Annotated in this window: 103 protein-coding genes and 13 pseudogenes (1 of these 116 cut by a window edge); 61 read left to right on the top strand and 55 right to left on the bottom strand. The window is 68.6% G+C overall.

Going from position 1 to position 112,720, the window contains the following annotated elements; translation table 11 throughout:
• Positions 1–233, bottom strand: the 5' end (the start) of a protein-coding gene (locus NRF20_RS45730) for an IS110 family transposase (protein ID WP_413754458.1). 982 nt of this gene lie to the left of the window's left edge; the window shows 233 of its 1,215 coding nt (coding positions 1–233); its start codon is at positions 231–233; its stop codon lies beyond the left edge, outside the window.
• Positions 234–541: 308 nt separating this feature from the next.
• Entirely contained in the window at positions 542–724 is a 183-nt protein-coding gene (locus tag NRF20_RS45725; RefSeq protein ID WP_398634463.1) for a DUF6480 family protein, read from the bottom strand.
• 463 nt (positions 725–1,187) lie between these two features.
• Here NRF20_RS45725 and NRF20_RS45720 point away from each other — a divergent pair, with 463 nt between their 5' ends.
• From NRF20_RS45720 to NRF20_RS45710, 3 genes are all read left to right on the top strand, one after another.
• Positions 1,188–1,667 (top strand): hypothetical protein, encoded by a 480-nt coding sequence (locus NRF20_RS45720; RefSeq protein WP_413751749.1) that lies wholly within the window; start codon positions 1,188–1,190, stop codon positions 1,665–1,667.
• 78 nt (positions 1,668–1,745) lie between these two features.
• Positions 1,746–2,576: a transposase family protein gene (locus tag NRF20_RS45715; protein ID WP_413751748.1), complete on the top strand. Its 831-nt coding sequence runs from the start codon at positions 1,746–1,748 to the stop codon at positions 2,574–2,576.
• A 70-nt stretch (positions 2,577–2,646) separates the two neighbouring features.
• On the top strand, positions 2,647–3,267 hold the full coding sequence (locus NRF20_RS45710) for a maleylpyruvate isomerase N-terminal domain-containing protein (RefSeq protein WP_413754457.1): 621 nt from the start codon (positions 2,647–2,649) through the stop codon (positions 3,265–3,267).
• An 818-nt stretch (positions 3,268–4,085) separates the two neighbouring features.
• On the opposite strand, the gene NRF20_RS45705 is transcribed toward NRF20_RS45710, so the two are convergent.
• The 6 genes and pseudogenes from NRF20_RS45705 to NRF20_RS45680 form a co-directional block, all read right to left on the bottom strand.
• On the bottom strand, positions 4,086–4,610 hold the full coding sequence (locus tag NRF20_RS45705) for a hypothetical protein (RefSeq protein WP_398634465.1): 525 nt from the start codon (positions 4,608–4,610) through the stop codon (positions 4,086–4,088).
• Between the two features lie 45 nt (positions 4,611–4,655).
• Positions 4,656–4,874, bottom strand: a complete 219-nt coding sequence (locus NRF20_RS45700; RefSeq protein ID WP_398634466.1) for a hypothetical protein — start codon at positions 4,872–4,874, stop codon at positions 4,656–4,658.
• Entirely contained in the window at positions 4,841–5,467 is a 627-nt protein-coding gene (locus NRF20_RS45695; protein WP_398634467.1) for a glyoxalase, read from the bottom strand. The genes NRF20_RS45700 and NRF20_RS45695 overlap by 34 nt, the downstream gene beginning before the upstream one ends.
• A 5-nt stretch (positions 5,468–5,472) precedes the next feature.
• Positions 5,473–5,937, bottom strand: coding sequence for a helix-turn-helix transcriptional regulator (locus NRF20_RS45690; protein ID WP_398634468.1), 465 nt, complete (start codon positions 5,935–5,937; stop codon positions 5,473–5,475).
• A gap of 53 nt (positions 5,938–5,990) precedes the next feature.
• Positions 5,991–6,285, bottom strand: a pseudogene (locus tag NRF20_RS45685) (excinuclease ABC subunit UvrA); the annotation flags it as partial.
• A gap of 14 nt (positions 6,286–6,299) precedes the next feature.
• On the bottom strand, positions 6,300–6,710 hold the full coding sequence (locus NRF20_RS45680; protein WP_398634469.1) for a VOC family protein: 411 nt from the start codon (positions 6,708–6,710) through the stop codon (positions 6,300–6,302).
• 467 nt (positions 6,711–7,177) lie between these two features.
• Here NRF20_RS45680 and NRF20_RS45675 point away from each other — a divergent pair, with 467 nt between their 5' ends.
• Complete coding sequence (locus tag NRF20_RS45675; RefSeq protein ID WP_398634470.1) at positions 7,178–8,131, top strand: immunity 49 family protein; 954 nt, start codon at positions 7,178–7,180, stop codon at positions 8,129–8,131.
• A 16-nt stretch (positions 8,132–8,147) separates the two neighbouring features.
• Here NRF20_RS45675 and NRF20_RS45670 read toward each other — a convergent pair whose 3' ends face one another.
• Positions 8,148–8,279: a hypothetical protein gene (locus NRF20_RS45670; protein ID WP_413754456.1), complete on the bottom strand. Its 132-nt coding sequence runs from the start codon at positions 8,277–8,279 to the stop codon at positions 8,148–8,150.
• Positions 8,280–8,366: 87 nt separating this feature from the next.
• On the opposite strand from NRF20_RS45670, the pseudogene NRF20_RS45665 reads away from it, so the two are divergent.
• From NRF20_RS45665 to NRF20_RS45655, 3 genes and pseudogenes are all read left to right on the top strand, one after another.
• Positions 8,367–8,738, top strand: a pseudogene (locus tag NRF20_RS45665) (hypothetical protein); the annotation flags it as partial.
• Between the two features lie 507 nt (positions 8,739–9,245).
• A complete protein-coding gene (locus NRF20_RS45660; RefSeq protein WP_398634472.1) occupies positions 9,246–9,776 on the top strand; it encodes a hypothetical protein in 531 nt (176 codons plus the stop codon).
• Between the two features lie 1,086 nt (positions 9,777–10,862).
• Positions 10,863–11,435 (top strand): O-methyltransferase, encoded by a 573-nt coding sequence (locus NRF20_RS45655; RefSeq protein WP_398634473.1) that lies wholly within the window; start codon positions 10,863–10,865, stop codon positions 11,433–11,435.
• Between the two features lie 25 nt (positions 11,436–11,460).
• On the opposite strand, the pseudogene NRF20_RS45650 reads toward NRF20_RS45655, so the two are convergent.
• Both NRF20_RS45650 and NRF20_RS45645 read right to left on the bottom strand, forming a co-directional pair.
• Positions 11,461–11,712: pseudogene (locus NRF20_RS45650) on the bottom strand (IS630 family transposase); the annotation flags it as partial.
• A gap of 759 nt (positions 11,713–12,471) precedes the next feature.
• Positions 12,472–13,008: a hypothetical protein gene (locus NRF20_RS45645; protein WP_413754455.1), complete on the bottom strand. Its 537-nt coding sequence runs from the start codon at positions 13,006–13,008 to the stop codon at positions 12,472–12,474.
• A gap of 185 nt (positions 13,009–13,193) precedes the next feature.
• Here NRF20_RS45645 and NRF20_RS45640 point away from each other — a divergent pair, with 185 nt between their 5' ends.
• On the top strand, positions 13,194–13,862 hold the full coding sequence (locus tag NRF20_RS45640) for a hypothetical protein (RefSeq protein ID WP_398634476.1): 669 nt from the start codon (positions 13,194–13,196) through the stop codon (positions 13,860–13,862).
• Here NRF20_RS45640 and NRF20_RS45635 read toward each other — a convergent pair.
• The 4 genes and pseudogenes from NRF20_RS45635 to NRF20_RS45620 form a co-directional block, all read right to left on the bottom strand.
• Positions 13,782–14,441 carry an HAD family hydrolase gene (locus tag NRF20_RS45635; RefSeq protein WP_413754454.1) on the bottom strand — a complete coding sequence of 220 codons (660 nt, stop codon included), beginning with the start codon at positions 14,439–14,441 and terminating at the stop codon, positions 13,782–13,784. The two genes, NRF20_RS45640 and NRF20_RS45635, sit on opposite strands and share 81 nt — an antisense overlap.
• A gap of 372 nt (positions 14,442–14,813) precedes the next feature.
• Positions 14,814–15,153 (bottom strand): annotated as a pseudogene (locus NRF20_RS45630) (DUF6009 family protein).
• The gene (locus NRF20_RS45625) at positions 15,150–16,544 is read right to left on the bottom strand and encodes a phage/plasmid primase, P4 family (protein ID WP_398634480.1); all 1,395 of its coding nucleotides are present in this window, start codon (positions 16,542–16,544) and stop codon (positions 15,150–15,152) included. The pseudogene NRF20_RS45630 and the gene NRF20_RS45625 overlap by 4 nt, the downstream one beginning before the upstream one ends.
• Positions 16,545–16,666: 122 nt before the next feature.
• The gene (locus NRF20_RS45620; protein ID WP_413754453.1) at positions 16,667–17,680 is read right to left on the bottom strand and encodes a bifunctional DNA primase/polymerase; all 1,014 of its coding nucleotides are present in this window, start codon (positions 17,678–17,680) and stop codon (positions 16,667–16,669) included.
• Between the two features lie 1,986 nt (positions 17,681–19,666).
• Here NRF20_RS45620 and NRF20_RS45615 point away from each other — a divergent pair.
• Both NRF20_RS45615 and NRF20_RS45610 read left to right on the top strand, forming a co-directional pair.
• On the top strand, positions 19,667–20,167 hold the full coding sequence (locus tag NRF20_RS45615; protein ID WP_413754452.1) for an ATP-binding protein: 501 nt from the start codon (positions 19,667–19,669) through the stop codon (positions 20,165–20,167).
• A 461-nt stretch (positions 20,168–20,628) separates the two neighbouring features.
• A complete protein-coding gene (locus NRF20_RS45610) occupies positions 20,629–21,417 on the top strand; it encodes an NAD-dependent epimerase/dehydratase family protein (RefSeq protein WP_413754451.1) in 789 nt (262 codons plus the stop codon).
• Between the two features lie 773 nt (positions 21,418–22,190).
• Here NRF20_RS45610 and NRF20_RS45605 read toward each other — a convergent pair.
• Positions 22,191–22,778, bottom strand: coding sequence for an IPT/TIG domain-containing protein (locus tag NRF20_RS45605; RefSeq protein ID WP_413754450.1), 588 nt, complete (start codon positions 22,776–22,778; stop codon positions 22,191–22,193).
• Positions 22,779–24,044: 1,266 nt separating this feature from the next.
• On the opposite strand from NRF20_RS45605, the gene NRF20_RS45600 reads away from it, so the two are divergent.
• The 4 genes from NRF20_RS45600 to NRF20_RS45585 all read left to right on the top strand — a co-directional run bounded on the left by NRF20_RS45600 (position 24,045) and on the right by NRF20_RS45585 (position 32,219).
• Complete coding sequence (locus NRF20_RS45600) at positions 24,045–24,254, top strand: DUF5988 family protein (RefSeq protein ID WP_398633088.1); 210 nt, start codon at positions 24,045–24,047, stop codon at positions 24,252–24,254.
• Positions 24,255–24,379: 125 nt separating this feature from the next.
• On the top strand, positions 24,380–25,714 hold the full coding sequence (locus NRF20_RS45595; protein ID WP_413754449.1) for a beta-ketoacyl synthase N-terminal-like domain-containing protein: 1,335 nt from the start codon (positions 24,380–24,382) through the stop codon (positions 25,712–25,714).
• 146 nt (positions 25,715–25,860) lie between these two features.
• Positions 25,861–28,662, top strand: a complete 2,802-nt coding sequence (locus NRF20_RS45590; RefSeq protein WP_413754448.1) for a type I polyketide synthase — start codon at positions 25,861–25,863, stop codon at positions 28,660–28,662.
• Positions 28,611–32,219, top strand: a complete 3,609-nt coding sequence (locus NRF20_RS45585; protein WP_413754447.1) for an SDR family NAD(P)-dependent oxidoreductase — start codon at positions 28,611–28,613, stop codon at positions 32,217–32,219. The genes NRF20_RS45590 and NRF20_RS45585 overlap by 52 nt, the downstream gene beginning before the upstream one ends.
• Before the next feature lie 455 nt (positions 32,220–32,674).
• Here the strand turns inward: NRF20_RS45585 and NRF20_RS45580 are convergent, their stop codons facing one another.
• Positions 32,675–33,025, bottom strand: coding sequence for a VOC family protein (locus NRF20_RS45580; RefSeq protein ID WP_398633085.1), 351 nt, complete (start codon positions 33,023–33,025; stop codon positions 32,675–32,677).
• 283 nt (positions 33,026–33,308) lie between these two features.
• Here NRF20_RS45580 and NRF20_RS45575 point away from each other — a divergent pair, with 283 nt between their 5' ends.
• Complete coding sequence (locus tag NRF20_RS45575; RefSeq protein WP_398633084.1) at positions 33,309–34,727, top strand: IS4 family transposase; 1,419 nt, start codon at positions 33,309–33,311, stop codon at positions 34,725–34,727.
• 238 nt (positions 34,728–34,965) lie between these two features.
• Here NRF20_RS45575 and NRF20_RS45570 read toward each other — a convergent pair whose 3' ends face one another.
• From NRF20_RS45570 to NRF20_RS45520, 11 genes are all read right to left on the bottom strand, one after another.
• Complete coding sequence (locus NRF20_RS45570) at positions 34,966–36,246, bottom strand: glucarate dehydratase family protein (RefSeq protein ID WP_413754699.1); 1,281 nt, start codon at positions 36,244–36,246, stop codon at positions 34,966–34,968.
• 35 nt (positions 36,247–36,281) lie between these two features.
• The gene (locus tag NRF20_RS45565; RefSeq protein WP_398633083.1) at positions 36,282–37,244 is read right to left on the bottom strand and encodes a 5-dehydro-4-deoxyglucarate dehydratase; all 963 of its coding nucleotides are present in this window, start codon (positions 37,242–37,244) and stop codon (positions 36,282–36,284) included.
• An 88-nt stretch (positions 37,245–37,332) separates the two neighbouring features.
• Positions 37,333–38,421 (bottom strand): NAD-dependent epimerase/dehydratase family protein, encoded by a 1,089-nt coding sequence (locus NRF20_RS45560; RefSeq protein WP_398633082.1) that lies wholly within the window; start codon positions 38,419–38,421, stop codon positions 37,333–37,335.
• Positions 38,422–38,469: 48 nt separating this feature from the next.
• A complete protein-coding gene (locus NRF20_RS45555; RefSeq protein ID WP_398633081.1) occupies positions 38,470–39,150 on the bottom strand; it encodes a GntR family transcriptional regulator in 681 nt (226 codons plus the stop codon).
• Entirely contained in the window at positions 39,150–40,031 is an 882-nt protein-coding gene (locus NRF20_RS45550) for an amidohydrolase family protein (protein WP_398633080.1), read from the bottom strand. Before NRF20_RS45550 ends, NRF20_RS45555 begins: the two co-directional genes overlap by 1 nt.
• A complete protein-coding gene (locus NRF20_RS45545; RefSeq protein WP_413754446.1) occupies positions 40,028–40,966 on the bottom strand; it encodes an aldo/keto reductase in 939 nt (312 codons plus the stop codon). The genes NRF20_RS45550 and NRF20_RS45545 overlap by 4 nt, the downstream gene beginning before the upstream one ends.
• Entirely contained in the window at positions 40,963–41,751 is a 789-nt protein-coding gene (locus NRF20_RS45540) for a ribonuclease activity regulator RraA (protein WP_398633078.1), read from the bottom strand. Before NRF20_RS45540 ends, NRF20_RS45545 begins: the two co-directional genes overlap by 4 nt.
• A 1-nt stretch (position 41,752) precedes the next feature.
• The gene (locus NRF20_RS45535) at positions 41,753–43,696 is read right to left on the bottom strand and encodes a hypothetical protein (protein ID WP_398633077.1); all 1,944 of its coding nucleotides are present in this window, start codon (positions 43,694–43,696) and stop codon (positions 41,753–41,755) included.
• Between the two features lie 2 nt (positions 43,697–43,698).
• On the bottom strand, positions 43,699–44,535 hold the full coding sequence (locus NRF20_RS45530; protein WP_413754445.1) for a carbohydrate ABC transporter permease: 837 nt from the start codon (positions 44,533–44,535) through the stop codon (positions 43,699–43,701).
• Positions 44,532–45,374: a carbohydrate ABC transporter permease gene (locus tag NRF20_RS45525; protein ID WP_413754444.1), complete on the bottom strand. Its 843-nt coding sequence runs from the start codon at positions 45,372–45,374 to the stop codon at positions 44,532–44,534. The genes NRF20_RS45530 and NRF20_RS45525 overlap by 4 nt, the downstream gene beginning before the upstream one ends.
• Positions 45,375–45,498: 124 nt before the next feature.
• Complete coding sequence (locus NRF20_RS45520) at positions 45,499–46,758, bottom strand: ABC transporter substrate-binding protein (RefSeq protein WP_398633074.1); 1,260 nt, start codon at positions 46,756–46,758, stop codon at positions 45,499–45,501.
• Between the two features lie 305 nt (positions 46,759–47,063).
• Between NRF20_RS45520 and NRF20_RS45515 the strand changes: the two genes are divergently transcribed.
• The 8 genes from NRF20_RS45515 to NRF20_RS45480 all read left to right on the top strand — a co-directional run bounded on the left by NRF20_RS45515 (position 47,064) and on the right by NRF20_RS45480 (position 55,612).
• Positions 47,064–49,220, top strand: a complete 2,157-nt coding sequence (locus tag NRF20_RS45515; RefSeq protein ID WP_398633073.1) for a right-handed parallel beta-helix repeat-containing protein — start codon at positions 47,064–47,066, stop codon at positions 49,218–49,220.
• A 324-nt stretch (positions 49,221–49,544) separates the two neighbouring features.
• Positions 49,545–50,303: an SDR family NAD(P)-dependent oxidoreductase gene (locus NRF20_RS45510; RefSeq protein ID WP_398633072.1), complete on the top strand. Its 759-nt coding sequence runs from the start codon at positions 49,545–49,547 to the stop codon at positions 50,301–50,303.
• A gap of 40 nt (positions 50,304–50,343) precedes the next feature.
• The gene (locus NRF20_RS45505) at positions 50,344–51,087 is read left to right on the top strand and encodes a FadR/GntR family transcriptional regulator (RefSeq protein ID WP_413754443.1); all 744 of its coding nucleotides are present in this window, start codon (positions 50,344–50,346) and stop codon (positions 51,085–51,087) included.
• Positions 51,084–52,229 (top strand): galactonate dehydratase, encoded by a 1,146-nt coding sequence (gene dgoD, locus NRF20_RS45500; RefSeq protein WP_398633070.1) that lies wholly within the window; start codon positions 51,084–51,086, stop codon positions 52,227–52,229. The genes NRF20_RS45505 and dgoD overlap by 4 nt, the downstream gene beginning before the upstream one ends.
• Before the next feature lie 5 nt (positions 52,230–52,234).
• Positions 52,235–53,113 carry a hypothetical protein gene (locus tag NRF20_RS45495; RefSeq protein WP_398633069.1) on the top strand — a complete coding sequence of 293 codons (879 nt, stop codon included), beginning with the start codon at positions 52,235–52,237 and terminating at the stop codon, positions 53,111–53,113.
• Positions 53,101–53,748, top strand: coding sequence for a bifunctional 4-hydroxy-2-oxoglutarate aldolase/2-dehydro-3-deoxy-phosphogluconate aldolase (locus NRF20_RS45490; RefSeq protein ID WP_398633068.1), 648 nt, complete (start codon positions 53,101–53,103; stop codon positions 53,746–53,748). The genes NRF20_RS45495 and NRF20_RS45490 overlap by 13 nt, the downstream gene beginning before the upstream one ends.
• Positions 53,745–54,614, top strand: a complete 870-nt coding sequence (locus tag NRF20_RS45485; protein ID WP_398633067.1) for an SMP-30/gluconolactonase/LRE family protein — start codon at positions 53,745–53,747, stop codon at positions 54,612–54,614. The genes NRF20_RS45490 and NRF20_RS45485 overlap by 4 nt, the downstream gene beginning before the upstream one ends.
• Positions 54,611–55,612, top strand: coding sequence for a sugar kinase (locus NRF20_RS45480; protein WP_398633066.1), 1,002 nt, complete (start codon positions 54,611–54,613; stop codon positions 55,610–55,612). The genes NRF20_RS45485 and NRF20_RS45480 overlap by 4 nt, the downstream gene beginning before the upstream one ends.
• A 240-nt stretch (positions 55,613–55,852) precedes the next feature.
• Here the strand turns inward: NRF20_RS45480 and NRF20_RS45475 are convergent, their stop codons facing one another.
• A complete protein-coding gene (locus tag NRF20_RS45475; RefSeq protein WP_398633093.1) occupies positions 55,853–56,092 on the bottom strand; it encodes a hypothetical protein in 240 nt (79 codons plus the stop codon).
• A 167-nt stretch (positions 56,093–56,259) separates the two neighbouring features.
• Here NRF20_RS45475 and NRF20_RS45470 point away from each other — a divergent pair, with 167 nt between their 5' ends.
• Entirely contained in the window at positions 56,260–56,937 is a 678-nt protein-coding gene (locus NRF20_RS45470; RefSeq protein ID WP_413754442.1) for a helix-turn-helix domain-containing protein, read from the top strand.
• Here NRF20_RS45470 and NRF20_RS45465 read toward each other — a convergent pair.
• Complete coding sequence (locus NRF20_RS45465) at positions 56,930–57,886, bottom strand: ATP-dependent DNA ligase (RefSeq protein WP_413754441.1); 957 nt, start codon at positions 57,884–57,886, stop codon at positions 56,930–56,932. The genes NRF20_RS45470 and NRF20_RS45465 overlap by 8 nt on opposite strands.
• Positions 57,887–57,904: 18 nt before the next feature.
• A pseudogene (locus NRF20_RS45460) lies at positions 57,905–58,504 on the bottom strand (Ku protein); the annotation flags it as partial.
• Between the two features lie 549 nt (positions 58,505–59,053).
• On the opposite strand from NRF20_RS45460, the gene NRF20_RS45455 reads away from it, so the two are divergent.
• The gene (locus tag NRF20_RS45455) at positions 59,054–59,527 is read left to right on the top strand and encodes a hypothetical protein (RefSeq protein WP_413754440.1); all 474 of its coding nucleotides are present in this window, start codon (positions 59,054–59,056) and stop codon (positions 59,525–59,527) included.
• Between the two features lie 675 nt (positions 59,528–60,202).
• Positions 60,203–60,736 carry a hypothetical protein gene (locus NRF20_RS45450; RefSeq protein ID WP_398633063.1) on the top strand — a complete coding sequence of 178 codons (534 nt, stop codon included), beginning with the start codon at positions 60,203–60,205 and terminating at the stop codon, positions 60,734–60,736.
• Between the two features lie 7 nt (positions 60,737–60,743).
• On the opposite strand, the gene NRF20_RS45445 is transcribed toward NRF20_RS45450, so the two are convergent.
• From NRF20_RS45445 to NRF20_RS45430, 4 genes are all read right to left on the bottom strand, one after another.
• Positions 60,744–61,985, bottom strand: a complete 1,242-nt coding sequence (locus NRF20_RS45445) for an erythromycin esterase family protein (RefSeq protein ID WP_413754439.1) — start codon at positions 61,983–61,985, stop codon at positions 60,744–60,746.
• A gap of 74 nt (positions 61,986–62,059) precedes the next feature.
• Positions 62,060–63,025, bottom strand: a complete 966-nt coding sequence (locus tag NRF20_RS45440) for an LLM class flavin-dependent oxidoreductase (RefSeq protein WP_398633061.1) — start codon at positions 63,023–63,025, stop codon at positions 62,060–62,062.
• A 10-nt stretch (positions 63,026–63,035) separates the two neighbouring features.
• A complete protein-coding gene (locus tag NRF20_RS45435) occupies positions 63,036–64,820 on the bottom strand; it encodes an ABC transporter ATP-binding protein (protein WP_413754438.1) in 1,785 nt (594 codons plus the stop codon).
• On the bottom strand, positions 64,817–65,674 hold the full coding sequence (locus NRF20_RS45430; RefSeq protein WP_413754437.1) for a thiopeptide-type bacteriocin biosynthesis protein: 858 nt from the start codon (positions 65,672–65,674) through the stop codon (positions 64,817–64,819). Before NRF20_RS45430 ends, NRF20_RS45435 begins: the two co-directional genes overlap by 4 nt.
• Here NRF20_RS45430 and NRF20_RS45425 point away from each other — a divergent pair.
• The 3 genes and pseudogenes from NRF20_RS45425 to NRF20_RS45415 all read left to right on the top strand — a co-directional run bounded on the left by NRF20_RS45425 (position 65,663) and on the right by NRF20_RS45415 (position 66,693).
• Positions 65,663–65,845, top strand: coding sequence for a hypothetical protein (locus NRF20_RS45425; protein ID WP_398633058.1), 183 nt, complete (start codon positions 65,663–65,665; stop codon positions 65,843–65,845). The genes NRF20_RS45430 and NRF20_RS45425 overlap by 12 nt on opposite strands.
• Positions 65,846–65,860: 15 nt before the next feature.
• Positions 65,861–66,088: pseudogene (locus tag NRF20_RS45420) on the top strand (IS5/IS1182 family transposase); the annotation flags it as partial.
• A gap of 86 nt (positions 66,089–66,174) precedes the next feature.
• Entirely contained in the window at positions 66,175–66,693 is a 519-nt protein-coding gene (locus NRF20_RS45415) for a DUF1203 domain-containing protein (RefSeq protein WP_398633057.1), read from the top strand.
• 314 nt (positions 66,694–67,007) lie between these two features.
• On the opposite strand, the gene NRF20_RS45410 is transcribed toward NRF20_RS45415, so the two are convergent.
• Together NRF20_RS45410 and NRF20_RS45405 are read right to left on the bottom strand one after the other, a co-directional pair.
• On the bottom strand, positions 67,008–67,310 hold the full coding sequence (locus NRF20_RS45410) for an SEL1-like repeat protein (RefSeq protein WP_398633092.1): 303 nt from the start codon (positions 67,308–67,310) through the stop codon (positions 67,008–67,010).
• A 204-nt stretch (positions 67,311–67,514) separates the two neighbouring features.
• Positions 67,515–67,592, bottom strand: a pseudogene (locus NRF20_RS45405) (hypothetical protein); the annotation flags it as partial.
• 358 nt (positions 67,593–67,950) lie between these two features.
• Here NRF20_RS45405 and NRF20_RS45400 point away from each other — a divergent pair.
• The gene (locus tag NRF20_RS45400) at positions 67,951–68,166 is read left to right on the top strand and encodes a hypothetical protein (protein ID WP_398633056.1); all 216 of its coding nucleotides are present in this window, start codon (positions 67,951–67,953) and stop codon (positions 68,164–68,166) included.
• A 122-nt stretch (positions 68,167–68,288) separates the two neighbouring features.
• Here NRF20_RS45400 and NRF20_RS45395 read toward each other — a convergent pair whose 3' ends face one another.
• The gene (locus NRF20_RS45395) at positions 68,289–69,152 is read right to left on the bottom strand and encodes an SMI1/KNR4 family protein (protein WP_398633055.1); all 864 of its coding nucleotides are present in this window, start codon (positions 69,150–69,152) and stop codon (positions 68,289–68,291) included.
• On the bottom strand, positions 69,149–69,475 hold the full coding sequence (locus tag NRF20_RS45390; protein ID WP_398633054.1) for a deoxyxylulose-5-phosphate synthase: 327 nt from the start codon (positions 69,473–69,475) through the stop codon (positions 69,149–69,151). The genes NRF20_RS45395 and NRF20_RS45390 overlap by 4 nt, the downstream gene beginning before the upstream one ends.
• A 380-nt stretch (positions 69,476–69,855) precedes the next feature.
• On the opposite strand from NRF20_RS45390, the gene NRF20_RS45385 reads away from it, so the two are divergent.
• Positions 69,856–70,236: a VOC family protein gene (locus NRF20_RS45385; RefSeq protein ID WP_398633053.1), complete on the top strand. Its 381-nt coding sequence runs from the start codon at positions 69,856–69,858 to the stop codon at positions 70,234–70,236.
• A 76-nt stretch (positions 70,237–70,312) separates the two neighbouring features.
• On the opposite strand, the pseudogene NRF20_RS45380 reads toward NRF20_RS45385, so the two are convergent.
• Positions 70,313–70,444: pseudogene (locus NRF20_RS45380) on the bottom strand (XRE family transcriptional regulator); the annotation flags it as partial.
• Positions 70,445–70,449: 5 nt separating this feature from the next.
• Between NRF20_RS45380 and NRF20_RS45375 the strand changes: the two are divergent.
• Both NRF20_RS45375 and NRF20_RS45370 read left to right on the top strand, forming a co-directional pair.
• Positions 70,450–72,105, top strand: a complete 1,656-nt coding sequence (locus NRF20_RS45375; RefSeq protein WP_413754698.1) for a DUF4158 domain-containing protein — start codon at positions 70,450–70,452, stop codon at positions 72,103–72,105.
• Positions 72,106–72,170: 65 nt separating this feature from the next.
• A pseudogene (locus NRF20_RS45370) lies at positions 72,171–72,800 on the top strand (Tn3 family transposase); the annotation flags it as partial.
• A 206-nt stretch (positions 72,801–73,006) separates the two neighbouring features.
• On the opposite strand, the gene NRF20_RS45365 reads toward NRF20_RS45370, so the two are convergent.
• Both NRF20_RS45365 and NRF20_RS45360 read right to left on the bottom strand, forming a co-directional pair.
• A complete protein-coding gene (locus NRF20_RS45365) occupies positions 73,007–74,269 on the bottom strand; it encodes an IS701 family transposase (RefSeq protein ID WP_413752125.1) in 1,263 nt (420 codons plus the stop codon).
• A 310-nt stretch (positions 74,270–74,579) separates the two neighbouring features.
• Positions 74,580–75,407, bottom strand: a complete 828-nt coding sequence (locus tag NRF20_RS45360) for a class I SAM-dependent methyltransferase (protein WP_398633051.1) — start codon at positions 75,405–75,407, stop codon at positions 74,580–74,582.
• A gap of 73 nt (positions 75,408–75,480) precedes the next feature.
• Between NRF20_RS45360 and NRF20_RS45355 the strand changes: the two genes are divergently transcribed.
• Together NRF20_RS45355 and NRF20_RS45350 are read left to right on the top strand one after the other, a co-directional pair.
• Entirely contained in the window at positions 75,481–76,083 is a 603-nt protein-coding gene (locus NRF20_RS45355; RefSeq protein ID WP_413754436.1) for a TetR/AcrR family transcriptional regulator, read from the top strand.
• 415 nt (positions 76,084–76,498) lie between these two features.
• Positions 76,499–77,224, top strand: coding sequence for a dienelactone hydrolase family protein (locus tag NRF20_RS45350; protein ID WP_413754435.1), 726 nt, complete (start codon positions 76,499–76,501; stop codon positions 77,222–77,224).
• 85 nt (positions 77,225–77,309) lie between these two features.
• On the opposite strand, the gene NRF20_RS45345 is transcribed toward NRF20_RS45350, so the two are convergent.
• Positions 77,310–77,555, bottom strand: a complete 246-nt coding sequence (locus NRF20_RS45345) for a hypothetical protein (protein ID WP_398633048.1) — start codon at positions 77,553–77,555, stop codon at positions 77,310–77,312.
• Between the two features lie 157 nt (positions 77,556–77,712).
• On the opposite strand from NRF20_RS45345, the gene NRF20_RS45340 reads away from it, so the two are divergent.
• Both NRF20_RS45340 and NRF20_RS45335 read left to right on the top strand, forming a co-directional pair.
• Positions 77,713–78,096, top strand: a complete 384-nt coding sequence (locus NRF20_RS45340; protein ID WP_413754434.1) for a hypothetical protein — start codon at positions 77,713–77,715, stop codon at positions 78,094–78,096.
• Positions 78,048–78,584 carry a recombinase family protein gene (locus tag NRF20_RS45335; RefSeq protein ID WP_413754433.1) on the top strand — a complete coding sequence of 179 codons (537 nt, stop codon included), beginning with the start codon at positions 78,048–78,050 and terminating at the stop codon, positions 78,582–78,584. The genes NRF20_RS45340 and NRF20_RS45335 overlap by 49 nt, the downstream gene beginning before the upstream one ends.
• A gap of 68 nt (positions 78,585–78,652) precedes the next feature.
• Here the strand turns inward: NRF20_RS45335 and NRF20_RS45330 are convergent, their stop codons facing one another.
• Positions 78,653–79,087 carry a hypothetical protein gene (locus NRF20_RS45330; RefSeq protein WP_413754718.1) on the bottom strand — a complete coding sequence of 145 codons (435 nt, stop codon included), beginning with the start codon at positions 79,085–79,087 and terminating at the stop codon, positions 78,653–78,655.
• On the opposite strand from NRF20_RS45330, the gene NRF20_RS45325 reads away from it, so the two are divergent.
• Positions 78,983–79,486 (top strand): Mu transposase domain-containing protein, encoded by a 504-nt coding sequence (locus NRF20_RS45325; protein ID WP_413754697.1) that lies wholly within the window; start codon positions 78,983–78,985, stop codon positions 79,484–79,486. The genes NRF20_RS45330 and NRF20_RS45325 overlap by 105 nt on opposite strands.
• A 184-nt stretch (positions 79,487–79,670) precedes the next feature.
• Here the strand turns inward: NRF20_RS45325 and NRF20_RS45320 are convergent, their stop codons facing one another.
• Positions 79,671–80,222 carry a GNAT family N-acetyltransferase gene (locus tag NRF20_RS45320; protein WP_413754432.1) on the bottom strand — a complete coding sequence of 184 codons (552 nt, stop codon included), beginning with the start codon at positions 80,220–80,222 and terminating at the stop codon, positions 79,671–79,673.
• 75 nt (positions 80,223–80,297) lie between these two features.
• Here NRF20_RS45320 and NRF20_RS45315 point away from each other — a divergent pair, with 75 nt between their 5' ends.
• From NRF20_RS45315 to NRF20_RS45305, 3 genes and pseudogenes are all read left to right on the top strand, one after another.
• Positions 80,298–80,930, top strand: coding sequence for a TetR/AcrR family transcriptional regulator (locus NRF20_RS45315; RefSeq protein ID WP_413754431.1), 633 nt, complete (start codon positions 80,298–80,300; stop codon positions 80,928–80,930).
• Between the two features lie 179 nt (positions 80,931–81,109).
• Positions 81,110–81,654 (top strand): annotated as a pseudogene (locus NRF20_RS45310) (IS607 family transposase).
• Positions 81,647–81,868 carry a hypothetical protein gene (locus tag NRF20_RS45305; RefSeq protein ID WP_398633042.1) on the top strand — a complete coding sequence of 74 codons (222 nt, stop codon included), beginning with the start codon at positions 81,647–81,649 and terminating at the stop codon, positions 81,866–81,868. The pseudogene NRF20_RS45310 and the gene NRF20_RS45305 overlap by 8 nt, the downstream one beginning before the upstream one ends.
• A 265-nt stretch (positions 81,869–82,133) precedes the next feature.
• Here the strand turns inward: NRF20_RS45305 and NRF20_RS45300 are convergent.
• Positions 82,134–82,808, bottom strand: a pseudogene (locus NRF20_RS45300) (methyltransferase domain-containing protein); the annotation flags it as partial.
• Positions 82,809–84,107: 1,299 nt separating this feature from the next.
• On the opposite strand from NRF20_RS45300, the pseudogene NRF20_RS45295 reads away from it, so the two are divergent.
• The 3 genes and pseudogenes from NRF20_RS45295 to NRF20_RS45285 all read left to right on the top strand — a co-directional run.
• Positions 84,108–84,248: pseudogene (locus NRF20_RS45295) on the top strand (IS5/IS1182 family transposase); the annotation flags it as partial.
• Positions 84,249–84,727: 479 nt separating this feature from the next.
• Positions 84,728–85,174: an SRPBCC family protein gene (locus NRF20_RS45290; RefSeq protein WP_398633041.1), complete on the top strand. Its 447-nt coding sequence runs from the start codon at positions 84,728–84,730 to the stop codon at positions 85,172–85,174.
• A 519-nt stretch (positions 85,175–85,693) separates the two neighbouring features.
• A complete protein-coding gene (locus NRF20_RS45285) occupies positions 85,694–86,173 on the top strand; it encodes a recombinase family protein (RefSeq protein ID WP_398633040.1) in 480 nt (159 codons plus the stop codon).
• Positions 86,174–86,265: 92 nt separating this feature from the next.
• Here NRF20_RS45285 and NRF20_RS45280 read toward each other — a convergent pair whose 3' ends face one another.
• Positions 86,266–86,694 carry a nuclear transport factor 2 family protein gene (locus NRF20_RS45280; RefSeq protein ID WP_398633039.1) on the bottom strand — a complete coding sequence of 143 codons (429 nt, stop codon included), beginning with the start codon at positions 86,692–86,694 and terminating at the stop codon, positions 86,266–86,268.
• 138 nt (positions 86,695–86,832) lie between these two features.
• Positions 86,833–88,278 (bottom strand): MFS transporter, encoded by a 1,446-nt coding sequence (locus tag NRF20_RS45275; RefSeq protein WP_413754430.1) that lies wholly within the window; start codon positions 88,276–88,278, stop codon positions 86,833–86,835.
• Between the two features lie 180 nt (positions 88,279–88,458).
• Here NRF20_RS45275 and NRF20_RS45270 point away from each other — a divergent pair, with 180 nt between their 5' ends.
• A complete protein-coding gene (locus NRF20_RS45270; RefSeq protein WP_398633037.1) occupies positions 88,459–89,361 on the top strand; it encodes a helix-turn-helix transcriptional regulator in 903 nt (300 codons plus the stop codon).
• 186 nt (positions 89,362–89,547) lie between these two features.
• Here the strand turns inward: NRF20_RS45270 and NRF20_RS45265 are convergent, their stop codons facing one another.
• Positions 89,548–89,763, bottom strand: coding sequence for a hypothetical protein (locus NRF20_RS45265; RefSeq protein WP_413754429.1), 216 nt, complete (start codon positions 89,761–89,763; stop codon positions 89,548–89,550).
• Between the two features lie 794 nt (positions 89,764–90,557).
• Between NRF20_RS45265 and NRF20_RS45260 the strand changes: the two genes are divergently transcribed.
• Together NRF20_RS45260 and NRF20_RS45255 are read left to right on the top strand one after the other, a co-directional pair.
• Entirely contained in the window at positions 90,558–91,100 is a 543-nt protein-coding gene (locus NRF20_RS45260; protein WP_398633035.1) for a putative immunity protein, read from the top strand.
• A gap of 1,152 nt (positions 91,101–92,252) precedes the next feature.
• Positions 92,253–92,915 carry a CorA family divalent cation transporter gene (locus NRF20_RS45255; protein ID WP_398633034.1) on the top strand — a complete coding sequence of 221 codons (663 nt, stop codon included), beginning with the start codon at positions 92,253–92,255 and terminating at the stop codon, positions 92,913–92,915.
• A 571-nt stretch (positions 92,916–93,486) separates the two neighbouring features.
• Here the strand turns inward: NRF20_RS45255 and NRF20_RS45250 are convergent.
• Complete coding sequence (locus NRF20_RS45250) at positions 93,487–93,687, bottom strand: hypothetical protein (protein WP_398633033.1); 201 nt, start codon at positions 93,685–93,687, stop codon at positions 93,487–93,489.
• A 486-nt stretch (positions 93,688–94,173) separates the two neighbouring features.
• Between NRF20_RS45250 and NRF20_RS45245 the strand changes: the two genes are divergently transcribed.
• From NRF20_RS45245 to NRF20_RS45200, 10 genes are all read left to right on the top strand, one after another.
• Positions 94,174–95,514 carry an MFS transporter gene (locus NRF20_RS45245; protein ID WP_398633032.1) on the top strand — a complete coding sequence of 447 codons (1,341 nt, stop codon included), beginning with the start codon at positions 94,174–94,176 and terminating at the stop codon, positions 95,512–95,514.
• Between the two features lie 213 nt (positions 95,515–95,727).
• Positions 95,728–96,492 (top strand): CoA transferase subunit A, encoded by a 765-nt coding sequence (locus tag NRF20_RS45240; protein WP_398633031.1) that lies wholly within the window; start codon positions 95,728–95,730, stop codon positions 96,490–96,492.
• Complete coding sequence (locus NRF20_RS45235; protein WP_398633030.1) at positions 96,492–97,148, top strand: CoA transferase subunit B; 657 nt, start codon at positions 96,492–96,494, stop codon at positions 97,146–97,148. The genes NRF20_RS45240 and NRF20_RS45235 overlap by 1 nt, the downstream gene beginning before the upstream one ends.
• Positions 97,145–98,335: a thiolase family protein gene (locus NRF20_RS45230; protein ID WP_413754428.1), complete on the top strand. Its 1,191-nt coding sequence runs from the start codon at positions 97,145–97,147 to the stop codon at positions 98,333–98,335. The genes NRF20_RS45235 and NRF20_RS45230 overlap by 4 nt, the downstream gene beginning before the upstream one ends.
• A gap of 11 nt (positions 98,336–98,346) precedes the next feature.
• A complete protein-coding gene (gene pcaH, locus NRF20_RS45225; protein ID WP_398633028.1) occupies positions 98,347–99,117 on the top strand; it encodes a protocatechuate 3,4-dioxygenase subunit beta in 771 nt (256 codons plus the stop codon).
• On the top strand, positions 99,117–99,683 hold the full coding sequence (pcaG, locus tag NRF20_RS45220; RefSeq protein WP_413754427.1) for a protocatechuate 3,4-dioxygenase subunit alpha: 567 nt from the start codon (positions 99,117–99,119) through the stop codon (positions 99,681–99,683). Before pcaH ends, pcaG begins: the two co-directional genes overlap by 1 nt.
• Complete coding sequence (gene pcaB, locus NRF20_RS45215; protein WP_398633026.1) at positions 99,670–101,088, top strand: 3-carboxy-cis,cis-muconate cycloisomerase; 1,419 nt, start codon at positions 99,670–99,672, stop codon at positions 101,086–101,088. Before pcaG ends, pcaB begins: the two co-directional genes overlap by 14 nt.
• A gap of 112 nt (positions 101,089–101,200) precedes the next feature.
• On the top strand, positions 101,201–102,373 hold the full coding sequence (gene pcaD, locus NRF20_RS45210) for a 3-oxoadipate enol-lactonase (protein ID WP_413754426.1): 1,173 nt from the start codon (positions 101,201–101,203) through the stop codon (positions 102,371–102,373).
• 5 nt (positions 102,374–102,378) lie between these two features.
• The gene (locus NRF20_RS45205) at positions 102,379–103,557 is read left to right on the top strand and encodes a 4-hydroxybenzoate 3-monooxygenase (protein WP_398633024.1); all 1,179 of its coding nucleotides are present in this window, start codon (positions 102,379–102,381) and stop codon (positions 103,555–103,557) included.
• Between the two features lie 190 nt (positions 103,558–103,747).
• Complete coding sequence (locus tag NRF20_RS45200) at positions 103,748–105,442, top strand: IclR family transcriptional regulator C-terminal domain-containing protein (protein WP_413754425.1); 1,695 nt, start codon at positions 103,748–103,750, stop codon at positions 105,440–105,442.
• Positions 105,443–105,474: 32 nt separating this feature from the next.
• On the opposite strand, the gene NRF20_RS45195 is transcribed toward NRF20_RS45200, so the two are convergent.
• Positions 105,475–105,663, bottom strand: a complete 189-nt coding sequence (locus NRF20_RS45195; RefSeq protein ID WP_398633022.1) for a hypothetical protein — start codon at positions 105,661–105,663, stop codon at positions 105,475–105,477.
• Between NRF20_RS45195 and NRF20_RS45190 the strand changes: the two genes are divergently transcribed.
• Positions 105,662–106,057 carry a hypothetical protein gene (locus tag NRF20_RS45190; RefSeq protein WP_398633021.1) on the top strand — a complete coding sequence of 132 codons (396 nt, stop codon included), beginning with the start codon at positions 105,662–105,664 and terminating at the stop codon, positions 106,055–106,057. The genes NRF20_RS45195 and NRF20_RS45190 overlap by 2 nt on opposite strands.
• On the opposite strand, the gene NRF20_RS45185 is transcribed toward NRF20_RS45190, so the two are convergent.
• The 3 genes from NRF20_RS45185 to NRF20_RS45175 form a co-directional block, all read right to left on the bottom strand.
• Positions 106,052–106,555, bottom strand: a complete 504-nt coding sequence (locus tag NRF20_RS45185) for a hypothetical protein (RefSeq protein ID WP_398633020.1) — start codon at positions 106,553–106,555, stop codon at positions 106,052–106,054. The genes NRF20_RS45190 and NRF20_RS45185 overlap by 6 nt on opposite strands.
• Positions 106,556–106,741: 186 nt before the next feature.
• Positions 106,742–106,972, bottom strand: coding sequence for a hypothetical protein (locus NRF20_RS45180; protein WP_398633019.1), 231 nt, complete (start codon positions 106,970–106,972; stop codon positions 106,742–106,744).
• Between the two features lie 75 nt (positions 106,973–107,047).
• Positions 107,048–107,392 carry a hypothetical protein gene (locus tag NRF20_RS45175; protein ID WP_413754696.1) on the bottom strand — a complete coding sequence of 115 codons (345 nt, stop codon included), beginning with the start codon at positions 107,390–107,392 and terminating at the stop codon, positions 107,048–107,050.
• Positions 107,393–107,553: 161 nt separating this feature from the next.
• Here NRF20_RS45175 and NRF20_RS45170 point away from each other — a divergent pair, with 161 nt between their 5' ends.
• From NRF20_RS45170 to NRF20_RS45160, 3 genes are all read left to right on the top strand, one after another.
• Entirely contained in the window at positions 107,554–108,282 is a 729-nt protein-coding gene (locus NRF20_RS45170) for a DUF6333 family protein (RefSeq protein ID WP_398633018.1), read from the top strand.
• A gap of 154 nt (positions 108,283–108,436) precedes the next feature.
• Positions 108,437–110,785 (top strand): hypothetical protein, encoded by a 2,349-nt coding sequence (locus NRF20_RS45165; RefSeq protein WP_398633017.1) that lies wholly within the window; start codon positions 108,437–108,439, stop codon positions 110,783–110,785.
• Positions 110,786–110,910: 125 nt separating this feature from the next.
• Positions 110,911–111,969: an IS630 family transposase gene (locus tag NRF20_RS45160; protein ID WP_413754502.1), complete on the top strand. Its 1,059-nt coding sequence runs from the start codon at positions 110,911–110,913 to the stop codon at positions 111,967–111,969.
• A 388-nt stretch (positions 111,970–112,357) separates the two neighbouring features.
• Here the strand turns inward: NRF20_RS45160 and NRF20_RS45155 are convergent.
• A pseudogene (locus NRF20_RS45155) lies at positions 112,358–112,543 on the bottom strand (ISL3 family transposase); the annotation flags it as partial.
• Between the last annotated feature and the right edge of the window lie 177 nt (positions 112,544–112,720).

Here is a 112,720-nt window from a genome sequence, read left to right as displayed (position 1 = left end):
TCCCGGGCGACGGTCAGGGGCAGAGCACCGATCGATGCGGGCTGGTCGACGATCACCAGCACGGTGCCGAACTTCGCGGTCAGCTTGTCGAGGACGGCCCTCAGTTTCGGTTCGCTGTTGGGCATCGGCTTGTCGAAGACCTTCTTCCCGGCCGGGGTCAGCCCGTGGCCGTGATGGGCACTCTTGCCGACGTCCATGCCCAGGAAGACGCCCACATCGCCGGTGTCGAACATCGCACCCCTCCCAAGTGGTTGACCTTGCCGGCCTCGGCGGTGGCACCGTGCTCGCGCATCCACGTTATGCAGACCTGCCGCCCGCGAGCTGCCCGGCATTGCACCGGGCCAGGCGGTGGCCGGACCTCTCATCAGCGTCTCCGACGGCACCCCACGGACCCGGCGACACCACCCCCCAGGTCATCGCTTCGACAGAGGGGACACAGTCATACCGGGCCCGGAGGCCAACGGCCCCATTGCAGGACCGCGAAAAAGATAACGGGGGAGGCCAGGCGGATGCCCAGGTCACCGGCCATCGCTGGGGATGGTCATCCGTAGCCGAAGATCCGCGCGATGAAGAATGCGGCAAAGATGACCGATCCCAGCAAAACAAGTCCTGCCCATACGGCGGGGTGTTCCCAAATGCCTCCGTCCGCGCGTTCCTGGTGGGCTTCACTGATGGAGCCCTCGGCAGGTGGTGTCTCCCCTGGGGGATTCAGTGTTATAGCCACACATCTATTGTCTCTCGGCCGCATCCCTTGCGCACAGGACTGTCGTCCTCCTTCCACGAGCGGCCGGGAGCAGATCTCCGAAGCGGCGGTCACCGCGTCGGCCTGGTCTTTGAGTGCGGCAGGAGTGCGCGAGCGCAGCCATCAGTACGCCATCGGGAAGCGGCGCGGGGCTACCACTGGTCGTCTGCGGTCTCAGCATCGGAGCGGGGGGGGTAGGCCGGCCTGGCTCGCGAGACCTGAGTGCTGCGTCGGTACCTCGCCGGTATCGGAATGATCAATTTCCATCCTGATTTCGCAGGTCACGGGGCTGGCGTGAGTCGATGGCGGGGTACTCGGGCTGGTCTGGAACATGATCGGTAGCAGGTGATCGATTGCCACGGGCCTCGTTCGCGGAAGTCGCCGTACGGGCGGTTGTCTCCTCGTAGGGTCCGGCAGGAAGATCCGGCCCGGGGAGGGGAAGTTCATGGTGGATGTACTGACATGGACGGTGGAACGGCGGGTCCTGCTGGCCGACCGCGCCGAGCGGCTGCGTAAGGAGCTCGCCGAGATCGATGTCGAGGTGGCCCGGCTGGAGGCCGCGGAGGTGGTGTTCGGCCAGTACGCCGAGGCGACGGACGGCGGCAGGCGGGACGATCCGGTGGTGGAGCCCGATCCGGTGGAGCCGGATCCGCCGGCGACGCAAGCGTCGGGAGCCGGCGGGATGCTGCTCGTGCCGCACCGCGTCGAGGGGATGAGCGAAGAGGTGCTGCCCGCCGACTATCAGCGGATTGTGCAGGTGGTCGCGGGTGCGTCCGACGGGCCGGTCAAGACCCGAGAGGTGTGCGAGAAGCTGGGGCTGGGCGTGCTGCCCGCGCAGACCGAGGCGATGCGGGGCAAGCTGAGGCGGCTCGCGGACCGGGGCTGGCTGCACCGCACCCCGTCAGGCCGCTACGGACCGCGCTGACACCAGCCCGGCATCCGGCCGCAAAGTGGCCGATTCCTGCCACAACGCGAGGGCCCCCGGCGGGAGTTGGCGTGTTTTGTGAAGAACAACCAGCCCGCCGAGGGCTCTCAGGATGCTGTCTACCAGGTTCGCCTTCCGGTGTCGAAGTCGACCATCGACCTCGTCGCCGACCTGATACGCAAGCAGCGCAAGAGGCTGGGCACCCGCTGGCGCAAGGTCACCCCGGGAACCCAAGCGATCATCGTGCTCGCCGTTCTCCGTCATGACCAGCGCCTTCTGGACATGGCCGGCGGCAACGACGTCTCCGCCTCGACCGTGCGCCGATGGGTGATCGAAGTGATCGGCCTGCTCTCTGCCCGCGCCCCGCGCCTGGACCGGGCCCTGAAGAAGATCGCCGACGATGGCGGGGTGGTCGTCCTGCTGGACGGCACTCTCGTGCGCACCCGCCGCCGCACCGGGACAGAGAACCGCAAGAACTACAGCGGGAAACACAAGTCCCATGGCCTGCTGTTTCTTGCGCTCACCGACGAGAAGGGCAACCTGATCTGGATCTCCGCGGCCAAGCCCGGGCGGTCCAGCGAGATCACCACCGCCCGCCACAGCAAGCTCACCGAGCATCTCCGCGAGGCCAAACTCGGGGCCCTGGCCGACCTCGGCTTCGTCGGCCTGGACGACGACCCTGACAACCCGGTGATCATCACCGGCCGCAAGGCCACCCGCAACCACCGGCTCACCGACGCCGAGAAGGAGGCCAACCGCCTGCTCAGCCGTGAACGCGCCGCCGTCGAGCACGGCTTCGCAAACCTGAAGACCTGGCGATTCCTCAGCAAGGTCCGTATGAACACCCGCCACGCGACCACCCTCCTGCGGGCCCTACTCGTCCTGGCGAACAGCGAAGTGCAGAGGTGACAGACGATCTCCCTCTGCCGATCATGTCCTGGCCAGCACGAGTACCCCACTACAAGCTCACACCAGGCCCGTGACCAGCGAAATCAGGATGAAATTTCCTCAATGGCCGCTGCGTACCTTCGTCGGGCACGTCGGCCAGGAGCCCCGGTGGGCGGCCGAACCCACGCGCAAGTGTGAGCAGCTGCCCATCCCCGACCCGCGGCAGGCCGATCCCGGCGCCCCGGACGAGTGGGCCCGGTGGCTGCGCGAGGGCGCGGAGGAGCCGATCCGCGCGATCCAGGAGACCAGCGCGGGCACCGAGATGCACACGTTCATCGGGCCGCGGTCGGCGGCCTTCTGGCTGCGCAGGACGCTGAGCGACACCTGTGTCCACCACTACGACGCGGCGTTTGCGACGGACAGTGCGTTCGAGATCGCCGACGACCTCGCGGCCGACGTGATCAGCGAGAGCATGGGCCTGCCGTCCACCCCGGCCTTCGAGGCGGCCGGGCCGGCGGTCGCCGGGCTGCGCGGCCGGGGCGAACGGATCGCGTTCCGGCCGAGGTCCATGGAGGGCTCGGTGATCACCAGGACGCCTGAGGCACTGCGGTGGGAGCGCGGGCCGGTCGACGCCGACGTGGTGGTGTCGGGGACGTGGCGGACCTCATGCTGGTGTTTTCCCGCCGCGTCCCTCCGGAGGACGACCGGGTGACGGTGACGGGCGACCGCGCGTTGCTGGACCACTGGCTGGCCCACACAGCGCTCCAGCCTCAGATGATCCGCAAGGCGTTTCCAGCGCCGCGTCGGTCCGCCTGGCGATCTGGCCCCACCCGATACGCTGTTCAGCAGCGTCTGCCGGGCAGGGTTGACGGCCCGACCTGGTCGTCGCTACCGACGCCGGTCGGGCCGCGCTGACATAGAACCTGTCGGCCACCATGCACAGTGGTGGACGACCAGTGTCGGTCGGGTCGGCGCCGTGGCATGTGGGCTTCGACGGCTTGCTTCCCGGTCGACGTCTGGCACAGGTCACCTGCTGGCGCCTCGTATGTTTCGCAAGGAATTGCTGCGGCGCCGGTGTGGTCGAGAAGCTTGAAGCGAGGGCTGTGGGTCTTCGCGGCCACCAGGCCTGTCCCTGGGCTGATGCACGCCGATCCTGGTTCGGCGGCACAGTATGAGCAGGGCAACTGCTCTGCCGCTCGCATGCGTGCCTCGACGCGCCGCGTGCGTTCAGCCTCCTCCGCCTCCTGGCATCTCCGAAGCTCTGCTTCCGATCTCTCTTCTCCTCAAGGATTCGCTCGTACGTGTCAGGGTGGTTTCGGCACGGACCATGCACAATCAGCTTCCATCGGCAGGGGTCGCCGCCTTTGGTTGACGCCCCACACCGGTTTTCGTTGTTCCTGGGAGCGTGGTGAACGCACGGCGCGTGCTGCGTGTTCACCCGGCAGGGGAGTTACGGGATCGGTCACGCCCGCAACATAGCGGTGGTCGGTGAGCTCCGGACGGTGCACTGGCGGCTCACGCGATCGATGGCTACCGGGGCCTGACCGGCGTCACGGTCGGAATCCGGTCAGGGAGCCAGATAACGATCTGCTGCGTTGTGAACCCGTACCAGCCTTCGCCGTAAGCGACGTTCATGCCCTGTCCAGTCCAGTGGGCGAGGCGAGCATGGTCGCCCTCACCAATTCCATACGGGGCGCTCGTCATGGCCGCCGGCCGGCCGTTCAGGGTCCAGCCGCTGCCGTGATCGAGCCAGTGATGGTCCGGAGGGTTCGACCCGTAACGGGTACACCGGTCCCCGCGGGAAGTGGGCGCACATCGCCGGGACACCTTCCGGGTCAGCCAGTACGGACAACAGGCGATCGTGTTGTGCTTGAAGCCGTGCTTCTCAGCCCACTCCAGCACGAGTTGCTGGGCTTCCTCCCGGCTCTCCACGTGCTCCCTGTAGCGTTCGTCGGACCACTCGGACGGGCGCCTCATCACGGCTACTCCGTACGGCCAGTCGACATCTCCGAAGTCGTTCTTGCCGAAGATGGCGATCGCGCGGGACAGGTCCATGTGGCCTCCAGATGAATGGTGGGTGCGGCGCTTCGCTGCCCCGGTTCAGCTGTACAGCTTGGCCTTGACCGCTTGGTGGGCCCCATGGGCGGCGAGGCGCGCGGTGCACTCGGTCCGGGTGACGATGGTGGCCGGCCGCAGCGGGCGCATCAGCTCGGCACCCGGCACCGCCCCGATCCCGGCGGCTGTCTCGTGATCGGCAACCAGGCAGGGCAGGCAGCAGTGACACATCAGGGCATGGATGCCGGCGATGTGGCCTCCCATGCAAACCCGTCCGGGTCGGTGAAAGGCCCGGCATCGCCGCCGATCACGAGCCGGTGCGATCCCGTGCCGTCGGGAGAGACGCCGACGTCCTTGGCAAGGGCACGGCGCCTGTACAGCGCCAGCTTGACGGGACTCGACCCAGCAGCGAACTCGACGTACATGCGGCTGAAGCTCTTCGTCACGGCAAGGCCTTGGCCGACGTAGAACCGCTTGCTCGCGGCCACGTCCGCGACTCCCAGCAGGAGCACGATCTCGTCGACCTGCCGGGTGGCGGGGCCGGTGTCCTTCTTCGCCGAGGTCGCGACCTTCCAGATCGTCCCGTCCGGGGCTTGTACGACACCGCCGTAGCCCCAGAGCGACTTCGCGGCAGGCTTCAGCGGCGTGGCGCCGGCGTCGAGGGCAGCGTCGATGAGGCTGTTGACGGTGGCCGGCTGGGACACCGTGAGCGCCAGCGTGAACCCACGGAAGCCGGTTGTGGGTGCCTCCGAGGCCCGCAGGCGTACCTGCGTGTCCAAACCGAAGGCGGCGGTGTAGAAGCGGTTGGCGGCCGTAGGGTCGGCCACGTCGAGGGTGACGGATTCGATGGATGCCATGGCCATCACGCTAGTTGCGGCTCGGCGACCGGCGCTTCTTGATTCCTGATCGGTCTTGTCACCTGTTTTGCCACACACGGCGGCATCCCTGCCGCAGCGCCCGTTGCGCGGCGCCGATAGGCGCTGGGCGGCATGCCGACCAGCTCGGTGAAGCGGGTGCTGAAGGTGCCCAGCGATGAGCAGCCGACCGCGAAGCAGACCTCGGTGACGCTGAGGTCGCCACGACGCAGCAGCGCCGTCGCGCGCTCGATGCGACGCGTCATCAGGTACGCGTACGGCGACTCGCCGTAGGCCAGCCGGAACTGGCGGCTGAGGTGCCCGGCGGACATGTTCACGCCGCGGGCGAGCGCCTCGACGTTCAGCGGCAGCGCGTACTCACGGTCGATCCGGTCGCGGACACGGCGCAGTCGCGCGAGGTCACTCAGGCGGTGCGCCGCGGTGCGTGCGCGCCCCCACGAGGGGTGACACATGAGAGAACTCCTTTTCATCGATGTCCGCGAGCAGAGCACCTGGGTTGCATGCCGAGGTAGGCGGCGAGGTGCTCGATGGTGATGACCGGCTTGCCCGAGTCGACGAGCCGGTCGAGCAGGCCGAGCAACTGCTCGACGGCGGCGGGATGGAGGCCAGTGGTCGACTCAGCGAGGATGCAGATGCCGCCCTTCAGTGCCGTCGGCGCGCGCCTCGGCCTCGGCGGCCGACATCGCGAGCACCTCTGCGATGGTGCGGCCGCCGAGGGAGTGGTCGAGGACAGCGGCCTGGAAGCGCCGGCCACCGTATTCTTCGCAGGTGGTCGCGATTCCGGCCATCATGGCCGAATCAATGACCGGACGGCTCAGCGAAGCTCCTGGATGCGGACCAGGTTGCCTGCGGGATCGCGGAAGGCACAGTCGCGGATGCCGTAGGGCTGCTCGGTCGGCTCCTGGACGACCTCGGCGTCGCCGGCCTGCATCTTCTCGAAAGTGCCGTCGAGGTCCCGAGTGGCCAGCAGGATCCAGCCGTAGGTGCCCTTGGCCATCATCTCGACGATGGTGCGACGCTCGTCCTCGGTGACCCCAGGGTCGGCGGCCGGCGGCGCCAGGAGGATGGACGTGCCCGGCTGGCCGACGGGGCCGACCGTGATCCAGCGCATCTTGCCCTGTCCGACATCGCTGCGGACCTCGAAGCCGAGACTGTCGCGGTAGAAAGCCAGGGATGCGTCCGGGTCGTCATGCGGGAGGGAGCTCGTGTGAATGGTGATGTCCATGACGATCAGACTAGGTGCGGCTCCGTGACCCGCGCTTCTCGATTCCTGATCGATCTGGCCACCTGTTTCGCCACAGCCTGAAGCACACTGACCGTCCAGACTGCGACTGAACGTGTACGTGACGTTCACCCGAGACAAGTAGTTGGCGCGGGTGGCGCTCTACTTGACGCCGAGGGACCCAGTACTTTTCGCCGACGAGGATCCCTGCCTGACGCTCAACACGCACCCTGGGCCGCACCTCACCAGACCCGTTGATCACGAATCGGCCGACTACGAAGAAACGGGGTCATCAGGAGGCGCTGCGGCACTCTGGTTAGGAACGGTCCCGGTGCGGATAGGAACGCGGCGGCATCGCGCACTCGGTTCCCCTGTTGCTGCCGGGGTCTCGCGGCCAGACCCGGGGCAATGTCCGAGTCGGCTGATAGCGTGCCGCATCCGGCCGAAAAGATCACGAGAGGACTGCATCCGTGCAGGAAGTGACGCGCCACGAGGTCAGCGAACAGCGCATAGCCCAGGCAGTTGACGACATCAGCCGACGGACCCGGCGGCGGTGGCACGGGATGCGCTACGACGACGCGTCCCCGGAGAAGCTGCAGGAAATGCATGACGAGCTCCTCGACCACATCGCCGCCCGCACCGTGGAGGATCCCACGCTCGACGAGGCATCGCGCTCGGCACTGCGGACCGCGACGGAGTGTTCCCTGGGGGTACTGAGCGTTGGCTGCTTCCCCGACGGCGACCAGGAGATCGTCTTTCCGCTCATCGGCGAGAAGCTCAGCAGCGATGACATCGCCTTCGGCGACGTCATCGAGCAGGCCCCCACGGCCGGAACGTGGTTCGACACGTTTGCGATGTGCCTGGTCAGCGGCCTGGTGTGGGAATGGCAGCGGGTGATCGGTCTGCTGCTGCGCAGCGACTACGCGCCCGCGATCCGCGACGGGGTGCCGTACTCGAAGCTGAACTCGACGTCGGATCCGGCGGACCTTGCGGCGATGGCCGCACTGTGCGGCTACCTGACCCAGGCGCGCGGGCACCTGCCCCGCGACTGGCCCACCGTGACCCTGTGCAAGCCGGACGCCGACGTGCGCGCCGAGGCTGCCCGGGAACTGGACACAGCCGGCTCCCTGACACCGGACCAGCGCCTCCTTCGCGTACTCCTCGACGACGACCAACACGCCTTTGAGCAGGCTCTCGTGGCCCGGCTCATCGAGCACCGGGAAAGCGTGGGACCCGATCCCGCCCCCAGGACTCTACTGCCGCTCGGCGCCCTTGCCCTGGCCGCCCTTGCGGTCCAAGTGCACGGGTGGGAGTTGGGCGTCCGGTCCGGCTACCTGCCGCACGGCATGCTGGGTTCCCCGGAGGCGCTGCGGCGAGCGGCGGACGCCGGCGAAAATGATCTGGGCTATTGGACCGCCAAGTAGTCAGTTCGGACAGCCCTCAGTCCTCAAGCGCATCGACACTGGCCGCGGCCACTGCGCCGACCCTCTCGGCCGGCTCGCGCAACTCGTCCTCCCCCGCGCCGACAGCGTTGTCGAGGACGCCGGGCAGTTCACCGCCGTTCCCCGTCATCACATACATCGAGCACAGAAACCCCTTGCAGCGGGCCGCCTCGGCGAGGTCGGCCCGCTGGCCCGGGACTCCCGAAGCTACGGCCAGGTGACAATTGGCACGCCGGACCGTGGGAACTCGGCGCAGTTTCGTTCCCGTGTCGGCTCTGGTGGCCGCGGCACTTATCGCGACCACCGGCGCCGCTTGCCCTGCGACCAACGCAGCGGCTTCGGTTGTACGTTCGTCGGACTCCGGCCAGGGAAGCGTAGGCGTACGTCTCGTGGACATTCCGGTCGACCTGATCGACGATCCGCGAGCACGGCACTACATCGTCGACAATCTGGCGCCGGGCACGACCGTGCACCGCCGCATCGAAGTGCTGAACACCACTCGCGCTGCCGAGGACAGGGATACGGCACGGACGCGCTCGACGCGCTGGCCGATCTCGCCTTCGGTGAACTGCCCATGCACCGCATCCAGGCAGTCACCCACACCGCCGACACTGCCGCGCTCACCATCCTGGCCAAAGCTGGATTCGTCCAGGAGGGAGTGCGTCGCTCAGCATGTCTGCACAGGGGGGGCGCCATGACATCGCGGTCCTGTCCTTGCTCCGCGATGAGTGGGAGGCGCTCGCACGCCCGAAGTCCTGGGACATCTGAGCAGGGCTGGGGGCTGGGGCGGTTGGTGCTTGGCTCGGCTGCCGATGAGGTTGGTCGACGCACTGGAGGCTGGGGCTCGTGGCGACGCGGGTGTTCGCGGAGGGGTCCGGTGGCAGCGGGTCGCGCGTGCTCGCGCACATGCGCAACGGGAGACTTACGACCGGCTGGCGCATGTGGTGAAGCGGGTCGCGCGAGCCCTCGAACGCCGCGATCCGCTGGAAGGGGCTGGCCTGTACCTGTCGAAGACGGGTGGCGTTCGGCATTTGGCCCAGGTCGATCGGGGAGGGCAAGGTGAGCTGAACATCGACAAGGACGGGAGGGGAAGGGCGTGGCTGTCGCGGCTCTGGAGCAGTTGAGGGCGCGGCTCGGCGAACCGGAGACCTGGGGGTGGGCGAGGCCGACGCTTCGGGAGGCGTCGGAGGCATACCTGGCGCTGGCGCTGCCCTCGGACTACAAGGCGTTCCTCGACCTCTACGGCCCCGGCGCCATAGACGACTACCTGTGCCTGGACCGGCCGATGGACGGCACTGCGGAGGAAGCGCAGCGGCTCTGGCCCCCGGGAGGACCGAAGGACGCCGATCCCGAACTGTTTCCTTGGCCGTTCCACCCCGAAGAGGGCGGCCTGATCTGGTGGGGATCCGACGAGCAAAGAGACTCCTGCTGCTTCCTGGCACTGGAACCAGACCCCGATGACTGGCGCGTCGTCGTCCAGGGCGACTGCGGAGGGTGGGGCGAGACCGCCGGCACCTTCACCGACTTCATCCTTCGCTGCTTCGAATGGATCGAACGCCCGCCGTTCATCTCCCGCCACCGGCCGGGCAAAGCGCCGAGGTACCACCCGATCAATCCGAGCGAATGATCCTGCCAAGCAGCATCGAAGGCCCAGGAACCTGCTGCACATTTCCCCGTCGTCGACCGGACGGCCCCGACGCGCGAGCCCGACGCCGTGCGTCGGGTCGACGCCTCCTTGATGCCCTGCGGTAATCCACTTGAGCGGGTGCCGGGCATACGTGCAGGCTTGCGCGGTGATTAGCGAGCTGGCCCCTGGCTGTCTGAGCTGGGACGAGGCGGCCCCCGCCCGTCACCCCTTCGACAGCGCGTTGGCGACGCAGGTGGTGCACGCGCTCGGGCCGGCCAAGCATGTGCCGCGCCGCCCCGACATTCCCTTCGCCGACCCTGCGATGAGTGCCAGGAGCCGGGGCGCGGGCAAGCCCTGGGCTGACGCCATGTCGCATGGCCTCGTCCAGCGCTACGGCCGCTGGGTCGTGGGCTGGCGCTGGGCGTACGACGAAGGCGGCTTCGACGGGGGCCAGTCGGGAACTGGTGCTGCCCGCGGGACTCGATCACCACCCCGGAGGAGACGCTCGCCCGGGTCGTCGCGGCCCTGTGCGAATGGCGCGGGTGGCTGGAGAGTCTCGCCGGGCGGTTCGAGGCGTACCCGCTGGACCTGGCCGACGTCGAGGACCAGCGGATCCTGTGGAAGTGCGCCGCCCGGAACCTGATCGTGCAGGTGACGGACCGGACCGGCTGTGGCAGCGGCCGGCACAGGCACTGTCGTCAGGTGCTCACCTGATTCCTCAGCCGCTGGGGAGTCGCACCCGATGTCGCGCAGGAGCTGGCCGATCAGGCGATCGGCGGGCGGTTCCGGAGCTGGACCGGCCCCGGCATGGTGCTGGTCGAGGACGTCGCGGAGCGGCTCGCCCTGTCGCTGCGGCCGGACGACGGGGCCGCAGGGCCCGCCCAGCCAGCGCCGGACCACCTGGAGCGCTGGCTGGCGGTGCACGAGGTCGTGCCATGGCAGGACGGGCCCGGACGGCGACGCGGATGGACCGGTTACGCCGTCGCGCGACGGCGCGGCAGAGGACATCCGCGCCTTCGACGGCGCGTTGCTCTGTTCGGGCACCTCCGCTGGCGGATAGCATCGTATTCACCGTGAAGGGGGGCCGTGATCACCGAAGAACGTGCGGTTCCGCCTCGCGTGGTGGCCGCAGAGCGTGTCGCCGCCGAGGCGGGATTCAAGAAGAGTTGCATCTCTGAAGTGGGCAGGTTGCTCAGGCTGGCCGCTGCTGCGAAACCACACGGGATCGTCGCGGAGAGCGGCACCGGCTCGGGAGTGGGAACCGCCTGGCTGCACAGTGGCCTTGGCGCCGGTGCACGCCTGGTTACCGTAGAGCGTGACGAGGAGCTGGCCCGTCGAGCGGCCAGTGTCTTCGCGGACGACAAGCGCGTCAGCGTTCTCACCGGGGACTGGCGGCTGCTTGAGCAGCATGCCCCCTTCGACGTCTTCTTCTGTGACGGCGGGGGCAAGCGTGACGACCCCCAGGGGGTCGTCGAGCTGCTTGCTCCCGGTGGTCTTCTCATCCTGGACGACTTCACCCCCTCCCCTTACTGGCCGCCTCGCTTCGATGGTGAAGTGGATGAGCTCCGCCTGTTCTACCTCACTCATCCAGCGCTGGACGCCACCGAAATACTCACAACACCAGCCAGTTCAGCGGTTGTTGCGGCACGCCGCCTCTAGCCAAGAAGGCCGGCAGGGTTCTTGATCACGCCGCAAGGGCTGGCCTGCCGCCCCAGCGAATGTCCTTCTCGCTGCGGATGCGGGCACGTTCACGGCTCCGAACCGCGAGGACGTGGCGGGCGTTGGCGTTGCGCCAGCGCAGATGGGCATGCAGGGCCCGGGGCTGCGCGGTGTGGTTCGGATGCTTCGAGTTGGCGATGGTGAACTGCTTCAGCGGTCCGAAGTGTGCTTCGATCGGATTCGCCCACGAGGCATAGGTCGGGGTGAACCACAAATCGGCCTTTGTCTTCTTCGCTCAGCGGCAGATGTCGGTGCCCTTGTGGGGAGCGCCCCTACAAAAGTACGCGCGGTGCGCCGTAGTTGGCCCCTGAGAGTTCTTGTTGGCCCGGGTGAGCGCTGTAGATGGCCCGCAGCTCCGTGCGTGCCTGTGCCCGAGAAACGTGCCGCTTGACCGCTTTGGTCTTCTGAGCAGCACGGGGCATTGGTGTCAGTGTCCTCGGCCATAGTGCTGTCCATGATCAACGAACATGACAGCATCGACTGGTCGTCGATGAGCCATGCGTATGGCCCGGCCAGCGACGTCCCGGCGTGGCTGAGGGAGATGGCCGCAGCCGACTCCAACGTCCGGGACAAGACCCTCGGCCACTTCTACAGCGCGGCCCACCACCAGGGGGACGTGTACGCGTGCACGACGGCGAGTCTGCCGTTCCTGTTCGCGTTGGCCGACGACCCCGCGGCCCCCGACCGTGCCTCAATCGTCGAGTTGCTGCTCAGCATCGGACGCGAATCCGTCGACCGCGACGACGACGGCATCCGTTTCGCACCGGACGGCACCATCTCGACGGCCTGCGCGGACAGCGCGGCGGTGATGCGCGACCACGCCGATGCGTTCGTCTCCTACGCGGCCGACCCGGATCCAGGCGTGCGGCGTGCGGCGTGTGGCGATCGAGGGCCTGGGTCTCTTCCTCGACGACGCCGAGCGCGCGGTCGGACAACAGGACGCCGGCCGGTAGTCGGCCGTCGAGGGCGTGCTCGGTCACACTGCAGCCTCGGGCAGAGCCGTAGCCCAGTTCGTGAGGACAGCGAAGTCATCCGGCAGGAGACCGAGACGTGGATTGATCCAGTGCAGAAGCGTGGGCGCGTCATGGTGAGCTGCGAGCCATTCCCGGTCCTCGGGGCCGAGTTCATCATCTACCCAGGCGAACGGGCGGCCAGCGGCGTACTGCACCAGCGCTCGAGTCTTCCAGTGCAGGCGCGCGTTGGTTTCCGGTGTCGCGGGCCAGTCGACGAACGGCAGTGTGGGCAGCCCAAGGTGCGGGCCGATCCACTCGTTCGCCTCTTCCCTCCAAGTGGTTGCCCATACCAACTCGTAGGGCAGCACCAGGAGTTGTGCGCCGTGGTCGTGGTTCAGCCACACCCGCAGGGGCTTTGTCCACGGGTTCTCCCAGCCGGCCGGTCGCATGCGATGCGTGTTGTACCCCGCAGGCCGCTTGTGCGGTGCAGCGTCGAACGGGTTCAGCGGGCCGTCTACATCCAGGAAGAGCAGCGAGCGCGAGTCTCCGTTGTTCGGCATGTTCTCCCCCTCAACATGACTCTTGATATGTGAGCTTATTGTGAACCAGATCGCATACCGCGAACTGATCTGCCGTCAAACTCGGACGTCTGTGCTGGCTTGACGGTCTGGCAAACGAGCTCGCGACCGACGCCCCGCTACGGTCTCCTCATAAGAAGCGCGGCCGCCACATCGTCAAACTGGTAGTGGCCGGTGACGGCTATGTGCCCGCCGACGATCTCCGCGACGACCACGCCATCCTCCGCGGACACAGCGCCGCCCTCAAGCGCGCCCTGCAAAGGGGCTGCATGCGCGGACTGCGGCCGGCGGAGATGAAGGCCCCGATCCAGCCCGACGGACCCGGCTTCGGCAAGGTCGCCGGATACCTGATGGACGAGGACCTCGTCCAGGTGTTCTTCGCCGCAATCAGAACCACCGACACCGCCCCCGAGGCGTGGTACGAACAGCGCACGACCCAGAGGGAAGCCCTGGAGAAGCCGGTCTGCGTGCTCGGCGGCACCTGGGAAACGCGCCGGGCCGTGACCGCGTTCCTGGACGCCGGACACGAAGTCACCGACGAGCGGGCCCGGCAACTCCTCCGCGATCTGGCCGCTGCCGGCTTCCTGACGAAGACGGACCCCAACAAGCGCCACCTACCGCTTCAACGAGCAGTGAGGACCACCACCACAGCTCAAACCGGCCGTGCGGCGGCGAGCTGGTGCGTGGCCCGAGTGACTGTTGTTCTGCGCGGTGGACATGTCCTTCGGGTGGTTGGGGCACGGCGCTGCAGATGCTCAGTGGGTGGCGGTCGCCAGCAGCCCGGTCAGTTCACGCATGTCGTCGAACACGGTCGTGCCTGGTCCTTCGAGCCGTGAGGCCGGCGTGAGACCACCGCAATACCCGAAGGCCCGCATTCCGGCGGCACGGGCTGCCTGGACTCCGTACGCGCTGTCCTCGATCACCGCACACCGCCCGGGGTCCACGCCCATGGTGCGGGCCGCGTGAAGGAAGAGATCGGGAGCAGGCTTGCCTGTCGAGACGTCCTCGGCGCTGAAGATGCGCCCCGCGAAGTGGTCGCTCAATGCGACGATCTCCAGATTTCGCCTGACGCCGTCGCGGTCGCCGTTCGAAGCGACGCAGACTGGTGTGGTGAGGCCGTTCAAAGCCTCTGCGATGCCGTCGACAGCGGTCAGTTCGGCTTCAAAGGCTGCCCGGTACAGATGCTCGTACTGCTGCTGCCAGTCCTTCTCCAGCCGCCGTCCGAGCCGTTCCTCCACGGCAGCCGTGTAGACCTCGGTGGACGAGCCCACGAACCGCTCGATGATCTCGGCCTCGGTGAACGGGCACCCCAGGTCAGCCATGATCACTGCGTCCACTTTGACGCATATTCGCTCGCTGTCCACCAGCACACCGTCACAGTCGAAGATCACCAGCTGAACAGGGCTCCGCGTCATGATCGACAGTGTAGAGCCGTGGTCGGCCAACCCCCGTACCGCATGCCGCTGTTGTCGGACTCGCAGGTGGCGAGACGATACAGGGCGGAGCGACCCGGCGAGTCCCAGTCGCTCCCTGGCTCCTGGACCAGAAAGTGCAGATCAGAGACTGTAAGGAGAATCAGACAGGGACTGAAGCGACTGAAGGCCCCTATCTGTGACGCGCATGTAGGTCTCGTGGATATGTCTTCACAGTCCAAAGCTTCGGTCGCTTGCGTCGCTTCCCTTGGTGAAATCACTACTCTGGCCTGCAGTCTTTCCGCAGCAGCGGGGCAGCGACCGAGTCGCTGCCCCGCTGCTGCGATTCCGTCGCTGTCGGCCCGAGGGCTGCGGTCAGGCTTCGGGAAGCGTCATACCCAACTCACGTATCGTGTCGGACGGCGGCCCGCCCTCGGAGCGCCGGAGGCGTATCGACCGTAGGGCTGCCCATCACGGTCGCGGGGCAGGAGCCAGAAGACGCGACGCAGGAAGGTGCCTGAGGCGCGTGAGGAGCGGGAGCTGGGGCCGAGTACGGCATAGCCGACCATACGGCCGTCGCGGTGGTACGCGGGCTTTCCGCGGCGGTGGAGAGCCGGTCGGGACTCTGGCGGACATACTCGAACGCGTCGGTGTCTTCGAGCCAGACAAGGGCGTTCTCGTGGGCAAGTTGGCCGGGCTCGATGAGGACGCTCATGCTTTCTCTCCAAAATCAGAGTTCAGCCCGATACCGGGGTAGAACTTGCGCTGGTTTGAAAAGATCATCTCTTTGGGTGTGGCGATGCCGACGGTCTCACGCACACGTGCGGCGAACGCCCGTGAGGAGATCGGATTGGCGCCCTCGAGCCGGCACCAGTTCCGGTAGCTGCTGTAGAGCTGGGTCTGTTCCGCGCGCAGGGCGGGGTCCACAGTGCAGCACTCGCCCAGGAACCGGCCCGTGTGGTCTTCGGTCTCCACATACGCGGAGGTGGCGGTGCGTACCTGCGGGGGGCCGGTCAGGTCGCGATGGCCATTCAGATAGCGGCGTGCGCCGGTGACGAGCCAGTGCAGGATGCCGGGCCCTTCTTCAGTGACCAGAACGTCGGCTAGGTTCTCGACCTTCCGGTCGTCAGCGACGATCCGCTCGAACGGGATCAGCCTCATCCGGCTCCAGAACGCGTAGCCGCCGGTGCCGACCTCGGGGCGGTGATTGCCGAGCAGCCACAGTTTATGAGTGGGGGCGAAACTGAAGAAGTCCTGCCGCATCCTGCGGGCCTTGATCCGGTCTCCGCCGGTCAGTAACTTGACGCGAGACTCGTCGAAACGGTCGCCGGGCTTGAGTTCGGAGCAGACGATGATGCGTCGGCCATGCAGCTCGGCGAGATCGGTGGGGTGCCCTTCGAAAGACCGGGTCATCAGGAAACCGGGCGGGGCGGCGTCCGCGTAGTCACCCATGAGCTTGACCATGACGTCCAGAAGAACGCTCTTGCCGTTCTTCCCCTGTCCGTACAGGAACGGCATGACCTGCGCGCCGACATCCCCGGTGATCGAGTAACCCAGCAGCTCGTGCAGGAAGCCGATCATCTGACGACCGTCGGCGTCGTCGCCGAACGTGTCAGTGAGGAACCGCCGCCAGCGCGGTGTTCCCATCGGCCGGGCTTCGACGCTCGTGGCACGCGAGTGCCAGTGCCTCTCCGGATCCGGCGCGGCGACCAGACCTGTGTGGAGGTCGATCACCCCGTCCGGCGTGCACAGCGCATAGGGATCCGCGTTCAGCAGCGAAGCGTTGAGAACCATCCCCGGCGCGGCCTTGGCCTGTACCAGCATGGCCATCATTCCGGACGTAGCCAGAGCCCGTCGGCGGTGCCGACGCAACTCCGCCCCGCCGTGCCGCCCGTGCGGGTCTGTCTCCGCCAGCCTCTCGGCCATCTCACCGGCCGCCCACAGTACGGTGTCGTCCTCATCGATCTCCCACCGATAGCCCGACCACCGGTACCAGCCCAGGCCCGGCACATGCCTGAAGTCCCGCCCGTACAAGGCGACGAACAGCTTGGCGTTGCCACGGTCACTGAGGGTGTCGGGCAGCAGACCGTGCTCGGTTGCCCGCATCACCGTCGGAACAGCTCTCTTGGTGGCCTGCGCCGGGACGGTGTTGGCGGGCGAGCCGAGCAGAATCTGGCGCGCGACCTCTTGAGGGTCGAACGGGCCGCCGTCGTGGCTCGGTGCGTGATTCACCCACGGTCTCCGAGATCGAGGGGACGGCGGCTGCCCGCAAGCATCCCGGACTGGATGATGCGCAGTGCTCGGTTGAGCTTGGCACTGGAGCTTGCCCCTTCTGCCACAGCGATGCAGTCGAGGACCGGGGCCAGGACGGTGGCCAGGGTCGCTTCCGCGAGGCATAAGCCGCCACCTGCGGCCGGGACAGCCTCCCGGGCACGCTGCGGCACAGGCGTGGCCCGGTCCCGCTGGGCAGGCGGCACAGGACGGTGGCCGGTCCGGGCGAGCTCCACGGCCAGCCAGTCCGGCAGTCGTGCCGGGCGGTGCATCGACTCGACAGCCCGGTACGTTCCGGCGGCTGTCCTTGTCCCGGGCGCGAGGATGTAACCGCCGTGGGCGCATACATCCACTTGCCAGGTCGACGCCCGGCCCGGACTTGAGCCCGCCGAACACCGCCAGGTGTGCCCCGGCCCACCGACGTACCAGATGTGCAGCCCTCCGGACGGAGTACACACCCGCAGCGTCGACACATGCTGGGCGGAGTCTTCCGCACCCCGCAGCGCCGCAAGGAGCGTGAGACTGTGAAGTCCGTGCCGGAGCCGGTGCAGTGACACCGACTGGGGACTCGCGATGCCGGGCAGCAGCCGGTCCCGCTCGGGCAGTGGTGCCTCGTGGGCATCGACGTCGATGACGGCCAGACCAGCCGGTCCGCACGCGACACCCACCCCGAACTCGGGCCGTTCCGCCCACCATGCCCGGATACACCAGGCATCGGTCGTCGCGGCGTGGCAGCCGTGACACCGACGGCCGGCCCGGATGCACGGGCACTCGCGGTAGCTGTGGCCCGGTTTTCGGCAGTCGTGGCAATTGGCCGGGGGTGTCTTGCGACGGACAGCCAGCGGGTGCACCGGCCGGCCCCGCCGGGGGCACCACAGCGCGATCGACAGGGCGTCAGGCAACGGAGTTGCCGGTTGAGACGCTCCCCTCCCGCCTGAGTTGCTGTCACATAGGTGCAGCTCAGGAACCATACGTACTCCTTTCAGCGACTGAAGCGACTAAAATTCCAAATAGGTGGAGTGCTGATAGACGGGGAACGCCTGGGGTCCACACGAGGCCCGCCCCGTGCCTGTTGTCCTCACGTTCATCCGACTGCACGGAGTAATATCCAATCGAGGAACTATCTGGCTGAATCGATGCGGTGGCGACAAGGAGAAGCCCCTTGTCTCATCTGCAAGTTCCAAGCTCGATCACCTATCCGTGGGAGGGATTTTGATTTCCGTATAAATGCACCCTCCGGAGGGATCCAGGTGATGCACCAGGAGCTGCAGCGTGGAAACGGCTGGTTGTTATACAGGCATCACTGGTGAGCGTCACCCGATCTCACTCACCCCGACGTGAAGACACTGCGGGAAACCTGTCGATCCGGCGTCGGTTCCATGACCGATCCCCTTGCCGGCATGCCACTTCATTTACTGCAGCATCGAGGCTGCACTATTCCGCAACTCAGCGTCAAATGATCACCGCAGTGTGTTGGTCGGAGTCAGGGGCGCGGTGCAACACGCCTGCTCACGACAGACGGCAGGCCTGTCTCACGCCGCTCGCGGACGGGCCGATCCGCGATGCCGCGGGTGATCCGGCCTGTGGCGGTGCGGTTTTCAGCCGAGTCATGGATGTCGGTGACGACGCCGAAGTACACGGCCCACAGAACTAGAGGGTCGCGATGTTATGACACCTTATGGCTCCGCCATGGGGTGCCACCGCCCATCGAAATTCCCACGCGCGGTCACGCCGAACAGATCACGCCAAGAACGGCCGTTGCAGACGGTCATGAAAGGGAATCAGAAGAAGCGATTCGCCAAGCCGAATAGTTGAACCGTGTGGCACTACTTTCACGGCATCGCGGGCCGCTCACGCGCATGAACCACTTCGCCCGGATGGTTGAGGGCGAACCTGTCCAGGGACCCTTCGAGCGTTCCGGTGCGAGTGACGAGTAAATTGCTACAACTGCGCCATTCGGGTGAATGGCTGTCAGCTTTGTTGCTGTCATATGCGACCGAGAGGATAACTGTCACTATCCAAACCGGTGGGCCGCCCACCCTCCCCGGGGGAGCGGCTGTTCATTTGTCTCGTAGCTATCCAGGTGAAGTGAAGACCTGGGGATCTGCTGGACATGACTGCCGCAATGGGCACCCCCGTGGGAGGGGTTTGGATCCGCCAGTCGGTGCCGGTAGCCGGTGCCGACTGGTGCGGCGGCCCATGTGACCTCTTTTGGGGACACCATGCGAGCTTCCCTGACGATTGTTTCTCCGTCCGACGCCCGGCCCCGGTCTGCCGAGTTCTGCAGTGAGACAGCTCCGGCCGACGCGGCGAAACGCCAATCGGCGGGGTCCTCTTGCCGCTCTCACGCTGTTCTCGGCCGACCCGCTCACCGTCGTGCACGGTGCGGAGGCATTGCCGGAGCACGGAGTCTGCTGCCCGCCAGGGCACCGAATCACCCTCAGTACGGCCGATGTCCGCCATCGTCCGGACTCCGTTCGGTGACTGGCGTTTCCGACCCCGATCCCGCCCTGGCGGCTGTATCACCACGCGACACCGGCACTGTCCGTGTGACCGTGACCGCCTCCTGCGGATTCAGGGGCCCGGCGCCATCCCTGTCGGCGGGTTCACCGCTCATCTCACCTATGTGCTGCCGCCAGTGGCAACGCAATCAACCTCAACGGTGCCGGTCCGATCGTCGTAACCATGGACCGCGGCTGATCCGGGTCGGGGTCGACACCACTGCGGAGGCGGGACTGAGGGCAGCCTGACTCACCCTTCGTACGTCCGCCGTGCCGGCGGCGGGCACCCCCTTCCCGTCGCTGAACCGCCCACTTGGCCCGCGGCACCGTTGTTTCCGGCCTGCGAGCACATCACTACGGCAGGAAACCCGCGCCCAGCGGCTCGGGCCGCGTCCCGTCCCGAAGCGCAAACCTGACTCCCCCACCTGAGCAAGGCCTAGGACGAGAGGAAGAGCCATGCTGCCGACTGCTTGGTCGGGGGCACAGATCGCACTGTCCCCCCAAGAGATTGAACAATGGCCAAAAACGGCGTCGGCCCGAACCCTGGCCGACGGTTGGCCAAGCAGACGACTGGCCTCGTTCCGCGTGCCAACACTGGAACGAGCGGTGCCGGTCTGTCGCCAACTGGCCCGGTTGTGGATGGACTCCGAGGACATAACAGACGAAGGTGTCCGGTGTGCGGCCTTACTCGTGATCTCCGAGCTGACGACCAACGCCATCGTCCACACCAACAGCGCCTCGATCACCGGCCGCCTGCAAAAGGACGGTGACTGGCTTCTGGTGGAAGTCCAGGACGAGGGTGGAACATCGGCCGACCCGCACCTGCACCGCGGCGGCAACGCCAATGAATACGGTCGCGGTCTGGTGGTGGTCGCGCAGTCCGCCCAGGCACTGGGAACGCGGCTGGAGACCGACGGCGGCCGCACGTTCTGGGCATGTATCTCGCTGACCGGGTGAATCCGTCCAGATGTCGCTCCGCGACCGGGACGCCGTCCGTCAACCCCCTGACCTGCGGCCGGGGAAGACCCATCGTGAGCTCCGCTCTCTCCAGAACCTTCCCTGCGCCAGCAACTCCAGGTGCCTCCGGCTTCGGTGACCGGCCGGGGTGCGGTCTTGTCATGGTGGCCGAGGGCCCTGGCGATGACGGGGGCTGGGGCCCGGAGAACGAGTCGCGGATCGCGGAGGTCCTGCCGCGTCGCGGTGGGATGCCGATGTCCGATAGGTGGTCTTGCAGGCTGACCGGGTTCATCGGTTGCAGCCGATACGTCCCCGGCGAGCATTGAAGGTCCCGACAGCGCTCAGAGTTGGGCTGTCCAAACGCCTTCAGGGCGATCGTCCGGCGATGAGAAGATTGCCGCGTGCCCGGATCAGGCGTTGTTGAGGTCGAACAGGGGAGGCGTGCAGTGAGGCTGGGAACAGTGGTCGTCACCGGGGCAGCAGGAAACATCGGCTCGGTCGTGCGCCGGGCGTTACGCAGCGAGGTCGGCCGCCTGGTCCTGCTCGACCGCGTTCCCCTCCAGGTCGAGGCCGCGAACGAGGTGGTCCACACCGTCGACCTCAGGGACGCGGCCGCCGTCGAGGCTACGCTCGCGGAAGCGGACGCCGTGCTCCACCTGGGCGGCCTGCCGGACGAGGCACCGCTCGAGCATCTCCTTGAAGCCAACGTGCTGGGCACCCACCATGTCCTGGAAGCCGCTCGCCGCGCGGCGATTCCACGGGTCGTGCTGGCCAGCAGCAACCGCGTGACCGGTTCCTATCCCACGGCCCATCGCACAGGCCCACAGGAGCCGGTGCGCCCTGACGGGCTGTACGGGGTGAGCAAGGCAGCTATCGAGGCTCTGGGTCGGCTGTATGCGGACAAGTTCGATGTTTCCGTGATCTGCCTTCGTATTGGCAGCTTCGAGGAGGCGCCCACCGAGTCGCGCCATCTGGCGACTTGGCTCAGCCCGCGCGATGCCGTCGGCTTCTGTCGCGCCGCGCTTATCGCCCCGCTCTCCACGCGTTTTGCCACGGTGTACGCCGTCTCTGCCAACACCCGCCGCTTCTGGGAACTCCCCACAGAGTCCGAACTGGCCTACATCCCCATCGACGACGCCGAAACACATGCGTCGCACATCACCGACGCCAACGTCCCTGCCGCTCCCGAAGCTCCGCAGGCCGGCCCGTATGCCCTGCCCGAGTTCACGTTGAAACACATCCGACCCTGACTCGCCCTTGACCCACCGCTCAGGCGTTCCGGTGGCTCTCCGAAGATGTACGTCCCGTCACCAAGAGATCGTGGAGGGGCGCACCCGACTCAGCCGATGCCCTGCCGTCCTCACCAGTTGCGCGGTGCCGCGCGTCGGCCACATCTCCAGCACAGCGGCCGAGCCGCCGACGTCATTTACAGGACATCGCCTTGAGTTTCAACCTCGACATGGCCGGTTGAATTTCTCTCGGACTCGTGTACTGCGAGGGCCCCGGTGGGGCATACTTTCCCGCCGGCCGGGAGGGCGGACAAGACAGTGATGGGCCCTCTGGCCAGGCTCTTATGAAGTCACGTCCCCCGGTCCGGCGGATGCACGCGAGCGTCCCCCGGACAGAGCCGACAGATCCACTTGAGGACCCTGAGTCAGTCAGGCGGTGGGTCAGACCCCGCCGGGGAACGCTCACGTACATCCTCACTGTCAGGCGGGGCAGCCGATCCGCCACGGCCAATCCGATCGCGAGGTGGACGTGGTGAACAGACACCACGTCTTCTCTGCCCGAAACGGCAAGCGTCGAGATAAGACTCAAGTTGAGCAATCACTCACAGTGAGCTGACACGGGTCCTCATCTGCGATTTCGCGAATGTGCGACAACTCGATTTCACCATTTTCGGCCCCAGAGCCGTCCCTGATACCGAACAGCGCCGGCCTGCGCAAGGAACTCGCAGACCGGCGTTGTTCGGCCCTGGCCAGTCGGCATGACGACGTGGCAGGTGAGAGGCGGTGAGGGGGTGTCAGATGTAGGTGTATCCGCCGGGGACGGTGGCGGTACCGGCCGCGGTCGTGACCACCACCGGGACGTTGCCCGCGGCGGTGCCGGCCGGGATGATCCCGAACAGCAGGATCCCGGTGGGGTCGCTGCCCAGCACGGTGGCCGGAACTCCGTTGACGGTGACAGTGCCACCGTTCAGGTTGGTGCCGGCGATCACGAACGGGATACCGCCGGCAACCGGGCCCGAGGCCGGGGTGATGCTGGTGGCGGTAGGAGAAGCAGGCGTGGACGGGTCCACGTAGGTGTAGGACACCGAGTTACTCGTGCCACCGCCGGTGGTGACGGTGACCGGCACCGTTCCTGCGGCGGCGTTCGCCGGGACCACGATCGTGACAGTGAGCCCCAGCACGTCCTGGGAGACGATGGTGGCCGGCGTGGTACCGAACAGGACGCTGGTGGCACCGCTAAGGCCCACTCCGAGGAGCTGAACCGTATTGCCGCCGGCGACCGGTCCGGAGTTGGGCAGGACCACCAGGAGCAGCGGACCGAAGGGGATGGGCAGTTGGGCGGCCGACCGCGACTGGTCGGTCGAGGTTGTGTTTGTGGACATGACGGTTCCTCCTACGACAGGCGGACCATTGCGGTCCGCACAGGGACTGGCCGAGATCGACAGCAGGCTTCCCTCATGCCCGACGCAGGGTCAGGGGTGAGAGGAAGAACGGCTCTCGGCTCCGGGGAAGGCGACCGGGCAGTGGCTTGCGGCGATGAGTCCGCTCGGGACGGGGGCGGACCCGACGGCGACCGGGGCCGACGGCCATCAGCCGCGACGTGCGCACCACTGCCCGGTCTCAAGCACGGCGGGCCGCTTCACCGGCCGGTGTCGGGAGCACCCACCGGCCGGTGGCTCTCCGGAGCAGCCATGCAGTGGCTCTGCTCGCCGGAGCCCTGCCAGCAGGAAGGGCTGAAACGGGCGGGCCAATTGCCGAGCTTCCCGGGGAGGGATGGGCGGCCCACCGGTTAAACGACTTCAGTAACCCCAATAAATGAACTGCCATCAACCCCTGCGCCAATTAGTCACCCGATTGGCCCAGCGCGAAATTCGCTCCGAGAGCGGTGGCCAACTGCCGACCACTGCCGCCGCGACCGCAGCAATCACGCCAAGATCCTTTCATCGCAGCCAGCCACCACCGGATAATTCCCAGGGCGTGCACCATGTCTTTTCGGCCGGGATATCCCGGCGGCAAACCGTCGCGAATGCGACTTCGCGACCCAGTGGGACCCGATTTGGAGATCCCATCGAGAAGAAGGAATCCACCGTTCAGCAAATTACGCCATACGAGTGAACTGTCGGCGGTCTCATTGCGAGATTATTCAGCCCCGTGGGATAACCGTTTTGAATCCAACCGGTGGGCTGCCCTCCTCTCCGGGGAGCGCGGCAACCGACGATCCGCAGCAGAACTGGCCAGCCAGTTGTGAGCAGCATCGAGATCGTTCGTCGCAATGAGCGCCCCTCGGCAAGGAAGAGGCGGCTCGCATCACCTCGCCAAGGGGCACCATGCGAGCTATCTGTGCCGTCCAATCCCCCATCGGGGCCTACCTCCTGCCGTCGGGACCGGCCGCGATCCCGACGGCCGCCTCGTCGTTTCGTACGCGAGGCCGGCCGCCGATACCGTCCGCGCCGCCTCCGAACCGGCCACCGCGTCCTGGAGGGTGACGCGCCGCGCATGGGATTCCTGGACCAGTTGCGCGGCTTCGTGACACTCACCGTCCTGTGGTGGAAACATTTCCGGCTGCACTCGAGGCGGCGTGGCGGAAAGTAATCGAACCAACGAATTTGCTGATCACTCAGCGCTGATTCCCCCGACTGGAGAGCGCTATGCCTCAATCGATTCGCGTGATGCTCAGCGGAGGGCCGGAGGGCTCTCCGCTGACCTGGGAAGTCAAGTCACTGGACACTGAAACAAGAGTGACGGTTCCCCACTGGAACGGTTATGAGCATTTCGAGTTCGCAGATCACTATGCCGAACTCGATGGCGAACTGCTACCGATCTACCGCTGGATCTACCGCACATACATTGCCGAATAGGGCCTGCGCAATTCAGTCGCTGCGGAATCTCTTTTCCAACAGCGCACAGCCGCTTACGTGCGGGTACTGCCAACTGATCCGGAGGGGATCAAAATGACGACTTCTCTGTTGCACGTAGGTGTGTCATGAGCGGGGCGGCCCCCCGCACGGGCGGCGGCCGGTACGCGCGGGACGCCGTGGTCACCGGTGTCGGGTTCTGCCTTCCCGGTGACGGGCGACCCGTCTTCACCGCGGACGACCTGTGGAACATCGCCTCCCGAGGAGCCACCTGTCTCATGCAGAGCAATGCCTACTACGGCTCCGTAGAGCTCTCGGACGCGATGTTCGACGAACGCCTCCCCGATGTCGCGCCGTTCTTCTCACGCCACTACACCGCAGCGCACCGGTTCGGCCTGGTGTCCATGGCGGAGGCCTGCTCGGACGCTGAACTGGATCCCCTCTCGGGCGACTTGGCCGACGCGGCGATCCTGGCAGGACGCGGCGGCGTCGACGCGAATATCGACAGCTACCTCGCCGTGCTGCGAGCCGACCCCGAGACCATTCGCGTGACGGAGGCGATGGAACTGTTCGTCGCGGCGGAACAGGCCGTCACTCCTTCCGACGTCGCCCTGGTCCAAGGCGCACTGTCCCGATCCAGAGGCCCCAACTTCACGGTCTCGTGCGGCTGCGCGTCATCCGCGGTGCAGATCGGCAACGCCCGACGCCTGATCGCCGACGGCGAGGTCGACATCGCCGTCGTGACCGGCGTCGACATCTTCAGCGTCAAACTGATCCGTAACATCCAGCGCCTGCTGCAGGGCGCGCAGAAGACGTACGAAATCATCCGGTCCGACGACATGCCCGCGCTTCTGCCGTCCTTCGACTCCCTCATGCGCCCGTACGACCGGCGTGCCGACTGCATCAACCACGGCGAGGGATCGGCGACGGTCATCATGGAGAGCCGCGAGCACGCGTCCCGGCGCGGGGCCCACCTGTACGGTCAGGTGCTCGCCCAGGCCACGACCCGCGACGGGCTGACCAATCCTCTGGCCTCCGACGAGACAGGCCGCGAGCTGGTGTCCGCCGTCCGCCGATGTCTCGGAGACCGCTGGGAGATCGGCCAGGTGCCCTACGTCCACGGTGGCAGCGACGGCAACGTGGTGGTCACCACCTTCGAGGCGAACGCGATCAAGGAACTGTACGGATCCGCCGCACAGGACCTGCTGATGACGTCTCAGGAAGGCTGCTTCGGCCACAATGGCGCGCCGGCGGGCTGTCTCGGCGTTGCTCTGACACTGCTCATGATGGAGCGCGGCGAGGTGTGTCCCACCGCGAACTGCGAGCAGCCGGCGGACAACCTCACTTTCGACCCGGTCCCCGGCGTGCACACCCGGCCTCTCGACTTCGACCACGCGCTGAGTTTCAACTACCAGGTCGGCGGGGTGAAGAGCGCGATCCTCCTGGGAAGCCCCGACGTCTGAGGTCCGCCCCGGTAACCCTCAGCCCTCCCCGGCGCCCGGTCCGCCCCCTGGCCGTGTGCGTCGCGAGCCCGGGTGAGCCGTCAGCAGAGCCGGAAGCTTCCCGCTTCCCTGCGAAGTCAATCGACAAATCGACAAGGAGAACCCTCGTGGGCCGACACAGGCATCCCTCCAACAAGGCAACGGACTCCATCGCTGTGATCGGCATGGGCTGCAGGCTTCCTGGCGACATCGACTCCCCCGCGGCCCTGTGGCGGCTGCTCGCCAACGGGCAGGAGGCGGTCGGGAGTCCGCCGCCGGGACGCGAAGCACTCTGGTCGCAAGCCGGCGCTGAACGAAACCCCGGCGGCCCCACACCTCCTCAGCAGGGCGGGTACCTGAGCGACGTGTCAGGTTTCGACGCGGACTTTTTCGGGGTCTCCGGCCGCGAGGCGGACGTACTCGATCCCCAGCACCGGTTGCTGCTGGAAGTGGCCTGGGAGGCGTTGGAACACGCCGGATTGCCACCGGATCGATTGACCGGCTCGCCGACGGGGGTCTTCGCCGGTCTCAGTTACAACGACTACATGGATCAGCTCGCCGGGCAACCCCAGGAACTCGAGGGCTCCATCCTGACGAACGGGCACTGCGTCGCCGCAGGCCGTATCTCCTACCTCCTGGGCCTGCACGGCCCCTGCGTGTCACTCGACACGGCCTGCTCGTCCTCGCTCGTCGCGTTCCACCTGGCCTGCCGGGCGCTGCTCCAGAACGAATGCGATCTCGCCCTCGCCGCCGGTGTCACGCTCATGCTCCGACCCAGGACAACCCTGTCCTTCGCCCGCATGGGAATGCTGTCGCCCACGGGACGCTGCCACACCTTCGACGCCGCCGCGGACGGCTTCGTCCGCGGCGAAGGCTGCGTCGCCGTCGTACTCAAACGCCTGGCCGATGCCGAACAGGACGGCGATCGTGTCCTCGCCGTCGTCCGCGGTTCCGCCGTGAACCAGGACGGCCGGTCCGACGGACTGGCCGCCCCTTCTCCCACCGCCCAGCAGGCCCTGTTTCAGCAGGCACTCACAAACGCCGGGATCGACCCGCAGGACATGGGGATGATCGAGGCTCACGGAACGGGAACCCCGGTCGGTGACCCGATCGAGTTCGCCAGCCTGGCGCAGGTGTACGGCAACGGCCACGGCCGGTGCGCTCTGGGATCGGTCAAGACCAACCTCGGCCACCTGGAGCCTGCCGCCGGGGTCACCGGACTGATCAAGACGGTCCTGTGCCTCCAGCACGGGCTCATCCCACCCAACGTGAACTTCACCCGCTGGAATCCGGCCATCGCCGCGGAGAAGACCCGCTTCTTCGTGCCCACCGAGTTGACCCAGTGGCCCGTACAGGCGCCGACGAGGCTGGCCGCGGTCTCCTCCTTCGGATTCTCCGGTACCAACGCCCACGTAATCCTGGAACAACCGCCACTGGACAGCCGAACGGCCCTGCCACGCCGGCGGCAGACGCCTCATGCCGCACCCGAAGTGGTCCTGGTTCCGGCCGGATCCCCCGCCGTACTGCCGACCGCGGCACTGCGGCTGGCCGACTGGCTGGAGGGCGACGGCGCGAAGGTACCGTTGCGCGACGTCGCGCACACCTTGGCCCTGCGACGCAGCGCAGGGCGGGGACGTCTCGGAGTCGTGGCCCATTCGACGCGCGACGCGGTCGGCGCACTGAGGGCGTTCGCAGCGGGCCGGGTCCACTCGGCCGTGGTGTCGGGGCCGACGAGTGTCACCGTCTCCCGGCAGCCGGTATGGGTATTCTCCGGACAGGGCTCGCAGTGGCCGGGCATGGGACGCGGACTGCTGCAGCAGGAACCGGCCTTCGCAGCGGCCCTGGCCGAAGTCGACGCTCATATCTCCGCCGAAGCCGCGTTCTCCGTACTGGACGTGGTGCGCGCAGGTGAACCGGTGACGGAATGTTCCAAAGTGCAGCCCGTGCTGTTCGCCCTGCAGATCGCGCTGGCCGCCACCTGGCGCGCCCACGGAGTCGAGCCGGCCGGTGTCATCGGCCACTCCATGGGAGAAGTCGCGGCCGCTGTCGTAGCCGGGGCGCTGTCACTGAAGGATGGCGCCAGGGTGATCTGCCGTCGCTCCGCGCTGCTCACCCGGATCGCGGGAGCCGGTGCCATGGCAACCGTAGGACTGGACCGGGCCGCGGTGGAGGCCGAGCTCTCAGCGAACGGCGCCGAGTCCGTCTCCGTAGCGGTCCTTGCCGCGCCGAACTCCACCGTCGTGGCGGGCGACACCACTCAGGTGGCAAGGCTCGTCGCCGACTGGAAGGACCGCGGTATCCCGGCAATGACCGTTGCGGTGGACGTCGCCTCCCACAGCCCGCAAGTGGACCCGCTGCTCGCCGAACTCCTCACCACCCTCTGTGACCTGACTCCTCAGCGCCCCAAGATCCCCTTCTACTCCACCGTGCTGAAGGACCCGCACGCGGTGCCGGCCTTCGACGCCGACTACTGGTGCGCCAACCTGCGCAACCCGGTCCGCTTCTCCCCGGCGGTGGCCACGGCCGCCGCGGACCGCAACCTGGTGTACGTCGAGGTCTCCCCGCACCCAGTGGTCACACACGCCGTCGCGGAGAGCCTGGAAGACCTGGCCGGCGAACCGGTCGTACTGCCCACGCTGCGCCGCGGAGAGGACGAGTCCACTACGTTCCGCACCCAGCTCGCGGCCCTGCACTGTGCGGGGGTGAACGTCGACTGGTTGCCGATGTACGCGCAGGCCGACCTCGCGGACGTCCCCACCATCGCCTTCGACCGCAAGCGCCACTGGGTGGATGCCGCCCGGCCGGCCGGGCGGAGCAGCGCGCCGCACGCTCGGCCGTCACCCTGCCGGGCAGCCACACCGAGGTACCCGGCGAACGGGTGCGCCACTGCTGGCAGGGGGACGCCGGAACCACGGGGCTGCCCTGGCTGACCGACCACCGAGTGCACGGCACCCCCGTACTGCCCGGCGCCGCCCACTACGCGATCGCACTGACCACTGCCTGCGAGGTGTTCGACGCCACCCCCGCAGACGTAGAGGTCACCGACGTCTCATTCCGGGAGATGCTGCGCCTGACCGAGCACACCGACCTGAGTACGACCGTCACCATGACCGCCCCGGATCACGCCAGGTGCGAGATCTTCGGACGCGGTGATGGCGGCCGGTGGGTGACGTACGCCTCCGCCGTGCTGCGCCGTCTCTCCCTGCCCTCGCGCACCCGCACCGTGTCCGTCGCCACCCTGACCCGGAGGCACTCGGTCACCAGCGATCCCGCAGCTCTCTACAGAGGACTTCGTTCCCGGGGACTGGAACACGGTCCGGCGTTCGCCGGAATCACGGATCTGCACACCTCCCGCAGCCGAGAGAGTTTCTGGGCCCGTGTGGAGGTCCCGGAGCCCGCACGGACCGGAGAGCACTCCTTGCTGGTTCACCCTGTCCTCGTTGACCTCTGCCTGCAACTCCTGGTCGCAGGGACCGTCGAGGACACCGGCCAGGGGCTGATTCTCCCCGTCCACATGCAGGCGGTACGGATTCTGGGGGATCCCGCGACCGCTGTGTACTGCCACGCGCGGATCGTCGAGACCACGGCCGACAGCGCCATGGGGCATGCCCGTCTGCTGAACGAAGCAGGCAAACCGGTTATGGCCGTCGACGGAGTGAGGTTTGCACGTCGGAGCCCGCGGAAGGCCGACCAGGTCGACCAGTGGTTCCTGGAGGCCGGTTGGCATCCCGTCCCACGTCCACAGGCCACCTCGCAGCCCCCGCCCGGAAACTGGCTCGTCATCGGGGAGGGCCAGGGAGACGCCGAGGCTCTGGCCGCCATCCTGCGCGAGGCCGGGGCTCAGGCCGAGGCGTGGGACACCCCGCTGGGAGATGAGCGGCTCGGAGCGTTCGGTGAATCCGTCAGCACACACCTGGAGGCCATCCCGTCCCCCGCGCGCGCGGTGGTGATGCTGTGCGGCACATCGCCCGCCACCACGGACGATCCCACCGTGGGCGCCCAGCGTCGTGCCCGACGAATCCTCGGCACTGCCCAGGCAGTCGCCCGCAGTTCCACCCCTCCTCGCCTGTACGCGGTCACCCGGGCCGCCCGTGCGGTAGCGGCCGGCGAGAGCGTGGATCTCGAGCAAAGTGCCCTGCGCGGCGTGATCCGCGTCCTGGCGTTCGAGCACCCGCACATGCGCGCCACCCTGGTGGACACGGACCACGGCAACGCAAGCCTTCGGAGTCTGGCCGAGGAACTGCTCGCCGACGGCCACGAGGACGAGATCGCCCTACGAGGTGCCACCCGGTACATCGCCCGGCTCGACCGCGCCCCGCTTGCCGCCTCCGAGCAGGTCACGGCCGCCACCCGCACCATGCGCTACGGGGTGGACGGATTCCGCCTCCGGGCGGGGCGGCTCGGGGACCTCGGCAGTCTGGAACTCGTCGCGACCGGGCGGCGGACTCCAGGACCGGGCGAGGTGGAGCTGTGCGTCCGGGCAGCGGGCCTCAACTTCCGCGACGTACTCACGGCCATGGGGCTCCTGCCCGGCGAGCAGGACATCCGATACCGGATCGGCTTCGAGTGCGCAGGTGTGGTGACCGAAGTCGGACCCGGCGTCGAGCACCTGAGTGTCGGCGACCCGGTACTCGCCGTTCACCTCGAAGGCGGCGCCTTCGCCTCGTTCGTCACTGTGCCGGCGACCGTGGTCGCACCGATTCCGGCCGGGCTCGATCCTGTCTCCGCGGCAGGACTTCCCACGGCCTTCCTCACCGCCTGGTACGCCTTGCGCCATGTCGGCCGCCTGCGCGCAGGGGAACGCGTCCTGATCCATTCGGCCAGTGGGGGCACCGGCTTGGCGGCGGTCGCCGTAGCCAAGCTGCTCGGCGCCGAGGTGCTGGCAACAGCCGGCAACGAAGAGAAGCGACGATACCTGCGCGGCAGCGGGATCAGCCGGGTGATGGACTCCCGGTCCCTGGACTTCGCCGAGCAGACCCGCAACGCCACCCACGGGCTGGGCGTGGATGTCGTCCTCAACTCGCTCTCCGGAGCGGCAGTCCGCGCAGGGCTGGAGACGCTTCGGCCCTTCGGCCGCTTCGTCGAACTGGGAGTGCGTGACATCCTGGCCGACGCCCCTGTCGGGCTGGCCCCGTTCCGGCACAACATCACCTTGAGCACCGTTGATCTCATCGAACTCCAGCGGACCCGTCCCGACATGTTCGCGACCGTGCTGCGTGAGGTCCTCACCGAGTTCGCCGAAGGCCGTCTGAAACCGCTGCTCTGCACCACGTATCCGCTCGCCGAAGCCACCGACGCCTTCCGGATGATGGCCGGTGCCGGCCACATCGGCAAGCTGGTCCTGACCATCCCGAACCGAGGTGAGACCACTGCGGTCCTTCCCGAAGGGCCGCCTGTCGTTCACGCCGACGGCGCTTACATCGTCACCGGCGGCCTGCGCGGCCTCGGCCTGGCAACCGCGCACTGGCTGGCCGAGCAGGGCGCGAGTCACATCGTTCTCAACGGCCGCACACCTCCCTCCCTCGCCGCCGCGCGCGCGATCAGGGAGTTGTCCGCCGGCGGCACCCGGATCACTGTCGTACTGAGCGACATCGCCAAACCGGGTACCGCAGAACGCCTGGTGGCCACCGCCACCGAAGACGGGACACCCCTGCGCGGTGTCATGCACTGCGCCATGGTCCTCGAGGACGCCGCGATCACCAATATCCGAGACCCCCAGCTGAAGCGCGTATGGAACCCCAAGGTCACCGGCGCATGGCAACTGCACAACGCCACATCAGCGCACACACTGGACTGGTTCGTCGTCTTCTCCTCCATGGCCTCGTTGCTGGGCAACCCCGGGCAGGGTGTGTATGCCGCCGCCAACTCCTGGCTCGATGCCTTTGCCGCCTGGCGGACCCGCACAGGCATGCCCACGCTCGCCGTCAACTGGGGGCCGTGGGGCGAGACCGGTGTCGCAACCGACTTCAGCAGCCGGGGCTACCAGACGATCCCGACCGACAAGGGATTGCTGGCGCTCCACTCGCTTCTGGCACACGGACGCGTCCAGACCGGGGTGATTCCCGGGGAGCCGAGCACCTGGATCCCCCTCGCCGGACGGCAGTCCTCGTTCTTCAGCCTCCTCGCCCCGGGCAACGAACACCCCGCAGACAAGCCGGAGGGCTCCCGCGACATCCGGGGCCGTCTCGAGGGCCTTGCTCCAGGCATCGCCCGGCGCAAGGCCCTCGAGACCTACTTGGCCGATCACATTCGCGGAGTTCTCCGGCTGGGCAGCACCACTCTTGACCCGCAGACCCCTCTGAAGGCGCTGGGTTTCGATTCACTGCTGTCCATGGAATTACGGGTCCGTCTGGAATCCGACCTCAGGGTCGAGCTCGCCAGCAACTTTGTCTGGCAGCATCCGACGCTGTCGGCACTGGCCGCAGGCCTTGCCGAGTGCATGGGTCTGGAACTGCAGAGCACCGATCAGCCGACCTCAAGCAGGTGATGGCGCAACCGGATCTCAAGAGGCGTGGGGCCACCCGGAAACATGGCCCCCATGTCTTCGTTGGCGCCCTGCATCCGCTCCGGAGGTGATGCCGTCCTCCAAGCGGCCCGCAGCCGTCGGCGGGTGATCAATCACGCCTCGAGGACCTGCTCGGCGTCGATACCCACAAGGACGTTCACGCTGCGGCTGTGGTCAGGGGGCGGCCACCACGACTGCTCGTCCCGGGTACACGACGAGCAGTCGGGCGACCATGCGCGCGGCTGGGGCGGTTCGGGAGCGTGGGGAGGTGGCTTTGCAGGTGAGTACCGGTTCTGGCACAACTTCTGTTCAGCGCAGACAGAATGTGACGACCGCTGGCGAGTCGGTGAGCCAGTGGCTCTGCTCAGATGGTTGACCCAGTAGCTGATCCGACTTCGGTGACCCGGCCATCCGGGAACCCCCGCAGCCCGGATGCCTCACAGGTCGGTAGCCCGCTCATGGCGGGGCTCGTACAGGCCCACCTCGCCGCCACCCGGCAGACGGAACCTGGTGAGCCGTCCCCAGCGCGCATCGGTCACAGGCTGCGTGAACTCGACTCCCTTGGCGGTCAGGTTCTTCACCGTCGCTGCGACGTCGTCGCACATCAGATAGAACTCCTGCGTCTCCGGGCCGTCCGTGGGGTGCACGGCGAGCTCGGTCGGCGGAAGCTTGAAAATCAGCCAGCCGCCTCCCACGTCGACATGTGGATACTCAAGCACATCCCTGAAGAAGGCCCGGTCCGCTTCCGCATCACGGCTGTAGATGATGACGTGTCCACCGTTGATCACGCGGCCAGGATAAGTCCTGACAGGACAACGCGGTGCTGTGACGTCATACGGAGTGTTGTGGATCAATTACCGGTCGACCATTCGAGCAGAGCCACTGGCCGACGGCGAATGGACTGACAGTCAGTCCTTGCGCTCTCCTGGCGGCTGCATGAAGTTTCCCCAAGGCCGGGTAGTTAGCGTTTTCGCAGGTCACGCAAGGGATTTGAAGGACTTCTGGCGCAGAGCAACGGAGCTCGTTGGTACAGGCAGTCGTCCAAGACAGTTTGTACCGCAAGGAGCTCCGTTGCCTGTTCATTGTGTCTCGCCGTCGGCGCTGACGGCCATCACCCGTACGGTGACTGTGGCCGCGGGCCGGTTCGCGCCCGGCCATCTGGGAGGACTGACGCCGATCATGCCGTTCGAGCTCGTCGACGCGGTCTTGTCCGAGACCAGGACCGTGCAGCGGCGGCTGCGTGATCTGCCTTCGCGGGTCGGCGTCTACTTCCTCCTGGCGATGTGCCTGTTCCCCGAGATCGGCTATCGACTGGTCTGGGACAAGCTGACCGCCGGCTTGTTGGGGATGCCGATCGTCTGCCCGAGCACGAAAGCGCTACGTGATCTGCGCCGCAGACTCGGCAGTGTGCCGGTGCGGGCCTTGTTCGAGGTGTTGGCCGGGCCGTTGGCCCAGCCGACCACGCCGGGAATACAATTCGGCTCGTATCGGACGGTGTCGTTCGACGGCTGCAGCTCGATCAAGGTGCCTGACAGCGAGCGCAACCGGGGCTGGCTGGGGCGGTGCCCGCACGGCGGCCATCCCCAGGTTGAGCTGATGACGCTGGTCGAGACCGGCACCCGGGCCGTGATCGGAGCGGTCATCGGCCCCACCCGGGAGGGCGAGACCTCGTACGCCACCAGGCTGTTGCACCATCTGAGCCCCGAGATGTTGGTGCTGTGGGACCGGGGCTTCGGCGGCAACGACTTCCTCGCCGCCGTGCACTCCACCGGCGCACGGGTCCTGGGCCGCATCTCCCAGAGCCGCCGCCCACAGGTCCTCCAGCCGCTCGCTGACTCCTCCTACCTCTCGGTCATCGGCGGCGTCCCGGTGCGCAGCATCGAAGCCCGGGTGAGCGTCACCTGCTCGGACGGCAGCAACTTCGAGGGCACCTACCGTCTGGCAACCACGCTCCTGGACGCCCGCCATTACCCCGCCGACCGCCTCGTGCGTCTTTATCACGAACGCTGGGAGCACGAGAGCGCCTACTACACCTTGCGCCACACCATCCTGCACGGACGCGTCCTGCGCTCGCACGACCCAGTCGGCGTCGAGCAGGAGATGTGGTCCCTGCTCACCCTCTACCAGCTCCTGCGCCGGGCGATGGTCGAGGCGGCGGAGTCCAGGCCAGGTGCCGATCCCGACCGCTGCGGCTTCACCATCGCTCTCCAAACCGCCCGCGACCTGCTGGTACGCGGGGAGGGAATCGTTGAGCAGGGCATCGGTGAGATCGGCCGCCGAGTCCTGTCGGCGCTTTCCCCGCCGCGGCAAACCCGTGTCAGCACCCGTAAGGTGAAGTCCCCCATCTCCCGTTACGCGGAACGGAAGCTGGACGGCCGCCCCGACAACAGCCGGGGTGTGACCTCGGTGACGATCACTCTCCTGCCGCCCCGCCGCCTGAGCCCGCACTGCCGACGACGACCGTTCGGGAGAACACCGGCAGCCGCATGACGCGCGTCCTGGCCCTGCTGCAGGCAGAGCCCGAGCGGCAGTGGCGCGCACGGGAGATCGCCGAGCTCCTCGGCGACGTCACCCTCGTCGCCACCTATCGACAACTCGCTCGCTGGACCGAGAGAGGCTTGATCAAGAGGGTTCGCACCGGCCGCTACGCAGCAACCCCCGCCGACGGCACCTCCCTTGCACCACAAGCGAACGCGCTAACTACCCGGCCTTGGGGAAACTTCACCGGTCACCACCGCGGCTTCGTCGGGTTGAAGTCCGGGTGGAACCGGCGCATGTAACCCGTGTCGTCGCGTCCGGTGATGCCCTGCCGAAGGTAGTTCTCATGCAGCCGGGCAAGCGCGTCCTGGTCCAGCCGCACGCCGAGCCCCGGCGACATCGGCACGGGTACGGCGCCGTCGACGAAGGTCAGCGGGTGCTCCACCACGTCGACACCCAGCTGCCACGGCGTGTGGGTGTCGGCGGCGTAGGACAGCTGCGGCAGCGCCGCGCCGAGGTGGGTCATCGCGGCAAGGCTGATGCCGAGATGGCTGTTGGAGTGCATCGACAGGCCAAGGCCCCAGGTCTCGCAGATGCCCGCCAGGCGCACGGACTGCCGCAGTCCGCCCCAGTAGTGGTGATCGGACAGGATGACCTGAACGGAGCCGCGATCGACGGCCTCGGGAATGTGATCGAAGGAGACCACGCACATGTTGGTGGCCAGCGGCATCCCGGCGGTCTCGGCGATGGCGGCCATGCCGGCCAGGCCCTCGGTGGGATCTTCGAGATATTCCAGCAGGCCCTGAGTCTCGGCGGCGACCCGGCGGGAGGTCTCGACGCTCCACGCGGCGTTGGGATCGATGCGCAGCGGCAGCGTGGGGAACTCCTCGCGCAGCGCGCGAATGGCGTCGAGTTCCTCGTCGGGAGCGAAGACACCGCCCTTCAGCTTGATCGACTGGAAGCCGTACATCTGCACCATCGTCCGGGCCTGCGCCACGATCCCGTCAGGGTCGAGCGCAGCGCCGTAGGGGTCCGGGGCATCGCCGGGATGCTGCGCCCACTTGTAGAACAGGTACGCCGAGAAGGGCACGGCGTCGCGTACCCAGCCGCCGAGGAGATCGTGGACCGGCCGGCCGATCGCCTGGCCCTGCACGTCGAGGCAGGCGACCTCGAATGCGGAGAAGACCCGCAGCGCCGCCTTCTCCGGGCCCATGCCGCCGGCCGGACCGAGTTTCTCCGCGGGCGCGTCAGCGGTGCCGAGCAGTGCATCCACCACGGACTTGATGTATTCGGTCCGGAACGGGTCCAGCCCGATCAGCAGCGGTGCCACCGTACGCAGCACCGCCAGGTGCGTGGCGTCGCCGTAGGTCTCGCCGAGCCCGATGAGCCCGTCCCCGCAGTCGACTTCGATGATCGCGCGCAATGCCCACGGCTCGTGGCAGCCCACGGCGTTGAGCAACGGCGGATCAGGGAATGCGATGGGCGTGATGCGGATGTCGATGATCGTGGCGTGCCCTGACGGGCTCTGCAGCTCCACGTCGTCCTTCCTCGTATCGGAACCAGTCGTCATGCCCGGGACTCCTCCAGTCGATGGAGTGCCGTGCGTCCGCGGTCCACGATGGCCGCGAGTTGCGCGACGTGTTCCGGTGTGGCCTCCACCAGCGGCGGCCGGACGGGGCCGACGGCCAGTCCGGCCAGCCGCGCACCGGCCTTGACCAGCGAAACGGCGTAGCCGGGCACGTGGCCGCGCAGCGCGGCGAACGGCAGGTAGAACTCGGTCAGCAGCGTTCGCTGCGCCTCCTCGTCGTCGTCGCGCACAGCCCGGTGGAATGCGGTGGCGATGTCGGGGGCAAAGCAGTGCACCGCCGAGGAGTAGCTCTCCACGCCGATCGCTGCGTAGGCTCGCGCGCTGAGCTCTGCGGTCGGCAGGCCGTTGAGGAATCCGAACTCGGCGGCGCGGGGGTGTCCGCTGGTACGTACGGCGGTGACCAGGCGGAGCATCGCGTCGACGTCGCCGCAGCCGTCCTTGATGCCCGCGACGGTCGGGATGTCGAGCAGTTCCACCGCGGCTGCCGGATCGAGGACCGCGTTGGCCCGCTGGTAGACGGTGATCGGCAGCGGTGTGGCCTCGGCGACGTAGCGAATATGGCGCACCAGCCCCTGCGGGGTGGACGTCAGCAGATAGGGGGGCAGCAACAGCAGTCCGTCGGCGCCGCATTCCTGCGCGGCCAGCGCGAACTCCCGTGCGACCCGCGGGCCTCCGCCCGCCCCGGCGAACACCGGTATGCGTCCGGCGGCCTGCTTCACCGCGGTGGACACGACCTGCCGGTACTCGTCGAGCCCGAGCGCGGGGAACTCGCCGGTGCCGCACGCCACGAACAGACCGCTGGGTCCGGCGGCGATCTGTGCCTCGACGTGGGTGGCGAAGACGTCCAGGTCGACCTCGTCGGCGTCGTCGAAGGGAGTCAGAGGGAAGGAGAGCAGTCCCGAGAGCCGCGTTGTTCGTTCATCGCATTTCACGGTATTCATGGATGAATCTCCACTTCAAGGGTTGCCTCGGCCGAGCCGGTGCTCGGCCGACTGTTACGAACGGATGGCTGTCACGAACGGACGGCTGTCACCAGGTCCGCCCCAGGGGGAGGGCGCACCAGGCGCCCCCGAGCCGGGCTGCGGTCGGGTCGGCGGGGTCCGGCACGCCGCACCCGTCGATCACCTCGGGCGCGAACTGCTCGGCGTCGTCGAGCGGGTGGTAGCCGATCGCCTCACCTTCGGCCAGGCTCAGCCGACCCCGGGTGTTGCGGCTGACTCCCCACACGATCCGGTAGCCGGGTTCGCGGCAGCTCAGGCAGGCTTCGACGAGGCGGTGCCCGTCGGCCGGTGACAGCCAGGTGGACAGCCCGCGCATCCCGTTCGGCATCGGGAACCAGCTTCCGATGCGCAGACAGATGATGTCCATGCCGAAGCGGTCGTGGTACAGGCGCCCGGCGGACTCGATCGCGGCCTTGCTCCAGCCGTAGAGCGTGTCCGGGCGGGCCGGTGCGTCCGCGGCGACCGGAGTGCCGTCGTACTGGTGGAAGCCGACGGTATGTGTCGAGGAGGCGAGGACGACCCGGGGCACACCGGCCAGCCGGGCCGCCTCCAGGAGGTTCAGTGTGCCCCGCACGTTACGGTCCAGTACGTCGTCCAGGGTGGACTCGACGCTCTGGCCGCCGAGATGGACAATCGCGCTGACGCCCCGGCATGCCTCCAGCAGCGCCTCGGCGTCGGCGAGGGAGGCGATCACGGTCTCCTCCGCTCCGCTCCCTTCGACGGCGGGCGGCGTGGTGATGTCGAGAAGCCGCAGCGTGCGGCCCTCCCGTGCCGCCAGCGGCCGCAGTTGCGTGCCGACCCTGCCCGCGGCGCCCGTGAGCAGGATCCGGGTGGTATCGGTGGAGCCGATGGCGTGCGCGCCTTGCCAGGGCATGCGGAACCTCCAATGTCGTTCGATGCGTGACTGAGCGGCGTCCACGACCGGCAGTGGCCCGATCTCCCGGTCACACCCCGGCGCCGTGGCGGCGATCAGGTGGCCGAGCCGAAGCCGGGCCACCCAAGTCAGCGCGGGAAGAGGGCAGTACAGGTGGCCACTGGCGAACGCGTCGCCCGTGCCCACCGGTTCGACGTACGTCGACAGCGACCCGTACCGTTCACCGCGGACATGGGTGAACACGGTCGCGATACGAATCGCGCCCGCCTACCGTGTTGCAGCCGGATGGTCCTATTCGTCGCGCTGCGACGGCTTGGCCCCGCCGGTCGCATGGCGACGGAAGGCCTCTGCGGCGTCGTCCTCCCGGCCGTTGACGAGTATGTCGAGCAGGCGCGCGTGTTCGTCGACCAGCTTGTCGCGGCTGCCGGTGTAGAACGGGTTGGACACCACGCGCAGGGTCCAGAGACTGGGCTCCATCACCTCCCACAACCGCGGGAGCAGGTGGTTGCCGCTGGCCTGGCAGACGAGGCGGTGGAAAGCCATGTCGCTGTCGCGGAAGCTGCTCGGGTCGTCGTGCAGGGCCGCCTTTCGCATGTCGTCGATCACGGAGTTCAGCTGGTCGACGTAGCCCTCGGCGCGGCGCCGGGCGGTGGCTCGGGCGGCGAACTCCTCCAGCAGACCGCGCAGTTCTCGTGCCTGCTCAGCCTGCTCGATCGAGATATTGGCGACCCGGCTGCCCAGCCGCGGCACGTGAGTGACCAGGCTCTCGTGCACCAGCCGTTTGACGGCCTCGCGCACGGGAGCCTGGCTGATGCCCAGGCGTTTGGCGATGTCGGATTCGACGATCCGCTGATCCGGTGCCATCTCGCCGCTCAGGATGGCCGAGCGCAGCAGCCGGTAGACGCGGTCGGACAGCAGCCCGCCGGACGTCATGCCCCTGTTCTGTTCAAGCAGATCGTTCAGACCAGTCATCAGTGCTCCCTCTGCCGGATCATTGTCATCCTGTCGCCGGCGGACGGGTCCGCCAGATCAAGTCGGTATGCCCTGATGGCTGTTCCACCCCGGACCGCGACGGCTTCGTCAGCGGTCAGCCCGTCCAGCACCCGGGCCGTGGCCCCGGCCACGTCCTCGTACGGCGACCACTGTGTGCTGACCGGCCAGTCGGACCCGAACATCAGCCGGTGTGGCCCAAACACGTCGAGCGTCACCCGAGCCACGGCGTCCAGGCGCACTCCGTCCGGTTCGGCGGTGGCCTTGCCGAGTCCGGACAGCTTGCACACCACGTTGGGCAGTCGGCCCAGTGGCGTCAGCTGCGCGGCCCATTCGCTGAGGCCTTCGCGCCGCACGTCGACGGCCGAGATGGCGGCGTGGTCGACGACGAACCGCACCTGCGGCAGGTCCCTGGCCGCTGCGTATGCCTCACGCAGAGTCCCGTGCCCCAGCAGCAGGTCCATGGCCAGGCCCCGCTCGCCGAGAGCCGCGAGTGAGCGCCGCACTTGGGGCAGCCCGAGTCGGGCGCCCTCGCCTGCCCCGACCGGGTCACGGACCCCGACCAGCGCCGAACCCCCGTCATCCGCGCGGAGTGCGTCGATCGTGTCCACCGCGGCCGGGTCGGCGAGATCCGCGTGGACGACGACGCCGACGATCCGTGGGGACCGCGCGGCCAGGCCCAGCAGCCAACGAGCCTCGTCCACGGTCCGCCCGGCCTGCACGACAACCGCCGTCACCGACCCGGAGGCCGCGGTGAGGTCGTCGAGAAGGAAGGGGCGATGCAGTTCGCCTGCAGACCGCAGCCACGCATGGTCGTGCAGGTCGGGGTCCCACAGGTGGACGTGTGCGTCGATGACGGTCACGGCGTCGGCACCTCCTGCGGGAGCAGTCCCGCTGCGCGCAGCTCCGCCCACAGGTCGGCGGGGACGGTGGTCTGCGCCATGGCGAGGTTCTCCCGCACTTCATCGGCCGTTCTGGCTCCGACGACCAGAGCGGACACGGCAGGATGTCCCCACGCGAACCGCAGGGCCGCCGCCTTCATCGGCACCCCGTGGCGGGCACAGATCTCCGCGATGGCCAGTGCGGCGGCAACCTGGTGCGGCTCGGCTGTCCGGTAGTCGTACCTCGCGCCGGGTCGGGGATCGGCCAGCAGGCCGGAGTTGTACACCCCGCCCAGGATGACCCCGACACCGCGGGCCTCGCACTCAGGCAGCAGGCCCGTCAGAGCTTCCTGATCGAGGAGAGTGTACCGGCCGGCCAGCAGCACGCAGTCCACGTCGACTTGCGCAACGATCCGCTCCAGCATGCCGCTCTGGTTCATGCCCGCGCCCACCGCCGACACCACGCCCTGCTCCCGCAGGTCGACCAGGGCGCGGAAGGCCCCCGCGAGGGCCTCCTGCTCATGGTGGTCGGGGTCGTGCACGTGCGCGATGTCCACCCGGTCCAGGCCGAGCCGGGTCAGGCTCTGCTCCAGGCACCGCATGGTGCCGTCATAGGAGAAGTCCGGCTCGGCCCCGTCGTCGGTGAGAAGGTATCCGACCTTGGTCGCGACGACGACCTCGGACCTGGGTACCCCGGCCAGCACCTGGCCGAGGCGCTGTTCGGACACGCCACTGCCGTACCGGGGGGCGGTGTCGAACAGGCGCATCCCACCCGCCAGCGCGGCACGCACCGTGCCGGTGGCGTCCTGCTCCGGAACCGGCTCGTACAGGTTGCCCAGGGGCGCGCAGCCCAGGCCGAGCCTGCCGACCGTGAGACCGGTGCGGCCCAGCACACCCGGGCCCGAGACATGGTTCATCGCTGGGACGACCGCTGCTGGTCGCGCCACTGCTCGTACTCCGCGCGCGACTCCGACGTCAGCGGGTAGTAGTTGCCGAGCCGGGCGCCCTGGTCGAGACGCATCCGGCTGAACACCTCCCACTCCTGGTGGTCCTGGGCCGTGGCGACCACCTCCGGTGCGGTCGCCTGGGGGACGACGACGGCGCCGTCGTCGTCGGCGACCACGATGTCGCCGGGCAGGCACAACACTCCTCCGGCGGCAACCGGCACGTCGTACGCCCAGGGGAACAGCTCCGACTGGGAGGCATAGTGCGGGGTGGTGCCGGTGCACCAGATCGGCACGCCGAGCTCGCGGACCCGCGGAGCGTCCCGGATCCGGCCGTCGACGACGATCCCGGCGCCGCCCTTGCGCTTGAAGTAGCGGACGAGCATGTCGCCGACGCAGCCGCTGAACGCCGACCCGTACGCCTGGATGACGAGGACGTCGCCGGGCTGTACCGCCTCCAGGACCGCCCACAGGGCGGTTTGGCGTTCGACGGCCTCCTGGGCCAGGCCGCTGGCTATGTCTTCGCGCTGCGGCATGAACTGGAGCGTCAACGCCGAACCGGCGATCTTCTGCCCGGTCGTGAGGGGCTGCGGCCCCTCCATCCACGTGCGCCTGATGCCCATGCCGTGCAGCTTCGCGCACGCGGTGGCGCTGCTCACCTGGCCCATCTGATCCACCAGCTCCGCATCGGCACGCCGGTAGGTGTCACCGCGCACCGGAAGGGGAAACAGTGGCTGGGCATGCTCATCGTTCGTCATTCTACTTCTCCTGATATCGGTCGAACGTCGGGTGGCTCGGAGTGAACTGACGGCGCCTCACCCGCATGGTCAGGCCGAGCCGGGTCCCCGGCGGCAGGATCACCAGCAGGTGGTTGTCGAGCACGTCGATGCGCCGGGTACTGGTCGTGAGCTCGTCGGCCCGGTAGGCACGGTCAGGGCCGGGGTAGCCGCTGTCGAGTTGATCCACCACGACATGGTCGATGCCGTCCTCGGCGAACGCGCCGGCCTGCACGGCCACACGCCGCTCACGCGTATTGCTCAGGTTGACCAACTGGACGCCAACTCGGGCCTCGTCGAGGCCCTCGACGAGGGCGGCGACGTCGGCCGGCAGGCCGGGACGGCCGCGGTCGGCGTCCCAGTAGCGTACCCGTGCCTGCTGGAGCCCCCCGTTGTAGGGGGTGGCGGGAGCGCCGGTGGTCAGCTGCACCAGAATCTCGGTCACCACGGGATTGAGCCGCTGCCACCAGTGGATGTCATCGGTGCGGGTGGTCGTCGCGTCCTCGCGGACGAGTGCCATCCTGCGGGCGACCTGCCCCAGCGCCATGCCGAAGGCTCGGGCCGGGTAGTCGGGGTTGCGACCGTCGAGGTAGGCGAGCCACGGCGCCTCGTGTCCGGCCTCCTCCTTGTCGCGGAAGGCGTGCACGGTCGTCCAGTCGTAGCCGCATTCGCGCTCCACGCGGTCCAGCCGCTGCCGGTCCTGCGGGTCGCCGGAGCACCACCAGATCCAGGCCGGGAAGGCGATCTGCAGCGGCTGGTGGTCGAACCAGCCGTGCAGGCCGTACCGGTAGGGCACCAGTTGCAGGTCGCTGTCGGCATCAGGCCCGAGGCGCTGGAGCCAGGTCGTGGCCATGCTGGAGTCACCGTCACGAACCGGCCCGCGCGTCGCCTCTTCCAGCACCCGGTCCAGTGGGGCGCGGGCCAGGTCGAACCACGCGTTGTCGCCGGTGACCAGAGCGGCGTTCATGGCAGCGACGACCGCGACCGCGCCGACGCTGTGCAGACCGTGAGGCCAGGTCCAGCCGTACGGGCCGCCGTACCAGCGACCGTCGTGCAGCTCACCGACCTCCCCGGAGGGTCCCACGTTGTCGGGGATGACACCGCCCGCGGCGGCGGCCCGGTCCCGCCAGGCCTGCACGTAGTCGACGAGCCAGTCGCGGTACCGGTCCTCGCCCGTGTACAGCCACGCGTTGGCGATCAGCGAGGTGGAAGCAAGGTTCACCGCGACGTCGCCGTCGCCGAGCCGCCGGTTCATCGCCTCGCCCATACGCCGCGCGTTGACGGGGTCGGCCAGGTCGTCCCAGGTGTCGATGCCGGGCAGATCCTCCAGGGGCAGGCCGTACGGTTTCATGTTGGTCAGTTCCGCGCCGAACCCCTGCGCCCATGCGCCATCCACCCCACGGCGCGGCCCTCCGGCCCCGGTGTGTGGAGCCCGGATGATCCGCTGCGAGCCGTCGACGTTGCCGACGGGCGAGGTGGGCAGGTAGAGGTCGGCGAAGCGCAGCGCCCGCCTGCGGAACGCCTCGTCGGACGGGTCGGCCGCGCAGATCCCGTAGAACATCAGCAGCGACTCGCCCTGGTGGAACCAGTCGTACCCGCGCTCGTACTCGTCGACCAGGAACCCGGCGTCGGAAAGCTGCCGGGTGATCCCGTTCCAGTGCTTCTTGCTGGCGTCGAGCAGGTCGTCCGCCCCGCCGAGCATGTACAGCATCGGCCAGTTGAAGAACGGTTCGTAGAAGTCGTCCGCCCCGTCACGGCCTTTCAGTTCCCCGTCGAAGCGCAGCCCGCCGTCGGGGTGGCAGTACCGGTCCTCGAAGACCCGCCATGCCTCGTCCAGCACCGAGAACAGCTGTCGTTGCAGTACGGCCCAGGCCGGCGGTTCGCAGGCCGGCACGGACGCCGTCACGCTCACCATGTGCTTGTCCACGGTCACCCCTTCGTCGCGCCGGCGGTGAGGCCACCGACGATCTTGCGTTGCATGATCACGAAGAAGGCCAGCACCGGTGCGATCGCCAGGAGCAGCGTCGGATAGACCACGGACAGGTCGGTGGTGTGCAGACCGATCGCGGAGTACACGCCGGTCATCACGGTATACAGGCCCGACGTCGGGCCCAGCACGATCTGCGGGTTCACGAAGTCCGTCCAGACCCCGATGGTGTGCAGGACGACCGCGGTGACCACGACCGGCCGCATCAGCGGGAAGATCACTTGCCAGAAGGTGCGCAGCCGACCCGCGCCGTCGATCTGCGCCGCCTCGTCGAGCTCCCGGGGGATGGACTTGATGTAGCCCACGAACAGGAACATCGACAGGGGCAGGGTCAGCGTCGCCTCGTACATGACGAAGCCGGGGATCGTGCCCATCAGACCCGTGAAACGCAGCACGTAGATCACCGGGATGACCAGGACCTGCCCGGGGATGAACAGCCCGGCCAGGAACACCAGCAGCATCCCCTTGTGCCACGGGCGGGTACCCCGGGCGATGACGTAGGCGGCCGGACCGGCCAGCGCCAGAGACAGCGCGTTGACCAGGACCACGAACAGCACCGTCACACCGAACGCCTTGATGATGTTGTAGTCCGGCGACGACAGCGCCGATCGGAGATAGTCCGTGGACAGCACGCCCGGGTCGGCGGAGAACGGCCGTTGACGGATCGCCGACTCCGGTTTGAACGCGTTGACGATCACGAGGTACAGCGGCGCCAGCATGAACAGTGCGAAGAGACCGAGCATGACCGAGCCGACCCGGCTGCCTGCATTGTGGTTCACAGTTCCACCGCCTTCTCGCTACGTTGGCGCAGCGCCACGATCACGACGGCGAGCACCGCGATGACGACCATGAGGACGATGCTCTGGGCCGAGGCGTAGCCGATCTTCCCGTTCAGGAACGACTCCGACAGGACCAGGTACGCGTACGTCTGCGTGTGGCCGGCCGGACCACCGTCGGTCATCGCCAGTACCAGGTCGTAGACCCGCAGCAGCTGCACGAGCACCAGGACCACGTTGATCGTCACGGTGGGTGCCAGCATCGGCAGCACGACCTGGCGGAACGTCTGCCAGCGTGAGGCGCCGTCGATGCGCGCCGCCTCCAGCAGCGACTCAGGGATCGTCTGCAGCCCGGCGAGGTACAGGACCACGTTCACCCCGAACGTCGACCAGATCACCACGAAGACGACCGCTGCGAGCGCCCACTGCGGATCGGACAGGAACGGGATCTTCGAGCGGTGCGCCGCGGTCAGGAGGGTGTTGACCGCCCCTTCGCTGCTCAGTATGGCCGACCACAGGAAACCGATGATGACCGCGCCGAGCACGTGCGGGTAGAAGAACAGGCCCCGCAGCATCGCTTTGACGCGCCCCTGGCCGTTGAGCATGACCGCGAGGCCCAGGCCGAGGACGTTGCAGGCCACGGTGCCGACCACCGCGATCACGAGCGTGACGTATGCCGCGCTCGCCACGTCCGGGTCGTGGAACAGCTGAACGTAGTTGTCCAGGCCGACGAATTTGGAGTTGTCGGAGAAACCGTCCCAGTCGGTGAGGCTGAGCCGTCCGGCGACCACGACGGGGATGAGGATGAAGGCCACGATCGCCGCCAGTGCGGGGCCGACCATGAAGATGCTGGACAGGCTGCGGGCGGCGCGTGCGCGCAGCGGACGCGGGGAAGTGTGGTGAGTGTGACGGGGGCGCTCGGGGACCGGCGGGTTGTCCGACGGTCCAGGAGCGGTAAGCGTCACGTTACTTGGGCGCATTCGCGGCCCACCACTTGTCCATGGCACCCGCCACCTGCGCGGCCGTCGTCCCGAGATACATGCTCTGGACCTGGGTGTTGAACTCCGCAGGGAAGCCCGACGGGGAAGAGTTGTCGCCCAGTCCGGGGCCGATCGCCACGGTTTTGCCGCCGGCCTCGTCGAGGAGCTTCGCGATGTCCTTGGTCAGCGGGGAGGCTTCGTAGCTGTATCCGGTACGGAAGTTGCCCTCCACGCTCAGCGCCTTCGTGATCGCCTTCTTGTCGCTGACCAGGTACTTCACCAGGTCTATTGCCGCGTCCGCGTGCCTGGAGCTCTTGAGCACCGAGTACGGCATGGCCGGGTTGGCCGCCTGCGGCGGCGTGGAGCCGTCGAACGTGGGGACGGGGAACACGCCCGCGTCGATGCCCGGCTTCGCTTCGGCGAGCGAGGCCGCCAGCCAGTTGCCCATCACCATCGTCGCCGACTTGCCGGCTGTGAAGTTGTTGATCATGTCCTGGTACTTGATGCCGTTGGCGTCCTTGGGAACCAGGCCGTCCTTGATCCAGGACTGGTAGACGCCCAGGTACTTGGCGTAGTTGCTGTCGGCGAAGGTCACGGAGCCCTTGTTCCGCTTCGCGTACCACTGCGGCTCGGTGTTCATCACGTTCGGGTTGGCCATCATCAGGGCCTGCGCGCCGGTGGTCCACTCACCACCGGTCTGCAGCGGCGTGTAACCGGCACCCTTCAGCTTGCGCAGCGCGGCGGTGAACTCGTCGACCGTCTTGGGCGTCCCGGTGACACCGGCCTTGGCGAAGGCAGCCTTGTTGTAGAACACCAGCGACTGGAGCTGGACGCCGGTGCCGGCCATCCACACCTTGCCGTCCAGCTTGGACGCCTCCGCGAACGGTGCGTCCTTCACCCACTGCTCGTCGGGCAGCGGCTCCATCTGCCCGGCGAGAGCCGTGTTCTGCCCGCCGGCGAGGATGTCGGGCGGGCTGCCCGCGGCCAGTTGCTGCTTCAGCGTGTCCTCGATGCCCCTGCCGGTGGGCGCCTCGATCGTGACCTTCACTCCGGGGTGACTGGCGACGTACCCCGCCACCAGGTCCTCGTAGAACTGCTTGGTCAGCACCGGAGTGATGTTGACCAGCATGCGGATGTTCTTGTCGCCGCCTGCTGAGTCCGAGCCGGTCGAGCAGCCCGTGAGCAGTGCGGCGGATATGGCGATGGCACCCAGCTTGACCAAGTGCCGGCGAGAACCCGAAACCATCGAACCCTCCATCGATCGCTAATCGCTTATCGCTTATCGATAGCGAGCTCACCATCGAGGACCTGCCGGACGACGGTCAAGGCCTGTCAACGGAGGCGTTACCCGTTCGCAACCTGCGCTGCGTGCGAACTGTGCTTCATCCAGCGGGTTTTGAAAGATCCCTTGACACTCGCCACCGCCGACCCGCTACTTATCGCTCAACGATTATCGATTAGTCGGAGCGTCGTGCAACGAAGGCTCGGCCGGAGGCGCTGTGCGCCCGGACCGAGGGCCCGGTTCCAGTAGGCACCTACGAAAGGCACAACATGTCCAGATTCTCTCGACGTGATCTCCTCAGGGCCGCCGGGGCCGTCGGGGCCGGTGCGTCGGCGGCCCTCATCGCCGGGCCGGCCTACGCCGGTACCGGTGACCGGCGGGACCGGCCCAAGGACCAGAAGTCCTTCTTCGTGGCAACGAACGGGAAGGACTCGAACCCGGGCACGCAGACCGCACCTCTCGCGACGCTGGAGAAGGCGCGCGACGTGATCCGGACCTGGCGGCAGGGGGCGCCGGGCCGTGCCACGGAACCGGTGACTGTCTATCTCCGGGGCGGCACGTACCGGCGGACGCGAAGCTTCACCCTCGAAGCGCAGGACTCCGGTGCACCGGGCCGGCCGGTCACCTACGCCGCCTACAACGGCGAACAGGTCCGGCTCGTCGGCGGCGTGGACCTGCCCGCTACCGGTTTCGAGCCGGTCAGCGACCAGGCGATACGCAACCGCCTCCCGGCCGGGTCACGCGACATCGTCCGCGAGTTCGACCTGAAGACGCTCGGGATCACCGACTACGGCCAGATCCTCCAGACCGGATACGGCCTGCCGCGCACGGTCACCCCGCCCGAACTGTTCTTCAACAGCAAGGCGATGACCCTCGCCCGATACCCGAACACCGGATTCCTCACCGTCGGCCAGGTCATCGACCCGGGCGGGAACCCCCGCAGCGTCCTCGGCGACCCCGACAAGATGGCCGCCGAATTCGCCAAGGGGGCCACGTTCAAGTACACCGACTCCCGGCCATCGACCTGGACCGACACCAGCGACGTGTGGATGCAGGGCTACTGGTTCTACGAGTGGGCCGACGGCAACCTTCAGATCAAGACGATCGACCCGGCAGCGCAGACGATCTCCACCAAGACCGCCAGCATGTACAGCGTCAAGGCGGACCGGCGCTACTACTACTACAACGTGCTCGAGGAACTCGACTCGCCGGGTGAGTGGTACCTCGACCGGGCCACCGGGAAGCTGTACCTGTACCCGCCGAGCGCTCTGTCCGGCGCGACGGCGCAACTGTCGCTGCTCGCCGACCCGATGGCCGTCCTCAACGGCTGCTCGAACGTCACGTTCTCGAACCTCATATTCGAGGGGGCGCGAGGCGACGGCATCGTCATCACCGACGGCACGTCCAACACCGTTGCGGACTGCACCCTGCGACTCCTGGGCGGCCGCGCGGTCACGATCGGTGATGCGAGTGCCACGGCCGGCCCGCACGGCGGATCGCAGAACGAGGTCCGCGGCTGCCACATCCACGCCACCGGCCAGGGCGGCATAGCCCTCGCCGGCGGTGACCGGGCCACCCTCACCCCGGCGCACAACCAGGCGGTCGGCAACGAGATCCACGACTACAGCCGCCTCCAGTTGACGTACAGCCCCGCGGTCGAACTCGCCGGTGTCGGAAACCGCGTCGCCAACAACCACATCTACGACGCGCCGCACGTCGCCATCCTCTTCCGCGGCAACGACCACGTGATCGAGTACAACGAGATCAACGATGTGGTGAAGCAGACCAACGACGCCGGTGCCATCTACGCGGGACGGGAGTGGACCGGACGCGGCACGGTCATCCGCTACAACTTCCTGCACGACATCGTGGGCAGCGGCGGGTCCCACTTCGCCTCGGGCGTCTACCTCGACGACTGCTTCTGCGGAACGACGATGTTCGGCAACATCTTCTACAAGGTCGACACCGCCTTCCAGATCGGCGGCGGCCGGGACAACATCATCACCAACAACATCATGCTGTCGTCCGGCCGTTCGGTGACGCTCGACGAACGAGGACTCAACTGGGCGGCGGAGAACGTGGCACCCGGCGGCGCGTGGGGGATGTACAACCTGCTGGCCGCCGTTCCCTACCAGAAGGAGCCGTGGCGGTCGCGCTATCCGAACCTCGTGAACATCACCGACGACCAGCCGGCGTACCCGAAGTACAACGTCGTCGAGTACAACGCGCTCTGCACCGTCGCCGCGCTGGACATCGCCCCGTCCGCGCGCACGTACGGAACGGTTGACCGCAATCTGACACTCACTGCCGACCCCGGCGTCGTGACAGTCGTGGACGGGAAGCCGACCCTGGGCAACGACGACCTGATCGCCGCCCAACTCCCCGGCTACCAGCGGATACCCATGAACCGGATCGGACTCTCGTGACCCGCACGGCCGAGAGCCGCGGGACAGGGAACCGGCCCAGCCAAAGCCAGCAGATAAATTAGTAATTAATCTTGACGGTGGCCCGGTTGCCCCGTCAGTCTGTATCAGCCGAACGAGGGCCCGGCCGCCTGGGTCAGGAGGCCGGGCCTCGTTCCGTGGGCGCGCATGCGGAGTCGCAGGCACACCTCGGCACAGCACAGAGCCGCACCTTTCTGGTCACCCCGCAGTCCAACTCGTCGTACGCGTGAGGCAGTAGCCGACCGTCCGAACGGCGCCACCGGCAGAATCGCCGACAGCTTCACCACTCGAGGAGCCGACAGCCCCATGAACGGAAACGCCCGCTTCGCCGACAAGGTGGCAGTGGTCACCGGAGCCGCGTCGGGCATCGGCGCGGCCACCGCCGAACGGCTCGCTGCCGAAGGCGCCGCGGTGATCCTCGCCGACATCGCCGAGGACGCGGGCGAGCGTGTCGCCGCGGGCATCCGAGCAGCGGGCGGCCGGGCCCTCTTCGTCCGCACGGACGTCGCGGACGAGGGCGACTGGGGGCGGATCGTCTCCGCGGCGCACACCTTCGGCCCCGTCGACGTCCTGGTGAGCAACGCCTTCACGGTCGACGTCACCCCCGCGCACGAGATGACCGTCACCTCGTGGGAGCGCCAGCTCGCAGTGAACCTCACCGGAGCGTTCCTCGGCTTCCGTGCGGTCCTGCCCGACCTGCGCGAACGCCGCGGCGCCGTGGTGCTCACCTCCTCGGTCCACGCCCACAAGGGCATCCCCGGACATCCCGCGTACGCGGCGTCCAAGGGCGCGCTGCTCTCTCTGTGCGGACAACTGGCGGTGGAGTACGGACCCGAGGTGCGGGTCAACGCCGTCCTGCCCGGCCCCATCCTCACCGGGGCATGGGACCGGGTCTCGGAGGAGGACCGGAGGCAGAGCGTCACCGAGACTGCCGCCAAACGTTTCGGCACCCCCCAGGAAGCCGCGGCGGCGATTGCGTTTCTCGCCGCCGACGAGGCGTCCTACATCACGGGATCGAACCTGCTGGTGGACGGCGGCTGGTCCGTCGTCAAGGCCTCGGCCTGACCGTCTCCGTACCCATCGCACACCAGAAAGGTACACAGACATGACGCCATACGCGCGCCGCGGAGTGCACGGCCAGACCGTGGAGACTCTCGCGCGCCGGGTGCTGAGCGGCGAGCTCCCCGAAGGAGCGACACTCGATCTCGTGGCGCTGCAGGACGAGTTGGATGTCAGCCTGACCGCCTTGCGGGAATCCCTGAAGGTCCTCGCCGCCAAGGGGATGGTCGACGCGCGCCAGAAACGCGGCACCTTCGTCAGAGCCCGCGCCGACTGGAACCTCCTCGACGCGGACGTACTGCGCTGGCAGTTCGCGGGTGGCACCGACTCCGGCACCGATCCGGCACTGCTGCACAACCTCGGTGAGGTGCGCGGCATCATCGAGCCGGCCGCTGTCCGGCTGGCCGCCGCCCGCCGCACCGATTCCGACCTGGACGCACTCGAAGCGGCCCTCGCCGCGATGAGTGAGCAGGAGGGCGGCGCGGCCCACGCGGTCGAGGCAGACCTCGCCTTCCACCGCGCGCTCCTCGCGGCCACCCACAACGAATTGCTCGAACGCATGGAGATGGTCATCGAGTCGGGCCTCGCGCACCGCGACGAGATCGTGCACAGTTCGCCGCACGGCGAGGACCCCGTACCCAGTCACCGGGCTGTGCTGGACGCCGTACGCGACCAGGACCAGGCTGCCGCCGAACGCGCCATGCGGGACCTGCTCGACCAGGCCGTACGCGACCTCGACCGGGCCCGCGGCAACCGGCCGGCCACCGACGAGGGGACCGCGAACCGGTGAAGATCACTCGCATCGAGACGTTCCTCGTACCGCCACGCTGGCTGTTCTGCCGGATCGAGACCGACGAGGGCGTCGTCGGATGGGGGGAACCCGTCGTCGAGGGCCGGGCCGAGGTCGTCCGCGCCGCCGTCGATGTCCTCGCCGAATACCTGATCGGCCGGGACCCGCTGCGCATCCAGGACCACTGGCAGGTGCTCAGCAAGGGCGGCTTCTACCGGGGCGGCCCGATACTCTCCAGCGCCGTCGCCGGTATCGACCAGGCATTGTGGGACATTGCCGGCAAGGCCTACGGCGCCCCCGTGCACGCGTTGCTCGGCGGTCCGGTCCGCGACGAGGTGCGGGTCTACGCCTGGGTCGGCGGCGACGAACCCGCCCAGCTCACCGAGGAGATCACCGCCCAGGTCGAGGCCGGCTTCACCGCCGTCAAGATGAACGCGGCGGGTCGCACCACACCCCTCGCCACCCCCGCCGAGACCGCCGCCGTCGTCGATCGGGTGACCGCCGCCCGTGCGGTCCTCGGCCCCGGCCGCGATGTGGCCATCGACATGCACGGCAGATTCGGACCGGCCGGCGCCCGCCGGGTCCTGCACGCCATCGAGCCCCTGCACCCGCTGTTCGTGGAGGAACCGCTCCTTCCCGAACAGGGGCACCTGCTGCCCGCCCTCGTCGGCGCCACCTCCGTACCCGTCGCCACCGGCGAACGGCTGTACGGGCGGGCCGATTTCCTGCCCGCCCTCACGGCCGGCATCGCGGTCGCCCAGCCGGACCTCTCGCACGCCGGAGGCATCTCCGAGGTCCACCGCATCGCCTCGCTCGCCGAGACCTACGGTGCACAACTCGCCCCGCACTGCCCCCTCGGCCCGATCGCACTCGCCGCCAGTCTCCAGATCGCCTTCGCCACCCCGAACTTCCTCATCCAGGAGCAGAGCCGGGGCATCCACTACAACAAGGACGCCGACCTGCTGTCGTACGTCGTGGACACCGAACCGTTCCGCTTCGTCGGCGGACGGGCGCGGCGCACGGCCCTGCCGGGGCTCGGTGTCACGGTTGACGAGAACGCCGTACGCGCGGCCGACCGGACCGGGCACGCCTGGCGCAATCCGGTGTGGCGGTACGACGACGGCGCCTTCGCCGAGTGGTGAGCACGATGCCCACCGTCAGAATCGAGACCGACCCGGCCGGCGGCGGGAGATGGACGTCGCTGCGTGCCGCCGGCCGCGAATGGCTCTGGCACCGCGACGAGCCACGCCGCCCCGGCGCCATTCCGGGCGACGCCTTCGCCGACGCCGGTGGACTGGAGGAATGCGTACCGACCGTACGCGGCACACCCGACCACGGCGATGCCTGGGCCCGGCCCTGGCAGTGGGCCGATGGCACCGAGTCCGTCGACTGCCCGGACTTCCGCCTCAGCCGCCGGATCCGCAGCGACGGGGGCCGCGCAGTGGCCGACTACCGGCTCACGGCCGAACCCGGCTACCGCTTCCTGTGGGCCGCGCACGCGCTGTTCGATCTCTCGGAGGAGGCCCATATCGGGATCAGGGACGGCACGCCGACCCGCTTCTATCCCGACAGCGGCGCCCGGTGGACCCCCTGCTCCTGGCCGTCGCAGCCCGGGCGGACGGAAGGGCTCGACCGTCTCGGGCCGGATGACGGGACGGCCGTCGGCGCCATCGTCGACACCCCGCAGGTGTACGTCCGCGACGGCGCGGCCACGTTGCACATGGCCGTCGAGGCCGAAGGCCAGCCGGTGTCCGTGGCGCTGTGGCGCAACCTCGGCGGCTTCCCCGAGCAGGAGCCGTACCGGTCCGTGGGGGTCGAGCCCATGCTCGGCCGGGTCTTCGACCTGGCGGCCGCGCGGGACGGGGACGCCGCGTGCGTTCCGCGCAGCGGCGAGGTCCGCTGGCGTCTCACCCTGGCTGCGCAAGCACCGGAGCCGTGGACACAACCAGCGCCACAGACGGAGCCGAAACCCGACACGGCACCAGAAGACACAGACAGGAGGGGAACTCACACGTGGATCTGCTGACCGCGCTGCGCACCCACCGGATCGTCGCCATCGTGCGCGGCGACGACGCGGACGCCGCGCTCAGAACCGTACTGACCCTGGCGGAGGAGCACCTCCCGCTCATCGAGGTCTCTCTCAGCGGAAAGGACGCACTCGACGTCATCCGCCGGGCCCGCGCCGCGCTGGGCCCCGGTGCACCGCTCGGTGCGGGCACCGTCCTCACCGCCGAGGACGCACACGCGGTGCGGGACGCGGGAGCCGGCTTCGTCGTCACCCCTGCCGTCTGCGAGGCCGTCACAGAGGCCCAGCGCCTCGGGCTGCCCGTCCTCGCGGGGGTGATGACCCCCACCGACATCGTCGCCGCACGGCGGCTCGGTGCGGACGCGTTCAAGATCTTTCCCGCGGCGCAGGCCGGTGGCACCGGATATCTGAGGGCACTGCAGGGCCCGTTCCCGGACGCGCCGTTCGTGCCGGTCGGGGGGGTGGACGCCGACGCGGCCGGGGCCTATCTCGCGCACGGGGCTACCGCGGTGGGTGTCGGCTCGCCGCTGATCAGCGACGCGGCCGACGGCGGCAGCCTCGAAGCACTCCGCGAGCGGGCGCGCGCCTTCCGCGACGCCGTACGCGCCGCCGCCCCCGCGGACGCCGGCCGATGACCGCCGGCACACCGGCCGTCTGCTGGCAGGACCGGCTCGGGCTCGGTGAAGGAATACGCGCCGTCGACGACGGCATCGTCCTCGTCGACATCCTCACCGGGCGGCTGCTGGCCGGACCCGCGGACCGCTCAGCTCCGCTGACGCAACTCGCCCGGCTGTCCGTGCCCCTGGGCGCGGTCTCCCCCGTCCACGCACGCCCCGGCACCTGGATCGCGGCCGCCGGAACCGGTATCTGCCTGATCACCGCGCACGGGCGGACCGAGTGGCTCGCGCGCCCCGAGGACGGGGCCGCCACGGCCATGCGGATGAACGACGCGACCGCCGATCCGTACGGCAGGTTCTGGGCGGGCAGCATGGCCTACGACGCCGAGGACGGCGCGGGCTCCCTCTACCGTGTCGACCACGACGGCACGGTGATCCGGGTGCTGGACGGCCTCACCGTTCCCAACGGCCCGGCATTCTGTGCGGACGGCACCGTGATGTACCTCGCCGACAGCGCCAAGGGCATCATCCGCCGGTACCCGGTCGACCCGGACACCGGGCTGCCGGGTACGCCGGACACTTTCGCCACCTTCGACCGCGGCAGCCCCGACGGTATGACGGTGGACGCCGAGGGCGCCCTGTGGACTGCGGTCTGGGGCACCGGCACCGTCCACCGCTATCGCGCCGACGGCACCTTGGACCGGCAGATCCGAATTCCTGCGACGCAGCCCGCCGGGCTGTGCCTCGACGGGGACAGCCTGTACGTCACCAGCGCGCGGCACGGTCTCGCTGCACCCGGACCGCTGGACGGTGCGGTCTTCACCACCCGGGTCGGCGTCCGGGGCCTGCCCACGTGTGCCTACCACCCCGGGAGACCCGAGTGACGGCGATTCACACGTCCCGCGAAACCGGCCGGCGGCCGGTCACGGGACCGGTGACCTGTATCGGTGAGACCATGGCCGCGCTGATCCCCGAACCCGCCGCCCCGCTGGACGGCGCCGGTCTGCTCGGGATCCGGATCGCGGGCGCCGAGTCCAACGTGGCGATGTACCTCGCCGACCACGGGGTGCCCGCCCGTTGGGTCTCCGCGCTCGGTGACGACCCGTTCGGACACCGGATCCGCGCCGAGGTGGCCGCATCCGGTGTCGACATCAGCAGCGTACGCACCGACCCGCACCGCCCGACCGGACTCCTCGTCAAGGACCCCGGCACCGAGGGCACCCGGGTCCACTACTACCGCCGCGGCTCCGCCGCCTCGGCCCTGACCCCGGACCTCCTGGACGACGACGCCGTGCGCTCCGCAGGCCTCATCCACCTGAGCGGCATCACCCCGGCGCTCTCGGCAGGCTGCCGGGACCTGGTCACCGCGCTGCTCGAGCCCGACATTGCTGAACGCCCGTGCCCCGTGAGCTTCGACGTCAACCACCGGGCCGCTCTGTGGGCGGACGGTGCGGCGGCCACCGTGCTGCTCGAGCTCGCCCGACGGGCGGACATCACGTTCGTGGGCCTCGACGAGGCACAGGCCCTGTGGGGAGACGGACTGGCCGACGCCTTCGCCGTACGGGACTTGCTGCCACAACCGCCCGTCCTCGTCGTCAAGGACGGTGCACGGGCCGCCACCGCCTTCGACGGCCCCAGGGTCCACACCGTGCCCGCGCCCAAGGTCGAAGTCATCGAACCGGTGGGAGCCGGTGACGCGTTCGCGGCTGGGTTCCTCGCCGGGCTGCTGCGCGGCGAGGAACCCGTACGGGCGCTGCGGCTGGGGCATCTGACCGCGGGCGCCGCACTGCGGGTGACCGGCGACCACGGCCCGCTGCCGGACCGCGCCCGCCTCGCCGAGCTACTCGACGCGGCGCCCGAGGAGTGGGCAGAAGGCGGGTGACCCGGCGATCCGGCCACTGAGCTGAACCGCATTCCGTGCGGCCCTGAAGCCAGGCGTGATCGCCTCGGCCGATGGGAGAACAAAGGTCCGATGCCTGCACCACGGAAGTACCCCAAGGCCACGTAGTTAAGGCGAGATCGCGGTTGTCAACGCTGTGGAAGCGGCATCGTGCCGGCCCTCGGGCGTGATCCAGTCGTCGTCGAGCGCGTAGACGCCGCGGGCGGCCCTGTAGGTGGGGTTCTACTTACCGCCGGCACTGCGGCGGGGGCGGCGCGGGGGTGCCTGGACCGGGCCTTGCCAAGCCGGGACGACGGCGACCTCGGGCGGCAGATGCCCGAGCTGCGTGTCCGCTTCCCGTCCTTCGGCGGGGTAGACCACGGGCTGTCCGGTCTCATCCACGGACTGCACCACCTGCGCGAGGCGATGTGCCATCGGGAAGAAGCAGTTCATCGTGTGCCGTTCAGAAATGCGTCGCTGCAGGTCGTAGGGGGTTTGGTGGCGCTCAGGGTCGCGTGGGACGACGCCGCGGATGATTGTCTCGCTGGTCTATCGGGTGACGAGGAAGCTGTTGTCGGTCCCGGTGTTGCTGCTGCGTCGGCAGGTGGCCAAGGACGCCGAAACTTCTTGTCCTGCGGCACGAGAACGTAGTGCTGCGCAGGCAACTTGCAGGTCCGGTGCGCTACGAGCCGGCGGACCGGCTGTGGTTCGCGGCGTTGTCCTCGCTGATACCCCGGCGTCGTTGGGCGCAGGTGTTCCCGGTGACTCCGGGCACCGCGCTGGCGTGGCATCGAAGGCTCGTGGCGCGCCGGTGGGACTACAGCAAGCGCCGGAGCAGGCCCGGCCGGCCACCGACCACGAAGGCGATCAAAGAGCTGGTGCTGCGGCTGGCCGCAGAGAATCCGCGTTGGGGGTGTCGCAGGATCCAAGGCGAGCTCGCGGCTCGGGCATCGGGTCGAAACCTCCACGGTCTGGGAGATCTTGACTGTTGCCTAGGCCCTGCTCCCCGTAGAGGTGGGCCGACGTGGCGAGAGTTCCTGACGACGCAGGCCGACGGCGTCATCGCCTGCGACTTCCTGCACATCGACCTGGTCGATCTTCGCCGGGTCTACGCGCTGGTCTTCCTCGAGCACGGCACGCGCCACCTGCACATCGCTGGTGTGACCGCGCATCCGACCGCGCAGCGCGGGTCAGCCCGGTGCTCGGGTGCGGGAACTGCTCGCAGGCGGTCAACGCCTGACGAGCCGCTTCGCCGCGGCGACCCGGCCCGTGCAGGGCAATACGTGCAGGGCAATCGCCGTGGCGATCCCGTCACTCACATCATGTGATGTCGTCCGGGGCGAGGTCGGGGCGCAGGCGGCGCCAGGAAGGATGGCGCAGTCGGCCCGCCCGGGTGCGGGTCGCGTAGCGGACTTCGCCGACCAGGCGGGGCAGCACCCAGCGTGCACTGGCCGCCTCGGGTACCTCTTCGAACGGGCACTCGTCAATCGTGGCAGCCTGGAGCAGGCCTGCGAGGGTGATGCGCTCCGTGTCGCTCCAGCCTGTACCGACACTCCCCACATATCGCAGGGCTCCCTCGTGCCGCTCCCCCACCAGCAGCGCGCCGGGCAGGCCGGCGAGCCGGCCGCGCCCGGGCACCCAGCCACCGACGATCACGTCGGCAGTGAGGACGTGCCGGATCTTGATCCATGCGCGGGAGCGGACGCCCAGCTCGTACACGGAGGTGAGACGCTTCGCGACTACACCTTCCAGTCCCGCGGTCCGGGTCATCTCCAGGGCCTGAGCACCGTGCCCGACGACAGCTGAAGGCGTCGACCAGTGCGTCCCGTCCAGGCCCAGGTCCTCCAGGACGTTCCGGCGCTGGGTGTACGGCAGCCCGGTCAGGCTGTTGTGCCCCAGAAACACGGCGTCGAACAGGACCAGGTGGGCGGGCACGATCTTGGCCATGCGGGCGGCCTTCGCCGGGGAACCGGCCAGCCCCATCCGGGACTGCAGCCGCTCGAAATCGCTGCGCCCCTCGGAGTCGAGCGCGACGATCTCACCGTCCAGGACCGCAGGCCGGCCGAGCACGGAGCCCAGGTTCTTGAGTTCCGGGTAGGCGGGAGTGATGTCCGCGCCGGACCGGGCCCGCAGAACCGCCGTTCCGTCGCCCGGCAGGTAGACCATGGCGCGCTGGCCGTCGTACTTCACCTCGAACGCCCACTGATCTTCGACCGCCTCGGGCGGCAGGACACCGGGGGTGGCAAGCATGGGAGCAATCCGCGGCAGCATGACCATGGCGGTGCCCGCGTGCGGTCAGGACGCGCTGCGTTTCTTCGCAGCCGTCTTCCTGGCCGTGCTCTTCTGCGCGGCTGCCGTCCTCTTCGCCGTGGTCTTCTCGGCCGCGGCGGTCTTCTTCTTCGCAGGTGTCTTCTTGCTGGGCCGCATTTCGTGCACGGTCGCGCCCCCGCCGTGCTCGCTACGCGCTTCTTTGGCCGCCTTGACCGAGGCGTTCAGGGCAGCCATCAGGTCCACGACCTTCCCGGGCTCCCGCTCCTCGCCCTCAGCCGGCTCAGTGGGGGCCTTGCCCTCCGCCTTCGCCTCGATGAGCTCTTTCAGGGCATCGCGGTACTGGTCGCGGAATCCGGAGATGTCGTCCATGGCCATGGTGTCGGTGAGCTGGACGGCCCGCTCGATCTCGCCGTTGTCCAGGTCGATGGCCTTGGGCGCAAGGGACTCGGGGCTGCGGATCTCGTCCGGCCACCGCATGCTGTGCAGCACGATCGCGCCCTCGCGCACCCGCAGCAGCCCGAGGCGCTCGCGGCCGTGCCAGGCGAACTTCGCTACGGCGACCCTGTCGGAGCGCTCCAGGGCCCTGCGAAGCAGGGTGTAGGGCTTGGCGGCGACCTGCCCGTCCGCTTTACCGACCGTCGAGCTGACCGAATGGGCTCTGAGCTGCGGCAATGCGTCGCGGACACGTCGGCTCCGACTGTTCCATCGCCTCGATCACGAAGCTGCTGGGAGCCTTCCCAAGCATCCTTTGGAACTACAACCCGGCCTTGAACCTCGATTCTTCCAAGGAGTGACGTCGTCGCTGTGAGCGGCTGGCTGCCCGATATGTCCCGTGCCGTGTCGGGACTGGCCGTCGCGTGACGCTGCGGGGCGTCGGGTTCCACGGGCCCGAGGGTGGTAAACGGACCGGCCGACGTGGCCGGACCGCGCCCCGGGCCGACTTCACCGTCCACAAAGTCGCCGCACACTGAGGATCCGGACGTACGAGAGGCGGCCGGCGCGACCCGGGAGCACCAGCGGGCCCTTCTCGGGTAACGCGGCTCGTAGCTGACTCCTACGGAACATGGCTCCTTCCTTGCGTTTACAGTCGGTGGCGGCGCCGCCATTGAGCGGCGCTTTCCCCGACTTGCGAGGTGCTTGGTGGGTAGGTTGCTGGATTCCTGCGATACGACGGTGTCGGCGAGCTATCGGCTGTTCGGGCTGGTCGACACGACCATGGGGGCTGAAACGTTCGATGTTGATGCGGACAGATCGAAGTGGCTGCTTCCTGGGCCGGGCCTGGTGTATCTGCAGGTGCCCTCGGAGGTGGGCACGACGGTGATACGTCTGGAGTCGTGGACCAGTGCACCGGCGCTGCCGCCCGGTCAGTGGGCGGGGCATGAGGAGGTCGAGGTGGACCTTCCCGAGGGCGAGCTACAGCTGCAAACCCTCGACTCTGGGGTGCTGGAGATTATTCCGCTGGTGTTGCCGTCGCCGGGCAGGTATCGGATGCGGTGGCAGTGGGTGTTCAACCCGGACGGGGGTCCTTTCACCTCTCCGCTGGAGGGGTCTTCCGATGTGCTGGCCACGCCTGGCGGCCATGAAGCCGCTCTGGGCGGGGAGGACCAGTTCTGCTTGGTGCACATCTGGCGGACCGCCACCTCCTGAACCGTGTCCAAGAGACCGCAGGGCCGCCCCCGAAGGGGGACGGTCCTGCTTTGTGTTACCGGAGTATCACTGCCGGAATGTCAGTCGCCGATGGTGACGGTGAAGGCTTCCCAGTTGAGGATCCGGTCACTGTGATACCAGGCGCCCAGGCGGGCGCCTGCTTCCTGGTCTTCTTTCGGGTCGATGTAGCGGACGGAGAAGTCGTCCTTGAAGTCGTCACCCTCACACCGCTGACCTGCGGAAAGCGCTCGGAGAGGCCCTCTGATCTGCGGCGATCAGCCTTTCCGTCCCTTTCACCTTGCTGCCCGTTTGTACGGCCGATCCTCCCCAGCCGCTCCCCAACGGGGCTTCGTTCTCCCCAGATCCTCCCCAGCCGCGGCTGCCTCTGAAGACGGATCGCCGCTGGTCGGGACCGCGAACCGCCTGGCGTGACCGGCTACGCGCCGTAGTGGCAGCGAGGCAGGAGTAGGTGGCCGTCATTCGCTTGGCGGTAGCTCGTGGCTGGGTACGGATGCTCGTTGACAGGGGGAACAACCGCTGCGCTCCCCGACGCCCAGGCCGTGGCGCCGCCCCTGCCCACCGGCCCGCCTCTGGCCGGAAAAGGAACCGGCCCTCCGCGCCCGGACAAGACTGGGGGAAGACGATCACCAGGATGAACAGGAGGCAAGGGTCCCGATGAGTCCGTACGCGTACGTGCCCGCCGACGATCCGCTCTTCGGCGCGGTCCGGATCGAACTCGACCACGAGGCCAGGACGCTGGGCGTGAGCGGGGACGGTCTGCCGCAGGTCGACATCCGGCGGGCCCCGAACACAGTGCCGGAGAGCCATGTGCCGATCGGGACGCGCGACCCCGAGCACCTCACTCTGCTCATCGACGGTGCAGAGGAGACCCTGCGGCCGTCCAAAGGATTCCTAACCCGGCGCTCGTACCGGGTCGAGGTCGTCTCAGGGGCGCGGGAGTGCAGCTATCTGCTGGTTCCGGACTCCCTCGGCACCAGCCGGCTGCTGCGGGACGAGCGGCTGCTCGGCGTCTTCACATCGAGCGGCGACGGGCGCGTGTCGGCCGACTGGGAGGCGGCGGGCGAGTCCGAGCGTGCCAGGGACCCGTACGACGCGTCCGTGGGGTACGGGCTCGCCGCTGCATTCGGCACTGGTGCCGAACCGATGTGGCAGCTCACTCTGAACGCCGCGCTCGACCTGTGGCCGTGAGAGAACCTCAGTCCTCCGCCGGGGGCAGCAGGTGGGAGCAGGTCGAGCGTGCTACGAACGCGATGCCGTCGTAGTCCTCGGCCGGGACGAGTGGGGCGGTGTTCAAGCGGTAGAGGAACCGTTGGACGTTGGCGCCGAAGCTGCGCTGCGCGTGCGGGGCGTGCAGCCAGGGCGCGGCGTCGGCGGGGGAACCCGCGGCGCGGAGGTCCGCGTAGTAGTCGCCGGGTACGGCGTGCGTGAGTCTGGCCTCCAGGGAGCGGAGGCCGGTGCCGATGCGGTGGCGGGCCGGCGGGCGCTGAAGGTCGTTGCCGCGGCGGGCCAGGAAGGAGCCCTTGCCGAAGAGGAGGGCCAGCGCGTAGTAGGCGTTGCCGTACTGTTCGCGGAGTCTGCCGCCGAGGGCCGGCACCTGGTCCCCGTACGTGCCCTTCGCGATGTGCCCGTTATGTGCCCAGACCATGACGCGAGCCTCGGGGGCGTCGTCCACGAGCCGTGCGACGGCCTCGGCCATGTAGCGGTCACGCGCGGCGTACACGCCGTCCTCGCCGGCCGAGGCCCCCAAGGGCCGGGTCACCAGGTCGGCGGCGCGGACCAGGATCCGCGCGTGTTCCAGAGCCTCGTCGGCGTCGTCGCCGGGACCCGACCGCTCGACGTGGTCCGCGACGAGGCGGACGATCTCCTCGGCGCGCCGCAACAGGGCCTTGTCCGGGTCCGGACGCGAGCCCGGGCGGGCCCGCGCCAGCACGTCCAAGGCGCCCACGCGCCCGGCCTGATCGGGCGCCGTTCGGCGCAGAAAGGCGGCGACGGCCTCGACCGAGTCGGCGCAGAGCTGGGGGTCGGTTCCCACGAAGCGGATCCGGCGCGCTTCCGGCAGGGTGCGGTTGTGGGCGCGTAGCCACTCGACGAGGTCGACCATCTCGCGGGTGCGCCAGGTCCAGAAGCCCAGCCTGGCGACGAGCCGTTCGGGGGAGCCCGCGCCGTACCGGACGTACGCGTCGAGCGCGCGGGCGGCGGACTGGCTGGCCTCCATGGCGAGGGTGGTGAAACCCTCCTCACGGACCAGGAACTCCACGATGCGGTGCTTCAGCCGGAAGAACTCGCCCGTGCCGTGGGGGGATTCGCCCAGACCGACGATCCGTGTCCCCCGCAGTGCCTCGCCCAGGGGTTTCAGGTCCTCCCCCGGCGCGCCGGGGGTCAGGGTGCTCAAGGGGTTGGCGTGCTCGTTCAGCCATCGGGCGATGTCGTCGGGCACAGTCTTGCCTCTCCTCACCACGTGCGGGAGGGCGGCACGCGGTGATGCCCCGGCCTCTCGCAGCCGTTCATGGTTCAGTTCGTCGCCTCCCGGCAGGCCGCGAGGATCTCCTGGAGGTCCCGTACGGCGTCCGGTCGGCCATGCTCGGAATACACTCCCGCGACGTTGACGACAACTTCGTCCACCCCCGCCCGATCGAATTCGGCCAGCTGTGCGGCGATGTTCCCGGGCGTGCCGTAAAGGAAGACTCCAGAGTCGACGAGCGCGCGGGCGCCGAGGCCCGGGCGGCTGTGGTGGACGCGCAGGCCGGCGCGGCGCAGCATGTCGCAGTAGTGCGGCCCGGCGAGGTGGACGTGGGCCGCTGCGAAGGCGAGCCGGTAGGCGTGGCGTCCGGGGCGGTCGACGGCGGCGTGCACGACAGTGACCATGCGGGGCACCGGGCGGCCCGACTCGGCCGCACCCTTCGCCATGGCGGGCAGCAGGGTGTCGCGGACGTAGCCGGGCGGGGTCATCCAGCTGATCGCCGCGTCCGCCGCCCGGCCCGCGGCCCGCGCGAGCGTCGGCCGGAGCACACCGAGCCCGGTCTCCACTCCCGGGTGCGGCAGGCCTGGCAGACCGATGGAGGCGCCGATGCCGGGTCCGGCGACTCCGTCCGCGGTGCCGATCAGGCGCCGCACCTCGGTCAGGTATTCCACACAGGCATCGCGTGGGCTGTCGTACGGCTTTCCGTGCAGTCCGGCGACGACGTCGGGGGTCGCGGGACCGAGTCCGATGGTCGTGAGGTGTCCGGTGAGGACGGACAGGGAGCGGGCCTGGACCGCCGCGTCCAGCGGATGCCGCAGCGGCATGAGGGCGACGCTGGTCCCGACCGGGACGCGGTAGCCCATGCCGGCCAGGTAGGCGAAGACCTGCTGGGTGTCGGCGCAGAGGGATTGGCCCTGCCAGAGGCGGGCCGCGCCTCCGTCGCGGACGAGCGCGGCGAAGGGGGCGACGTGCCGGGGGTCCGTCGGCATGGCGGGGTACAGGACGGATACGCGCATCACTCGGCCTTCAGGGGGATGCGGCTTCGGTCAGGTAGCCCGAAGCCTGGATACGGAAGAGCCGGGCGTAGACGCCGTCGGCCCTCAGGAGGTCTTGGTGCACGCCGTCCTCGATGACCTTGCCGTTCTCCAGGACGACGATCCGGTCGGCCATCCGGACCGTGGCGAAGCGGTGGGCGATGACCAGGGAAGTGGCGCCGCGGGCGACGTCCTTGAGCCGGCCGAAGATCTCCGCTTCCGCCTCCGCGTCGATGGCGGCCGTCGGCTCGTCGAGGACGACGACGGGAGCGCGGCGCATGAAAGCTCGGCTCAGGGCTATCTTCTGCCACTGGCCGCCGGACAGCTGGTGGCCGTCCTCGAAGTGGCGGCCGAGCGTCGTGTCGTAGCCACGGGGCAGCGCCTCGACGAACCGGTCGGCGCCGGCGGCCCGTGCCGCCTCGGCGACGCGCTCGGTGTCCTCGCGGGCTTCGACGCTGCCGAAGCCGATGTTGTCGCGGACGGGCAGCTCGTAGCGGATGAAGTCCTGGAAGATGACGCCGATGTGGCGTTGCAGGTCGTCGAGGTCGTACTCCTCGATCGGGACGTCGTCGACGAAGATCTGGCCGCTCGTCGGCTCGTAGAGCCGGGTGAGCAGCTTGACCAGCGTCGTCTTGCCGGAGCCGTTCTGCCCCACCAACGCGATGCATTCGCCCGCGGGCAGGGTGAAGCTGACGCTGTCCAGGACGACGCGGCCGGTACCGGGGTAGACGAAGCGCACGTCGCGGAACTCGATGCCTTTGCGCAGCGTGTCCGGGAACGGGCGGGTGCCGCCCTTGATCTGACGCTCGGGCAGGGTGAAGAAGTCGAAGAGGTTGCCGAGGAACAGGCTGTCCTTGTAGAGAGCGGCGATGCCGAGCAACATGCCGTGAGCGGAGACCTGGATCGAACCGACGGCCTGGAGGTAACCGGCGAGCTGGCCGACCTGGCCGGCGTGGGTGGTGGTGTGGATCGCCCAGAGCACGGCGCCCGAGGAGGCGGCGACGCTGAGGAGACCGAGGACGCCGCCGAGCACGGACTGCCGGCGGGCGAGATGGCGGTCGACGTCGAAGAAGGCGCGGATGAGTCGGGTGTAGAGGTCCACCAGGTGCGGGCCGAGCTGGAAGAGACGGGCCTCCTTGTAGGAGTGGTCGGTGGTGGTGAGGTGCTGGTAGTAGTACACGCGTCGCCGGTCGGCGGTCCGGTCGTACTCGATCTCGTACGCCCTGTGGCTGAAGAGCATGTACGAGACGACCGACGGCATGGGCGAAAGCAGGATCACCAGGGCGATCCAGGGGCTCCAGGAGAACAGCACCATGCTGACGGTCACCAGGGTGACCAACTCCCTCGCGACCTCCAGGAGCTGGGTGAAGACCTGGTAGACACGGCCTCCGCTGCTCTCCTGGAAGGCGCGCTGCATCTTGTCGTAGACCTCGGCGTCCTCATACTGCTGGAGGTCGAGCATGGTGCCCTTGCGCATCACCCATTCGCCGATGCGAGCGGTGAGTTCGAGCCGCAGGAGGGTGTCGAGGTACTGCAGGAAGGTGCCCAGGACATGGCTGGCGAGGCCCACCCCGAGAAGGGCGACGCCCGCCATGAGCGCGGCCCGTCCGGCGTCCCGGTCGCCGGTGACGGCGTCGGCCACACCCTGCACGGCGGCGGCGACCAGCCCGATCTGCGCGGCCGGTATGAGGGCGAGGAGGAGGGAGACGCCGGTGAATGCGGATACCCGCAGCGGGCTGAGCCGCCAGAACAGCGTGCTCACGCGCAGCCAGATCATCGGCCCTCCCTCTCCTTCGCGGCCGTGCGGCCCCGGACGGCGCGCCGGACGTGGGCCCACAGGACGTGGCTGCGGGCCTCCCGTTGGAGGTCGATGGGGAGGAGCCGGTTGATCTGCATGTGCGCGAGGCTGGCGAGGATGGCGTCCTCGGAGCCGACCAGGAGGCCACGGCGGGCCGCCTCGCGGACGGCTGCGGCCGTCTCGGCGACGGCGGGGGCCTGCGCGGCGAACGTCTCCTGGACGAGCAGCCGGTGGGCCCGCCCTTCCTCGTGCGGGTCGCGCTCCCACGGGCTGAGGAGTTCGCACAGGTAGGCGCGGTGCTCGCGGAACAGTATCCGGGTGTCCCGGACGTGGGCCTCGTCGTGGCCGCCGGTGTGGTGGGTGAGCGCGCCGCCCGGCGGCACGCCCCACTGGGCGTGGAGGGTGTCCAGAGCGGCGACGGCGAGGAACTCGGGCCTGATGTCGGGCTGTCGCGACAGCAGCAGGGCGGTGGCTTCGCTGTTGGCCGCGAAGAGCCGCTCGGCCGTGTCGAAGACCTCCGGGCCGCCGTAGCGGGCGATCTCCGGTGCACAGCCCGTGAGTTCGATGTCCGTGGCGAGTCCGCGGGCGACGAGATCGCGCCCCCACGCGGTGACGTGGGTGAGGGTGCGGTCGGTGTCGGTGCCGCGGACCCGCAGGCGCAGGTGCGGGAAGGGGTCGGCGTAGCGAATGTAGAACCAGCGGTCCAGCAGCCCCTCGCTGCCCAGTCCCGCGACGAGGTCAAGCAGCGGGCCGGCGATGATCTCGTCCTGCCGCTCGGGGGCCGCGTAGACCTTGAGGAACGCCCAGGCGCCGCCGGGCAGATGGCGCTCCACGGGTACCTCGCGGCCTTGCCGCGGCACGGGAGCACGGGTGACGCGTTCCGCGTCGCGGGCGAGGACGGGCACGACGACCTCGGCGGCATAGCGCTCGCCGTCGGCGTCGAGGCCGGCGCGGCGAGACTCTCGATCAGCTCGACCGCCCTGGGGTCGGCCGGCCGCAGGTAGCGGTGGCGTCCGCGCAGCATCCCGGAAAAGAAGGACCGGGTTCGGCACCGCCTGGCCCGCAGCTGTGTCGGCGGTCATCCGCCCGGCTCCGACCGCGCTGCGTACAGACGAAGGAACGAAGTCGATCGCACCATCAACGAGCTCAAGGGCGTCCGTGCCGTGGCCACGAGGTGCGCCAAACGCTCCTACCTCTTCCACGGCACCGTCACCGTCGCAGCCATCCGGCTCTGGCTCCATTCGTGACCCGCCGAATACACCGCAGCAATCCCGCAGACCTTCGCGTCCGAATCCCGCCAGCGCGCCAAGGGCCAGCCGCCGACACTGGCCCCATGACCACGTACACGCCTCTCCCCATCGCTCCCGCCACACTCAAGGAACTCCGCGACATCGATGACACCGGGCGGCCACTGCGGCCGTACACCGCGCGCGAGGACGGCGTTCCCCTCGATTGCGTGGGCAGCCCGCTGCGCTGCTGCCTGCGGGCCATCGAGCCCGGCGAGCGGGTCGCTCTCGTCTCATACGCGCCGCTGCGCCGCTGGGCGACGGCAACTGGGGCCGCCCCCGGAGCCTACGATGAAGTGGGGCCGGTATTCATCCATGCCGACGAATGCGGAGAGTCACGGGGAGCCCAGGTCTACCCCTTCGCGCGGCCGGGGGCACTGCGCACCATCCGCCGCTACAACGCCGAGGGACACATCGTCGGCGGCCTCTTCTTCGAGATCCCGGACAACGCCGAGGCCGGGTTCGATCAGGTCTTCGGGGAAGCGTTTGCCGAGCCGGAGGTGGCACTGGTGCACGTGCGGGCCCTGGAGTACGGATGCTTCCAGTTCGAGGTAAGGCGACCGTAGGCGATGCCCAGCGGATAGCCGTCCGCAGGGCTCACGGCCGTCGTCAATTCCGCCAGTACAACACAGTGTTCAGCCTGAACCGCCGGACAGTGCCTAATACTGCAAGGGTCTTTGTGGTGAAGGTTCGGTGGTCGGTTCGTTGGCTGGCGCCGTCGCAGACAACACCAAGCCCTGGACCAGCCACTACAAACAACGAGGCCACAGCCCACCGGCTACATCCCCGTCACCATAGAGACCGGCGCAGCACCTGCCGATCGCACTCGCTCGTCTGCCGGGCTGTGGCTACCGCGCTTCGACCAGCGGGGGTACGTCTTCTACAGGGCTGTGGCAGTTGCGGCCCTATGTCTCTGGCTTCGTACGTGACAGGATTTCAATGTCTGGGGCCCGCTTGCCCGCACAGCCCTGACAACTGCTACCGCCGCTGCTGACCGGCCGGCGAGGCGGCCGGCCTCTCGCACCTCGACCTCCGCCATGGCCCCGGCCTTCAGTAACTCGATGGCGTCGTGGACTCCGTCGCCGGCATTGTGGTGGAGCATCGTGAAGTACCAGCGCACCGCCTGGACCGGGTCCGGTTCGGTGCCGAAACCGTCGCGATACCAGCATCCGGCCGCGTACATCGCTGTGGTCTCGCCCCGTTCGGCAGCCCACAGGTACCAGCTGAGCGCCTCCTCATCCCGGTTCGATGCGGAAAGTCGGTCGCCGAGTACAGAGCCGGCCACGACAAGACCCTGGCCTGCGGCGCGTTCCAGCAAGAGCAGCTTTTCACCTGCGTCATCGGTGTGTTGGGCGAGGTTGAAGGCCGCATACATGTCGCCGCCCTCGGTGGCCGCACGGAACAGTTCAACTGCGGCCGCACGGTCCTGCTCGCCGCCGCCCCCTTCAACAAGCATGTAGCCGTACGCGCGCTGCCCTGCCGTAGCTCACGGCCAACGGCAACGCCGCCTCGTCGAAGTAGTCCATCAAAATCCCTGACGACAACGCGGCGGCCTCCGCTGTACCAGCGCCGGCCAATGGGCGGATCTCCCCGGTTGTCCGGGTGGCCAACTGGCCTCCTTCGCCCCGGACAACTCGGTGTCGAAGGCCGCTGGCCTGAACGTGGAGCAGGTCGCCAACGCAGCGATGGCCGCTATGGCGCACTCGGACGGATACGCGGCCACCGCCCGTCCGGTATCGCTCATGGTTGGCCTGCGGGTCCCCGCAGATGAGCCCAGGGAATTTTGGTCTCGGCTGTGGAAGGCACCGGGCACCCTGATCCTCATGCCAGCCGACATCAACCACCAGGTGCTCCGGGCGCTGCATCGTCACGGGCCTGGGTTGGAGAAGAAGGACGTGGGCGGCTACAAGGCCGAAGCCCTCTCGGAACTTTGGTTGCGGGATGTCGAGACGACAGCCTGGCGAGTGCTGTATGCAACCCGTAAGCGGGACACATGGGAGGAACAGCAGGAGTTCCGGAACGGGTGGAAGCTCTCCTGAGCCTGGAGACGAGGCCCGAACCGCTGATGTGACTGTGCGCTGTAGGTGCCCACGTCGTATCGATGTGACCGGGCGCTTCAGTTCGCCGGCTTCATGCTCACGACCGTGGAGCTGATCAACGCCTACTCCTCCTCATCCGTGACTGTGTCCCAGGTCGGTAGGGATGCTCCGTCAGCGGTCGTGATCCGCAGCACCTCGCAACCCATGAGCCGTACGGTGGCGAAGAGGCGCCGTCGGACCTGTTCCCTGTCCTCGGGCGGGAATTCGATGCGGATCTGGTGAGGGCGGGACACGTCGTAGGTGAGCATCCAGTCAGTGGAGACGGTCGCGAAACAGCTCTGTCCCATCTCGTCGTTCTCCGAGCGCCATGCGCCCCGATCCGTGGTCGGGGCCAGGGCCTCCCGGAGGATCAGCAGGCGCTCGGGGTGGGCGAGGGGGCCTTCGGACAGTTGGAGACAGTGGTGGGTGCGAGGCCGGAAGGTGTTGAACCACGGAACGAGGTCCGGCTCCATGTCCCCAAGCAGCGCGGAGCTGACACCTCCGTCAGCCCAGCCTTCGATGAACTCGGCCGCGCCCATGGGATGAGTCTCGTACCAGCCCTCGCTGCTCCAGACCACGACGGGCCAACTCCTGGATACCCCGGTGGTGAGCCAGCACAGCCGGTCGGCGTTCACGGTGGTGCCCCAGATCAGCAGCCCGCCCGGAGCCGGGTGCAGCGGATACGGATAGCGCCTCCTGTCTCTCTCGGGCGCCCCTGACAGGTCTCCGCTCTGCCATGTGATGCCGTTGTACTCGCTCGTGCCGAACGGCGTTCGTAGGTAGAGGAAATCGCAGAATTCGCCCCACCCGTACCTGTCGACCAGCCACTTGTAGTCGTCGGGCAGCTGTATGGAGAGAGCGGTCTCCGCGGCGGTCCAGTCCCCCCGGGCGTCAACGGGGGCGGTCGGCGGCGTCACGAGCCGCTCCAGGCTGTCATGCCCCGTCACGGCACATCCCGGCCTACGAGCGCCATGGCGAAAGGCTCGCCGGTCCGCCACGCGAACGTCATCCGCTCGCGCACTTCGCGCAAGGTGCGCGGTCGATATCCGGGTCCCACACAGCAGTTCCTATGGAAGCGGATGCCCGCATTCAGCAGGAGGGAGAGCATCCGCCAGGCCGCGGTGTCCCGGGGCGGGGGCGCGGCGACAGCCGATCCCCTGTGGATCAGCGACTCCGCGCAGCGCGGGCAGACCTGCTTCTCCCTGTCGTGAGGCTCCTTGTACGAGGCCCTACAGGGCAGGCAGACGTACAAGATCTTCGCATTGGCCATGCAGCCAGGTTAGGCATCCCCCGCGACGAACTCGACGAGATTTCAGCGCTGGAGGGAGCTGCGACCCCCAGCTATAGATGGCGGCCGGAGGACGGGTAGGCAGTGGGTACTGCCGTATTCCCAGGCGTAGTTGGCGGGAGTACCCAGGTCTTCTTGGCGGCTCAGTACATGATCTTGTATCGGGTGGATCGAGGCAGGCCGGCTGCCCTGCTGCGCGATCTGCGGCCCTCGGCTGGCGACCTGGCCAGGCGAGGGCCTGAAATCAATTCGACCCCGCTCGCCTCGCCCGGTACGGTGCGAGCTTGTTCTCACTGCTGGGATCCCATGAGATCCGCGTGCGGCCACCCCGGCAGTTCCCATGCTGAGAGTAGGTTTCGTCAATGGCATGCCGTATCAGTGAGCTCGTGCTCAAGTGCCGCGACCCCGAGGTGCTGGCGCGGTTCTGGTGCGAGGTCCTGGACTTCATAGAGCTCGATCGCGAAGAGGAGGGCTGCATCGAGATAGGTCCGCGCGAAGGGTTCGGCGGCCCGCAGCCGACGATCTTCCTCATCCGCAACGACGAGCCGAAGAACGGGCATACCCGGCTGCACATCGACGTCAACCCCACCGACCGCGATCAGGACGCCGAGCTCGAGCGCCTCCTGGCCGCCGGGGCCAAACCCGTCGACATCGGTCAGCCTGCGGAGGCGTCCTGGCACGTCCTCGCCGATCCAGAAGGAAACGAGTTCTGCCTGCTCAAGCGCCGTCTCGACCCGCTCTGACGGCCCTCGCCCAAACGATCGACGCAGCCGCCACCCCGCAGCCGACAACAAGATCTGGCGACCCCTGTCCGGGGACCTACAGGTCGAGGTCGGTGTGCTCCACGTCGGTGAAGCACACCTCTGCCAGGTTGCCGGCGCGGCGGCCGCCGTCCCGGAATTACACGTGCTTGAGCGCTTCGGCGGCGATCTCCTGGAGCCTCTGGTCGCCGTTCGATCGAGCGGACCGCGTATCCGCGGTTCAAGCGGCTGATCACCGCGCATGAGCTGCATCTGTTCTTCTCGCCGACTCGGGACGAGCTGAAGTGGGCGGCAGATGCCACCGATGGTGATGAGCATCTGCTGGCCCTGCTGCTGATGCTGAAGTCGTACCAGCGCATGGGATGTTTCCCGGTACTGGAGGACGTCCCCGAGACGGTGGTGGACTTCGTACGGCGGGCCGTGGAGCTGCCGGAGTGCACGCTGCCGGTGTACCGGGCGGAGAGGACGGCCAAGCATCACCGGGGTCCGGTCCGCAAGCGGGTCGGCGTGAAGTACGACCAGGCCAAGGCCCGGGGGATCGCCGAGCAGTCGATCCGCAAGGAGGCTGCGGCGAAGAACCGCCCGGCGGATCTGATCAATATCGGGCTGGAGAAGGTGGTGGAGGCAGGGCTGGAGCTGCCGGGGTTCTCCACCTTCGACAAGATGGCCTCGAAGATCCGCACTGAGGTGAACTCCTCGATCCGCGCGGGCATCCACGACCGCATGAGCGCCGCTCAGCGGGCGGGGCTCATGCGGCTGCTGGAGGAGCGCGACGGCGACGGGACGACGCTGTTCAACCGGTTGAAGAAGCCCGCGCAGGGCCCGACCTGGTCGCACTTCAAGAACCTGACCAAGCCTCTGGAGTGGGTGGACGGTCTCGGCGACACCGGTGTGTGGATGAATGGTGTCGCCTCGGGGAAGATCACCGACTTTGCCGGGGAGGCGGACGCGGCGGATGCCTCGGAGCTGCGGGACTTCGCCCCAGTCAAGCGCATCGCGCTGGTCGCAGCCCTGACGCACAAGGCGAGGATGCGGGTCCGCGACGACCTCGCGACAATGTTCTGCAAGCGGGTGGCCACGAAGATCAAGAAGGCCAGGGCGGAGCTGGAGGAGATCCGGCTCGCCGAGCGGGAAATCGTCGAGGCCCTGATCGGGAATTACCGCACAGTGCTCAAGCACATCGACGCGGGCGGCGCGGTCACGCAGGCGGTGGAGGACTTCGGCGGGTTCGCCAAGCAGTACGAGCAGATCGAGAAGGTCGCCGCCCACCACGGCAACTTCTGGGAAGTGCTGCTGTACGGGCAGATCGGCCGGGACCGGGCGCTGGTGTTCGACCTGGCCGACAAGCCGGAGTTCACCGCGACCAGCGAGGACAGCCGGGTGCTGGACGCACTCGCGCACGCCCAGCGGCACCAGAGTGCGCGCGGCGAGTCCATCACCGCCTTCAACAAAGACGCCAAGGAGGTGACATCTCCTTCGCCACGCAGAACTGGCGCAAGGCCGTGGTTGACAAGACCCGCACGGGGCAGTTCGTCCGCAAGCACTTCGAGGCGATGGTCTTCGCCGGCCTCGCCGAGGAACTCCGCACGGGCGACGTCGCGGTGGTCGGCTCAAAGGAGTACGCGGACTGGTCCGAGCAGCTGCTGGCCTGGGAAGACGTCCAGGAGAAGCTGGGGTCCCACCTGGTGGAGGTCGGCCTGTGCGAGGCGGGCGAGACCGCCGAGTTCGACGCGAAGTTCTTCCGCCGACAGCTGGAGGACAAGCTGCGGTCCGCCGCCGCGGCGGCGGATGCCGGGTACCCCGAGAACGAGGGCCTGGTCATCGATCCAGAGACGGGCATCCCGTCGCTGAAGGCGCACCGGGCTGACGGTCAGCGGCCTTCCGCGAAGCGGCTGGAGCAGGAGATCAAGGCGAGGATGCCGGAGCGATCCCTGATGGGGATCGTGGCTCGAACCGCGTACTGGGTGGAGTGGTGGCGCCGTTTCGGCCCGGCCTCCGGCAACGAGCCCAAGCTCACCGACCCCTTGGGCCGGTACGTGATCGTCACGTTCGTCAAGGGCACCGACATGGGCTCGTACGAGGCCGCCCGGCACATCCCCGACGTGAGCGGACACGAGCTGTCGTACGTCGCCAACAAGCACTTCTCGATCGTGCTGCTCAACGAGGCGATCTCCGACCTGGTCGACGCGCACGCACGCCTGAACATCTCGCAGGCGTGGGGAGATGGGACCGCCGTTGCGGCGGACGGCACCTACATGGACACCTATCTCGACAACCTGGTCTCCGAGACGAGCGTCAGGTACGGCAAGCCGGGCGGGATCGCCTACCACCACATCCCCGACACGTACATCGCGCTGTTCACGCACTTCATCCCGTGCGGGGTGTGGGAGGCCGTCTACATCGTCGAGGGCCTTCTGAAGAACACCAGTGAGGTGCAGCCGACCACGGTGCACGCGGATACGCAGGGGCAGTCTTTCCCGGTCTTCGCGCTCGCCCACCTGCTGGGTTTCGACCTGACGCCCAGGAGAAGGCAACAAGTTCAGGATTACCGAATGGTCGCTGCGACGGAACTGGAGGGGCGACAAGGCTGCTTGACCAGTGTGCCCCCTCAAGTTCGGCCCTGGAGCCCTAGTAGGGCTTTGTTAGGTCCTGTGGTGTGGTTCTGGTGTCGGTGCGGATTGGCCGCATATCGAGCAGGCGCCGGTCCAGGTGGCCAGGAGGGCCTGAAGCGCGCGGAGGACCGCGTAGAGGGTCAGGCCGGCGCAGGCGCTTTTGGGTCGAGCCTGAGCATGGTGCAGAACGCCTGGGCGAGGGAGGCGAGGGTGACGTGGCGGTGCCAGCCGGGGAAGTTGCGGCCCTCGAAGTGGTCCAGGCCCAGACCGTCCTTGAGCTCGCGGTAGTCGTGTTCAACGCGCCAGCGGATCTTGGCGATGCGGACCAGTTCGCGCAGCGGGGTGTCGGCAGGCAGGGTGGAGAGCCAGTAGTCGGTGGGCTCGGCGGTGCCGGGCGGCCATTCGGCCAGCAGCCAGCACTCGGGCAGGGAGCCGTCGGCGGCTCGGCGGATCGTTCGGTTTGCGGGTCGGACCCGCAGCGCCAGGAACCGCGAGCGCATCTCGGCGCGGGGGTTGTGCTTCGTGGTCTTGCTGCCCTGGCGCCAGGTCACGGTTCGTGCCGACGATCGCCCTGTGTTCAGGGCGAGTTGGCGCAGAGTGCTGTGCTGGACGGGGTAGGCCGGTCCGGGCGGGCGGCCCTGGCCGCTGTAGCGCGGACGGTCGGGGACGGCGTCGCCCGGGTAGGCGGTGGTGGTGCCCTTAACCGCGACGGCGTAGGTCAGGTCGCGCTCGGTCAGGCCCTCGCGGAAGCCGGTCGCGTCGCCGTATCCGGCGTCGGCGACCACCGGCAGGTCAGGAAGTTCCCAGCCCTCGCGGACCTCGTCGAGCATGTCCAGGGCCAGGCGCCACTTCTCCTTGTGCCGCTCGCTGTCGGGGATGGCCGCCTTGGCGCGTCGGCGCTGGATTGCCCCGGTCAGCAGCGCATCGCCGGTGTTCTTCGTGTCGTCCCAGCTCTCGGGCAGGAACAGGCGCCAGTTGACCGCCGAGGAAGCGTGGTCGCTGACCAGATTGACGCTGACGCCGATCTGGCAGTTGCCGCGCTTTCCCAGCGCGCCGCAGTACATCCGCGCCACACCCGGTGAGTCGTAGCCGTCCTTGGGAAAGCCCACATCGTCGATCGCGTACGCCTCCGGCGAGATGTGAGCGGCAGCCCAACGAGCCATCCGCTCACGGACCTTGGCCCAGTCCCAGGTCGAGGAGGCCACGAACTGCTGGAGCTGCTGGTGGTCCACGCCCAGGCGCTCGGCCATCGGCTGCATCGACTTGCGCTTGCCGTCCAGCATCAGCCCGCGCAGGTACAGCTCGCCCTTGGCTCGCTGATCCCGCCGGGCCAGAGAACCGAGCATCTCCGCCGCGAACGCGTCCAAGCGTGTGCGGACCGTATCCATCTCCTCGGGTGTCACACCTGAAAGAACATCACAACCTATCTGGAGATGATCAATCGGGGTACCTAACAAAGCCCTACTAGCTGAAGGCCAGAAAACTGACGACCTCGCGTATTCAACTGCCACCAGTTCCCTGCGGAGACCAGCCCGCTGGTGACTGTGCATGGCCCCGTGGGACTTATCGGCTCCAGGTCGTCACCGGCAACCCGCCCGGTCAGCAACTCCTGGCCGAGATGGCCGCTCACGCGGCTGGCCGCACTCCCTGCGCCCGGCAGAGCGTTGAACGGCCGCGCGGATTCCTAGGTCGGCGGCGACTTGGCGAATGGACTCAGGAGGTGCCGGCGCGTACGGCGGTCGCGGCCAGGGTGGTGTAGTTCATCGTGAAGCGTCCACCCAGGGAGTCGATGGCGCCCCCGACCGCGTCCAGTATCTCGGCCAGCTGATCTGGACGGAGTTGAGTGAGGCCGCCGGTGGTGGGTAGCAGGTCCAGCCATTGGTCGCGCGTGTAGGACTGCTGCCAGTCGAATCTCCACTGTTCGGGATCGTTGAACTGTTCGGTCTCGCGGATCTTGTCGGCGAACTTCGCGTATGCCGCCTGGTAGAGGTCGAGCGGACGTCGGGCCGGTTGGCCGTTGAGCGGGGAGTCGGGCGCCGCCCGCCGGTAGGCAGCGGCGAACGGTTCGGCCACCTCGGCAGGCGGCTCGTACACGTGCCCGAAGATCGCCAGCCGTCCCCCTGGACGCAGCACACGGGCCACCTTCACGGCGCCCGCGACCGGATCCACCCAGTGCCACGACTGGGCGGCGATGACCGCGTCGAACGTCCGGCCGGCTGGCTGCCAGGCTTCGAAGGCCGCCACCTCGACCGGCAGGCCATGGGCTCGCGCGAAGTCGGCCATCCGCGCATCGGGCTCGACGCCGAGCACGGCGCAGCCGGCGGCCTGGAACTGGCGGGCTGCGATGCCGGTGCCGCAGCCGACGTCGAGCACGTCAGGCCCGGGGCTCCCGGCGACGATCCGCGCCACCAATGCATCGGGGTAGCCGGGCCGGGCCTGGTCGTAGCGTTGCGCGTCCACGCCGAACGACTCAGCCATCCGCCGGGCCTCATGCGGCTCCGCCGGGGACGGTTCTGGTTGCTCTCGCGGTATGATGGGCATGCGCCCACCTTAGTGGGCGTTCGCCCACTGGGCAACGGATGCCAGCGGGCAGACCGCACGAGAGGATCTGTGAGTGCCGACTGGGGTGCACCTTCGCGACGCGCGGCAGCAGCTGTTCGACGCTGCCGAACGCGTGCTTCTGCGGGACGGGCCGAATGGACTGACCAGCCGGGCCGTCACCGACGAGGCGGGCTGCGCCAAAGGCGTCCTGCACCGGCACTTCAGCGACTTTGACGCCTTCCTCGCCGACCTCGTGCTCGACCGGGCCGCGCAGCTTGAGAGGCAGGCAAGTGCGCTGCGTGAGTCCGTCGGCACCGGCACGGTGGCAGACAACCTCACCAGCGCGCTGACCACCCTGTTCGGACCGATTCCGGTGGCGATCATCCCGCTCATCACCTTCCGGGACGAGCTGCGCGCACGACTGCGGGAGGCGAGGCCCGGAGGCGGCATCGCGATTCTGGCCCAGGCCACGACCGCAATCTCCGCTTATCTGGCCGCCGAGCGTGAACTGGGCCGCATCGCGGCCGACGCCGACATCGATTCACTCACCCTCTCCCTGGTCGGTGGCGGGCATCTCCTGTTCGCAGACCGCGACCCCGGCCCGCCGGCCACGGCGGTCGTCAACAAGCTCGTGACAGCGGTCATCGCCGACGCCGTGCAACGACGACCGGCTTAGGGGCCCTTGAGTGTCGGCAAATGAAGGTCTGTCGACACCTGAACTATCCACGGCGAACCCACAGGTCGGCAGTGTCGAGAAGCCGTGTCGACAATCAATGTCGGCAAACGATCGCGCCGACGCCGCACTTTGCGCCTGGTGTCCGAGATAGGGCGGGAGGCCAGTTCAGGGGTTCGCGGTGGGGTCGTGGGGCCCGTAGACGCATCGACATACCGCTGGGCGGTATCGGGTCGCAGTCCGAAGACTGCCGCGATGTGCAGAGGGTCACGGACACCCGCGGCTTCGACTTCGTCGAGGATCCGGTCCTGCCGCAGGAGGTCGAGGCTTGCCTCCTGCCCGCGCAGGACAGTTCTGATGTTCTGCCAGCGGTGAACACCGGCCCGACCGGGCTCGACGATCACTACGGTCCAGTCTCATGACGACGATTACAACGCGCACGGTCGAGTACCCGGCCGACGGCCTGACGATGATCGGGCACCTCGCGCTCCCGGCCGGTGTCGACCGCCGGCCCGCGGTGCTGCTCGGACCAGAGGGCCTGGGGCTCAGCGACGTCGAGCGCCGCCGGGCCGATGCGCTCGCCGAGCTGGGGTACGTAGCGCTGGCCTTCGACCTCCACGGCGCGCGCTATTTGGGCGACCCCGAGGAGATGCTGGCCCGTTGCATGCCGCTGCTCGCCGACCCCGACCGGATGCGGGGCATCGGCCACGCGGCGCTCGACGTGTTGCGCGCCGAACCGCGGACCGACCCCGACCGGATCGCCGCCATCGGCTACGGCACCGGGGGCGCCATCGGGCTGGAACTCGGGCGCGACGGCGCCAACCTGCGCGCGATCGGGACAGTCAACGCACTGACCACGGGCCGACCGGGCGAGACGGCGCGCATCCGCTGCCCAGTATGGGCCGGGGTCGGGTCGGAAGACCCGATCATGCCCGCTGAGCAACGGGACGCGTTCACTGCCGAGATGCAGGCCGCGGGCGTCGACTGGCGCCTCGTGGTCTACGGCGGAGCCCTGCACGCCTTCCACCACCCGCCGGTCGACCACACCGTGCGTCCCGGCGTCGGCTACCACCCACGGCACGCGCAGCGAGCCTGGCACGATGTCGTCGACCTGCTCGCCGAGTGCCTGCCCGTGACGGAGTGATCTGGTCAGTCCAAGCTCGGCCACCCGCTGACCAGCGCTTACCGGTCACCACGGCAGGTTCCTGGCGTATTCCGGTCCCATCCCTTCAGCGGCGCAGGACGCTGACGACGCGCTCTCTGCCCAAGATCGGGGCGTCCACGCAACCTTCGGGAGTGACGAGGTAGGGGCCGACCCACTTGCGCGAGTAGCCCGTTGGGGCGTCCTGGTCGGGGTAGGTGCGGCGGTGTGGCCCGTTCTCGTCGACCCACTGAAGCAGGCCCTGGCGGACCTCGGGAACGTCGCAAGCCCGCAGATGAGTCGTCGCCATGACCAGTTCAACGACGGAAGGCATCCTCGGTTCCGCCGACGGGCCGGACATCGGTGTTTCATAGGTGGTCCCTGTTGCAACACCGCGCGCAGCGGACGTTCCCGCAGGCCGCCGCGTTTCAACGGCCGTTTCCTTCCTCATTTTCTATGAAACGCACTCGTGAAACCTCAACGATTCCGGCGTGATCACCGACCCGCACAAGCTCGTCGAAGCCAACCCGTGCCCGATGTCCACCTGCACCGCCCCGGCCGGCTCGCCGTGCCGGACCACCGCCGGGAAGGTCGCGCTCAAATACCACACCGCCCGCTTCCAGCTCATCCCCGTACTCCGCTCCGAGCTCCACGTGGCCACCCCGGCCCTACTGCATCCCGGCTCTGCCTGGCAGGCCCTGCCGGTGCAGAAACTCGCGGCGCCCGCCGTACCGATGGAGATCCGCCTCGGGTACGCGCGGGGCTCCACCCGCACACAGGAGATCCAGTCCCAGGTCGACGCACTCGAAGCCTCCCAGGTGCACCGGTGTTCCATGAACAGATCAGCACCCGCGTGCGCGAGCGGCCCGAGATGAAGGCCGCGCTCGCCGCCGCCCGCGAGTACCGCTCGCTCGGCGCGAAGGTCACCCTCGTCGTCCACGAGATGAAACGACTGGGACGCGGCGCCCTGGAACTCCTCAAGGTCGCCGAGGAACTGCGCGACGCCGAGATCGAGCTGGAGTTCCTCACCGGCCCCCTGGCGGGCAAGCACGACCCGGCCGGGCACGGCGCCGCCCTGTTCGCGTTCTTCGCCGCCATGGCCGAGTCCGAACGCGACTACATCCGCGACAAGACCCTCGAAGGACAGGAGGCCGCCCGCACAAAGGGCAAGGCGATCGGCGGCACCATGGTCTCCGACGAGGACATGCTCGCCACCGCACGCCGACTGTGCGACGAGGAACACCTCTCCCTACGCGAGATCGCCTCCCGCCTCGTCATCCGCACCGGAAAGAAGCGCGGCCAGCACCCGGCCCCCGCGACCGTGATGCGCATGCTGCGCGGACACGACGAGCAGACGGCCTAGTGATCCAAGATCATCCCGTTGCCCCTTTGGCGCGTATCTCGGTCACACCCCATGCAGGCCAACTTCCTTCATGAAGCCGTGGGTTCATCCCAAGCACCCTTCAGAATCCGCGAACTCACGGGGGTATCGGTATCGAGATCTTCTACTGTCGGCCCGGCGTCGAAGGCGTCCACGAGAAAGGCGGGTTCGAGGGCCAGATCGGGTACTTCCGCCGCAAACGCGTCGTTCCTGTTCCCAAGGTCTCCTCGCTCGCCGAGCCGAACGAGATGGTCGAGCCGTGGGACCGGCAGGACGGCGCCCGCCGGATCGGTGCCAGATCCAGGACCGTCGCCAAATGATTCGCGGTCGAACAGCCGCTGCTGGTGCGGCCATTCGATGAGCCGCTCGAGACGGGCCGGCTGTTCACACCGCGGGGCGACCGCTATGGCCAGATACCTGTCCGCGCCAACCGCTACTCGGCCCCGATCCGGCTGATCAGCAAACGGGTCCGGGTCGTGTTGCACGCTTCTCACCTGGTGGTTTACGGCCAGAAAGTGGCGGTGGCCCGACACGAGAGGCTGATTGCCAAGGGCGCCATCCGGCTGGAGCTGGACCACTGCCCGGAAGTCTTGGTCCGCAAGCCCGATGCCTTCCCCGGCTCCACCGCTGTCGAGGCTCGCTCCGCAGGCAGGTTCACCCCGGTCCATGACGCCTGGCGGGACCAGGCCCGCAAGGTCCGCGGCGAGTGGAACGGCACCTGGGCCCCGACCGAGGTGCTTCACATGCCTCACGAGCATGTCGCCGCCGGCCTGGCCGGGGCCAGGACCGCAGAGGTTGTCGCGCTGGAGGCGCGCAAGTCAGCCCGGACCGAGGCCGGATCCTGCACCGCAGCGGGCGAGCGGGTTCAGGCAAGCCGCTGGTGATGGTGACCTCCCTGCACGAGTGGCGGCATCCACACCGGAGCCTTCACCACCGTGAGCGGCGAGCCGGCCTTCACCGCCAGCGGCGACCTGAAGGACTTCCCATTCCCCGTCTACCAGTGGCACTTCGGGAGATGTGACAGCCGCGGGTGAGAGTCGCCGGGCATCCGAGTGGCCCGGGAAGCACTCATGCCCGGTCGGCGGGGCCCCTCTGGTTGCCCGCCGGGGTGGTGCGCAGGTCGAGGACCCAGTTCTGGCCGACGAGGTCGTGGCCGAAACTGTGGTGGGGTTCCTCGTCGGCGAGGGTGAAGCCGAGACCCTGGTAGATCTTGCGCGCGGAAACCAGCACATCGTTCGTCCACAGTGTCACTTGCCTGTAGCCGGCCCCGCACGCAAAGACCAGGCATTCCTCGACAAGGCGGGCGCCTAGGCCGAGGCCCCTGGCCTTCGGGGTGACGAGCAGGATGCGCAGCTTGGCCACCCCTGGTTCGTCGCCGGCGACGAGGAAGATGCAGCCCGCGCGCTCGCCGCCAACCTCGGCGATCCAGGCGGCCTCCTTGGCCGGGTCGTTGTCGGCAGCGTAGTCGGCGACGATCTTGGCGACCAAGACTTCGAAGTCGGTGTTCCAGCCGAACTGCCGGTCGTAGATCTCGCCGTGAGCCATCACCACCCAGCCCAGGTCACCGGGACGGTTGGCGCGGCGCACGAGGACGTGCGGCTGGTGTTGCTGCTGCGGCATGGGTTGCTCGCCTGACCCCTCGACTGCATTCGGTTGCCACTGACACGACTGTTTCAGTAGCGCTAGGCTAGTCCCATGTCCAAGGAAGCGACAATCCCGTCCGCCAGGCAGGCCGAGCTGCTGGAGGCCGCCTATCGATACGCGCTCGCGCACGGCCTGGCAGACCTGTCCCTGCGCCCGCTGGCGTCGGCCATCGGCTCCAGCCCACGCGTTCTGATGTTCCTGTTCGGGAACAAGGACGGCCTGGTCAAGGCGCTGCTGGCGCGCGCCCGCACCGACGAGCTGACGGTCCTGGACCACCTTGCGCAAGCCGACCAGCCCATCGGCCTGGCCCCTGCGGTTGAGCAAATCTGGGCCTGGCTCGCCACCGAAGAACATCGCCCGCTGCTACGACTGTGGGCCGAGGCATACGCCCGATCCCTCGTCGAGCCCGACGGCGCCTGGGCCGGCTTCGCCCGCGCCACCGTGAACGACTGGCTCGACGTCCTGGCCACCTGCCAGCCACAACCCGAGAGCGACAGCGAGGACGGCGCGACCCGCCGCACCCTGGCCCTGGCCGTGCTCCGGGGCGCCCTGCTCGACCTTCTCGCCACCGATGACGAGCGCCGGGCCAGCGCTGCTGTCCACCGCCAGCTCGCCCTGCTGCGCGTTGTTCTCACCGATATCGGCGCCCTGCCGACCGGCCGACACGGCAGCCGCAGTTTGTGATCGATAGCATGTCGGTGCTGGTCAGCGGCCGGGCGGGACGGCTTCAGGTACGGGGACGGCGGCACTGACGCAGTCGTGAACGCTGATCACCCGGCCACGGTGCAGGAGCGCCGGGGCGCGGTACGGCTGGGTACGCCGGCGAGTGTCGACCGCCCAGGGCCCGGGCGAAGACGCAGGGTGTGCATCCGCAGACCGCGTATCGCTGGTTCCGTGAGGGCACCTTGCCGGTGCCGCGGCTCAGCGGGCCGGGTTGCGCACGATCCTGGTGAACGTGGAGACCAACGCAACGCGCGAGGTTGTGGCCGGTGTGGGCCTGTATGCCCGCGTCTCCTCCCACGATCAGAAAGCGGACCTGGAACGACAGGTTGCCCGGCTGTCCGCATGGCCGGCGAAAGCCGGTCACCGTGTCGTCCGTGTGGAGTGCGAGGTCGGCTCGGGCGTGACCGGCTCCCGCGCCAACGTCCGGCGTCTGCCGGCCGATCCGGAGGTGATCGCCGTGGTGGTGGAGCACCATGACCGGCTGGGACGGATGAACAGCGAACTGGTTGAGGCCGCTCTCGAAGCGGCGGTGCGTCGTCTCGTTGTCCTGGACGACGGCGAGGTCGAAGACGATCTGGTACGCGACATGGTGGAGGTGTTGACCTCGTTCTGCGCTCGCCTGTACGGACGCCGCTCAGCAAAGAACCGCGCTCAGAAGGCGTTGGAGGCTGCTGAGCATGGCTGACCTTCGCCCGATCGCCCGTCCGTTCGTCGCCCTCAGGCCGTCCGGTGCGGCGATACGCGACCGGCTACGAGGCCTGACCTCGCAGGATGAAGAGGTGCTGCGGCTGGTCGGTGAGTACATGGGGCGCCTTGCATCCCGTGACCTCAAGACCCGCTGCCGTGACGGTCTGGGTCACTCCACGGATACGTGGGCGGCGCGTAAGAGCGGGAGTTGACGCCGCTCTCGTCGTCGCGGTGGGCGGGCGCGGTCACCAAGGCGCAGCTCCAGAGCGATGCTGCGGGGCATCGGACCGTCCAGGCCCGACCGAGTGCTCTCGGGCGCGAGGGAACCCGCCCCGCATCCCCGGACCACGCACACGATGCGTGCCGCCCGGACGCGGAGCGAACGCGGAAGACCAGCGTGCCCAAAACCGTTCGGGACACGCGGCTGAGCATGAGTCCTGGCACCAGGACTCACTCCCGCTCAGTCTTCAGGAACGCTTACGGGCGGCGTCCCCACGCAGAGATCATCGGGGCGGTGGCCAGATCGAGCCGCCCGGTGGCGACGTTTGCCAAGTGCCGGTCGATCTCCTCGTCGGTGGCAAGCCCTTCCCCCACCAGACGGTGGCGGATCTGCCGCACCGTCGCGTCCTCGAGCACGGCACACGTCGGCGAGGTGATCGGGAAGTACGCATCGGCCTGTACATCGTCCAGACCGGCTTCGCGTAGCGCTCTGGGCAGGGTCCGCCCGTACGCGAGGTCCGCGCCGCGCGCCGCCATCAGTGTGCGGAAGCCGGATCGCAGCCGGTTGGCGAGCCGCTGTTCGGGACCAGACTCGTCCGGGCACAGCAGCGGCTGCAACCCTGGGTCGGCGTCCTCCAGGAGCAGCCAGCCACCGGGCCGCAGCGCCTGGACCATCCGGCGCAGGGCCTCGGCGCGGTCGGTGACGTGCACCAGGACCAGCCGGGCGTGCACAAGGTCGAAGCCGCCGGGTAGCGGCGGGTCGGCCGCCACGTCGTGGCACAGCACCTCGATCACGCCGCCGGCGATGTCCCGGGTCCAGGACACGTCGATGTCCGTGGCGATCACCGTACCGTTCGGGGCGACTCGCTCGGCCAGCCCGAGGGGTACGGAGGGCCCGCCGGCGCCGACCTCCCAGCACCGCATGCCGGCACCAGGGCAGCGCCTCCTTCTCGGCGAGTACGCGGTCCGCCCCGCATCGCGGCCGACCTCCTTTGGCTTGGGCTGCGATGGCCTCTGTGCGGATGGTGTGGCAGCCAAGCAGGGTCCGGACGTCGAGGGTTGGGGATGCCCGCGGCAGTAAGGCGTCCGCCGAGGTGACGGGGTCCATCGGCTGTCCAGCGGGGCGTCGGTGCTCCCCAGGGGGTGGTCTCGGTGATGAAGGACTTCCAGCCCTTCGTACTCGGGGTGCAGATGTACGCCTTGGCGCCCTTCTTGCCAAGGGTGTCAGTGCGCGAAAAGCGGTTGGCCGTCGGTCGCGAGGCCGGGAGAATCCGCGGGGTACGGAGCGGGGAGGTTGCATGGACGTGTTCACGTGCGTCGGGTGCGGCGCGGTGCTGACGGCGCCGGTCTCTCAGGTCGCGCTTCCCGTCCACGCCCATCACCTGTCATGGCACGAGCTGCTACCCCGCTGATGGAACCAGGGACGTACGCCGTCGATCCCGAGCCGTCCGGGCCACCGTGGCGGCCGTGGGACGAGGTCGGGGCGGTCGAGGCGGCGGCCCGCGGCGTGTACGCACCGGTGTACTCCCTTTCCTTCGGGGCGCTGGGACGGATCGTCGTCGCGCCGGGTGACTCCCGCGGCACGGTCCTGATCCCCGAGCGGTGCGAAGGCTACTGTCTTGGGCTGGACGGCCGGGACGGTCCCAACCTGGCGTGCGAGCGGTGCGGGCTCGCGGTGGCGACCCGGATGGACGACTGCTCGATCTGGCAGACGGTGTGGCTGGAGCCCGGCGCCGTGCGCCGGGCTCCAGCCGACGTACCCGTTGCCCCGCCTGTCGGCTGGGAGAGCGTGGCGCGGGGGCCGTGCGGTACGCCGCCCATCGAACCCGTCGGGGCGTGGAGCCCCCGCTGGGAGGCGGCGGTCGCGGCGGCGCTGGCGCATCTGGTGGTGGCCAGCGAGGACAGACCAGTGGCCCTCCCTGACGGTCTCGTCGCGGAGACATTCGGCCGTGGGGTCGCCGCGCCGATCCCCCCGTCGGGGCTTTCGACGAAGTCCGTAGGCCTGGTCGGCCCGGGGCTCGCCGCGGCACAGCCCGCCCCCGACATCGCTTTTGTCCCCCGGCATCCGCGAACCGGTGAGCCGTGGCGGCCGTCCGGCGCCGGTGCGACGGTGCCGCTGGCCACGGAAGTCTGGGCGTATCTGGCCTTCCCCCGGGAGACCTCGCCGCTTCCGGCATCCGGCACGCTGCCGGACCGTGTCCTCCGCGACGACTATCCGCTGCCGCCGCACCCGGCCTGCTCCGGCGGTTGGTACGGGAGACCGAAGGCAGGGCCCCCGAGCCGAGCGCACGCGGGCTGGACACCCAGAGCGTCAGAACCTCCGCCAACGTGCCCACCGCCGGCCAGGGCATCGACGCGGGCAAGCAGATCGCAGCCCCGTATGGACCTGTCGGATTGTGCAGGTGGTGCTGTCGGCATGAGGCTGGAGGCCAAGCCCGTGGGCGGCCGGACCAGGAATCCGGAGCGGCGGCGCCAGCCGTCGAGCCGAGGATGACCACGGCTGACCTGCGTGAGAAGCCAGGGGCCATCGTTGTCGGAGTCAACGGCTCGGACTCATCGAAGCAGCCATTCGCTGGGCCGTGCGAAGGGCGGAGTGCATCCGTGGTGCGGCGAAAGCGGTGACTGTTGAGGATTTCCCGCAGTACCCCGGCGCGCTGGGCTGATTGCCCCACACGAGCGGCGATGAAGCGGCCCGCCAGGCGATCCGCGCACACCGGCTGACCCATCGCCAGGTTCTCGCGCCGGGCTTCACGGCTGCCCAGCTCCTGCTGTGCCGGACAGCCTCGTCCCGGAGGAGCCATGACCGGCAGCATCTCCCCTATCCCTCATCCTCCAGAAGGAACGTGATCAGCGTGGCCCGGAATTGCCGTCTGATCCTGAGCTCGCCGTCCGAGGTCTGGGACCTGCTGTCCGACGGCCACCGCTACGGGGAGTGGGTCACAGGAACCCAGCGGGTCCTCGCCGCGGACCCGCACTGGCCAGAAGTAGGCGCCCGCCTGAAAGTCCGAGTCGGTGCCGGCCCCCTGACCCTCGACGACACTTGCGTCGTCCGCATCTGCGAACCGCAACACCGCCTCGAACTGGAAGCGAAGGCAGATCCTTTCGGCGCAGCCCGCATCGCCATGAACTTGATCCCCTGGGGCGAGAACACCCTCTTCGTTCTCGACTGGCACCCCCTCCGGGGCCCCGGCACCCGGATGCACGGACTCCCCGTGGATTACATCGTCGCAGTCCGCAACGGCATGATGCTGACGAAGCTGGCCCGGATCGCGACGCTCGAGCATGGCGGAAGCGCTTGAGGCACGTTGCAGAACACCCGAGGCGGATCAGCTCTCGTCCACGCTCATTTCAGACGTCCTTCCTGCGTCTGTTCCCTGTCTCGCCCACCGTTCGCTGATCTCAATGCACTCCGACCGGTCCCGCTACTGATCACTGCAGTGCCTTGTGGTCGGTCTCTACGACGCAGCGGCTCAGCGATCACGGAGTAGTTCGAGGCCGGCTCGTCCGTAGAGCTGTCTTTTGATCTTCTTGATGCGGTTCACAGCGCCTTCGGTGCCACCGGATCTCCACTCCAGGGTGAGTCCGGCTGTCTCGAAGCATGTGGAGCGCGAAGCCGGTGCGGTAGCGCCAGTTCCGCTTCTGCCCTCTCACAAACGACCATCTGTGAGAGTTCTGCGAGAGACCCGGGAGCCGACCCGTTTCCGCAGGTGGCCGCTCAAAACCCGCATGTTGTGCGACGGGGCTCTGAGGGGCTTCCGGCATGGATTTCACGCCCGATCAGGCCGCATTGGCGGTAGAACGTCACGACTGCCCGAACTGTGGCGCGCCCGCCGGCAGCGCCTGCCGCACCCGGGGCGGGAAGACCGCCGCGAAGTGCACACCCCCGCTTCGCCCTCGTCCCCGCGCTCCGCGAGGAACTGGAGATCCTGGTGCCCGCCGACCGGCTCCCCGGCCGCGCGTGGAGGCAGGGACCGGCGCTCGCCGTCGGGCCCGCGCCCCGCACCGGGCGGCCGATCCGGATCGGGTACGCCCGTACGTCGACCGCCCGCCAGGAACTGGCGAGCCAGCTCGAAGCCCTCCACAGGGCGGAGTGCCACAAGGTCTTCAAGGAGCAGACCAGCACCCGGGTCAAGGTCCGGCCAGAGCTGGAGAAGACCCTCGCCCTGGCCCACCAGTTCAAGGAGGCCGCGCCCGAGACCCCGGTCATCTTCACCGTCCACGAGCTCAAGCGCCTCGCGCGCTCTACCGATCGTCGATCTGGCCGGATGGGCTTTGAACTGCGCGGATGCGTCGCGTAGGTGTCCGTGATGCGGGGATTCGGTGGCGGGGGGCTTCGATCGTGTCCGCGTGGCAGCACAGGGCCGCGCCGAACGCCTCGTACCGGACCGTGTCAGGCGAGGCTGTCCGGGAGTGGCGCCAGACTGAAGTTGGCCCAGATGAAGCTGTCCATCTGATGCTGGTCGGCGCTGAGGTTTACGACGTGATCAACCTTGTCGTCTGCACCGAAGTGCCATACCAGCGCCCAGGTCGTGTCGACCTTGCCGATACCCTCTGTGGACCAGCCGCGGTGCACATCGACGACGTAGTTTTCGCTGGCCTCAAGGAAGAGCGGCTCCGCCCGGAAGCCGGTCTTGCCGAGCTGCTCGAAGAACGACCGCACTTCTGAGATGCCGCGCTTGGTGCCGGCGAGTGGGTGATGCCCCGGAATTGTCCACTCGATGTCCTCGGACAGCACCTGGGCGATGCCGTCCACGTCGTTGGCCGCGTACGCGGTGAAGAAGCGCTCGATGGCCTCGATCTTCGGATCTTTGGTGCTCATGGTTCCTCCATGGGCCTGAATCGGTGCTGGGTGTGGTGCGCATGAAGCTGTGCGGTTCTGGCTTCGGGCAGCGGTGCACGTTCTTCTCGTTCGGGGAAGTGCCCGGCGCCTCTTGGTTCTCTTCGGTCCGTACGACCGTCAACGGGCCTCGGTCACTGAGGGGCGCAGGGTCAGGACGGCCAGCATCGCTCCGCCGAGGCAGACGATTCCCGCTGTGAGCATTGCCGCGTGGAGACCGCCCAGCGTGGCGAGCGCGGAACTCGTCGTCGTCGAGAGCGACTTGGCGCGTGCGGTGACGATGGCGGCCAGGCCTGCGGTCCCGATGGCCCCGAGGAACTGCGGCAGCTGCGACAGGCCGCTCGCAATCCCCTGCTCATCGTCGCGGAGTCCCGATGTCATGGTGGTGATGAAGGAGACTACGGTCAGTACGTGGCCAAACCCCATGGCGCCGGATGTCAGCAGGAGTAGTGCCAGGCCGTTCTTCTCGGGCAGGAGGAACATCGTTCCGGTGCCGAGCCCCTGCACGATCAGTCCAGTGGCCATGGCGCCCACCTTGCCCCACGAGGTGATCAGCCGGGAGGCCAACATGCCGCCGACGAGTGCTGCGATGCCTTCCGCGAGGAAGCCGGCACCGGTGGTCAGCGCGGAGTAGCCCAGCACGTCTTGCATGTACAGGCTCAGCAGGACCGTCGTACCGCCGCACATGCCGAGCGTGATGAACCCGATCAGGCCGCCCCACTTCACCGTCGGCGTGGTCAGCAGGTTCAGCGGGATCAGCGGAGCCGCATGCCGCCGCTCCACCAGGAGGAGCGCGCTGAGGGACAGAACGGCCAGAGCGAGGGAGCCTGCCGTGGGTGCACTGACCCAGCCGGCGTCGGCGCCCGTTGAGATCCCGTAGACCAGGGCAAAGAGGCCGATGCTCGCGAGGACGGCCCCCGGGATGTCGAGCCGGGCCGCTGATCGTGTGGCGGTCCCGGGAAGCAGGATGATCGCGCCGATCAGTACCACTGCGCCGATGACGACCAGGATCAACATGGTCCAGCGCCAGTTCAGGCCGCTGGTGATCACACCGCCGCCGAGCGTGCCGAGGACGAAGCCCAATGACAGCACGGCGCCGTTGACGCCGAGGGCTTTCGTCCGCTGCGGACCTTCCGGGAAGACCGTCGTCATCAGCGCGATGGCGGTCGGCGCGATCATGGCAGCAGATGCGCCCTGGCCCGCACGGGCCGCGATGAGCATGGCCGGCCCCGCCGCAAGCCCCGCGATCAGGGAGAACGCGCTGAACAGAGCGACACCGAGGATGAACAGACGGCGGCGGCCGATGAGGTCGGAGACCCGGCTGAACAGCGGCAGCAGACTCGCCGTCGGCAGCAGACAGGCAGTTGCCACCCACTGCAGCGACCCAGTGCTCGCGAAGTCCAGGTCGCGCCCGATTTCCGGCAGGGCCACAGTCACGACCGAGAAGTCCAGACCCGTCATGAAGGTCGCGCCGCACAGCGTGACCAGGATCAGCCAGCCCCTGGTGCCGAGATTGTCCGTCACCTCCCCACCAGCAAGCACGTCTTGTGCCTCGGATACCGCCATGGAGTGCCTCTCATATGAACTCAAATGAACCGACGCAAAGGCCACGACGTAGAACGTCGGGCACGTCCCAGCCTGTGCTGCGCGACGAGCACCGACCAGCCCTCTGTTGGGGGTATCCCTGGCGTGCCTGCACCTGGCAGGTGCAGGCACAACACGAGGAAAGCGGGCATCCTGGGGGACATGGAGCGGCGATCCGAACTCGGCGAGTTCCTGCGCACCCGACGTGCCCGGCTGAAGCCCGAAGACGTCGGGCTGCCCGACTACGGCAGCCGGCGGCGGGTCCCCGGCCTGCGCCGTGAAGAACTGGCGCATCTGGCAGGCGTCAGCGGCGGCTACTACACGCGTCTGGAGCAAGGACAGAGTCCCAACGCCTCCGACGCCGTGCTCGACGCGATCTGCCGTGTCCTCCAGCTCAACAGTGCCGAACGGTCCCACCTGTTCCGCCTGGCTCGCAATAAGCTGCAGGCCCGCCGATGTCCGCGCCCCGAGCAACTGCGCCCCAGCGTCCGGCTGATGATCGACGCGTTCGGGGACGTACCCGCTCTGGTCATCGGACGGTGCAGCGATGTTCTGGCCTGGAACCACGCGGCGCACGCGTTGCTCGCGGGGCACCTGCCCTATGAGGCGCCCGCGCAGCCAGGCCAGCGACCCAACATCGCGCGCCTGGTCTTCCTGGATCCGCACAGCCGCGAGCTGTACACCGACTGGAGGAGCAAGGCCCGGGACACGGTCGCCGACCTACGTATGACTGCCGCCCGCAGCCCCGACGATCCCGAGCTGACCGAACTCATCGGTGAACTCACCCTAAATAGCCCTGATTTCGCAACGCTGTGGGCAGCACACCCCGTTCACACGTGCGTTCAGCACTACACCCGCAACTTCCAGCACCCGCTGGTGGGTTCCATGACCCTGAACAACGAGCTCATGGACCTGTCCAACGACAAGGGTCAGCGCATGGCGGTGTTCACCGCTGAACCAGGCTCCCCATCAGCAGCAGCCCTGCAACTCCTGGCAGACCTCAGTACCGAGACGTTCACGCCGCAGCAGGAACAGGACCACGTCCCGGCGCGCAAACACCAATGACTTGGCTCTCTGTTCACGCTGGGCGTGAAGCGCGACGCTGGCGGGGTTGAGGCCGAAGTGGGCGGCCAGAGCCTCTTCGACCTTCTCGTCGCACTCGTCGAGGAACTGCTCCACTTCCCGCGGCAGCCGGGCTAGGGAGGCGATCTGGTCGCGATTGAGGTGGATCGGGTCGGAGGGGCGGAACGGTCATAAGTGGTCCTGTTGGAGGTGTTGGGCTTCGATGTCGACGATGCGCTTGTCGGCGAAGCGGAGGTTGGAGCGGGCGCCTTCGAGGCGTTCTTGGAGTGTGCGGTGTTCCTGGGGCAGCCATTGGACGCAGTGCTTGAGGCTGGTGTTCTCGGTGACGGGCTGCTGGATGGACTCGTTGGGGACCATTTGTTCGAGGTCGCGGATCTGGCCCATCAGTTCGCCGATACGCTTCCGCTGCGTGAAGATCTCCTTCTGTGCCCGGCCGAGTTCTTCCTCAGCGTTGAGCGCGCGTTCGCGCCAGGACGCTTCGATCGGCTCGTGCTCCTACTGGGTCTCGTGGTCGTGGCGGTTGCGGTGGTCGGCGACGGCGTGCTGGACAAGGGCTCGTGCGTCGGTGTTCTCGTAGGGAACGTGGCGGAGACCTTGGCTCGTTCGGCGACGGCCCGGACGGTCAACCGTCCTCGTTCGCGGCGTAGCTGGCCAATTGCCTTCTCGATCCGAGTGAGTTTGTCCTTCGTTTGGAGGCGCCGGGCGGCGACGGCCGCCGCAGTGGAAGCGGACGTGGAGGTCATGCGGCTTCACGTCCGTCTTGCTGACAGGCCAGTTCCTGGGCCCGGAAGGCGGTGCTCCAGACACGTGCGAAGTAGTCCCGGGGCCGTCGCAGGTCGAGGGCGAGGGCTTCGCCGAGCAGGCCGACGGCTTCCAGCGCCCTTTCCCAGGCCGTCGATCGCGTGGGCGGTCGGTTCGAAGACCTCGTGCAGGTAGCCGGCGGCGCCATTGTCGGGGTGCGTTCGGCGAAGCAACCTCCATTCTCCGAACTACTGAGGTTGAACTCGTGGTGTCGTGTGGATGGTCAGGTCAAGGGAGCCGTGTGGCCCGAACCGAGACGGCTATATGCCCTCGGTTGTTGGCTGACTCCTTCAACCAGGACGTTCGGGAGCTCGGGCGGAGGCCCGCAGTTTGGAACGGCCTGTGGCGCGACTGACGCCCGTGAGATGCTTGATTTCATGACGGCGACCGCATCCGGTGACTTCGAGCTGACCATGGACGAGTTGCGCGTCGTAGCACGCTACGTCGCAGAGACCGCTCAGGAAGTCCTCCCCGTGTTCGAGGAAGCTAACCCCAGTGACCCTCGACCTCGCGCAGCCCTTGATGCCGCATGGGAGTTCGTCAACGGTGCGAGAAGGACCAAGCTGCAGCGCGTCACCTCGTTGGACGCACACCGAGCAGCGAAGGAAGCTTCCACCGAAGCCTCACGTCTCGCTGCGCGAGCTGCCGGCGATGCCGCATCTGCCGCGTACCTCCACCCGATCGCGAAAGCTCACCAGGTAGGCCACATCCTGCGCGCCGCTGCAAGTGCAGCGCGCATAGCTGAAATCAACGCAAGCGACGATCCCGAAGTCGGGAACAAGATGATCGAGCAGGCTCGGCAACGCGCCACACCGGTCTTGATCGATGTTCTTATTCGGTATCCCCTCGCGCCAGCTAGCAAGAACCGCGTTGAGCAACTCATGACCACCTTGGACGCTTCCCTGCGCGCGTCCCGCTGAGGGCTCCCTCCCGAACACCCGACAGCTGGCCTACCCTACGAACCGCATTGCCGCCTGAAGCCGCAACTGTCCGCGAAACTGCTGCCGTTCGGCGATCAAGACCGCCGCCTTGTCGATACCGCGTCCCGAGGCCATACCGCAGAGGACCAAGGACCGTCAGTCCCTACGACATCACGAGTTGAAGCTCAGTAAGGGATGGGCCGGTCCAGAGCCTCTCGGCTCAACTGGTTCGGCCTGCGATCTGATCGAATGCGGGGATGCCCAGGAATACGGGTGCTTCCTTGCGGCGTTGTTGCGCCACGGTCGTCGCCACCGCCGACTGGGCGCCCCACCTCAAAGGACTTCACGAGCGCCGATGCTCTCCTCGACACCGCTCTGTGCAAGAAGTGATGGCCGGCCCGCCGCGGTAACAGCGCGAGCAGGCTGGTGATCTCGCGTAGCGGCCGACGTGCAGGCCTGCCTGCCTCATCTCGTCTCCTTGTGGCTCCTGACGCGCCGATGACGAGCAGCCCACCAAGAAACCGTCCTGGCCTTGCCGGGATCGTCGAGATTGACGGCCTGGTAGCGGGCGGCGAACAGCATGGCGCGCTACTGTCTGCGGGCAATCTCCGGATCACCCGCGAGCCGGTCGACGGCGGCCGCCACCGGCACAGCGGTGCGAGTCCCACTCATTCGAGGCCCCCGGCGGGGCGAATGAGTCCATCCGTGTGCGTGGGCTACAGGGTCTGCGCACGCTGGAGGTGCCGCAGCCCCTGCTCCACAGGGAGGAACGATGATCGTATTGGTGGTGTCCATGCCGGAAGGGGTCGTCGCCGAGACACATGTGTCGGAGGCTCGTGAGCGCCTCACGGCATCGGATTTCCTGCTCGTGGACATCGAACTGCCCCAGGAAGTGTCGCCCGACGAAATGCCGGTCGCCGACCAGCTCGGTCTGGCCGAGGGCTTGACGTGGCTTGGCCGGAAGGGCGAATCCGTGCGGGCCGAGTACCTCGGTGACAGGGCCGGGTTCGTCGTGCCAGTGGTCGAGGCGGACCAGGTCACTCATCTCCATGCGTTCGTGACCGAGCGGTACCTGGTCACGGTTCACCGTGGACCGCTCGCGCTGATCAAGACCCTCACGCCCGGCTGCCTCACGAGAGACCCTCCGACACCGTGGCCACGCTGTTCCTGTTGCTGCAGGAGGCCCTGGAGTCCTTTCGCCGGTCCGCCGTGGAAGCTCTCCTGGCGGCGGAGGACCTCGAGGACGAGATGTTCGAGCGACGGCACCCCGAGCAGGTCTATCAATTGGCGCGTCTGCGACGGCACGCCGCCCTCCTGCACCACTCGCTCCTGCCCTACCTCCAGGTGATGGACGAAACCTTGACGCGGAGAATGATGAACCCCAATTTTCCCGAGGAACGGCAGCGGTTTGTTCGCTCCTACCAACAGCACGCGAGGCTGGTGCTCACGAACATCGAGTCTCTCCAGGAAGCCACCAGGCGCGTTTTCGGCAGCTACTCCTCCCTCGTGTCCGGAGAACAGAACGGAGTGATCAATCGGTTGACCATCGTGTCGACGATCTTCCTGCCGCTCTCGTTCCTGACTGGCTTCTTCGGCATGAACTTCACTTACATGACCAACGAGCTGGAGAGCAAGGTCGTCTTCTGGTTGCTCGCCGTGGGGTTGCAGGCAATCGTCCTGTTCATCGCCCTCTACATGCTGCACCGCACCCGCCTCTGGCGGAAGCTGCGCGAAGCAGACGAAGCCGATCACCGGGGAGCCCGCGCGCGGGCGACATCCCGCATCGGCAGGCGTAGCTCCAACCCTGGCAGGTGATACGTCGGCGTGAGCAGCACTCCGGGCACGGACACCGGGCTTCGTGGGACGTCTGCCTCCGGAGTTCTCCCCTGTCCAGAAACCGCGAAAGTGCGGTCGGGGAAACCGGTATCGGTGATGCTCACGGCCTTCCGCCGCCCGGCCGTACGAGAGCTGCCAGTGCTCGTCGGTGACGGGCAGGTCAATGGCCCGGCCGGCGTCGAGCCGGACGCGGGCAGCAAGCGAGCGCTGCTCGGCGAGGAACGCACCGGTGGGGGCGATGGAGGGGATCGTGAGGTGGTCGTGGGCGTAGTGGTGGTCGGCGACGTTGGTGAGGCGAGCGCGCCAGGCCGCTTGGTGCAGCCACGCACTCACCGTCGGCTGGATCACGCGGATCGGCACGACACGCACGCTCGCCGTGACCGGCACCGGCCGCCGGGCACTGCACGACCACCTTGGCCTGCCGCCGGCTGATCTCTGCCCCTTGGGAAGCCGTCGGCCACGCAGACGTTGGTGGACGCACGACGCCCAGACCACCCACATCCCAATAGCGCGTGCCCGTCATGCTGTCCAGGGGCTGAGAAGTCTCGTTTCAACGCGTGACGACCTCGAAGACTGCCGCGTCAGGCAAACGCCCCGGTCTTGGCCCGGAGTGAAGCCAGGCATCCGCCAGCAGCCCTTCGGCGAACTGCACGAACATCACCCACGGCTCCGGCGGGTTGAACACGGACCCCAACGAACCAGTCAGCGCGGACAGTTCGGCATCCCGCCCGGCTATCTGCGCAGCCGTCACACCCAGCATGATGCCCGGTCAACGACCAGCCGGAGATCACGTCACATGACCTCCGGCTGTAGTGCAAGTGGCCGACGCTACCGGGCCGTCCCGGCTGCGGTGAGCAGAGCCCGGACGACGGGCCGTACGCGGCCCGCCGCATCCAACACCGGATTCCGGCAGACCGGGGCCGTCCCGGCGCGACACCGGGCTGCGCGCCGCGGGACAGCGTACGAGCGGCGGTGGCGTTACGTCCCGGCCCCGGAGCAGACCCCTCAGGGCTTCTCTCGCGCCCTCATCGGCGCGGCACGCTCGTTGTCCGAACCATTGACAAGCCCGTTAATTTCTCCGAAACTCACGTCACTCGCGAACCATTGTTCATTCAGCGAACGCGAGACTTCAGAGGGGCCTGCTTCGGCCTCTGCGGCAGGGAGACCGCGCCGCCTCCTTTCGGCGTGCATCGCACGCAACGCATGTATCGCGACGATGTGAGAGAAGTGAGTATCAGTGACCACACGCTCCGCCCCGCCTGAGCGCTCGTTCCGCGCCGTCGGCGCCGTCATAGCCCTGTGCTGGCTTGCCGTGTTCTTCGACGGCATGGACGTCAACATCTACGGCGCCGTGATGCCGCATCTGCTCGACGACTCCTCCCTCGGCTTCACCACCTCGACCGCCGGGACGATCGGCAGCTGGACCACCTTCGGCATGCTGATCGGCGCCCTGGCCGCAGGCACGCTCACCGACTGGCTCGGACGCCGGCCCGTCGTGGTCTGGAGCGTCTCGCTGTTCTCCGTCGGCTCCGCGCTGTGCGCGCTCGCGCCGTCCGCGACCGCCTTCGGCGCCGGGCGGTTCCTGGCCGGCCTGGGTCTGGGCGGGCTGATGCCGATCGCCCTGGCAATCGTCACCGAGTTCGCCCCACCGCGCCGGGCCGCGCTCTCCATCGGCCTGCTGATGACCTCATACCACGCCGGGGGCATGGTGGCCACCGGGCTCGGCCTCGCCCTCGCACCGGACTTCGGCTGGCGCGCCGTCTTCTGGGCCGGTGTGCTGCCCGCGCTGATCGCGGTGCCGCTGGTGCTGAAGTGGCTGCCCGAGTCGCCTGGGGTGCTGCTCGCCAGGGGCCGCGCCTCCGACGCCGAGGCTGTCGCCGCGCGTTACTGCCTGCCATCGCCGACCGCGGCCGAGGCACCCGCGGCCGGGGCCAGAGGGCGATTCGCCGCAGTCGCTTCGCTGTTCGCACCCGGTTCGCGGATCGCCACCCCGCTGCTGTGGGTCGCGTCCTTCGCAGGTCTGCTGCTCGTCTACGGCGTCTCCACCTGGCTGCCCCAGCTGATGCGGGCCTCCGGCTACTCCCTCTCCTCCTCCGTCACCTTCCTGATGATCATCAACGCGGGTGGCATCGTCGGCATGCTCCTGGCCGGCCGCGCCGCCGACCGCTTCGGCGCCGTGCGCGTCTCCGCGATCTGGTTCGTCCTGACCGCCTGCGGCACCTTCCTGCTCAGGGCCCACATGCCGCTCGGTGTCGCCTACATGGTCGTCTTCATGACCGGCATCTGGCTCTTCAGCGCCCAGGCCATGGTGTATTCGGCCACCTCCACCGTGTACGCGCCCGCCCAACGGGCCACCGGCCTGGGCTGGGTCACCGGCATCGGCCGCACGGGCGCGGTCATCGGCCCCTGGCTCGGCGGCGCCGTCATCGAGGGTGGCAACGCCGGCCTCGGATTCACCACCTTCGCCGTCACCGCCGTACTTGGCGCGGTCGCGATCTGCCTGGTGCCGATGGCGCGTCGCACCCGGCGCGAGCCCGCCGCGCAGCAGACCCCGGCGCTGTCCGGTGCGATCGACTGACGCCCCACCCCACCTCGGCGAGTGACGCGATCGGACGCATCCGCGGAACCCCGGCCGACGTCGGCCGTTCCGCGGGCACGTCCGTTCGATGCGGCGGGTGCGCCTGGAAACCCCGACGTCCGGAGCCGTTGACGAACCGGCTGCCAGGGGATCAGAATGAAGCAGTAATGCGAACTTAAGTTCATCTGGCGAACACGAGTAGAAGGCAGGCGGATGGACAAGGTGGTCACCTCGGCCGCAGAGGCCGTGGCAGATGTCCACGACGGAGCGTCGTTCGCGGTCGGTGGCTTCGGCCTCAGCGGCGTACCGAACACGCTGATCCACGCGGTGTTCGACACCGGAGTCGGCGGACTGGGCGTGGTCTCCAACAACTGCGGCGCGATGGACTCCGGTCTTGCGGTCCTGCTCTCGGCGGGCCGGATCGCCCGGGTCACCGGCAGCTACATCGGCGCGAACAAGGAATTCGCCCGGCAGTACCTCGCCGGTGAGCTGGAGGTCGAGCTCATCCCCCAGGGCACCCTGGCCGAGCGGCTGCGCGCCGGCGGTTGTGGCATCCCCGCCTTCTACACGCCGGCCGGCGTCGGCACCCAGGTCGCCGACGGCGGACTGCCCTGGCGCTATGACGGCACGGGCGGCGTCTCGGTGTCATCGCCGCGCAAGGAGACCCGCGCGTTCGACGGTGTCGAGTACGTGCTGGAGCGGGGCATCACCACCGACTTCGCACTGGTCCGGGCAGCCAGGGGGGACCGGCACGGCAACCTGGTCTTCAACAAGTCGTCCCGCAACTTCAACCCGCTGGCAGCCATGGCGGGCCGGATCACGATCGCCGAGGTCGAGGAGCTGGTCGAGCCGGGCGAGATCGACCCGGACCAGGTCCATCTGCCGGGCGTCTTCGTCCAGCGGGTGGTGGCACTCACCCCCGAACAGGCCGTGGACAAGAAGATCGAGAAGCGCACGACCCGGGAGGTGTCGGCCTGATGGCCTGGACGCGAGACGAGATGGCCGCCCGCGCGGCCCGCGAGTTGGGCGACGGCGAGTACGTGAACCTCGGCATCGGGCTGCCCACACTGATCCCCAACCATCTCCCCGCCGGTGTCCAGGTTGTCCTGGAGTCGGAGAACGGCATCCTCGGCACCGGCCCGTTCCCCTACGAGGACGAGGTCGACCCGGACCTGATCAACGCCGGCAAGGAGACCGTCACCGTCCTGCCCGGCGCCTCCTTCTTCGACTCGGCGCTCTCCTTCGGGATGATCCGCGGCGGTCACATCGACACCGCCGTGCTGGGCGCCATGCAGGTCTCCGCCCGTGGCGACCTCGCCAACTGGGCCGTTCCCGGGAAATTGGTCACCGGTATCGGCGGGGCCATGGATCTGGTGCACGGGGCCCGGCGGGTCATCGTGACGATGACCCACACCGCCAAGGACGGCAGCCCGAAGATCGTCGAGGAGTGCACGCTGCCGCTCACCGGCCGGACCTGCGTCGACCGCATCATCACCGACCTCGGCGTCCTGGACGTCACCGACGACGGCCTCGTTCTGATGGAGAGCGCCCCGGGCGTCACCGCCGAGGAGATCCAGCGCCTGACCGCCGCCCCGGTCCGGATCGCCGCGGCCACCGAAGGGAGCGCGCGATGACCCGTCAGCTGCGCGACATCTACATCGTCGACGCCGTCCGCACCCCGGTCGGCAAGTACGCGGGCGCCCTGTCAGGCGTACGCCCCGACGACCTCGCCGCCGGAGTGCTGCGGTCCCTGCTGGCCCGCACGCCGGACCTGGACCCGGCCCGGATCGACGACGTCTTCTTCGGCAATGCCAACGGCGCCGGCGAGGAGAACCGCAATGTCGCCCGGATGGCCGGGCTGCTCGCCGGGCTGCCCGTCACCGTCCCGGGCAGCACCGTCAACCGGCTGTGCGCCTCCGGCCTCGAAGCCGTGATCCAGGCCGCCCGCGCCATCGCGGTCGGCGACGCCTCGGTCGCCGTCGCGGGCGGCGTGGAGTCGATGAGCCGCGCCCCCTGGGTGCTGCCCAAACCCTCGCGCGCCTTCCCGGCCGGCAACCAGGAGCTGTTCTCCACCACGATCGGCTGGCGCATGGTCAACAAGCGCCTGGAGCCGCAGTGGACCGTCCCACTCGGTGAGGGCGCCGAACTGATCGCAGACCGGTACGGCATCACCCGCGAGCAGCAGGACGCCTTCGCCGTGGCGAGCCACGAGAAGGCCGCCCGCGCCTGGAAGAACGGCCTGTACGACGGCGAGGTCGTGCCCGTCGAGGACGTCGGCCTCACCCGCGACGAGACCATTCGGGACAACACCTCGCCGCAGTCGCTGTCCGGGCTGAAGCCCGTCTTCCGCCCGGACGGCACGGTCACCGCCGGCAACGCCTCTCCGCTCAACGACGGCGCCGCCGCGCTGCTGCTCGTGGACGAGGAAGGCCTGAAGGCCACCGGCCGTGAGCCGCTGGCCCTCGTACGCGCCTCGGCCGTCACCGCCATCGAGCCGCAGTACTTCGGTCTCGGCCCCGTCGAGGCCGTCAGGAAGGCCCTGACCAGGGCCGGCCGCGGCTTCGGCGACCTGACCACGTTCGAACTCAACGAGGCCTTCGCCGCCCAGTCCCTGGGCTGTCTGGCCGAATGGCCCGATCTCGACCCCGCGGTCGTCAACCCGCGCGGCGGAGCCATCGCCATCGGTCACCCGCTCGGTGCCTCCGGTGCCCGTATCGCCGGAGCCGTCGCCCACCAGCTCGCCGCCGCGGGCTCCGGAACCGGCCTCGCCGCCCTGTGTATCGGCGTCGGACAGGGCCTCGCCCTGGTCCTGGAAAGGTAGGAAACCCCCGTATGACCACCCCTCTGACCCAAGGCCGCATCTCCGAGGAGATAGCCGAGCGGCGCGAGTCCTACGCCAAGGCCGTGACCGCCGGCGCGCCCGAGCGCAGCCACCCCGACCGTGGTTACGCCCCGTACCGCAGCAGCGTCCTGCGCCACCCCGGCAAGCCGTTGGTCGCCCTGAACGACCCCGAGGCCGTGGAGCTCTCCGGCCCGGTCTTCGGTGTCACCGATGTCACCGCCCTCGACCACGACCTCACCCGCCGGCACCGGGGCGAGCCGCTCGGCGAGCGGATCAAGGTCACCGGCCGGGTCCTGGACCGCGACGGCCGCCCGGTGCGCGGCCAGCTGGTCGAGGTCTGGCAGGCCAACGCCTCGGGCCGTTACGCCCATCAGCGCGACGACCACCCCGCCCCGCTCGACCCCAACTTCACCGGCGTGGGCCGCTGCCTGACCGACGATCAGGGCGCGTACGAGTTCGTCACCGTCAAGCCGGGCGCCTACCCCTGGCGCAACCACCTCAACGCCTGGCGTCCTGCCCACATCCACTTCTCGCTCTTCGGCAACGCCTTCACCCAGCGGCTGATCACTCAGATGTACTTTCCGGGGGACCCGCTCTTCGCCTACGACCCCATCCTCCAGTCCGTCACCGACGACTCCGCACGCCGGCGGCTCGTCGCGACGTACGACCACGACCTGTCCACCCCCGAATGGTCGCTCGGCTACCGCTGGGACATCGTCCTGGACGGTCCGGCCGCCACCTGGACCGAGGAGGGCCGCTGATGTCCACCACCCCGTCGCAGACCGTGGGCCCGTTCTACGGCTACGCGCTGCCGTTCGCGAAGGGCGGCGAGATCGCCCCCGCCGGACACCCTGACGCCCTCACCGTCCACGGCTATGTCTACGACGGCGCCGGGGCTCCCGTCCCCGACGCCCTCATCGAGATCTGGCAGCCCGCACCCGACGGCTCACGCCGCGGCGCGCCCGGGTCGCTGCGCCGCGACCCCGTCACCGGAGAGGTCATCGGCAGGGGCGACGTCGGCTTCACCGGCTTCGGCCGCGTCGGGACCGACGCGGACGGCCACTACGAGCTGCGTACGCTGCCGCCCGGCGGCGTCCCCTACCTCTCGGTGATCGTCTTCGCCCGTGGTCTGCTGCACCATCTGCACACACGGATCTACCTGCCCGGCCCGACCGACGCCGCGGCCGACCCGCTGCTGTCCGTCCTGGAGCCCGAGCGCCGCGCCACACTCCTCGCCGTCGCCCACGGGGAGCGACTGCTCCGCTTCGACATCCGGCTGCAGGGTGACGGTGAGCACGAGGAGACGGTCTTCCTTGCCTTCGACTGACGCCTCCGAGGACCTCGGTCTGCTCTCCCCGGGGCCGGCCGGGTCATCGGTCGAGGCCGCCACCGGCGACGCCGCCTACGTCCGCGCGATGCTCGATGCCGAAGCCGCACTGACCCGCGCCCAGGCCGCACTGGGCCTCGCCCCCGCCGCGGCGGCGCAGGCCGTCACAGCGGCGGCCGCCGAGACCGGCCGCTACGACGTCCGGGATCTCGCGTTGCGCGCCCGCTCCGGCGGCAACCCCGTCATCCCGCTCGTCGCCGACCTGACCGCGGCCGTCGCCGAGCGCGACCGGCAGGCCGCCGCCCATGTGCACCGCGGCGCCACCAGCCAGGACATCCTGGACACGGCCACCATGCTGGTCGCCGCCCGCGCCCTGGAACCCGTCCTCGCCGACCTCGGACGTACTGCCGACGCCCTGGCGCGGCTCGCCGCCGAGCAGCGCGACACACCGATCGCCGGACGCACGCTCACCCAGCACGCCGTACCCACCACCTTCGGCCTCAAGGCCGCCGGCTGGCGCTCGCTGGTTCTCGACGCCCACGAACGTCTCGCGGCTGTCCGGGCAGCACTGCCCGCACAACTCGGCGGTGCGGCCGGCACCCTGGCGGCCTTCCACGCGTTCGCCGAGGCCGACGACGCGACCGGCGGCCCGGATGCCGGCCCGGACCTGGGCCTGCGGCTGCTCGCCGGCTACGCCGCCGAGACCGGACTGGCCGAGCCCATGCTGCCCTGGCACACCCTGCGCACCCCCGTCGCCGACCTGGGCGGTGCCCTCGCCTTCACCGCCGGGGCACTCGGCAAACTCGCCGCCGATGTCCTGCTGCTGTCCCGTACGGAGATCGGCGAACTCGGCGAGGGTAGCGGTGGCGGATCCTCCGCCATGCCGCACAAGGCCAACCCGGTCCGCGCCACGCTGATCGCCGCCGCGGCCCGGCAGGTCCCCGCCCTCGTGTCCGTGCTCTACGCCGGGCTCGCCGCCGAGGACGAGCGCCCGGCCGGCGCCTGGCACGCCGAGTGGCAGCCCCTGCGCCAGGCCCTGCGTCTCGTCGGCGGAGCCGCCCGCGACGCCGCCGAACTGGCCGAAGGCCTGCGCGTCCACCCGCACCGGATGCGGGACAACCTCGACGCCACCGGCGGCCTGATCATCAGCGAGCGGCTCGCCGCGGTGCTGGCGGCCCTGATCGGCCGCGGCGAGGCCGGGCAGGCGCTGTCCCGGGCCTCCCGCCACGCCGTCGAACAGGGCATGGAACTCGACGAGGCCCTCAGGGAGGAGCCCGGCATCGCCCGTGTCCTTCCGCAGGACCGGCTGCGCGAACTGACCGACCCCACGCAGTACGCGGGCTCCGCGGGCGCCCTCGTGGACCGCGCCCTGCGCCGCACCGGCCCCTCCCGGAACCCGACCTGATGAAGCGTCAGATATCGACGCACCGGGCAGCCCCGCACCGGCCGGTGGCCGTGAGCCGTCCGCGACCCACCGCCCACCGGGCGGCCCCGCACACTCAGCACGAGGAGACCGCATGAGCACTTCTGCCCCCGCGCAGCGTCTGCTGCACCACTGCGTGGATGGCCGGGACTCCGCCCCGCCGCTGATCCTGGGCCCCTCGCTCGGCACCTCGCTGGCCGTGTGGGACCCACAGACCCCGTCACTGGCCCGGACTCACCGAGTGGTGCGCTGGGACCTGCCCGGCCACGGCGGCTCCCCAGCCGGCCTGCTGCCCGACGGCGGCACCGTCGCCGACCTCGGGCAGTTGGTCCTCGGCCTCGCCGACGCGCTCGGCATCAAAGAGTTCGGCTATGCCGGCATCTCACTCGGCGGCGCCGTCGGCACCTGGCTCGCCGTGCACCACCCCGAGCGGGTCACCTCGCTCGCGATCCTCTGCTCCTCGGCCCGCTTCGGTCAGCCGGAGGGCTGGTCCGACCGTGCGGCGCTGGTACGCGCCGAGGGCACCGGCCCGGTCGCGGAGACCGCCCCCGCCCGCTGGTTCACCCCGTCCTTCGCGGCCTCCCCTGCCGCCAGAGCAGTGGTCGACGACTTGGCCGCGGCCACCCCCGAGGCCTACGCCGGGCTCTGCGACGCACTCGCCGGCTTCGACCTGCGCGCCGAGCTGCCTCGTATCACCGCACCCACCCTGGTCGTTGCGGGCCGCGAGGACCCCGCGACGCCCGTCGCGCACGCCCGCGAGCTGGCCGACGGCATCCCCGGCGCCGCCCTGACCGAGGTGGCGCACGCCGCGCACCTCGCGAACGTCGAGCGTCCGGTGCCCGTCCTGGCCGCCCTGCTGGGACACTTCGCGGCCGATGCCGCCCCAGCCGCCGACGACGCCTCCCGGCACGGCGCCGGCATGGCCGTGCGCCGCGCCGTGCTCGGCGACGAGCACGTCGACCGGGCGATCACCCGCACCACCGACTTCACCGCCGGTTTTCAGGACTTCATCACCCGCTACGCATGGGGCGAGATCTGGACCCGGCCCGGACTGAGCCGCCGAACCCGCAGCTGCATCACCCTCACGGCGCTGGTGGCCCACGGCCACTACGAGGAGCTGGCCATGCATGTGCGGGCCGCGCGGCGCAACGGTCTCACCCCCGCGGAGATCGAGGAAGTCCTGCTCCAATCGGCCGTGTACTGCGGCGTGCCCGCAGCGAACGCCGCTTTCGCCATCGCCAACCGCATTCTCGAAGAGGAGAACTGACCGCCATGAACCACACCACCGTCGGCATCATCGGCGGCGGCCCTGCGGGCCTGCTGCTCGCCCGGCTCCTGCACAACTCCGGCGTCGACTGCGTCGTTCTGGAGAGCCGTGACCGCACCTACGTCGAGCAGCGCCAGCGCGCCGGCATCCTCGAGCAGAGCACGGTCGACGTGCTGCGGGAGTCCGGCGCGGGCGAGCGGCTGGACCGCGAGGGTCTGGTCCACGACGGCATCGAGCTGCGCTGGGACAGCCGGTCACAGCACATCGACTTCCCGTCACTCACCGGCGGCCGCAAGGTGTGGGTGTACGCCCAGACCGAGGTCGTCAAGGACCTGATCGCCCTTCAGGTGGCCGACGGAGCCCCGCTGTTGTTCCAGGCCCAGGTGAACTCGGTCGCCGGAGCCGACACGGACCGGCCCGTCATCCACTACACCCACCAGGGCCAGGACAGGACTCTCAGTTGCGACTACGTCGTGGGCTGCGACGGGTTCCACGGCGTGACCCGCAGGGCGGTTCCGGACGGTGTCATGAGCACCTTCGAGCGGGTCTACCCCTACTCGTGGTTCGGCATCCTGGCCGATGTCCCGCCATCCTGCGACGAGCTGATCTACGCCCATTCACCCCGCGGCTTCGCCCTGCACAGCATGCGCTCCCCCACGGTCAGCCGCCTGTATCTGCAGGTCCCGAACGGCACCGACCCGGCCGACTGGCCGGACGACCGCATATGGGACGAGTTCGACGCCCGTTTCGCGATCGACGGCGACTGGCGGCTCGCCCGCGGCCCGATCACCTCCAAGGCCGTGCTGCCGATGCGCAGCTCCGTCACCGAGCCCATGCGCTGGGGCCGGATCTTCCTGGCCGGCGACGCCGCGCACATCGTGCCGCCCACCGGTGCCAAGGGGCTCAACCTCGCTGTCTCCGACGTCGTCGTGCTCGCCCGGGCCTTCGCCCATCTGAAGGACAGCGGCTCCGCCGAACTGCTCGACGCGTACTCGGACACCTGTCTGCGCCGGGTGTGGCGCGCGGAGCACTTCTCGTACTTCATGACGACGACCTTGCACACCGACCCGGGTCAGAGCGCATTCGAGACCCGGCTCCAGGTCTCCCAGCTGGACCGCGTCTCGTCGTCCCGGCACGCGGCCGCGGAGCTGGCCGAGAACTACGCGGGCCTGCACATCGGTTGAACTCCTGCTGACGCAGCGGCGGTGCGGGGCCCGAAGAGGGCCACGCACCGCAGGCGTTGCCCAGGGCCGGGCACCGGTCATCCCGTCGGCGCAGGCGAAGCGGGCGCGCAGTGCCCGACCGCCCCGCGCGGCCGAAGGGTCCGCCGGGTACGGTTTGCGCACACCCCGGAGGCTCGACGAGGAGGACCGCATGCCGCATGCCGCGACCGCATCCAAGGCGGACGCCGCAGAACCCGGCGGCGACCCGGTCGGACCGCTGGAGCGCGGTCTGGCCGTGCTGCGCGCCCTGGCCGCCCACCCCGGACCGCGGATGCGCCCCGGCGACCTGGTCCGCGCCACCGGCCTGGCCCGGTCCACCGTCGACCGCATCGTCACCACCCTCACCCACCTGGGATATCTGCGCATCGAGGACGACCGCGACGTGCTGCTCGCGCCGCGCCTGATGGAGCTGGGCAATGCCTACCTCGCCTGCTCCGGTCTCCCCGACGCCCTGGAACCGCTCGCCGTCGCATTGGCCGACGAGCTGGACGAGTCGGTCTCCCTCGCGGTACCGGACGGCGCCGGGGTGCGGTTCATCAGCCAGTCCACCCGGCGGCGCACCATGGCGCTGGCCTTCCGGATCGGCGACCTGCTGCCCGCCGAGCGCTGCGCCCCGGGTGCCCTCTTCGCCGCCGACTGGAGCCCCGAGCAGCAAGTGGCCTGGCGCACCCGGCTGCGCGAGGACCCCCGCGACGCAGGCTTCCCCGCCATTCCTCCCCGCCCGGCGCCGACGGCCCCCGACCATGTGGAGTCGGCCTTCCGGCAGCGGGTGGCCGACGCCCGGGACGCCGGCTGGGCCGTCGACGACCAGCTGATCGAACCCGGTCTGGTCGCCGTCGCAGTCCCCGTCCACGCGCCCGACGGCAGCGCCGTGTGTGCGCTCAGCGTGGTCAGCCACACCAGCAGGCACAGCGCCCGGTCGCTGGCCGAGCACGCCCTGCCCCGGCTGCGGGAGTACGCGGCGCGGATGGAGGCGGCTCTGGCCTCCCCCTCTCCGGCGGCCACGCCGCACGCACCCGGCGGCCCGGACACCTCACGCGCCGCCAAGGCGGAGCTGGGCCCGGAATTCCTGCAGTCGCTGACCCGGGGGCTGGCCGTGCTCACCGCCCTGGGGTCGGCACCCGGTGGGCTCACCCTGTCCGGCGCTGCGGAGGCCACCGGCCTGGCCCGCGCCACCGCCCGCCGGGCGCTGCTCTCCCTCCAGCAGCTGGGGTACGCGGCACCGGCCGGTGAGGGGCGCCGCTTCACGCTGCTGCCCACCGTGCTGGAACTGGGCTACGCCCGGCTCTCCCGGCTGACCTTCGCGGAGATCGCGCAGCCCCATCTGGCCCGGCTGGTGGAGCAGGTGCACGACTCGGCGTCCGTCGCGGTGCTGGCCGACGACGACATCATGTACGTCGCCCGGGTGCACACGGTACGCATCATGAGCGTCAACATCACGGTCGGCACCCGCTTCCCCGCGTACGCCACGTCCATGGGCCGGGTGCTGCTGGCCGGTCTGCCCGAGCAGGAGGCGGCCGAGCGGCTGGCCCACGCCTCGGTGCGATCGCTGACCCCATTCACCCGGGTCGATATCGCCGATCTCGCCGAGGCCGTGGCGCAGGCGCGACGGGACGGTCACGCCCTGGTGGACCAGGAGCTGGAGGAGGGCCTGCGGTCGATCGCGGTCCCGGTGCACGACCGTACCGGCCGGGTGGCCGCCGCCGTGAACGTCTCCACCCACGCCAGCCGGGGCACCCTGGACGATGTGCGGCGAGCGGTGCTGCCCGCGCTCACGGCGGCAGCTGCCGCGATCGAGGAGGACCTGGCGGTCGTGACGGAACGAGTCCGGCTCACGATCCCCTGAGCTCCGCTCACGACCCTCTTGGCGGGCCGGGCTCATATCCCGTTACGGGCCGGGGCGCTCGCCCTCGGGCGAGATCCGTAACCGTGCCCTCCAGCACGGCGGGGCCGGGCCCCGTGGATGATCCCGAGGCGCTGTGTCGCTCGGGTCAGTGCCACATACAGGTCGTCCAGGCCGCGCGCCGGCCGCGCCAGGATCTCCGTCGGATCGGCGATCAGCAACATGTCGGCCTCCAGACCCTTCACCCGGTGTACCCCCAGCACCTCCTCCCGGCTCTCCCCCCGACTCGGCTCGGGCAGGCCCCGCAGGAAGCCGGACAGCATCGCGGGAGACAAGGGCTACAACAACAGCCTCTGCCGCCAGTACCCACGTCGCCGAGGCATCCGGCACACGATCCCGGAGAAGATCGACAGCCAGGCCGCCCGCCTGCGCAAGGGATCGCGCGGCGGACGGCCTCCTGGCTTCGACGAGGAGCGGTACAAGAAACGCAACACCGTCGAGAGGGCAGTCAACGAGCTCAAGAACTTCCTTGCTGTGGCCACTCCGTACGACAAAAGCGGCTATGTCTTCCTCGGAACTGTCACCGTGGCAGCTGTCATCATCCGGCTCCGCTCATGACCGGCTGGCCGCGCTTGGACCAAGCACAGGGGTCTGGCCGACCGCAGCAAGCAGTTCGAGCGGCAGTTCCTTGTCTTCCTGGCCGATGGTGAGCGCGAGCCAACGGCCGGAATCCCGGTGCGGCCACGCCTGCATGCTTCCGGCCAGCTGACTCAGGAAGTTGATCGGCTCGGACACTGCCTCCCCCTCGAAGCCAGCCCTCAGATACGGCCACAGGTCGACGACGAGCGGCTCGCCCCAGCGTGTCGTGAGCCCTGCGATCAGGGCGTCGAGGTAGGCCCGCAGGTCCGCGTCGGCCTCGCGCGCAGCCTGGCCGTCGTCGTCATCCCAAAAGTCCTGACTGGCCCGCAGGATGCGCAAGCGATGCTCGGGGCCACCGCACCCGGTGCCGTCATGGAAGTTCGTCTCCGGGAAAGGCTGCGCGAGCAGCCCGTCAATCAAGGAAAGGTACTCCTCAAGAGCCGCACTCGAAAGGGCTCCGGACTCAGGGGTGGTCATGAGCGCAGACTATGGGACTGCACAGACAACCGACCCTGGGCCGTGCGCACCGGTCGTGATCGCCCGGACGGCTCCCAGCGACGGTACTACTCCGGCAAGCATCGGTATCCTGCCCATTCCTGGTGTGCGGTGCCGAACAACTCCGGTCGCGGCCGTGGCAACCGGCCCGACCAGGTCGCGGTGGTGTTACGGCATTCCGCCGACGGGTTCGGGCTCAAGCTGTCCGAGAGGGATGTCGCGCAGGCCGCGCAACGGTGAGAAGAACAGCCACAGTCTCACGCAGCAGCCGCCGATGACGGCGATCCACAACGTGGCGTGGACGCCGAGGACGCCGGCGAGCGCGCCGCTGGCCAGACCGCCGAGCGGCAGTGTGCCCCAGGTGATCCAGCGGGCGGCGGCGCTGACGCGACCGAGCAAGTCCGGCGGGCAGGCGGCCTGGCGGTAACTGGTCAGCGAGATGCTCGCGACGGTGGAGGAGAAGGTCCACGAGATTCAGCCGATGCCGAACAACAGTACCCACCAGCCGCGCCCGGCCAGCGGAATGAGAAGGCCGGGCAACGACAGCACGGTCATCGCGATCCAACTGATCCGCGCCGAGCCAACCTTCCGGGCGAGGTACTGTGCCGCCACGCCGCCTGCTACCCCGCCGACGGCTCCCAGCGCCAGCAGCAGCCCAACCATGACGGGCCGTAGATGCAGCGTGCGGATGAAGAACACCGGACCGAGGGTCTCCACCATGATGACGAAGAAGTTGGCGGTGCCGTTGAACGCCACCGAGTTGCGCAGGATCGGATCGCGGGCAACATGGGCGAGCCCTTCACGGAACTGCGACCGCAGCGTGGGCCGTCGGCCGGCTTCGGCCCGAGGCAGGCACAGCCCGCCGCAACGTCTGTCAAGGGCCCTGGCTATCGTGGCGCTCTTGACGCTCTCCTCTCTCAGGGGAGGGGATTCTCACGGCTCGCGCCGCGATTCTTGCTGATAGCCACGGAGGTAATCCGATGACTGACAACGACTTCTGGGAGTGCCCGCCGGAGCAGGGCGTCGCACAGCACGGGGAGTTCAGGCTAACCCTCATCGAGCGGCCCTTCCTCACCGGCGCAGGGGTTCTGCCCGCTCATGACCCGGCACGGGCACGGGAGTTCGCCGCTGCCTTCGGCACCGTCGACACGGTGGTGGAAGAAGTTGACCGGATCGAGGCGACCGAGCGGCTTCCCTTCGCCACCCGCGCGGACCTCGACCTGGTCGGCGTCGGATGCTGGGGAACGGTGATCGAGATCAACGATCCCGCCCTGGTGTCCACCGGGGGGACCTTCCCCCTCGCGGAGCAGGCGGACGAACTGGCCGAACGCTTCCCCGGAGCGGTCATCATCGGCTCGGCGAGGATCGACCACAACGTGGCCTACGGCACCCACGTGATCTACCACCCGGACGGGGCACGCCTGTTCGCCGCAGGATGGAGCGGAGAAGGGGACTGGGACCGCGAAGGCGCCCCGCAAGACGTCATCGGCGCCTTCGGCATCGGCCCCGATGCCCTGGAACGACAGGGCATCGACCTCGACGCCGCCCCCGGGTCCTTCTCCTGGGAAGGTCTTACCCGGCTCGCCCTCCAGCGCGTCACCCCGCTGCTCCGCAAGGGCCGCACGCTGTCCGTGTTCCGCGTCCGGCACACCGAAGAGACCACCGGCGACCTGGAAGACACCTGGATCGGCGAGTTCGACGAGTTCTGACCGTAGCGAACCGAAAAAACTGCGAGTTGGCGGGGACATGCCGCCTTAACTCCGGAACCCCCGACCGACTCCCCCCTAGTGTGGACAACAGGCGGCGCAACCAGACCAGTTGACCTCGCAAGCCACGGCGCCGCGTTCCCAGGGGGAGAAACCAGTGAGCATTCAGATACATCAACCTGCGCGCCGTCGGCGCGCGTGGGGGCGCCTCGCGCTCGCACTCACCGCCGCGGCAGCCGTGACCCTGACCGGCCTGCCCGGCCTCGACCAGGCGGAGGCCGCGAAGGCGCCCAACGTCAAGCCGGTGCGGTGCGACGAGAAGTTCCTCAAGAACAAGTTCCCCTCCACCCCGGCCAATTCCGGGCCGCCGGACAGCCTTCCGTACGACGCCTGGCCCAACGACGAGAACTACACCTACGACAACCCCGCCAAGGCATATGACGGGCTGCTGCCACCGACCGACGCCCAGCGCGCGGCCGCGGGGAAGAATTACCGCAAGTGGCAGCGCAAGTACAACAGGACGAAGAACCCGGCGGACAAGGTCATGGAGATCTACGCCCGCTACAACAACCAGTACAACAACCCCAAGGGCTACCAGGACTTCAAGCGCTACCTCGACGTGCGCTACATCGGCAACCACGGCAACCCGCCCCGGGGTGAAGCGTTCGAGGCCCGCATGGTCAAGAAGTACAACATGATCGGTCCCGACTGGTGGTGCCAGGACCCGATCGAGTACACCGACCCTGAGACCGGCGAGAAGCGCACCCGCGTCGTGGACGCACACAACCGGCGCACCGAGCGCAAGGTTGAGATGAAGTCCAACGGCAAGATCGAGAACGACCAGCTCACAGCCGACCGGCAGATCGCCAAGGAGAGGCCGAAGTCGACGTTCCGGTACCTGACCGGCGCCAAGACCGAGGATTCGACGAAGAACAAGATCAAGCAGTTCGACGACGACCTCAAGCGGGACCGGGGCACCAACCGCACCCAGGCCGGGGTCAACGAACGCCGGTCGAACGCCATCGAGCGCACCCAGAAGCCGAACGTCTACACCAATTATGACAAGCGGTTCAACCCCGATCCGCTCAAGGGCGGCCGGGGACCGATCATCGACCAGGCCCTGCGGTCCGGGAAGACGGTCGAGGAAGCGCGCCGGCTTCAGGCGATGTACAACCAGAACAACCGCGGCGGCTACTTCGGCCGCGGGCCGGGCGGCATCGACTTCTCCACCTTGGAGATCAACTACGTCGGCACCCCAGTCAAGGGCAAGGGCCTCGACTATTCGATGAGGGCCGACTACGTCAAGGACCCGGACGAGAACCCCGGCTACGGCGGTGACGCCAAACTCCAGCTCGCCTCGGACGCCTTCTTCACCTGGCTCGCCCTGACCCCGGACAAGTTCTGGGTCAACCTCAACCCGATCCGCCCCGACGTGATCATGGACAAGGAGTTCGCCAAGACCGACGCCGGGCGCGTCCTGCTGGAGGCCGACCTGACCCTCAAGCACGACTACGCGGATGCGATGAACCCCGACAAGTACGAGCGCGGGGAACGCTTCTGGCGGGCAGCCCCCCGCACCCCGGAAGGCATGCCGTGCCTGCCCATCATCCGCCAGTGGATCACCCCGAAGCCTGCGAAGATCCGGGAGCAGGACGGCGGCATCTACATCCTGGACGCCCCGCTGAAGGTCAACATGGAAGTCCCGACCGGACCCGATGTGCCGCCCAGCGCCTGCAAGCTCACCGAGGCGCAGACCAAACAGGCCGAGAGCCTGATCCTCACAACGATCCAGCCGGAGCTCGAGCGCCGCGTCAACGACGACAAGTCCTACGCCGACCTGCGCCGCGTCTACTCTTCGAGGGTGGCTGCCGAGTACATCCGCCGCCAGGACGCGGTCAGCCCCACCGACTTCCGCAAGATCATCAACAGCAACGACGTCAAGCGGTGGCCGCTCAGGGCCGAGAACAAGGACTGGGACAAGAAGACCGTCTACGACAAGTACGTCGACTCGTTCAAGAACGGCGACTACAAGTTCGAGCGCGTCTACGACGGCAAGGTGTGGATTCTGTCCATGGGCGGGGTCGACTTCTCCAAGGCGCCGAAGAAGAACATCACCCGCACCCAGTTCAACGCGCAGCACCGCGGCTTGGACAAGACCACCAAGACATCCGTCCGGGCCGAGGTGACCTACCAGGACAGTGAGACCGCCTACCTCGGAGGGTCCACCTCCGACCAGCCCACCAGCCCGGAGGACCCGAAGCCGACGCCGACCCCGACCGGTTCGGACGGACCGAAGCCGACCGACACTCCGTCGACCCCGGCACCCGACCCGTCCACGCCGGGCGGCGACAAGACGACTCCGTCGGCGAAGGATCCGGACGGTGACCTCGCAGACACCGGCAACAACACCCCCGTCGGAATGATCGCCGCTGTGGCTGCGGCGCTCGCAGTCGCAGGCGGCGCGCTGACGTGGTGGATGCGACGGCGCAGGGCCGCAGGCAGCTAGTGGCTTGTCACGCAGCCTTCGGCGGGTAATCGACCTGTTGCTCGTGACCCAGCAGACTGTCTCCAAGACTGATCTTGGAGGTGGTTGTGGGACGTCGACCGAGTGTGTTCGTCCGGCCTGTGAGCATGGAGGAGGGCCGGAAGCTGCAGCGGATCAGCCGGACCGCGAAGGACCCGGTGAAACTCCGCCGGGCGATCGTGGTGCTGATGTCCGCCCAGGGCCAGACGGTCAAGGACATCACCGTGCTGATGCAGGTCAGCGAGGACTACGTACGTGACGTCATCCACGCCTTCAACGAGCAGGGGCTGGATGCGCTGGACCCAAAATGGAGCGGGGGACGCCCAAGGACGATCAGTGACAAGGTGCGCGAGCACATCTGCCTGATCGCCCGGACGTCCCCCGCCGACTGGAAGATCACCGCGTTCTCCACCTGGAGCCTGAGCAAGCTCGCCGACCACCTCATCAAGCAGAAGGTGACAGCGGCCATCAGCAGGGAGACCCTGCGCCGGATCCTTCGCGCCGGCAAGATTTCCTGGAAGACCACCACCACGTGGAAGGCGTCCACCGACCCGGAGTTCATCGCCAAGATGCACCGCATCCTGGAGCTGTACGACACCCCGCCTGCCGACGGACGGGTGATATGCGTCGACGAGTTCGGACCGCTGAACCTGATGCCCCGCAAGGGCAAGGCGTGGGGCCCGGTGAGGCGTCCGCGCAGGCTGCGAGCCACCTACAACCGCTACGGCGGCGTGATGCACATGCTCGCCGCCCTCGATCTGGCCACCGGCAAGCTGTACTACCGCATCCGAAAGCGCAAGCGGTGGCGCGAGTTCCTCGGCCTCCTCAAGGCCCTGCGAGCCCGCTGGCCCGGGGAGAAGCTGTACGTGGTGCTGGACAACTTCTCCCCGCACAAGCACGCCGAGGTGCGGACCTGGGCCGCTGACAACGACGTCGAGCTGGTCTTCCTGCCGACCTACGGGTCCTGGCTGAACTGGATCGAGTCCGAGTTTGCGGCCCTGCGCTACTTCGCACTCAACGGCACCGACCACCGCAGCCACGACGAGCAGAACGCCGCCATCGCCTCCTACGTCCGCTGGCACAACGCCAACGCCGAGCCGAAGACGGCCTTCGCACCCGACTCACCGATCAGATCCTGGACCGAATACCCGGCGAAGGCTGCGTGACAAGCCACTAGCCCGTCCGACGGCGTCTTCGCACGCACGCTGCCCCCGTGCCCAGGGTGCGGGGGCAGCCATATCCGTGCTCCGGGGCCTTGGACCGGCATGGACAGCATCGAGAAGCAGACCGAGGACTTCGCCTTCGCGTCGGACCTGACCGTTGCCCGTGGCACGGGAGATCACCCGGCTGACCGCTGAGGGAGGACCGCGCTCCGACTGGTGAACAGCCCAAAAAAAACGCGGGCCAGGCGGCCCCAGTCCGGCCCGCCAGGGCGACACCGACGGCAGCCAGGGTGGAGCGCAGCCGCTCGGTGCGCCGGCCGTGTCTGCAGGTCAGGCCGGGTATCTGCTCGACGAAGGTGCGGCGCGCCAACGCGGCGTTCTGGCAGGTGAACCGGCGGCCCCGTAACCGGAGTACAACACTTCGCCCGGCGCTGAGCACGTCAGCGGGAAACCGCAGGCAGGAGCCGTGAACACGGCGTGGCCATGCCCCGCACCCCGGGCACGCGACGCCGTCCGCGGTGCACTTTGCATCAACGCGCACTATCTCGATGTTCACGTCCGCCGCCAGCACCACCATGTCCGCGATCGACGGGAACAACAGCTACTCCAGTCGGAAAACGAACGCTTCCACGGCCCGGACTGTCGGCTTATCAGCTGCGGCTATTGCTTGTTTTCGGGCAACCTCCCCAGCCGCCCAAAGGCTCTCAGTCGTCACTCAACGTGCACGCACCACAGAAGTTGAGCCAGAAACCCG

The organism is Streptomyces sp. R-74717 (genome assembly GCF_047305335.1).
Lineage (GTDB): Bacteria > Actinomycetota > Actinomycetes > Streptomycetales > Streptomycetaceae > Streptomyces > Streptomyces atratus.
This window is presented reverse-complemented; position numbering and strand designations above follow the sequence as displayed.

What these genes read in the sequence shown, in the direction of transcription:
- NRF20_RS45720 (WP_413751749.1), top strand. Translation starts at nt 1,188, where the DNA reads ATGGTGGATGTACTGACATGGACGGTGGAACGGCGGGTCCTGCTGGCC.
- NRF20_RS45705 (WP_398634465.1), bottom strand. Translation starts at nt 4,610, where the DNA reads ATGGACCTGTCCCGCGCGATCGCCATCTTCGGCAAGAACGACTTCGGA.
- NRF20_RS45700 (WP_398634466.1), bottom strand. Translation starts at nt 4,874, where the DNA reads ATGGGAGGCCACATCGCCGGCATCCATGCCCTGATGTGTCACTGCTGC.
- NRF20_RS45695 (WP_398634467.1), bottom strand. Translation starts at nt 5,467, where the DNA reads ATGGCATCCATCGAATCCGTCACCCTCGACGTGGCCGACCCTACGGCC.
- NRF20_RS45690 (WP_398634468.1), bottom strand. Translation starts at nt 5,937, where the DNA reads ATGTGTCACCCCTCGTGGGGGCGCGCACGCACCGCGGCGCACCGCCTG.
- NRF20_RS45680 (WP_398634469.1), bottom strand. Translation starts at nt 6,710, where the DNA reads ATGGACATCACCATTCACACGAGCTCCCTCCCGCATGACGACCCGGAC.
- NRF20_RS45670 (WP_413754456.1), bottom strand. Translation starts at nt 8,279, where the DNA reads ATGACGGGGAACGGCGGTGAACTGCCCGGCGTCCTCGACAACGCTGTC.
- NRF20_RS45645 (WP_413754455.1), bottom strand. Translation starts at nt 13,008, where the DNA reads ATGCCGAACAACGGAGACTCGCGCTCGCTGCTCTTCCTGGATGTAGAC.
- NRF20_RS45635 (WP_413754454.1), bottom strand. Translation starts at nt 14,441, where the DNA reads ATGACGCGGAGCCCTGTTCAGCTGGTGATCTTCGACTGTGACGGTGTG.
- NRF20_RS45625 (WP_398634480.1), bottom strand. Translation starts at nt 16,544, where the DNA reads ATGCGGGCAACCGAGCACGGTCTGCTGCCCGACACCCTCAGTGACCGT.
- NRF20_RS45620 (WP_413754453.1), bottom strand. Translation starts at nt 17,680, where the DNA reads ATGGTTCCTGAGCTGCACCTATGTGACAGCAACTCAGGCGGGAGGGGA.
- NRF20_RS45615 (WP_413754452.1), top strand. Translation starts at nt 19,667, where the DNA reads ATGCTGCCGACTGCTTGGTCGGGGGCACAGATCGCACTGTCCCCCCAA.
- NRF20_RS45605 (WP_413754450.1), bottom strand. Translation starts at nt 22,778, where the DNA reads ATGTCCACAAACACAACCTCGACCGACCAGTCGCGGTCGGCCGCCCAA.
- NRF20_RS45600 (WP_398633088.1), top strand. Translation starts at nt 24,045, where the DNA reads ATGCCTCAATCGATTCGCGTGATGCTCAGCGGAGGGCCGGAGGGCTCT.
- NRF20_RS45595 (WP_413754449.1), top strand. Translation starts at nt 24,380, where the DNA reads ATGAGCGGGGCGGCCCCCCGCACGGGCGGCGGCCGGTACGCGCGGGAC.
- NRF20_RS45565 (WP_398633083.1), bottom strand. Translation starts at nt 37,244, where the DNA reads ATGAATACCGTGAAATGCGATGAACGAACAACGCGGCTCTCGGGACTG.
- NRF20_RS45555 (WP_398633081.1), bottom strand. Translation starts at nt 39,150, where the DNA reads ATGACTGGTCTGAACGATCTGCTTGAACAGAACAGGGGCATGACGTCC.
- NRF20_RS45545 (WP_413754446.1), bottom strand. Translation starts at nt 40,966, where the DNA reads ATGAACCATGTCTCGGGCCCGGGTGTGCTGGGCCGCACCGGTCTCACG.
- NRF20_RS45540 (WP_398633078.1), bottom strand. Translation starts at nt 41,751, where the DNA reads ATGACGAACGATGAGCATGCCCAGCCACTGTTTCCCCTTCCGGTGCGC.
- NRF20_RS45525 (WP_413754444.1), bottom strand. Translation starts at nt 45,374, where the DNA reads ATGGTCGGCCCCGCACTGGCGGCGATCGTGGCCTTCATCCTCATCCCC.
- NRF20_RS45520 (WP_398633074.1), bottom strand. Translation starts at nt 46,758, where the DNA reads ATGGTTTCGGGTTCTCGCCGGCACTTGGTCAAGCTGGGTGCCATCGCC.
- NRF20_RS45515 (WP_398633073.1), top strand. Translation starts at nt 47,064, where the DNA reads ATGTCCAGATTCTCTCGACGTGATCTCCTCAGGGCCGCCGGGGCCGTC.
- NRF20_RS45510 (WP_398633072.1), top strand. Translation starts at nt 49,545, where the DNA reads ATGAACGGAAACGCCCGCTTCGCCGACAAGGTGGCAGTGGTCACCGGA.
- NRF20_RS45505 (WP_413754443.1), top strand. Translation starts at nt 50,344, where the DNA reads ATGACGCCATACGCGCGCCGCGGAGTGCACGGCCAGACCGTGGAGACT.
- NRF20_RS45495 (WP_398633069.1), top strand. Translation starts at nt 52,235, where the DNA reads ATGCCCACCGTCAGAATCGAGACCGACCCGGCCGGCGGCGGGAGATGG.
- NRF20_RS45485 (WP_398633067.1), top strand. Translation starts at nt 53,745, where the DNA reads ATGACCGCCGGCACACCGGCCGTCTGCTGGCAGGACCGGCTCGGGCTC.
- NRF20_RS45465 (WP_413754441.1), bottom strand. Translation starts at nt 57,886, where the DNA reads ATGGTCATGCTGCCGCGGATTGCTCCCATGCTTGCCACCCCCGGTGTC.
- NRF20_RS45450 (WP_398633063.1), top strand. Translation starts at nt 60,203, where the DNA reads ATGAGTCCGTACGCGTACGTGCCCGCCGACGATCCGCTCTTCGGCGCG.
- NRF20_RS45440 (WP_398633061.1), bottom strand. Translation starts at nt 63,025, where the DNA reads ATGCGCGTATCCGTCCTGTACCCCGCCATGCCGACGGACCCCCGGCAC.
- NRF20_RS45435 (WP_413754438.1), bottom strand. Translation starts at nt 64,820, where the DNA reads ATGATCTGGCTGCGCGTGAGCACGCTGTTCTGGCGGCTCAGCCCGCTG.
- NRF20_RS45425 (WP_398633058.1), top strand. Translation starts at nt 65,663, where the DNA reads ATGGCGCTCCACGGGTACCTCGCGGCCTTGCCGCGGCACGGGAGCACG.
- NRF20_RS45415 (WP_398633057.1), top strand. Translation starts at nt 66,175, where the DNA reads ATGACCACGTACACGCCTCTCCCCATCGCTCCCGCCACACTCAAGGAA.
- NRF20_RS45410 (WP_398633092.1), bottom strand. Translation starts at nt 67,310, where the DNA reads ATGTACGCGGCCGGATGCTGGTATCGCGACGGTTTCGGCACCGAACCG.
- NRF20_RS45400 (WP_398633056.1), top strand. Translation starts at nt 67,951, where the DNA reads ATGCCAGCCGACATCAACCACCAGGTGCTCCGGGCGCTGCATCGTCAC.
- NRF20_RS45390 (WP_398633054.1), bottom strand. Translation starts at nt 69,475, where the DNA reads ATGGCCAATGCGAAGATCTTGTACGTCTGCCTGCCCTGTAGGGCCTCG.
- NRF20_RS45385 (WP_398633053.1), top strand. Translation starts at nt 69,856, where the DNA reads ATGGCATGCCGTATCAGTGAGCTCGTGCTCAAGTGCCGCGACCCCGAG.
- NRF20_RS45360 (WP_398633051.1), bottom strand. Translation starts at nt 75,407, where the DNA reads ATGCCCATCATACCGCGAGAGCAACCAGAACCGTCCCCGGCGGAGCCG.
- NRF20_RS45350 (WP_413754435.1), top strand. Translation starts at nt 76,499, where the DNA reads ATGACGACGATTACAACGCGCACGGTCGAGTACCCGGCCGACGGCCTG.
- NRF20_RS45345 (WP_398633048.1), bottom strand. Translation starts at nt 77,555, where the DNA reads ATGCCTTCCGTCGTTGAACTGGTCATGGCGACGACTCATCTGCGGGCT.
- NRF20_RS45320 (WP_413754432.1), bottom strand. Translation starts at nt 80,222, where the DNA reads ATGCCGCAGCAGCAACACCAGCCGCACGTCCTCGTGCGCCGCGCCAAC.
- NRF20_RS45315 (WP_413754431.1), top strand. Translation starts at nt 80,298, where the DNA reads ATGTCCAAGGAAGCGACAATCCCGTCCGCCAGGCAGGCCGAGCTGCTG.
- NRF20_RS45305 (WP_398633042.1), top strand. Translation starts at nt 81,647, where the DNA reads ATGGCTGACCTTCGCCCGATCGCCCGTCCGTTCGTCGCCCTCAGGCCG.
- NRF20_RS45280 (WP_398633039.1), bottom strand. Translation starts at nt 86,694, where the DNA reads ATGAGCACCAAAGATCCGAAGATCGAGGCCATCGAGCGCTTCTTCACC.
- NRF20_RS45275 (WP_413754430.1), bottom strand. Translation starts at nt 88,278, where the DNA reads ATGGCGGTATCCGAGGCACAAGACGTGCTTGCTGGTGGGGAGGTGACG.
- NRF20_RS45270 (WP_398633037.1), top strand. Translation starts at nt 88,459, where the DNA reads ATGGAGCGGCGATCCGAACTCGGCGAGTTCCTGCGCACCCGACGTGCC.
- NRF20_RS45265 (WP_413754429.1), bottom strand. Translation starts at nt 89,763, where the DNA reads ATGGGCCAGATCCGCGACCTCGAACAAATGGTCCCCAACGAGTCCATC.
- NRF20_RS45260 (WP_398633035.1), top strand. Translation starts at nt 90,558, where the DNA reads ATGACGGCGACCGCATCCGGTGACTTCGAGCTGACCATGGACGAGTTG.
- NRF20_RS45240 (WP_398633031.1), top strand. Translation starts at nt 95,728, where the DNA reads ATGGACAAGGTGGTCACCTCGGCCGCAGAGGCCGTGGCAGATGTCCAC.
- NRF20_RS45235 (WP_398633030.1), top strand. Translation starts at nt 96,492, where the DNA reads ATGGCCTGGACGCGAGACGAGATGGCCGCCCGCGCGGCCCGCGAGTTG.
- NRF20_RS45230 (WP_413754428.1), top strand. Translation starts at nt 97,145, where the DNA reads ATGACCCGTCAGCTGCGCGACATCTACATCGTCGACGCCGTCCGCACC.
- pcaH (WP_398633028.1), top strand. Translation starts at nt 98,347, where the DNA reads ATGACCACCCCTCTGACCCAAGGCCGCATCTCCGAGGAGATAGCCGAG.
- pcaG (WP_413754427.1), top strand. Translation starts at nt 99,117, where the DNA reads ATGTCCACCACCCCGTCGCAGACCGTGGGCCCGTTCTACGGCTACGCG.
- pcaD (WP_413754426.1), top strand. Translation starts at nt 101,201, where the DNA reads ATGAGCACTTCTGCCCCCGCGCAGCGTCTGCTGCACCACTGCGTGGAT.
- NRF20_RS45205 (WP_398633024.1), top strand. Translation starts at nt 102,379, where the DNA reads ATGAACCACACCACCGTCGGCATCATCGGCGGCGGCCCTGCGGGCCTG.
- NRF20_RS45200 (WP_413754425.1), top strand. Translation starts at nt 103,748, where the DNA reads ATGCCGCATGCCGCGACCGCATCCAAGGCGGACGCCGCAGAACCCGGC.
- NRF20_RS45190 (WP_398633021.1), top strand. Translation starts at nt 105,662, where the DNA reads ATGTCGGCCTCCAGACCCTTCACCCGGTGTACCCCCAGCACCTCCTCC.
- NRF20_RS45195 (WP_398633022.1), bottom strand. Translation starts at nt 105,663, where the DNA reads ATGTTGCTGATCGCCGATCCGACGGAGATCCTGGCGCGGCCGGCGCGC.
- NRF20_RS45185 (WP_398633020.1), bottom strand. Translation starts at nt 106,555, where the DNA reads ATGACCACCCCTGAGTCCGGAGCCCTTTCGAGTGCGGCTCTTGAGGAG.
- NRF20_RS45170 (WP_398633018.1), top strand. Translation starts at nt 107,554, where the DNA reads ATGACTGACAACGACTTCTGGGAGTGCCCGCCGGAGCAGGGCGTCGCA.
- NRF20_RS45160 (WP_413754502.1), top strand. Translation starts at nt 110,911, where the DNA reads ATGGAGGAGGGCCGGAAGCTGCAGCGGATCAGCCGGACCGCGAAGGAC.